This is a genomic window from Paraglaciecola sp. G1-13, assembly GCF_055809255.1.
In genome coordinates this window covers 3,343,518-3,458,860 of the sequence record NZ_CM147903.1, presented here as the reverse complement: position 1 = coordinate 3,458,860, position 115,343 = coordinate 3,343,518, and the positions used below count along the sequence as shown (strand labels likewise).

The following is a 115,343-nucleotide window of genomic DNA, read 5'->3' as shown; positions in this document are numbered from 1 at the left end:
TCACCTGATTCAAAATCAACAAAACCTTTAAAAATGCTTTCAAGATTGAGCCGTATAATGTCATCGAGCAATATGATGTATTTCTTTTTACGGCTATTCTCAGGAGGGATCACCACAAAACGTGACAGCGCCTTGCTGGGCACTTCAATTGTGGCGTACTGAGTATTCTTGCCGCTATTGTTAATCGCTACATATAAATAGGTGGCTGAGTCATTTAAGCGAGATACAAGGTTTACTTTGCCATGTAATAAAATGGGGGCAATGTGACGTAATACTTTATTTTTGAAGTAGTTTTTTAGCCAAGTGGTTTGGTAGTCGGACAACTTTTCATTTTCAAGTAAGAAAATATTATAGCGAGCGAGTCGGGCCACAACGTCTTCACGCACACGTTCAAAGTCTTCTGTCATGCCTAAGACTTTCTCTTGGATCTGCTCCATGAGTATTTTAGTTTGCTCAGCCTTTTCATTATCACCTTCGTCCAAGTGAATATAGATTTTACGTTTAACATCAGCGACACGAACGCGATAGAACTCGTCCATATTACTTGAGTAAATACCTAGAAATCGAATTCGTTCAACGATAGGATTTTTGCGATCTGCTGCTTCTTGAAGAACGCGTTGATTAAACGCCAGCCAACTGATTTCACGAGAAAAGTAGATATTGGGTTGAGAAGTCATTACGTCTTAATTGTCAAAATAAACAAAATTTGAGCGATATAGTGTCAATTGTGTATGACGAATTTATGACAGCTATATCGCAGCCTTGTACGCCTTGCTCATCGTAGACTTAGGCTTTACAAAACAGCCAAGCCCGATGTAAATCTATTTTGTTGGTGTTGAGCTGATATCAACCACCAAGTCGTCGGCGATGGACTCTAATGCATCACTCAACTCATCCAAATCGAAACCCTCTTCTATGGCAACTAATGCGTTAGCTTTAAACAGTAAACCACCCCAATTAGGAGCGCTGTCGCAGGTGGAGTCAAATTTAACAATGTTGAGGTTAAAGCGATTCAAAATCGTTGTAAGCTCTTGCACGATCCCAGGCTTGTCATTGCCCATTATGTCTATTTGAACTGTTTGAGTGTGGGCGGCAAGGTTGTTATCCCCTTCGACCAAATTGATAGAGAGATCCGGATGGGTAGAGAATTGCTCTATTAATGCCGCTTTTTTCTCCTCAGGCAATTGAATTTCAACAAAGCCAGCGAAGTGACCTGCCATGTACGACAAGTTACTGCCAAGCCAATTTCCGCCCAATTTGAACACTGATTGAGCAAGTGAGTCGACTAAGCCACGCTTATCCTTACCAACAAGTGTAAAAATCAATGATTTCATATTAATGAACCTCGCGTTAAAGTGATGCTCTAGGTATTGAGATTCAGCATAGCGTAGAATCATGGTGAATGTGTGTAATTTTTCCTTAATAATCAATTGATAGTATAATATAGACCTTCCAAATTTAGCTCTGATTGCCGAGCAAATGTGACAGTTTATTGAAATGCCAATTGAGCGCTATTATTACCATGTGTTGTAAAACTGATACGAAAAGCACGTCACTGTCATGTTACTGTCATTTTTCTTCAGGTATCATGCGCGACGATTAAATTCGAATTGTAGTATTTAAACCATAGAGATACTTAACGTATGCCAACAAACACATTTCTTGGGGTTTTCGCAAAATCTCCCCTGAAGCCGCTTGAAGATCACATTAAAGTGGTGAACAAATGTAGCCAAGGGCTGCTTCCATTTTTTAATTCTGTTTTCGCCGGCGATTGGGAAAAAGCAGCACTATTTCAGAAAGAAATTTCTAATTTAGAAAAGCAAGCTGACACGCTTAAGCGAGATCTTCGCATCAGTTTGCCCCGCGGTATTTTTATGCCCATTCAGCGTCAAGACGTTCTTGAGTTGTTAACCCAGCAGGACAAAATTGCCAATAAAGCGAAAGATATTTCTGGTCGCGTGTTAGGTCGACACATGGATATTCCAGTGATCATGCGTGAAAGCTTCATGGCTTACTTGGAGCGTTGCCTAGATGCAACGAAACAAGCAAAACGTGTGATAAACGAGCTAGAGGATTTACTTGAAACTGGGTTTCGTGGACGTGAAGTGCGCCTAGTGGAAGATATGATCGTCGATCTAGATAAAATTGAAGATGATACCGACGTCATGCAAGTTGCTGTACGTAGGGAGTTATTGGAATTAGAGTCACAGCTTAACCCGATTGATGTCATGTTTTTATACAGCATCATCGAATGGGTTGGGGAGTTGGCTGATATTTCAGAGCGAGTTGGTTCAAGACTCGAACTCATGTTAGCCAATTAAGAGAAAGCATTAATGGATATTTTACAAACATACGGCTTCACACTCATTGTTGTAGCTGCTTTGGTCGGTTTCCTCATGGCATGGGGTATTGGTGCAAATGATGTAGCAAATGCCATGGGCACATCTGTTGGCTCTAAAGCTTTGACTATCAAGCAAGCGATTTTGATTGCTATGGTATTTGAGTTTGCCGGGGCTTATTTGGCGGGCGGTGAGGTAACGTCCACCATTCGTAAAGGTATTTTAGATTCGTCCTACTTTATTGAAAGTCCCGAGTTATTAGTATACGGAATGATATCCGCGTTACTTGCGGCTGGTATTTGGTTGGGCTTTGCTTCTTATCTAGGCTGGCCGGTGTCAACTACACACTCAATTGTGGGCGCACTAGTGGGCTTCGCCGCTGTAGGAGTAAGTGCTGATGCTGTTGCTTGGAATAAAGTCGGTGGCATAGTGGGGAGTTGGGTGATAACCCCTGCTATATCGGGTTTCATTGCTTTCCTTATTTTCCAAAGTGCGCAAAAACTCATTTTTGATACTGATAAGCCATTTAACAACGCTAAACGTTATGTGCCTTTTTACATGGCCGCAGCGGGCTTTGTAATGTCGTTGGTGACGATCAAAAAAGGCTTGAAGCATATTGGTTTTGAAATTGGAGCCGCAGAGGGATATTACGTCTCTATCGCCATCGCTATTTTGGTAGGGATTGTCGGTAAGTACGCAATAAATCGCATTAAATACGATGAGAAAGCAGACAAGCGTACCCATTTCGCTAACGTTGAAAAAGTGTTTGCTATTCTGATGGTCGTGACGGCATGCTGCATGGCATTTGCCCATGGTTCAAACGATGTAGCCAATGCGATTGGGCCGCTGGCTGCCGTCGTTAGTATCATTCACAATGATGGTGAAATAACCAGCAAAGCCGGGTTGGTCTGGTGGATTTTACCGTTAGGTGGCTTAGGTATTGTTGCAGGTTTAGCGCTTTTCGGTCACCGAGTTATCGCTACCATAGGAAATGGTATTACTCACCTTACTCCTAGTCGTGGTTTTGCGGCAGAGCTTGCTGCAGCATGTACCGTGGTAATAGCGTCTGGTACTGGCTTGCCTATTTCAACCACGCAAACCTTAGTGGGGGCCGTATTAGGTGTCGGCATGGCGCGTGGTATCGCCGCGATTAACTTAGGTGTAGTGCGCAACATAGTGGTGTCTTGGGTGGTAACCTTGCCCGCAGGCGCTGGCTTGTCAATATTGTTCTTCTTTGTCCTTAAAGGTATTTTCGCTCCATAGGGACACATGTTGGCGGACAGCCGCCAAATAAAAACAGAACCCGTGTACTCTCAGCCTTAGGGCTAGGTACAGGTTCTGTTTTTTTATACGTGAAATTCACCTAATGGCGTTGGTATCGAAGAAAATTTAGCCCTTTGGCGCGACTGTAATATAACCGTTATAAAACTGTCATATTATGGGCAGCTAATTTGAGTCTCTTATGAAAATAGTTGAATGAAACCAAGTACTTTATCGATAATTTGTGCATGTGTGTGGACGCTAATCAGCGCTCCAGCAAACGCTATGCGCGACTATATCGATGTTGTCGGCTCTTCAACTGTGTATGCCTTCTCAACGGTCGTGGCTGAACGTTTCGGCAAAACCTCACCGTTTCATACACCCAAAATTGAATCGACAGGCTCTGGTGGAGGGTTGAAATTATTCTGCCAAGGTGTGGGAATGAAGTTTCCTGATATTGCCAATTCATCTCGGCGGATCAAACCATCAGAAATTGATCTATGCCAGCGAAACGGTGTTCACGAGGTGATTGAAATCTTGATCGGCTTTGATGGGATCGTGCTTGCACAAAGTAAATTGGCTGAAAGTATCCCGCTAACACGCCGCGAACTTTACTTAGCATTGGCTAAAAGCGTGCCAAATCCAGATGGTAGTGCAACCACCATCGATAATCCGTTCATAACGTGGCAAGACATCAACCCTAGATTGCCGAACATCGAAATCCAAGTGTTTGGTCCTCCCCCGACTTCAGGCACAAGAGATGCTTTTTCTGAATTGGTACTCGATTATGGTTGCCATACCTTTGCTTGGTTAGCTCAGATGAGTGAGCCACAAAGCCAGGCACAGGCAACGTCAAAAGAAGCCAGAATCCGAAAAAGCCAGCAAAGACGCTTATGCCGGATGTTACGGGAAGACGGCGCTTACATTGATGCGGGGGAGAATGATAATCTGGTTGTGCAAAAATTAAATGCCAATCCAAATGCGCTGGGTTTATTGGGCTTCAGCTTTCTTGATCAGAATAGAGACCGCATTAAAAGCGCTAAAATCGATGGATTTCTTCCGAGCTTTAGCTCTATTGCCAATGGTGATTACCCTATTTCAAGGCCACTCTACTTTTATGTTAAAAAAGCACATATTGGCATGATCCCAGGAATAGAGGCGTTTATACGCGAATTTATCAGTGATAATGCGTCCGGCGAAAGTGGCTATTTGCCGCGCAAGGGTATGATCCCACTGACCAAATCAGAACGCCAAGCCATCGAATATCGAATCAACGCCTTGCACCCAACTATGCATCAATAGATAAGATATACGCGCTATGAAAACCCCGACACTCATCATTCTGACCCTTCTATGTGCTGCAGGCGCTTATATTTTAGTGCGTAATCGTGCGTCTGATATCGCCTATCGAGCTGGCAAAAAGCCTGCGCTCCACTCGTTACCTTATTACTACGGCATGCTTAGCGCGCTTTGGTGCGCCTTGCCTTGCTTGTTGATCGTGTTTGCTTGGACTGTCCTCGATGATTACGCAGTTCACGCCGCTATTGTGAACTTGTTACCAGAATCGGTGCAAGCCTTGCCCGCAAGCGAAATTGATTTGATGGTCAATACCGTGATTAATCTAGCCTTGTATCCTAATGCGTTACTGAGCAGCAGCACGCCAGATTACCTCATTCAAGCAGGGCAAGATTACTTGCGATGGCAGCAACTTAGCCAGCTTAGTCTATCGGTCGTGGTGTTGGTTACTTTGTTTTTGGCTTTTTCGTTATGTTGGGCGCGAATAAAACCCAAAGTGAAGGCGCGTCAACAAGTAGAGCGCATATTCAAATGGACACTCCTACTGTGCGCTAGCATCGCTATTTTGACGACTATCGGTATTGTGGTGTCGGTATTATTTGAATCCTTGCGATTTTTCCAATCTGTGGGCTTTTTTGAATTTATATTCGGCACACATTGGAGCCCTCAGACGGCATTGCGTGTTGATCAAGTAGGCGCCTCCGGTGCTTTTGGGGCGGTTCCCTTGTTTGTAGGAACACTGCTTATTTCCTTTATTGCCATGCTGATTGCCGTACCAGTGGGGTTGATGTCAGCGATTTATCTATCAGAATACGCTACCCCAAGATTGCGCGCCATCGTCAAACCTATGCTTGAAATTTTGGCGGGTATACCCTCGGTTGTGTATGGTTTTTTCGCGGCACTGACCGTGGCACCGTTTATTCGTCAATCCGGCGGCTTTCTCGGCTTAGAGGTATCCTCTGAAAGTGCGCTGGCTGCAGGCTTAGTGATGGGCGTGATGATCATCCCATTTGTCTCATCTTTATCCGATGATGTTTTAAAAGCGGTGCCTCAGTCACTACGTGATGGGTCATTAGGATTAGGGGCAACACAGTCTGAGACCATCAAGCGGGTGGTGATTCCCGCGGCGTTGCCGGGTATCGTCAGTGGGGTGTTATTGGCGGCATCACGGGCGATTGGTGAAACCATGATAGTCGTAATGGCTGCTGGTTTGGCCGCGCATCTTACGGCAAATCCACTTGAGTCAGTGACTACTATTACCGTGCAAATCGTCACGCTATTAGTAGGCGATCAAGAATTTGATAGCCCTAAAACCTTGTCTGCATTTGCTTTGGGCTTAATGCTGTTTACCGTGACGTTAGCCCTCAACTATGTGGCCTTGTACGTGGTGCGCCAATATCGTGAAGAGTACGAATAATCATGGGTAAAGCCAGTCACAAATTGCCCTTTACTAAGGTACCTAGCACCATCGACTTAGTTAACCGGAATCTTGCTAAACGTAAGCGCGCTGAATGGCGTTTTCGTGTGTACGGCATCGGGGCCATCCTATTTGGCTTTGCCTGTTTGCTCATTCTGTTTAGCGATATTATCAGCAAAGGACATGGTGCTTTTTTTAAGACCCAGATTCATTTACAGGTTCATTTTACCCCCCAGCGTTTGCAGGTATCACAGCCCGGTGCTATCGAGCAATTCAATAATGCTAACTACGATAATATTGTTCAGGACGCGCTATTTGCAGACAATGCACGTATATCGCCCGCATCATTGAGTGCTGTGGATAAGCGACAATTGCTGAGTTTGATCAGTACCGGGGCGGTGTACAGCCTGAGGGAAATCTTGACTGATTCACCTAGCGTATTTAACCAATCCGTGGGGATATGGCTAACGGTCGATGATGATGTGGATAATTACGTCAAAAGTCTTGCCCATGGCGGAAAGGGGTACACTGGCCGTTTGAGTCAGCAGCAGCAAAGCTGGGTAAACCGCTGGATTGAAAACGGGCAAGTAAGGCAAAGGTTCAATACCACTTTTTTTACGTCAGGTGATTCCCGAGAGCCAGAGCAAGCGGGTATTCGCAGCGCACTAATGGGCTCTTTATATATGTTGCTGGTCACCATTGGCTTGTCGTTTCCCATAGGTATTGCCGCTGCGGTGTACCTAGAGGAATACGCGCCTAAAAATAGAGCCACTGATTTCATTGAAGTGAATATCAACAACTTAGCCGCAGTGCCCTCAATTATTTTTGGGCTGTTGGGGTTAGCCATTTTCATCGGGTTTTTCGATATGCCGCGCTCAGTTCCATTGGTGGGCGGATTGGTATTGACCTTGATGACCTTGCCAACCATTATTATTTCAAGTCGCGCGGCGATTAAAGCGGTACCCTCCTCTATAAGAGATGCAGCTTATGGACTTGGCGCATCGAAAATGCAGGTTGTGCTGCATCATGTTTTACCGCTTGCGATGCCCGGCGTGTTAACCGGCGCTATTATTGGTTTCGCCCAAGCATTAGGTGAAACGGCCCCATTACTCATGATAGGCATGGTGGCATTTATTGTGGATGTGCCCGCGGATTTAATGGATCCGTCTAGTGCTTTACCCGTACAGATTTTTCTTTGGTCAGATAGCCCAGAGCGTGCCTTTGTTGAGCGTACCTCAGCGGCAATCATGGTGTTACTCGCTTTTTTAATTTCGATGAATGGCTTAGCGGTTTGGTTGCGCCATCGTCTTGGTCGCAGTCATCAATAGTAGGAATAGGTAGTGAATTCAAAGTCAGGATACAACCGTTTGTTTGACCCTATGGCTGAGACAGGCCAGGCCTTAGATTTTTCTCAGCATGGCCTGGGGCAAAAAACCGTCGGTAACTCTTTTTCAGCGAAGGCTAAAATGTCGGTGCGTAATTTGAATGTGTATTACGATGACAAGCAGGCCATCCACGACGTGAGTTTAGATATTAATCGCAATGAAGTGATGGCGATGATTGGCCCATCAGGTTGCGGTAAATCCACTTTTTTGCGCTGCCTTAATCGCATGAATGACACCATAGAAAACTGCAGTGTTAATGGTGAAGTCACGCTTGATGAACAGGATATTTATCATAAAAAGCAAGATGTTGTACCGCTGCGTGCGAGAGTCGGTATTGTGTTTCAAAAGCCCAATCCGTTTCCTAAATCGATATACGAAAATGTGGCCTACGGGCCAAAAGTGCACGGATTGGTTTCACGACGTGCCCAGTTAGATGAGATTGTCGAAGACAGTTTGCGTAAAGCTAGCCTGTGGGATGAGGTAAAAGACCGCTTGTTTTCTCCTGGCACCGGCCTATCCGGCGGGCAACAACAACGTTTGTGTATTGCTCGTACAATAGCGGTAAGCCCAGAAGTTATTTTAATGGACGAGCCCTGTTCAGCGCTTGACCCCATTGCAACGGCTAGAATAGAAGAGCTGATGGCGGAATTAAGCCAAAACTTTACCATCGCCATAGTCACGCACTCTATGCAACAAGCCGCTAGGGTGTCGAGTCGAACGGCTTATTTCCACATGGGGCGGCTTATCGAAGTAAACGACACACGCCGCGTATTTACCAATCCAGAGCATGAGCTTACCGAAGCCTACATTACCGGCCGATTCGGTTAACCTAAGGAGCATAATATGGAACGCCATATTTCTCAGCGCTTTGACTCTGATTTAGAAGCACTGAAAAGCCAAGTCCTAGAAATGGGCGGCATAGTTGAGCAACAGATTATCGATTCAGTCAAAGCCATAGAATCTGTTAATAGGCCGCTAGCCGAACACGTTCTGGAAGTGGAAGACGATGTCGATCGCCGTGAGGTACTACTCGATGAGAATTGCACCATGATCTTAGCGTGTCGCCAACCCGCAGCGTCAGATCTACGCATGGTGCTATCGGTCACCAAAATGACCCGTGATTTAGAAAGAATGGGAGACGAAGCGCAAAAAATCGCTCAAATGGCCATTGCGTTAAGTGATGATGGTGCAGCGCCAGGTGGTTACGAAGAAATTCGTCACATGGGCGCATTAGTACAAAAAATGGTGAATTCAGTGCTGGATGCGTTTGCTCGTTTTGATGCGGACAAAGCCTTAGATGTCGCTCGGGCCGATACCCAAGTAGACAGAGAATATAAATCCGCTATGCGTGAAATTGTCACCTATATGATGGAAGACCCACGCTCGATTGGCCGCGTTATGAATATTTTATGGGCGCTTCGCTCAATTGAGCGAATTGGCGATCATGCGCGTAATATCGCTGAACACATTATATATCTGGTCAAAGGGTATGACGTGCGTCACACCAGTGTGCATGAAATAGAAAAGAGACTAAACAAGTCTTAATCCCTATTATCGTGGCTGAAACGCGCGCCTGAAACGCGTTTTTCAGTGGTTCTACCTTGTTTCTGTCTTTCGTTCGCTGGAGTCGCTTTCTCCACACGCTGCCAACTTTTCATAAATTATTCACATAACTGTCATTTTGTCATTCAATCGTCACAAAAGTGTCATACATTGCGCGCAATTCAGTACAATGCCCCATATACTGAACATGCGAACAAATATCGTATGTTTTTTGGCATTGATAAAGCACAGTAAGTCGTAATCTCGATACCCATAGTGTTAGCCAATGGCAGGTTGCAATCAGGGACAATCAGACAAGAAGTCATTAATAATTTGATTGCTAGATACCATTGCCCTTTGCATAAGGTTACGGCTGTATAATTGGAATTCGTTTATATGAAGATTAAATCTCCCCTAATTGCCTATTTTTCGTTAGTCGCCTTATTGCCCATTAGTGCCGATGCACAAACTATTAGTGACGAAGATTTAGCCTCGCTCATTAAACGCATCAATCAGTTAGAGCAGAAAGTGCGGTCATTGCGCAGCGAACTGGACTCTGTTGGCTCCGAGCCGGTTGACTCCAAGCAGGTTGGCTCCGAGCAGGGTGGCTTAGCGCAAAAAGGACAGAAACAAGACCAGAATACTAGTGTGGTTGCTAATGAAGATGCAGCACCTGTCTCTATTAAGTGGAAAGGTGCCCCTGAGATTAAAGGCGATGGCGGGTGGAGTGTTAAACCCAAGGGGCGCGTGCTTTATGATTTCAATACCCTTTCGTCTGTGCCTTCAAGCATTGATATACCAGGAGAAGGTTTTTCCAGTGAAGCTAGGCGTCTTCGATTTGGGATTCAGGGTACGATGCCAGGGGGCTTCGGTTACAAACTTATCGCTGATTATCTAGATGGCGTAAAGCTAACGGATGCCTACTTTACCTATGAAGATGGTCCTTTAAAGCTTACGCTCGGTCAGCACAATACCTTCCAAGGGCTTGAAGAGTTATCAAGCAGTAATGATACGAGTTTTGTAGAGCGTGCAGCTTACACAGATGCCTTCGGTTTTGAACGTCGAGTGGGCCTTTCTGCTACTTATAAGCTCAACGACTTTCTCCTCGAAGGTGGCGTGTTTACTGATAACATTGATGATTTAAACGATGGTAATAATTCGTTCAGCGTGGATGGTCGAGTTGGATACACTACCGTTGTCGACGATACTTTTATTCACTTGGGTAGCTCAGTACATGTGCGAGACTTAGGCAATGAAATTGACAGTATTCGATACCGTCAGCGTCCGTTTGTTCACAGTGTTGATACCCGTTTTATTAATACAGATGACATTTCTGGCGCAACGGATGAATTCAGTTATGGTCTTGAAGCGGCGGTCATTGCTGGGCGTCTTCATGTCGTAGCTGAAACTCATTGGGCTCAAGTAACTCGTTCAGAATTTGCTGACCCGACCTTTTTTGGTGGCTCTATAGAGGCTGGCTACTATTTAACCCAAGACACGCGCGAATACAAAGGCGGCGTGTTTAAAGGTGTGAAAGTAAACGACCCTGTTAGCAATGGTGGAACAGGGGCGTGGCAGATTAACATTCGCTTTGACCGACTCGACTTGGTTGATGCAGGTATAGTGGGCGGTGCACAGGATGCCTACATGGCATCGCTGATTTGGACCCCCATAAATGAAGTACGCTTCCTATTTAATTATGCTCATCTCTCCTACACAGATGCCCTTAATATTGCAGAAGGGGCACCAAACGACTTTTCTGTAAATGTTATTGGCTTAAGAGGACAACTAGGGTTTTAAGCCGGTACGGACATCGCTTATTGTCATCTGTGACGCTAGATAGCACTCGCGAAATGCCTGCGACTTGTCGAATTAACGTCAACGAACGCGGGCAATACTGTTGTCAGGAGCGGCTTTAGCATTTACCGCCTCACTTTCACTTTTGAGCAATAAAAAAGAATGCAAAATCAACAAGAAACGCCTGCATATTTGATTTAAACTTGGCTTATCAATCGTTTTTATTAATGAGTCTCACATGAAGTGGCCTAATCTTAAACACCTGCATTATCTTGTTACCTTGCACCAAGAGCAGCATTTTCACCGAGCTGCTGATCATTGCCATGTAAGCCAATCCACATTAAGCACTGCCATTCAGAATTTAGAAGAGCAGTTTGGCTGTCAATTACTTGAGCGTGAACACAAAACCTTTGTTTTTACGCCTTTTGGATTGGAGCTAGTTGAGCGCAGCCGCCGGTTGTTAAATGAAGCCAATGAGCTGGTAGATTTCGCCCAAACGGCCGGGGATTGGCAATCTGGTAACTTGAAAATAGGCGTGATCCCTACCATTGCGCCGTTTTTTTTCGAGGGTTTGATCAGTGCAGTGCAACAAAACTTACCTGGTATCACGTTGCAGCTTCAGGAAGACACCACCACTAATTTACTCAGCCAGTTAAATGAAGGTATTTTGGACTTACTGATTTTAGCCTTGCCCATGGAAACCCCAGGCTGCAAACAGTTGGTGATTGGCCATGATCCGTTTCATCTGATTGCCCATTCTGATTTAGTGGATACTTTGCCAATGCCTATGGATGTTTCTGCATTGCCAGCCAAAAGTGTCTTTTTGCTGCAGCAAGAGCATTGTATGACCGGTCACGCGGTAAGTGCGTGCAACTTACGCCATAAAGAGCAAGTCAATACACTTGCCGCCAGCAGTTTGTACACCCTAGTGCAGCTTGCCAACAGTAAGCTGGGCTTTACCTTTATGCCTGAATTAGCCATACAGAATCATATTCTGAGTACTTCAAAATTGGTCTCGCTACCGGCAGAAGACAGTGCATATCGTGAAATTGGCCTTGTGTGGCGCAATGCAACCACACGTGTTCGCTTGTTTCGCTATTTAGCTGAATTGCTAGCGCCTTTGACACCAATCCCCACCTTGAAAAAATAAATTTTCTTTTATTCAAACTTTTCAAACCGGCCTTTCGACTTTATTTATAGTCAACACAATAGGGAATCGATTTGGTGTTTGAGAAGAGTGACGAACAGTTAATAGAGAAAGCACTGAAAGGACATAAAAAATCCTGGTTTAGTCTACTCAAACGCTACGAAAAGCCTGTTTATCATTACGGGCTGCGCATGACCGGGAATAACGCTGACGCGCTGGATCTGCTGCAAGATGTGTTTATTTCGGTATTTCGCAATCTTGCCACTTACCGGGGCGATGGGAGTTTTAAAGGCTGGTTATTTAGAATTGCTCACTATCGTTGCATCGAGTTTTATCGCCGTAAGCGCCCGATGCAAGGGCTTGATGATGCACCGGACATACCCTGCGACACCGCACCCGTTGACCAATATATAGAGAACACACAGCGTAATGCGCAATTGGTCAGTGCGATGCAGCAATTGCCTTTGGCACAAAAATCAGTGATAGAGCTGAAATTTTTTGGGCATTTTACCTTTGAAGAAATCGCTGAACAAACGGGCATGTCGGTTAATACGGCAAAGTCTCGTTTGTACAGCGCGTTATCTAAAATGAAAACCTTAATGGAGGTGGATTATGTCGAACTATGACAACGCCGAACTTCTGGCCTTGTGGCTAGAGGGCAAACTGACCCCAAAACAACGGGACGAATTTGAACAGCGCTGTATCCAAGATAGTCAATTTGCTGAGCAGGTAGATGCGGCCGCTATGGTTAAAATAGGGGCTGATGATTACTCCTCGTCTGAGGTTCCACAGTGGAATAAAGGCGCTACCTTCGAGCCCCAGCAAGCCAATAACAGTGGGTCCTGGTTATCCGGTGTATCTTTGGTGACGTCAGCGCTGGCTATTGTGCTGGTGTTAACGGGTACGCAAGTCACCACTTCTGAGGGGGAACTGCGTATTCGCTTCGGTTCAGGACAGACAGAACAGGCATTAGTGAAATTAGTTGATAGCAAGTTAGATGCGTTTAAACAAAATCAACAAGACGCATTTACCTTGTATGCACAAACGTTGCAGCAACAGCAGTTAGAAAGCGCAAGCCAACTGACAAACTATTTGTTGAGTTCAAGTCGCAAGGAGCGCCGCGAAGACTTTGCCGAACTGATTAAGTTTGTTAATCAGCAGCGCAGCGATGATCAACTCTTTTATGCGCGCCAACTCAATCAATTACAACAAGACGTTTATCATGATGCGACTGGCGTCGCATTAGAAAGTATTCAACAGTAGAGGTAGCCCTATGAACATGTCTAAACGTATTTTCGCTCTCAGCACAGTGCTTGTCGCCATGTGGTCATCCCCCGTTTTAGCTGACACGAATAAGCAGGATTTGACCGGCGAGCTGGAAATAATGAGCAGTATTTTGCAAACCGCACTCAAGCAAGATAACCAAAGAGGAAGTTTGAGTATACGAGATATCGGCTATACCTATCTGCAAAATCAAGGCGTGGTATTTAAACTGGATTTAAATCGCTACGGTAGCAGGCAAGTGTTCTTTACTGATGGTCACCCGTCAGTGCCTGTCGCGCCGCTTGCGCCTAACGTTTTTGACATGCAAGACCTCGATATCGACATTCACATGGACGAAGATGAAATTGAGGATGCAGTAGAAGACGCCATGGAGCGAGCTAAGTATTTATCCCGGGAGTCCAGCAGTAAATTGCGGTCTCTCGGTGAAAAACTGCGGGAGTTTTCACGGGAACAGCGCGAATATGAACGCCGTAGCCGAGATCTTGAGTTTGAAAAAAGCAACAGTAACAGCGAACGTAAAGCTCGCATCGAAGAGCAGTTAGGCGAGTTAAACGCTGAGCTCAAAAAGCTTCAAACAAAACGCACAGAAGTGGAAAGATACAAAACTAAAATCGAGACTGAGCGCCAAGCGCAATTACAACAACGAAAAGAGGCCGCCGAACAAGAACGTAAGCGCTTTTTAGCCAACTTCGAACAGAATTTAGGCCAGGTGTTATGCCGCTATGGTGCTGGGCTTAACGCCCTTGATGATAAAGAGCATGTAAATTTTGTACTTAGCAATTTTGCTTCATCGACCAGCAACAGTAATCAAGACCGAGTCTACGTCTTCAAGCACAGCGACATTCAGGCTTGTGTAAAAGATAAAATCAATCACGAGGCACTGCTGAACAATAGCCAAGTGTATGCTTTTTAGGTTTAGTATCATCACTAGAGCGTTATTGTATTTCGCTCATTTTCATCAGTAATCAAATGTTTACAAAGAGGCGGCTATAACCTAAATTTAGCGGCCTCTTTGTGTAGATAGCTAAAAATACAACCGCCATTTTCTTTAAATAGCTTTCTTTAAATAGTTTTCTGTAAACAGCTTTATATAATCTTTTTATCTCAATCCCTATATAACCCTTTATCACCGACACTTATTGGTAATTGTCCTGCTCGTTTCATAAATTGTTGTTCGTTTATAGCTGTCGATGCTTTCAAGCATGATGGAGCCTTGATTTTCGCCAGCCGCTAATGTGGTTATTAATTCGAGCATAAGTATTAATTTGAAAAGGGTATCAAGATGAATATTGCAAACATGACGGGTCTTGAAATGATGCAGGCCGTTGCCAGGGGCGATTTGCCGCATCCCAATATGGCGAGCACTATCCCAATGAAATTTATTTCGGTGGAAAAGGGCGTGGCCATTTTTGAGGCTACCGCCGATGATAGACATATTAATCCATTAGGTGGCGTTCATGGCGGCTTCGCTGCGACAGTAATGGATTCGGTTACCGGATGTGCCGTGCATAGTATGTTGGACGTGGGCGTCGGTTACGGGACAATTGATTTGAATGTGAAAATGCTCAAGGCCGTGCCTAAAGACACACCGTTAAAAGCAGAAGGCAGGGTCATCAGTATGTCAAATTCACTCGGCGTATCACAAGGTAAGCTAATTGATGAATCGGGGAAAGTTTATGCTTATGCGTCCGCGACTTGTATGATTATGCGACCTAGGGCGTCCTAGCCAGTTTTTTCTTTTTGTAGATGCTTTGCACAGCAGCATGCTAATTGTCTGCAAAGTGTCATTTTTTGTGGGCATAATCGCCTTTTTATTTTTTGGAGTAGGTAATGGGTTTTAAGGGTGTAACTAGTCACTTGGCGAAAAATATATGGCTCAAAGGTGCCGTCGTCGTATTAGCGTTAGGGGTAAATGTAACTGCATTTGCCGAAAATAGAATTGATACCCAGCGCCCTGATGCCCCTGAGCTTGCTGCTTATGGTGAGCACAGCATTGGCGTACGCCAGCTTGAAGTGGCGAACCCGAATCAGATTGAGATGCTAAAACTCGACCCCACTAAACCAGAGCCCGCAACGTTGCCCCGTTACGATCGGCCGCTTACATTAGAAGTTTGGTACCCAGCGCAAAAAGGCAGTACGGGCAATACTACTCTTAAGGCTTATATACGTGATGGTAAAACCGAAGTGGATTTACAGGGTAAGGCTGTGCGAGATGCTAAGCCTGAAATGACTGACAGCGCTTTTCCGTTGGTGCTTATTTCACATGGATACCCGGGGAATCGTTTTTTGCTCGCGCACTTAGCTGAAAATATTGCTTCGAAGGGTTATGTAGTGGTGTCTATCGATCACACCGACTCAACTTATCGCACTAAAGCGGCGTTTTCTTCGACTTTAGTTAATCGCCCAGTGGATCAGCTTTTCGTGTTATCACAAATAGAGGGCATGGCGAAAGACAAAGATTCATTTTTGTACGGTTTAGTTGATACCTCTGACACCGGTCTAATCGGGTATTCAATGGGAGGCTACGGCGCGGTGATTAACGCCGGGGCTGGGGTAACTGAACAAGTGGTAGCGAGCAAGCAAAGCCCGCCGTTTGGTACGCTCAAACGTCATCAGTCAGGCATTAAGTCAGGGGCAGACAAGCGTTTAAAGACCGTTATAGCGTTTGCGCCATGGGGTATGAATTACCACATGTTTAGTAATGATACCCTTAAAGAAATCAGTGTGCCTATGTTGCTCATTGCAGGCTCTCAGGACGACGTATCGGGTTATGAGAACGGCGTTCGTGCCATTTGGCAGGGGGCTAGCAACGTGAATCGCTCACTTCTGACCTATGATAATGCCAATCATAATGCGGGTGCGGTGATGCCGGCACCAGAAGAGTCCTATATGTTTGATAAGGAATTAGGGTTTAATATCAGTGAGCATTATATCGATGCTGTTTGGGACAATGCACGCATGAACAATATTGCACAGCATTTTGTGACCGCATGGCTAGATAAATACTTGAAAAACGATACGTCTAAAGAAGCGTATTTGGATATTGTGCCCGATTCAAACGGCGGTGTTTACGCCCTCGACGAAGAAGGTGAGCCGAAACCAGAACATACTTATTGGAAAGGCTTTGGAAACCGCACGGCCAAAGGACTGCACTTCGAGACCTTAGCGCCTAAAAAATAACAACGATAGTAACTCCCTTAGGCTATGGATTGGTAAGTGGGATGGTAGATTTGTTTTGCCATTGTAAACACGGCGCTGTGTTTACAATGGTGGTTCCGCGTTTACTGTAAACGCTATTTTTTTCAGCTTCTTATCTACCGCTTTCATCTGCTTCTTCGTTTTTCTCATTTTCTACTCTCATCTTTCTTGATTCACTTGTCATGGGAACACACATGGTTAAATAATACGGTTAAATATCACGGTAAAATTTACACAGCCTCCTACCTATTCGCTTGATTGACGCCTTCTTTTTTTCATAAGCTCATGATTTTTAATTAATATTTATCTGGCGCTGCTTTTGCTTTGCTCTCTACTACAAACGCTTTACTACACAGTAATACGCTTCTTTGAAATACAAGGCGTTGCAATGTAAAGCATTAAACAGCAAGCATTTATACACAAAGCAGGGCATTAAAATGGATATTATTCCTGAGCATCTTATTAATTTTGAAATCGATCTTCAATTGGTGGTGTATCACCTGTTCCAGCTAGGCCTGGCATTTCTGTTTGCGTTGCCCATTGCCTTGAACCGAGAAAGTGGTTCAAAAGGCGCGGGGCTGCGTACCTTTCCTCTGGTGGCACTAGCGTCGTGCGCGTTTATGCTCATTGCTATGAATGCTTATGCTGAAGGTGACGGCGAGGCAGAAGCAAGAGTGATGTATGGTATCGTCACGGGGATCGGCTTTATTGGTGGTGGCGCTATTTTTAAGCAAGAAAATGGCGCCAGTGGCACAGCAACCGCAGCGGGCATATGGAATACTGGGGCGATAGGTGTGGCAGTGGCCTATCAAAACTACGAAATTGCGCTGATTTTATCCTTGATGAATTTCTGCATTTTCCGGTTCGCCCGTAGCGTCAAGGTTCAAAGAGCGAAGCACCTAGACGATTAAGCCCGTTGGAACGCAGAGTGTTGAAGCTTAAAACCGCAAGGGGTTTTGGATCGGCGAAACGAGCTACAGGAGCGTGCATGATTGAGGTCGTTTGAAACAACACAATTGATTTCAGCTTCTGGGGGAGCACGTTTTTGTTGTTCACTGGATGTTATACTCAGTTTCACGCTGGTTTTTGCATTTTACAAAACACCAACCAAAACGGTAAATAGAAAGGCGAAAAAACGAAAACTACAAGGTAAAGTAATTCATAACGTCGCGTGCAATACATCAAACTAAACCATCAGGCAATCATGAGACGCTGGGTGGCTCCGGCCAAAAGAGGGACACAAAAATGAAAACGAATATAGTGCTATTACTCACTGCGATTCTGCTAGGTGGCTGTGAAAGTCAGCCTGACTATCGTGAAGCGACCAAAGGGGGTTTTGGCTATACCGAAAGCAAATTTACTGACACTCAATATCGCGTGAACTTTAAAGGCCGAGGCACGGACAAATCAAAAGCAATGGATTACGCCATGTTGCGCGCCGCGGAACTGACCTTAGAGCAAGGTTACGACTGGTTCGTAGTCACAGACAGGGAAACCTTAGTGGATAAAGAAAACGTGCAACTTAGCCCGCAGGTTGGTTTTAGCCGCCGCTACGCCACAGTAACCGACTGTGGGGCGTTGACCTGCCGGACCTCTCGCTTTCCCCGCAGTCAATTCGAGACAGGCGTGTTTATTGGCGGCTCTGAGCAAAGTGAAATTGAGAGTATATTAAATATTGAGATGGGTAAGGGGGCACAACCTAATTCAGGTACCAGTTTTGACGCGACGCAAGTGACAGAAAATTTAGGGCCGAAGAAAGACACATTACAGGAGTAATATACTCAACTGCCGAGTTTGACTTCGAGGCTGTAATTTACCTGAAAATAGCTCAACGCCAACAACGTTGAGCTATTTTATTTTTGCTAGTCACAGAGTACGAATTAGTAAGCGACGCTAATGCGCTGATTTACATGCTCAGCATTTTCTGCTTCATCCACTAAGGCTTTGGCGTAATCAGTGACCGATATTTTACTCTCACCGTCACTGTTGGTGAAAAATGCATCACCGCCAATACGAAATTGTCCCTCGCTATCACCTGGGTAGAGCACAGCCGCAGGGCTAACGAAGGTCCAGGGTGTTTTCGATTTAGTGCTGCGAAATACATCGAGGGCTTCACCTTGGGCGATGGCCTCATCTTTATATTCAGCAGGGAAGTCAGGTGAGGTAACAAGCGCTACACCCGGCGCTATTTCTAAACTACCGGCGCCGCCTACCCATATTAAACGTTTACTGCTGTTGGCAAGAGATGCCAGTAGGCGCTCAGCTGCTTTTGCGACTATTTCATGGTTACCTGCTGCGCGCCCACTAACAGACGCGATAACTACATCCGCATCGGCAACGACAGGCGCGAAATCTGCAGTGCTTTGTAAATCATAAACCCGGGAGGTAACGTCTTGAGCGTTTAACTTTGCAGCATCACGTACGATTGCCACTACTTCATGTCCTCGACTTTTCGCTTCTGTTACTACTGTGCTACCAACCCAACCTGTTGCACCTAAAACTGCGATTTTCATATTGTTTCTCCAATTGTTCACTGTGTTGCATTAAGAAAGTGAAGCCAGTTTACTTGTGTTGAAAAAAGTGATAAATACAGGTTAATGATTAATATTGTTTCACTTTGAGATGCTAATGGACCGGATCACATCATTGCAAAGCTTTATGGAAGTGGCGCGTTGTAGCAGCTTTACTAAGGCGGCAGATAGTATTGGATTAAGTCGTTTGCAAGTGACTCGCCACGTTCAAGATATTGAACAATGGTTAGGTTTACGCTTGTTTCATCGCACAACACGTAAAGTGAGTTTGACTATACAAGGCGAAGAAGCGTTGGGGTTTGCTAAGCAAATACTCAGTTCGGTTTCGGATCTGGAAAGCCGTGCTCATAGTCACAACCACGAACTCGTTGGGACCATTCGAGTTGCGACCCCAATTGGCCTTGGTCAAAATATGCTGTTTGATGCCATTCAAGCGTTTGTGGCTATTCACCCCAAAACCCATATTCAAATGGTGTTATCTGATGGGCTGTCGCAGCTAGTGGATGAGCGAGTCGATATTGCGCTACGCTACATTGATCAACCACATCAGCAGTTAATCGCTAGAAGGCTAATGCACATCGATAGCGTTCTGTGTGCAACTCCTGGCTATATTGCGGAGCACGCCAAATTGAATCAACCCAGTGATTTGCTCGCGCATAATTGTCTTGTTCACAGTAGTAACCCTCATTGGCGGGTGGTCAGTGCAACAAGCGACGAAAAAGTCCCTGTATCAGGCAACATACAAGCCAATGAAATGGGCGTTATTTTAAAGGCGGCGCTGCGCGGGTTAGGCATTGCGTGTTTACCAAGTGATTTGGCCAATCATTATTTGCTGAACCGTGAACTGGTTCAAGTGCTGCCTGATTACAACACACCTGGCAGTAATCTGTGGGCGGTGTATTTGTCTCGTGACCACCAGCAAAATGTGGTGCGGGCTTTTATTGATTTTCTCGTCGAGCGTTGGCAAGCGGATATAGTGCGGGTTACAAATTGATGAATATTGAAATATGAACTTTTATAGGATTGAGTATATCAATAGATAGAATTCTTTAAAATTTATCAAAAAAGGCTTTATATGCTCACTCATAAGAAGAATACATCGCGCTATTTACCTCAGGTGACAGTGTCAGTTGCGATATTGATGATGATATCTGCCTGTACGAATAAGCAACTCTACAAAGCAGGGCAGTCTTATCAGAAGAGTGAATGCGAGCGTTCAGCACTTTCTGACGTACAATTCAGAGAGTGTGAAAATGTGGAGGCCAAGCGTTTTGAAGAGTATGAACGTGAGCGCCAAGAGACGCTTGAAACCAGTAAACCTTAAAGTGGCGCGCGGTGAAGTATTTGTACTTTAGTTCAGGATGAGTATATTTTGACCCAGTGCTATTTCACTGCTTTTCAAACTATAAATAGTGATTTATGTTAATTTTCTGTCAAATTAATTTACATTTGCCTGCCGTTCGTATTTTGTGATTTTTTAAATGTCTGATACATAAGTTAAAATTAAAGTGGTGTTGTTCTTGCTGGTAAGGCTGTGATTTTACTAAAAGGAATGTCACATGCAGAAGAATAATAGCAAAAAAATACGTTCTAACTTGATCACTAAGATGGCCAAACTGCTGAGTTTAACCGCTGTACTCAGTTTGTCTTTTAATGCTTTAGCGACACCCATCAATGGTACAGGCAATATTACGCCTGACGTCATTTTTGGCGATGGTAATGCAAACGGCTCGTGGACAGGGGAAGCATTGAATGGCGTTGAAGTAGCCCTGCGAGGAAAGCTAAGATATAACGCTTCCGGAAGTCCTGAAAATACCTTTAACTACGACGGCGATCGTACTTATACATTTGACCCTACCTTAAGCTTATTACCTGCAAATCGTTCAGTATTTAATTTCGAGTACGCGGTGAATGTTGACGCGGGCGCTAACGCATCGGGCGCGATGTTAGATGATTTTACTTATCTGTTTGAGTTTGATGTAGACCCCACAGCCGGCACTGACTTTGTCAGTTTCGATATCATTACCTTAAAGACTGACAACGAACTGGGCGATAGCGGCACTGCGAATGGTGATGGGTTAGTGGATGTTGCTAACTACGCCTCTAATTTAAGTAATTATAGTGTTGCGCAGAATTCTCAGAATCGCGGCTTTGGCTATTCTGGCCTGCTTGATGCGGCTACTGAGGGCATGTTTACTTATAACTTGACGGTACTAGATGCAAATGGTGGAGAATTGGCCACCAGTTCAATTGATATTGTGGTTGGAAGTGTCCCGGTGTCAGCACCATCGACTTTTGCATGCTTATTTACAGGTGTATTTGCGCTTAGTTTCGCAGGGTTGCGCAAACGTAGAAAACAAAATAGATAACGGCTAAAGAGTCACTAAAAAGCTAATTAAAAGGGCTGCTACCTCAATGAGATGATTGAGGTAGCAGCCCTTATTCCTTAATTTAATCTCTAACGGTTTTCTAATCGATTGTAATCCAGCAGTCCACCTTCGATCGGGTTGTGCTCCATGAAGGTTTGATTGAGTTTATCGCTGAATGCCCAAAAATCTTTGGTTGTGCGCCTTACCGCAAATAGATCCAAGAAGGCTTCATAATCTTGTTCGTTTTCAATTTGCTGAGCTTTCGCCACTAATTTGGCCAGATCTGCTTCTTTTACCCGCCAGAATACATCGGGATAACTACCAAGTAACCCATGTACTAACGTTACGTCATCATTGGCATGGTCGCGATTAGCATCTTCAGAAAACAAGCTGTTCACATTGAAATGCGCACTGTTTCTGACCAAGGTGAAAATCTCTGGTTTATCACTGTTTGTGGGCTCGATCATGATCATGCTCAGCTCGGGCAATATTGAGGCGCTTTGGCCTTTGATGTTGGCTAATTGTCCGAGCAGGGCTTTGCTATTTTGACCTAATTCGCTGTCTTGTAATCGGTAACGGCTGGGTTGCACGTCTTTCACATGTTCAGCAAAAATATCATATAGTTCTTTCTTGTGGTGCTGGGTTTTAAACTGCATACCACTAGGTTGGTCGAACGGGTTGATTTTACCCTCAACAAATTCGGTTAGCTCTGGCCCAGCTTTTTGATACCAAGAAGCCAACTCTTCGTGACGCGTTTCAGGCGGTAAAAAGGCCAAAAAGTTTGATTCACCTTCCATGCGCAGAAAGTCCATGTACAGGCGCGTCATCAATTGATGGCCATAATTGCCATACACATCAAACCCAGCGACTAACAGGTAGTGAATACGCTCTAGTAATGCGTAGTCGATAACCCAAGCGGTTTTGGGAGGCTTACCCACTAAGCCTTTAATGACGGTGGCATTGTCAAAGTGACGAAACACCGTCAGCGTGGCGTTGTCATTTTCACCGTCACCATCCCATATATCGTTAGCAGTGAAATGCTGGCCATCTTCCAAGGCGGTTGCCATGAAATCATGCCGTGCACGCATGTAATCACCTTGTCGTGAGGCATATTCAAGCCAAGTTACCGCAAATGCGGTGCTCTCGTGTTCCGCAGGGAGGCGAAGGTTGTCTTTTTGTGATTCGTAGAAGGCGTGTATCTTGGGTGAATCTGCCACTTCTGGTTTTACAAAGTAAACCCAGAAACGATCATTGATGACATTCAACGCCACCTGACCACGACAAACGGGCCCTTTGATGTAACCCATAATGGTGTTCTGTGCACGCTCGAGCATAAAGCGGTAGCGCGCGTTTTCCGGTAATTGAGTGAAAGCCGTTAGCGGGTTTGCCGCTACTTTTGGCTGATAGCTAGGTAACTCGGTCACTGTGTAGTCAGCGTCTACAAACCACTTCTGCCATTTGTCGGTGAGTGCTTTGTGAATAGCATAAGGCTGGTGTGTTTTGTTGACTATGGTCGACATAACAGGCTGCAAGCGGTAATAAACGCGCTTTACCCCTGGCTCATCAAAAGGGCGGCGACTCGGAATGACATCAATAGCTTGCCCTGATGGCGTTCTTGAACGCACAAGATTAAAAAACTGTGGCTGGGTATTAGGCGCGGTTATCTCACTAAAGTACAAATGAGAGCTAAACAAGTGTTCATAAATGTAGCGAGCACTTAACTGCATTTTCAAATCGTCAGCATTTAAAAAGTCTTCTAACGAGTTTATCGCTGTCTCTTGGGCTTCAGACAGTGGTGCGCGAGCAGGCATATAAGCGCCGCTCTCTATCCAACTCATGAGTATATTGTGCTCCTCACCGGTTAATTCTGGGAGAGCGTAGGGCATTCCACCAAAGGCTTGGCTTGTGGCATAGCCATCAAATTCCGAAATGGTAGGACATTGTTGGCTGCGATCGATAGAGACATCGAAGCGTTCGTCTAATAATTTGTCGTCAGGTAAAGGGTGTTGCTGTTTAAGCTTCAGCATTTTTGCTAAAACTGACGCCTGCGTGTTGGCATTAGGGGTTTGTTCTCGCTCATTTAGCACAGGATAAAAGCCACGCTCGCGCCAGTCGGGAGAATCTAATGCGTCTAAAAACAATCGATTTGGCGTGGCGGCAAGTATACGCGAGCCATGGTAGACAACTTCTTTACTCGCGCCGCGATCTATTCCTTCTGGCGAGCTCATCTTAAGCTGGCAAGGGGCGTCGTAGCAGGCATGGCACACAACACAACGCCCTTCAATTACGGGTGCTACTTTGGTTTGGTAGAATGCGGTGGCAGGGCTTTCTAATAACGCTTGCGTGACACTGGCTGGTGCGCGGTTCACTGGGGCTTCGTGGCCATAAAGCTTGTTGAAATCAAGATTGGCAATGGTCGTGCAACCCGAACAGACGAGAATGACGGCGATGAATATTTTAATCCATCTGGAATGTGTATTTTGCATAAAGAGTCCAACTAAGGCAGTCACTCTGTGTTTATTTAAAACCGAGCGGTGTGGGGTAGCGTGTGTGTTTGCCGCGCAGTTTACCCTTTAGCGGATACCGACTCAACTGAGAATCACTCAATTTGAGTGCTTTGAGGTTTATTTATCTCTGCGCCAGTCGCGCATTATAAGGGGGCAATTATGTACTTACTTGACAGTGATACACAAAGCAGGAACCCTACCGTGAACTCTTTGACAGACATTCGATAATTTATGCAGCGCGACGAAAAGGTGACATCGGTATTCGGTCATATCCTCATTATTATACTGGCGGGAGAGTTGATTTTCGCTTTACCTTTTCATCTAGCACGCTTTTTTCGACCAACGTTCCTACAAGCGTTCGAGCTAACAAACACCCAATTAGGCGATATTTTCGCTGTCTATGGCGTTGTGGCTATGCTGTCATATTTCCCCGGAGGCATAGTTGCTGACAAGTACCCCCCAAATCGCCTTATGAGCATTTCACTGTTGGCGACAGCGGCGGGGGGCTTATATTTACTCAGCAGGCCGAGTCATTTGGGACTTACACTGCTTTTTGCTTATTGGGGCGCAACCACTGTTTTGGTTTTTTGGGCGGCGATGATTAAAGCCACTCGGCTTTCGGCTCCGCCCCATCGTCAAGGGTTCGCATTTGGTTTGCTCGATGGGGGGCGTGGGTTAGCGGCAAGTCTGTTTGCCAGTGTAGGCATATTGTTATTGAGCCTTGGGACATTCAGCTCGCAAGGCGATTTCAACAGCTCAACTGAAGCGTTCGATGCTATGGGCATGCTGATTATCTACTACAGCACGTTAACAGCATTAGCAGCTGGGTTAACTTGGTTTTTTGTCAGTTCTCAAGCTGATAATCCATCTGACACGTACGCTCAACAGCAGCAACAAGCACCTGGTTTGTCATTCGCTTCGACGCTTATTAATCCCTTGGTATGGCTGCAAGGGGGGATCGTTATTTGCGCTTATTGTGGCTATAAAGCGCTGGACAATTACAGCCTTTTCGTCGTGCAGCACTATGGTTGGTCACAAGTGGAAGGTGCCAAGTTTATTACGTTTGCCAGTTATATGCGCCCCGTTGCCGCGATTGGGGCAGGGTTACTCGCCGATCGCTTGCGTACGAGTAAAATGACTTACTTATTGTTTGCCGCACTGGGGGCGGTCTTTGCGGCGATTGCGTGGATGACGCATTTCAATGCAGGAGTAACACTGGTGTTAGCCATGTTGCTGTTTACCTTTTTTGCAGTATTCGCTTTGCGTGGAATTTACTTCGCGCTGGTAGACGAGAGTCAAATTCGTATGGGGGCGACCGGCACTGCTGTCGGGATCATATCAGTACTGGGGTTTACGCCTGATATTTTCTTTGCATCGATCTCCGGTCGTATGCTGGATGCCGGACATAATGGCTTTGCGTATTATTTTTTATTTATTGCCGCGATTATGTTTGTTGGCTGTTTTTGCGCTTTACTATTGGCTAAAAAGGTCAAGAAATTGCGCTCGGCATCGGCTGCAAGCCCTAAAAATTAAGACCCGACGTCAACATTATGAAGGCGCTATTGAGGTCGTCGAAATGTTGCTGTGTCGCTAAGGGACGTCAAAATGTCATATTCGCAACATATCATTAACGCTTAACATCTGTTTTAATTAGCAAAATTATAAGTAAAAAGTAAATCTATGTTTGGTATTTTTAAACCTGCTTCACACCAACCTCGACTCCCCAAAGAAGAAATAGACAAAGAATACAAAGCCCTGCGTTGGCAAGTGTTTATCGGTATTTTTGTGGGCTACGCTGGTTATTATTTAGTGCGCAAAAACTTTTCTTTGGCAATGCCTTTTCTGATTGAAGAACAAGGTTTTACCAAGGGCCAGTTAGGGATTGCATTATCGGCGGTCTCTATTGCTTATGGCCTGAGCAAATTTTTAATGGGCAGTGTGTCTGACCGCAGTAACCCCCGTTATTTTTTGATGACAGGATTACTAGTATCCTCCGGCGTAATGTTTCTATTTGGTTTCGCCGACTGGGCTACCCAAAGTGTTGCTAGTATCTTTGTGTTGCTGTTTATCAATGGTTGGGCACAAGGCATGGGATGGCCAGCATGTGGGCGGACCATGGTTCACTGGTATTCAGGAAATGAACGAGGCCGAACGGTCTCGTTTTGGAATATTGCGCACAATGTTGGCGGTGGCTTGATTGGTCCAATATTTATTTTAGGTATGGCGTGGTTCAATGACTGGCACAGTGCCTTTTATATGCCGGCTGCTGCAGCAAGCTTAATTGCCGTGTTTATTTATTTTGTAATGCGCGATACACCCCAGTCATGTGGTTTGCCGCCAATAGAAGAGTATCGAAACGATTACCCTGCTCAGTATTCTCAAAGCCATGAAGAAGAACTAACGGCAAAGCAAATATTTATGCAGTTTGTACTGAATAACAAATTGTTGTGGTTCATCGCTGTGGCGAATGCGTTTGTCTATTTAATACGTTACGGCGTGCTTGATTGGGCGCCTACCTACTTGTATGAAGTAAAAGACTTTTCATTTGATAAAAGCTCATGGGCTTACTTTCTTTACGAGTGGGCAGGTATTCCCGGCACCCTATTATGTGGCTGGATAAGCGACCGATGGTTTAAAGGTCGACGAGCACCTGCGGCCATATTGTATATGTTATTGGTCTTGGTGGCAGTTGTGGTTTACTGGTTGAACCCGGCAGGTAATCCGACCATCGATATCGCTGCTCTAATGGCAATTGGCTTCTTGATTTATGGGCCTGTCATGCTGATCGGTTTATTCGCTCTTGAGCTGGTACCTAAAAAAGCTGCTGGCACTGCCGCTGGCTTAACCGGGTTATTTGGCTATTTAGGTGGAGCAGTTGTAGCCAATATTGCGCTTGGCTATACGGTTGACCATTTCGGCTGGGACGGTGGCTTTGTATTATTGGTTGGCGGTTGCATAGGCGCTATTTTACTTATCGCGTTAACCTTAAAACACGAAGTCGCACATGAAAGCCATCAGCGGGAAGAAGGCGCTCAACTCCAAGAAAGTCAATAGTAAGAGCCTTAGACCATCAGCGTTAGGCTTAAGCCGTTAGTTGGGTGCTAGCCTTTAGCACTCAACTTATAGCTTCTACAAACTCAGAGTCTGCCCCTCTCTGTTTCACCCCTGTTGAGACTAGAGATGGGAGAGCTTTGCAGGCAGCTCTCGCGCAGCGTGAACTTACTTAGCATACAACAAGACTAGGCACTTCCTTTAAGATCCAAAAAACCTAATATCGTCAGTTCGTTGTCGATAATTGTTACAGAACTTCTGTGTTCTCTTTACCTTCTAGAGCCCCTAATCTAAGGGCGATGGGCGCTTACAAATCTATTTATGGGCTGATTATATGCATGATAGAAGAGGTAAACGTTTGAACGCTCATGACATTTCCTCGCCAAAGCGATAAGCTAAGGAGATATTTCAAGTGGAAAAACAAACATGACAAATTCTGTAGTGATCAGTGGTTCAGGATTATGGAATCCACCACATAGCATCTCAAACGAAGAGTTAGTAGATGCGTACAATGCGTATGCTCAGCAGTTTAATGAGCAAAATGCCGATGAGATTGAATCAGGTGCGATAACAGCGAAACCTTTCTCTAGTGCTGAATTTATTCAAAAAGCATCCGGTATACGCAGCCGTTATTGCTATATGAAAGATGGCGTACTGGATATTAACCGTATGCGTCCCATCATTCCTGAGCGCGGTGAAGAAGAATTATCTGATCAGGCCGAAATGGCGATCAATGCGGCTAAACTGGCCCTTGAAGCGGCAAATAAAACCGCTGAAGATATCGACGTAGTGATTGTATCTTGTGCATATACGCAGCGCTCTTATCCCGCGTTAGCCATCGAAGTGCAAGGCGCTTTGGGGATCAAAGGTTTTGGTTTTGATATGCTGGTGGCGTGTTCAGCAGCAACATTCGCTTTGCATCGTGCTTATGAAATGATCAGTGCCGGAACGGCAAAGGGGGTATTAGTGATAAACCCTGAATTGACTTCACCACAAGTCAATTATTGTGACCGTGACAGCCACTTTATCTTCGGAGACGTGGCAACCGCTATGGTGGTGGAGCATGCAGATACCGCGACGTCTGAGCACGTGTTTGATATTTTAAGTACCAAAGCGATTACTCAATATTCAAATAATATTCGCTCAAACTTTGGTTATGTTAGCCGGGCTAACGATGTTGACCCCTATGGAGCAGATAAGCTGTTTCATCAAGAAGGACGTAAAGTTTTTAAAGAGGTGTGCCCTATGGCGGCTGAGCATATTAGCGAGCACTTAGAGCGACATCAGTTAACCAGTGCTGATGTGAAGCGTTGGTGGTTACACCAAGCAAACATCAACATGAACACGCTTATCAGTAAAAGACTACTAGGCCGTGAAGCGACTGTTGAAGAAGCACCGATTGTATTAGACAGGTACGCCAATACGGCATCTGCTGGCTCAATCATTGCGTTCAATCTACACCACAAAGACTTACAGGCCGGGGATTACGGTTTACTGTGTTCATTTGGCGCAGGATATTCAATCGGCAGTTTGTTAGTCAGAAAAAGGTAACCTTGTTACGCTAAGGCGCTTGAAAAACACAATAGCAATCACGTCAGGGACAACACCATTATGCTAGCAGTTTGGGGATATGCAGCCAGTGCTTTGGGTTACGCACTGTTGCTGCTGTTATTGTTAACATCGCGCAAGTCGGGCTTAGCTAAATATTTATTAATATTGGCCACAGCTGCTACGTGTGTGTGGTCCCTTTCACCTTTTTTTATTGGCGAATTGACCGTAGAGCGTCTCATCGTTTTTGATAACGTCAAACAATTGTTCTGGCTGCTATTTCTGGCGGCGTGTTTAAAAGACAACTTTACCAGCTTGGTGGGCGTGCTTAAGCGCCCTGAAACATGGTTAATTCTGGCGTTGCCAATTACTGGCATAATTATTCCTCTGTTTCTAGATGTTAACGACAGTTGGTTGTTTTTACTTCAAACCATTCTGGCACTACAAGTGTTGGTTTTATTAGAGATTATCTATCGCCAATCAGGTGAAAACCGTTGGGCGTTTAAACCGCTAATTTTATACTTAGGCGCCACAAACCTGTTTGAATTTGTCACCTTCGCCAACGCGCTTATGGTCGAGCAAATCGACTTGACGTATATCGCCGCCAGAGGCTTTATTTACACCGCTATGATCCCGCTACTGGTGCTTGCTATACGCCGTGTACAGCATTGGGGCGTTGACATATTTGTTAGTCGTGAGGTGGTGTTGCACAGCTCTTTGCTACTGGTGGCAGGGTGTTATTTGTTTGTCATGTCGCTTATCGGCTATGTGGTGAAATACTACGGGGGAGAGTGGAGTACTTCAATCCAAGTCGCGCTCATATTCCTGTCGTTGGCGTTGCTTGCCACGGTATTTTTGTCAACGAGCTTTCGCACCAAGGTCAAAGTGTTTATTACCAAACACTTTTTTGCCAATCAGTTTGACTATCGTTATGAGTGGGTCAAGTTAACCAAATCGTTAGAAAGTAATCAGTCTGGGCAGGCTGTTTATCAAACTGTGCTAAACGCTTTTTTGCAGGCGATGGATTACCAATCTGGCTTGCTACTTAAGCGAGTCGATAGCAAAGTAGAATACCTAGCAGATGTAGACGCTGAACCTTTATGCGAAGAGCAGCTCGAAGTGATGAGGCAATTTTTTGCGTTTTTTGAGCAGAAAAACTGGATCATCGATATGGCGGAGCTGCGCACCAAGCCCTATGTGTACGAGGGCTTAAAAGTGAATCACGGGACCTTGAATAAAATTGCATTCCAATTGGTTATCCCTATCTATCGAGGCGATACGCTGTGGGGGTTAGTGTTGATGGGCAACACCAATGACACATCGCGCAGTTTAAATTGGGAATTACGTGACTACCTTACTGCGGTGACCGCGCAAATCACTAACTTTTTATTTCATCATGAGGCCGCAAAAGAAGTGGCTGAAAATGCTCAGTTCGCTGCATTCACCCGTATGTCGGCTTTCGTGTTGCACGATTTGAAAAATGTTTTGGCACAAATTGACTTAATTTTGTGTAATGCTGAGCAGCATAAGGATAACCCCGAATTTATCGAGGATACCTTTGAAACGCTGCATCACACCAAGGCTCGCATGGATAAAATGTTACGCCAGTTGTCAGAGAAGAATGCAGAGCCAGCGAGTCAGCACAGGTTAGTCAATTTGTCGGGGTGTATCGAAAACGTCATTGAACAGCGCTGTGCAACATACTTGCCCAAGCCAGAATTGAGAATCGATAGTGAAATAGATGTTGTGCTTGACCAAGAAAAGTTCGCCAATGTGATGTATCACTTGATCAGCAACGCGCAACAAGCCACCGCCGACGATGGTTTTGTGCGGGTAGATGTCTGCCATGCCCCACAAAACGAAAATATGGTGGTGACTATTTCAGATAATGGCTCGGGTATGAGCAAGAGTTTTATTCAGCAGCGCTTATTTACGCCTTTTGATACCACTAAAGGCAATGCCGGTATGGGCATAGGTGCTTATGATGCTAAAACGTTTTTAGAGAAAATAGGTGGTTTTTTACATGTTCAAAGTGAAGAGAATGTTGGTACAGTCTTTACGTTGAACATACCAGCGAACTAATAGAATAGCTTGCAAGGATAAAGGCATGGAAAAGATTTTAGTCGTTGATGACGACTTAGGTATTCAAAAGCAGTTGAAGTGGAGCTTCTCGGGCTATGATGTGGTGTTTGCAGATGATCGCACCTCTGCGATCACTCAGTTACGCCGGCATGAGCCTAAAGTGATTACCCTTGATTTAGGGTTGCCGCCAGATCCTGCCAATGCCACTGAGGGCCTAGCTGCGCTTCAAGAAATACTTGCGTTATCCCCTAACACCAAAGTGATTGTGGTAACTGGCAACAACGACAAAGTGAATGCCCTAAAAGCGATTGAGCTTGGTGCGTATGATTTTTATCAGAAACCCATTGACTCAGATACGATTCAAGTATTGGTCAGCAGAGCAGCACAGCTCTACGATTTAGAGCAAGAAAATCGTCACTTGTCTGCGGTGGCGCCCTCAATGGATCGTATTATAGGCAACAGTGAACAGATTTTAGCGGTCAGTAAAAAAGCTGAACGCATTGCCCAAACTGATATCAGTACGCTGTTATTAGGGGAGAGTGGCACGGGTAAAGAAGTGTTTGCGCGCAGCATTCACGAACACAGCTTACGCAAAAACAAAGCTTTCGTTGCTATTAACTGTGCCTCGATCCCAGAAAATTTGCTCGAAAGTGAACTGTTTGGTTATGAGAAAGGCGCGTTTACAGGCGCAAATAAAACCACACCGGGCAAAATTGAAAGTGCTCAAGGCGGTACACTTTTTCTAGATGAAATCGGTGATATGCCTGTAGGCTTACAAGCTAAGATGCTGCGTTTTTTACAAGAGCGTGTTATCGAGCGAGTCGGCGGGCGTACTGAGATCCCAGTCGATATTCGTGTTATTTGTGCGACCCATCGTGATTTAAATAGCATGGTCGCACAAGAGACCTTTCGCGAAGATTTGTATTACCGGATAGGGGAAATCAACATCGTGATACCGCCACTGCGTGAGCGTGGTAACGATGTGATTTTGCTGGGTAAAACCTTTTTAAATCAATACAACGAAGACTTCAAAACAAAAGTGAAGGGCTTCAGTGACAGCGCAGCACAAGCCATGTTGCAGCATCGCTGGCCGGGTAATATTCGTGAATTACAGAACAAGCTTAAATCTGCGGTGATCATGGCTGAGTCCGCTTATATTCAACCTGATGATTTAGGTTTGCAGGTAAATGAAGAACTCAACACCATGCGCACACTTAACCTGCGTGAAGTGCGCGAGGAAGCTGAGAGCAAAGCTATTCGTTATGCGTTTCAAGTGGCCGAGCGCAATATGTCGCGCACTGCTGAATTACTTGGGGTGACACGCCCTACGCTTTATTCGCTGATTGATAAGTACCATCTAGAGGACATTAAAACTGGTTCCTAATGTGAACAACGTGTGTGAAGGGTTACCCGACGTTCGGCTAAGCCTTGTGTTTGAGCATATATAAATGCGGTGGCTCAAATACACATTAGCTTTGTTGTCGTTGGTTGGCTTATGGTTTGTAGGGTTAGGCCTAAGCACATTTATACCCTTGCCTGCATCTTTATTAGGTTTGTTAGTATTGCTAATGGGTTTGATGTGGCTTAAGCGCGTTCCTTCTGCTTTGCTCAAAGTGTCGCAGTTTGTGCTTGGGCATATGCTGGTGCTCTTTGTGCCAGCGACCATGGGGGTGCTGCTTTACGCTGAAAAGTTAGCGGATAATCTATTGTGGCTAATATTGAGTATTGTTGTCAGCACCGTGCTCAGTCTTGGAATAACCGCATGGATTTGCCAACGCTTATGGCAACCGACCAACCAACACCCGTCTACGCCTGATGAAGATTGACATCTCAGCCAAGGCTAAACAAATGCAATTGATAGTGACATCATGCTAAACACTTACAGCGAGCAATACCCTCTCGTCTCTGCGTTGATGTGGACGACCATTACCGTGGGCGTGTATTTGCTTTCATTGACCGTTTTTCGCCTACTAGGCCGACGCCCGGCATTTCATCCAATGATCTTTTGTATTGCCATGCTCGCGGTTGTGCTCTTCTATGCTGGCGTCACTGTTGAATCATACCAAGGAGATACGAGCCTGCTGACGTGGTTATTAGGCCCAGCGACAGTGGCGTTGGCCGTTCCTCTCTACAGCCAAATAAGAAGTCTTCGCGGAAATGGCCTAGGCATTATGCTGCCGATTTTGATTGGTGGTGCCATTGCGCCTATTTTGGCTCTGGCCGGTTTGTATTTTGTGCCTTTGGACAGCGACGTAAAGTTAAGCTTGTTGACCAAGTCGATTACAAGTCCATTGGCGATTGAGACCAGTCAACATATTGGCGGTATTCCTGGGCTTGCTGTCGTGATTGTTATTTTTACCGGCATAGTGGGGGCTGTATTTGGCTCCATAACGTATCGCATATTTCGCGTCACGTCCCCCCAAGCGCAAGGACTTGCTTTAGGTACTGTCGCCCACGCAATAGGTACTGCTCAAGGATTTCAGATGAGTCAGAAAATAGGTGCATTTGCCACCATAGGCTTGTGCATAAATGGGGTACTAACGGCCATTATTCTGCCGATTATTTTTTTCCTTATCAGCTAATGGTACGAATACTGCAAACTTTCCGCTAAGTTAGCAACGCCCCATGATAATTATAATGGGGCGGTACACACGGGTTATTATATTTATGCGTAAAGTAGCGGGCGATTCTATTCACATTTGGTTATTCGTGTTCTTCACGAGTGTGGTGCTAACAGCATGCGGCGGTGGGGGCTCTTCAGACTCAGACTCTGATAACACGCCTGATGTCATTGTGAATGCGGGACCAAGCTCTACGGTTAATGAGGGGACGACAGTCAACTTGCAAGGTGATGCGCTAGGCACCACCGATGCCTTGACCTACGCTTGGTCTGCCTCGCCGGCATTAACGATTACCCATGACGATACCACCACGGGTGTGGCATCGTTTGTGGCGCCAACCACCAGCGATACATTGACTTATCAGCTAACCCTTCAGGCAACTGATGGCAATGGCAACGTTGGCTCTGACAGTCTAGAAGTGACCGTTTTGCCGTTAAACACTGCGCCAAGCGCGATCATTTCCTATCAACCGATTGACGGTTTTTCTAATAATATCTTTCCAGCTGGCACAGACGTTACCTTAAATGGCGACACCAGCACAGACGCCGATACAACGGATGCAGATAACCCTATTGCCGCATATCAATGGCAACAACTTGCCGGAGTTGATGTGCTTTCTGGGGTCAGTAGAGATGCAAGTAACATTACCTTTACCACACCGATTGTCGATGAAGACAACACGTTAACCTTCGAGTTGTCCGTCACTGATCAAGAAGGCGCAACGGACACCGAAGAGCTGACTATCACCATATTAAGTGCAAGTAATAATGTGCCCACTGTTGATGCTGGTGTCGATCATCAAGTGTTTTCTGGAGAGAGCATTTTACTTTCAGGAACGGCCGATACTGCTATTCCCTCTGCAAAGCCATTAACCTACTTGTGGTTAACTGACTCTACCTTAGAGCCACAAATTAATAACGCCAATGTGTTACAAACGTACGCTGTGGCGCCTATGGTCACCACGAGCCAGGTGTTGACCTTCACCTTAGAGGTTAATGATGCCAACGGTAATGAGGTGGACGACAGCATTTCGGTAACAGTAAAACCGTTTCCTCGTAGTTTAATAAACGATACGGGGGTGATGCGCCAAGGCAGTGTGAACGCAGTGAACAGCTCGCATCAAGGCGATTACCCTGCGCAAGACGGGCAACGGGGGCGAGACGTTATTGCGACTAACAATATGCTTACCAAGGCCGGGCGGGGTGAAGGTGGCTTTGACTTTACCCGCCTAGATGACATAGGCGATGAAGTGGACGATACCAGCCAGCCATGGCGCTGTGTACGCGATAATGTGACCGGTTTAGTGTGGGAAATTAAAACCACCAATGGTGACTTACATGGCCGACGCCATACCTACAGCTGGTATTCAGAAGAGAACAATGGTGGATATAGTGGTCCGTTGAATCCAGCCACTCCTAGCTGTTCGCTGGGCGACTGCAATACGCAGGATTTTGTTGAAGCCGTCAATGCCCAGGGCCTGTGTGGATTTTACGATTGGAAGCTACCCAGTCATAACGAACTTCTTTCAATTATGCATTTTGGCAAATCTACCAGCCCTATGCTAGATACCGATTATTTTCCCTACGCAGATAACGGGCAAACCAGCAATATATGGTACTGGACATCACAAACCAGCGTCGATGGTACCAACGAGGAAGCGCAAAATGCATGGGCGATCGATTTCTCTAGCGGGAATGACAACTTTCTAAATAAATCCACAGCGGCTAACGTTCGTTTAGTCAGAGCAGGACGATAATATGAAAAAGATATTGTTTTTGGCGTTACTTAGTTTTAATAGCCTTGCCCAAACGTGCCTAGGGGACGTAACTGAAACGGCCAACGAAGAACAATTTACGGTCAACACCGATGGCACTGCAACGCATATCAGCAGTGGTTTGATGTGGATGCGCTGTAGCATCGGGCAAACCTATAGCGCTGGTAGTTGTGTGGGTGAAGCCGACGAATTGAATTGGCAACAAGCGTTAAGTGAAGCCCACGGTTTCACATATGCAGGATACAGCGGTTGGAGAGTACCGAATTTAAAAGAATTGGCGACGTTAACAGAGCGCGCTTGCGTGCGACCAGCCATAGATGAAAGTGTATTTCCTGATACCTTGTCTGATGATTACTGGACTTCTACCCCTTCTGTCGTCGATGCGGATCGTGCCTGGGTGGTAGCGTTTTTCAACAGCAGTAATGCGTTGAAAGAAAAAAGTTTATTCGTATACACGCGGCTGGTCAGAACAGTCGATTAACGTATATTTTAATTCGATTATCGTATCGAGCTTTTAAATTACCCGTTAACTGGTCAGAATGTGTTGGTCTTTTTAAGCTAGCGATCCGATATGCGTTTTTTGTGGTTATTTTTTCTGGGTTTTTACGCCGCGAATGTGAAAGCCGATTATAAGTGTGATGTAGAGCTAAACTACGGTTTGGTCGTGACGAACGATCAGATACGTATTATCGATAATAGCCGTACTGTTTACCAAATTAATAACGACGATCAGCTTATTGTTCAGGGGCAATGGATATCCTTGTCTGTGCAGCAAGAAGCTGAATTAAAAGAGCTGGCCGACGGTGTGCATCACGTCGTACCTAAAATGATTTTACTGGCCAGTGAAGGTGTTGAACTGGCGATAGAAACTGTGGAACACGTGTATATTGGCTTAGTCGGTGAAGAGCACGAAAGTTACGAGAAATTGCGTTCGTCGTTAGCCAGAGTGCAGGCCAGAGTCAAAGAAAAATTCATTCATGCGGGCAGTAATTTCTATATGGGCCCTGGCACATTAGAGAACGTCGACGACTTAGTTGACCGTGAATTAGAAGCGCAAATTGAAGAGGCCATGAATACCTCATTAGGTGGCATTCTATCGGCCATAGGCGGCTTAGTGTCAGAAAGCACCAGCACAGAAGAAAAAATCGCAAAACTGGCTGAGAAAATTGACAACATCGGGAATACCGTTGACGCCGTCATCAGCCCGAAAAGCCAAACCCTGCAACAAAAAGCCCACTGGTTTTGTAATGAGTTTAAACGCTTAGATCGGGTCGAAGACCGCTTACGCCGTGATATACCCCAACTCACGAAATATAATGTAGTCACCAGTGAGCAAGGCCACAGCCATTAAGTTGCTGGTTTAGCCAATGTTTTACGATTAAGATAGCCGCCGTTTTTTCAGTCCTAAGAAATCCCCCATGCGTTTATTCCAGCAAGATGCCGTTGAATGGTTGCAGAGCTTACCAGCCAACAGCGTTGATTTGGTCATTACCGACCCGCCTTATGAATCGTTAGAAAAGCATAGAGCAAAAGGCACAACTACTCGTTTAAAACACAGTAAATCTTCAAGCAACGAGTGGTTTGCCATTTTTCCGAATACGCGCTTCATTGAGCTGGTGGCAGAGATTTATCGCGTTCTAAAGCACAACAGCCATTTTTATTTGTTCTGCGACCAAGAAACGATGTTTGTGATCAAGCCGCTAGCAGAAGCAGCAGGGTTCAAGTTCTGGAAACCCTTAGTGTGGGACAAGTGCGCCATTGGTATGGGGTATCACTACCGCGCCCGTTACGAGTTCATTCTTTTTTTTGAAAAAGGCAAACGCAAGCTACAGGATTTAGGCATGCCTGATGTGCTGCAAGAAAAGCGCGTATGGCGAGGCTATCCTACAGAAAAGCCCGTGCCCTTGATTGAAAAGCTGATTGTACAAAGCTCGAGTGAAGGTGATTTGGTTATCGACCCTTTCTTTGGCTCAGGAGCGACCCTAGTGGCTGCTCAAAATTGTAATCGAGAGTGGCAAGGTGCCGACTTATCACCTTCGGCACATGAGCACGCGGTTAAACGTTTAGGATGCTAGGGCAATAGAGCTGATGGCAACACGGGCAAAAGGACAAAGTGTCGCCATTTTGCGGATATTACACCAACATTTCTAACAATGAGTTAAGGTAGCGCCTGCCAAGTGGTGTGACTTGCCAATGGGTGTCTGATTCGGCAAGTAAGCCCTTGTTCACTGCACTGGCCAGGTTTTCTTTTAGGTCTGTTTGCTCATCAAAGACTAAACCAGTGAAAGCGCTAAAGTCTTGTTTTGGGCAAGGCTCAAGTAAGCGTAATCGATTCATGAAAAACTCGAACGGTAACTCCTCATCTTGCACAGTATGTTGTTGGTGCATGTATGAGCGCGTGAGATCCATATAGCCCTTAGGGTGTTTCACTTTAACCGTGCGTAAAATCTGGCCCGAGTCTTTCAGTGTGATTTTACCGTGGGCACCACAGCCAATCCCTAAATAATCACCAAAGCGCCAATAATTAAGATTGTGCTGACATTGTTGGCCGGCCAAGCTGTAGCCCGATATTTCGTACTGCTCATAACCTGCTGCTGTCAATATGTCATGGCCTTGCTCTTGAATGTCCCACAATATGTCATCTTCTGGCAACGTTGGCGGCTTAGAATGAAACTGAGTATTGGGTTCAATCGTCAGTTGATACCAAGAAAGATGCGGCGGCTGCTGGGCAATGCCTTGGCGCAAATCAAACAAGGCATCGTCAATGGACTGCTCAGGCAAGCCATGCATCAAATCAAGGTTAAAGCTATTCAGGCCAGCACTGCGCGCGTAACCGGCAGCATTTAACGCTTGTTGCTCATCGTGGATACGCCCGAGTCTTTCTAACTTTTCTTGTTGAAAGCTTTGCACGCCAATTGATATACGGTTTACCCCAGCTTGGGCAAAGCCATTAAAACGCTCGCTTTCCACTGTGCCAGGGTTAGCTTCAAGGGTTATTTCGGCATCGACTGCTAAATTGACGCGCTCACGCACCCCTGTTAATAAACGCCCTATGGCATCGGGCGAAAACAGACTTGGGGTGCCGCCACCGATGAAAATACTGTGCACGGGACGATCGCCAATCAGGTTGGCGTCTTGGGCTAAATCATCTAGTAAATGACTGACATACTCAGCTTCTGGCAACGAGTCCTGCTTTTGACCATGGGAGTTAAAGTCACAATAGGGGCACTTTTGCACGCACCAAGGAATATGAATATACAAGGCAACAGGGGGGAGCTGCAGAGTTTTGACTGGGGGGAGCGTTGTGTTCGTTTCATCGGCGTCATTCATATCGCACGTGTGTGCCATTACGCTATTCACCTGCTTTTTCAAAATCTGCGCCCAGTTTTACTAATAGCTGTTGTAACGCTTGGCCGCGATGACTTAGGGCGTTCTTTTGCTCTTTTGTTAGTTGTGCAGAAGTACACTTTTTTTGTTCTACCCAGAACACAGGATCGTAACCAAAGCCACTTTCACCACTACGCTCGAGGGTTATTTCGCCATGCCATTCGCCTTGGCAAATGATGGGGGTGGGGTCTTCACTGCTGCGCATATACACCAACACACATAAGAAGCGCCCTTGGCGTTTTGCCGGCTCAACGTCACTTAGTGAGTGAAGCAACTTATCAATATTATCACTATCTGTGGCATGGCTACCGGCATAGCGCGCTGAATATACACCAGGTGCTCCGCCTAAGGCATCTACCGCTAAACCAGAATCGTCAGCGATAGCGGGTAAGCCTGTGATTTTGGCTGCGTGACGCGCTTTGATGATGGCGTTTTCGACAAAAGTGGTGCCTGTTTCGGCCACCTCAGGTACGTCAAACTCACTTTGTGGAATGATGTTGATGTGTAGTGGGCTGAGCAACTGACTAAGCTCAGCCACTTTACCTTTGTTGCCTGTGGCTAATACGATTTTACGTGACAAGGGGAAACTCATGCATTGGTCTATTATCGGCAAATTTTACCTGTTTAGAGATGTAATTGATATTGCGCTTTCGCCTCTTTTGTCGATATGGGGGCTACCCAGAACAAATACGCCTTGCTGTGGCTGGGTAAATTATTTAGTCTTAATGCTATCTATTGAATATCGGAAGTTGTTCGCAACGTTATTCCTTTCAATATTGTCTTTTTCCAAACTTAACCGCTTAGTAGCGCAAGGATGCTTTATGACATTTACCGCCAAATTACTCCTCATTAGTAGTGCAAGTTTAATCACTGGTAATGCGGCTGCTATCAATAAGCCTCAAACGGAAGCACAGGCCCACCCCATCGCAATCAGCGAACCAAGCACTGTGCTTTTGGAGTCCGCTAAGCTCCCGGAACCTATTGAACGTGTAGCACCTAAATATCCAGTGAGCATGGCACGAAAAGGCGCTGAGGGCTGGGTGCAATTGAATTTTGTGGTGGGTACTGACGGCAGCGTCAACGATATCGTTGTGGTTGATTCAAGTGGTATGAAAGCCTTTGAAAGCGCAGCAATAAAAGCAATGAAAAACTGGCAATACAGCCCGGCTTTTGTTGATGGCAAACCAATTGAGCAATGCCACAACAAAGTACAAATGGACTTTAAGTTAGACGGGGGGGAAAGAGGGGTTAGGCGCAAGTTTAAACGCAATTATGAGAGTGTGCGTGCTGCACTAAGCAGCAATGATATTGCCTTAGCGCGTGAGCTGAGTGACAACATGAAAGACAAAGGCTTGCTCAATAGCATAGAGTTTAGCTTTTATTCGTTGCTACGTGCTGACTTGGCAAAGGCTGAAGCGGATGAGGTGGCTGAGCTTAAGCACGTTCAACATATATTGAATACTGATAGCAAAGGCGAGTACTTGGGCAGCGAAGCGCATCGATTATTGTTAAGCCGTAAGTTTGTGCTGCAAATAAATCAGTCGCAATACCTTGACGCCTTAGATACGTTTCAGCGCGTTGAGACGCAAGAAAATAACGACGAAAACATCGCCATGCTCAAACCTTATGTGACCCAAATACTCAATGTGCTCAAAAGCGACCAAGTCATAGCTATTCCAGGGAAAGTCAAACAAGACGGTGATTGGTGGCATGCCCTGAGCAGGCGCGCCTTTAGTTTACATGACGTGAACGGCACCCTAAATACAGTGGAACTGCGTTGTCACAATAAAAGCGAGTTATACACAGCGACCACAGACAGCACATGGAATATACCCGCTAGTTGGGGACGTTGCAGCGTAAGGGTGGTAGGAGATACCGACAGCCAATTCACCTTGCTAGAAATACCCACCAAGAGTGAGCAGAGTTGATTTCAGTCTGTCTGCATATGTGGCAACGAGTATAAACAAATAGGCTGGAATAGAAGGGTGCTTTGGGTTTCACCCTTATGTTTGTAAATATATGGCGGCAATGGAACTTTAATGTTGTGTGCTCGCCAGAATCTAGGACTTAACATGTACAGCACTTTGAAAGCTCGCAAACCAATATCACTGATTGCTATTATTCTTATGTTTTTTTGTATGAATGCAGGCGCTTCAGATTTGGGCGTTGAGAAAATTCAAACGTTAATATCGGGTAACGCCCTAAAAATAACCAATAGGTTTGGTGCAAGCATTATATATTTTGATCCTGATGGCTCTTTTGAACACCTTGCAGAGCAAGGTCAAACGAGTAAAGGGGAGTGGCGAGTAACGACTGATAGTATGTGTGTCACCATCTTTGCACAACCAAATGACCCGCCAAAAGAGTATTGTCTTAATCTAATAAACCGTAAATTAGGAGAAAGTTGGACCGAGCAGGATGCTAGAAATGGCGAATTAAAAAGAACACTGCTTGAGGGTCATCCAGCATGGTAAGCGTGAGGGGATTTGTATTGAGTTACAACATTTAAAGTACTCACCGAGACCGAGCCCACCAGTACGAACTAACACCACACTTAACTAACACAAAAAAACCTGCAAATTTGCAGGTTTTTTGTGCGTTACATTCAGCTTAGCTAGACGTATTAAATGTGAAAATTGGCGTCAAACCGGCTGGCTAAAACGACACGCTTTAACCGCGATTCTTTTTCTTTTTAGCTTTCTTCTTCAATGGTATTCCAGCGGCTTTTTTCGCTCTGTTGCTGATCTTTCTTTTGGCAGGCGGCTTGGCTTCTTTATTTTTCGGGCGTAACTCGTCGATTACCCGGCGTTTAAGCGGCTGCTCGGTGTAGCGTTCGATTTTGGGCACTATGCCAATGTCGTGTGCTTCAACCAAAGAAATGGCCGTACCCTTGTTGCCAGCGCGACCTGTACGACCGATACGGTGTACATAAACGTCTGCGGTACGCGGCATATCATAGTTGATAACATGACTGATGTTTTCAACATCAATACCACGGGCGGCAACGTCGGTGGCAATCAATATTTTGACTTCACCAGAGCGGAATTTGGCCATGGACAAGTTACGTTTGTCTTGGGGCATTTCGCCCTGTAGCCAGCACACGGTAAAGCCGTCGCGCTCCAGAATTTGCTTTAACTCATTCAGGCGGTCGCGGGTTTTCACGAACACCACGGCAGATTCCACTTGATGGGTCAGAATATGTTTTAGCAGAGCATATTTATGCTTTGCATCATCGGCGATATGTAGCCATTGATGAATTTTACCTTGCTCTTTGCGACTTGATGCAGCTTCTAACTCAACGGGGTCGTTGAGTATGTCTTTGGCGAAACGACTAATACCAGTGCCTTCTAGGGTGGCAGAAAATAACATGCTTTGCTTGCGCCAGCGGGCTTCAGCCGATATTTGATTAACGATTGATGAGAAGCCCATGTCGAGCATACGGTCAGCTTCATCTAAAATCAGGCACTCGATGTCACGACAATCAAAGCTTTCTTGTTCGATGTGCTCGAACAAGCGCCCTGGAGTGGCCACCAATATATCGAGGTTTTTCTCAAAAGTATCGCGATCGGTGCCGTAGTTGATGCCACCTGTGATCACGCCGCACACTATGTCTGTGTAGCGACTTAACTCAAGTGCTTGGTTATAAACCTGCTGAGCTAATTCTCGGGTTGGGGTTAAAATCAAAATACGGGTCGAGCCAGGATGGCGGCGCGGGTAATCTAATAAAAATTGGCATACGGGCAATAGAAACGCCGCCGTTTTACCTGTGCCGGTTGGGGCGGATGCGAGTATGTCTTTACCTTCCATCGCCGCTGGAATGACCAACTGTTGAATGCTGGTGGGTTCGCTGTAACCTAAATCGGCGACTGCGCGGCAAAGTTCATCATCTAATTCTAATTGCTCAAACATGGCGTTTATATGCTTCTTAACGTTGTACTTAATATTATGGTGGCTACAAAATTGTTGAGCCTCCGAGATGTTATTTTCACTGCGTGTTTAAGCAGTGGGATAGCGCTGTTGTAAACCTTGATACACTTGGTCGCTGTAATCTGGTAAGGCAATATCTAAGGCGTTTAACACATCAACCAAGTGCTCGTTATCTTCACGGCCATTCCATAATTTATGGTAGCTGCCTTCTTTGTAACCGTTGTCTTGACGGAAGAAGTTTAGAACATTTTTGCCCACATATTGACGATAAAGCTCGTCGGCGTTCATTTCAGCCTGCTCAACGATTTTGATGAACAAAGGTACGTCAAAACGATTAGCGGCGCACAGGCCAGCCATTAATTGCAAATTGTCGAGTATATCTAAATTGGTAAAGTCATAGGATTTACCATCAAACGTCACACTGCTGGTATTTGATGCAAGTTGCTGAGCAATAGTGCTAGATGATTGGGCAATGTCACCGTCAAACTGAATAATGATTGACGATAGCGCGAAATGCCAAATATCGACCAACTCCATCTGTAGCTGAGGCAAGTCTTTTTGTTGGGCTTTCCACCATTTCCAGCCGTGATGCTCAATACCTTCAACCGACTCGATCATAGCGGCGCGTAAATAGGCGTAATTCGCGCTAAGCCATTGTGGGTTAACTTTTCGGTTCATGCCGTCTTGCAGTGTCAGCATGGTGTTTAATTGAGTGGTGGATAACATGGTAAGCCTTGTGTGTTCTGTTTATCGTTCGGATGCTAAAAAAGCGGACTACTATTATGCCACGTTTGTGGCGATAGCATGAATGCGTTTTTGTCTGAGTTGTTGTTTTATTTCTGCGCCTTTATAACCTGCTTGCACTATTTCTTGTACGTTGACCTCTTTGGCGAGCAAATAGGCTTGCCAAATATAATCTGCGTTGGGGTAGGGGCGCTCTTCAAATCCCGTTCGCCCTTTCGCATCGGCGGTACAGGCCAGCAATAAATCAGCAAAGCGCTCAGGCTTTCGCCATACGTCACATTTGTCTAAGAAATCATTAATCGTGGCGGCTTTGAGCTTAAACGCATGATGCACATGACTATGAAATTCACTCATTAATAACGCTAAATCACGACAGTCATTGGGGACTTTTAGCCGCTCACAGAGGGTGTTAATGGGCGCAAGGCCACGTTTTTCATGCCCGCGATGTGACGGCCATTCTTCTGGTGGTGTTAAACCCTTGCCTAAGTCATGCACTAAAGCGGCAAAACGTACGCTGAGCTTATGAGATACCCGCACAGATTGTTCCAGTACCATCATGCTGTGGATCCCTGTGTCAATTTCGGGATGCCATTTGGCTGGATTAGGAATGCCCCATAAGCAATCAAGCTCAGCAAACCACACTTTTAAGGCGCCGCATTCGCGCAGGGTTTCAAAATATATTTGGGGGGTATCTTCAAGTAAGCTCTTTGCGGTTTCGACCCACACACGCTCAGCGCTTAAATGACTGAGCTCCCCCGATTGGGTTATGTTAGCCATTAAGGTTTTGGTTTCATCCGCTATGCTAAAGCCATAACTCGCGTAGCGCGCTGCAAACCGTGCAACGCGTAATACGCGCAGCGGGTCTTCCTCAAACGCGTCAGACACATGGCGTAAAACGCGATTTTTAAGGTCTTTTTGGCCATTGAAGGGATCGATAATGTTGCCGTTGTCATCCATTGCCATGGCGTTCACGGTTAGGTCCCGGCGCAGTAAGTCCTGCTCGAGCGTGACATTGGTAGAGGTGTCGCACTCAAACCCGGCATAGCCTTGGCCTATTTTACGCTCGGTGCGGGCTAGGGCATATTCTTGCTGGGTTTTAGGGTGTAAAAATACTGGAAAGTCTTTACCCACTTGCTGAAAGCCCTTGGCCAGCATATCGGCTTCGCTAACACCCACGACAACCCAGTCCTTATCTTTTACGGGTCGCTCGAGTAGCTTATCCCGTACAGCCCCACCTACTAAATATACTTGCATAGTCACCTTAAATTTGAGAATCGTCTTATTATGCCTGATTTATCCGATGAGCAAAAATACGCATAAGAATAAGCGATTAATAATGTGTATCGCCTGTGAAAGTCGCTTAGCCGTTGAATTTACTCGAATTGGCGGGGGCGAAATTGCAGTGCTAAAACTGTAAACATCAGCTTTATGCATAACGCGTCTTACCTTTGACAAGCTTGGATGAAGCCGTTAGTTTATCTTCCGCTTATCCTCAATCGGCCACTAGAACCGCAGCTATGTATCTTAATTATTTCGGACTTTCAGATAATCCGTTTTCTATCGCACCTAATCCCGCGTACCTATATATGAGTCCAAGACACAAAGAAGCCCTTGCTCATTTGACCTTTGGGTTACGGGAAAGTGGCGGTTTTGTGATGTTAACAGGCGAAGTCGGAACGGGGAAAACCACCGTGTCGCGTAAGTTATTGCAGCAGCTGCCTGATAATACTCAGGTCGCCATGGTGCTTAACCCAACGCTCTCGGCCATTGAGTTACTCGCCACCATTTGTGACGAGCTAAGCATAGATTATCAACACGAACGAGCGAGCCTAAAATACTTTACGGATTTGATCCTCAACAAGCTGGTGATTAATCACAACGCAGGCTTGAACACGATATTGATTGTGGATGAAGCCCAGCATTTGTTGCCAGAGGTGCTTGAGCAGTTACGTTTGTTGACCAACCTTGAGACCAACCGGGAAAAGCTGCTCAAAGTGGTGTTAATCGGTCAGCCAGAATTGCAGCAATTGTTGAAACGTAACGAGCTGCGTCAATTAGCCCAGCGCATCACCGCCCGTTACCACTTGCTACCGCTCACTTCTGGTGAAGTAAAAGCCTATATTCATCACCGATTAGGGGTAGCAAATGGCGATAGCAGTGTTTTTAGTGCAGGCGCACTGGGCGCTGTGTATCAGGTCACTGGCGGTATACCGAGGGTGATTAATTTATTATGTGATAGGGCGTTAACGTTAACGTTTACTAAACAAGCTCCCGTGGTACATACCCATATATTTTATGCTGCCGCAGAGCAAATCTTGGGCGCTGATGTGGTGGCTCAGCGCAGAGGAAAACAGCGTACCCTAATACTCGCAGGCTTGTTTGTACTGGCCTTCGGGTTAGGCTTTATGGGAGGCCATTGGTATGGATAACCTTATCAATATTGATGCCTTACTGCCTGGCATGGTGATAGTAAAGATTACGCAGCAAAACGGCCCAATTAAAATACGTAAGTCCGGTTTAGTGACCAGCATGGAAATGGTCACAGGGTTAGGGGAAATGGGCGTACAGCAGGTGGAAATTGATCCTGCCCAAACCGTGGAGATTGACCGCCCTAAAGTACAAAAATCACAAACGCAGAAATTACTCGAAAGTGAGCGCGTCGCTGGGGCTAGAGCTCTGCATGGCGCTGATGCGGCGGTGTCAGATCAATTCAATCGCAGTTTGTTTTTACCGTCAATCCAGGCGTTACCTTCTCGCTGGCAATACTATACCAAGCCGCTATTGCAAGGCGTGGTGGTGGTATTTATTGGATTTGCAATGGGGTGGGGCGTAGCTATCGCCCCGTCATTGTTAGCCAAGCTCACCAGTCCAGCGGCACAAGATGACGCCGCCATTGTTGAAGGTTTCGCTGGAGGCAGTCGAGAAAATGCGAGTTCTGCGATAGACACAAATGGAACCCTTGCTGATAATTTGCGCGCGAGCGAAAAGGATCCTGGGGGAGACAAACCTTCTGCGAATAACAACGAAAAAGTCTTAATGGTAAAATCGAACGAGCCAGATGTTGCTCAAACACGCGGCAATCAAAATGCAGTTAATGAGTCTGTCGCAATGGCCGTTAACCAGCCGCATAGTAATACTCAACTTAAGACAACGCCTCCCTTTGAACAGCAAGTCAGCCCCAGACCTGAAGCAGAGCCAGAGCCAAGCCCCAGAATATCGTCTGACTTATTAAAGCGCTTTGAGAAGGCGATCACAGAATTGGACAAAGAGCCCGAACAGCCATTCGAAGCCACGCAAACAAAAAGTGAAGATACACCGCGCATTGATCAGTTGCCTGCATGGGTGTTAACACAACTGCCCCCCATGGTTTTTACCACGCACATGTATGCATCTTCAGCGCAAGATAGATGGGTAAAGGTGAATAATAGGACGCTGAATGAAGGGGATATGATTGCAGATAAAGTGCGTATCGAGCATATAGAGCCACAACATGTGATCCTGAACTATCAGGGGCAAACTTTCAGCATGTCGGCACTTAGCGAGTGGTAAAATTATCACTCGCCAGTGGGCTACACAACCGACCACCTTTATAGTGACCATGATTATGTAGAACTGCAGCAAGTAATATGCATAATGCGTTTATTACTTGCTCGTTTACCGCAAATAGGAATATCAACCAGACATGGCTGCCAAGGAACCGCACTTTTGTTTGCTGCACTTTACCTTCGCCTCGAAGGCCTGCTTACTCTTCTTGGTAATTAGTATTCTGAACGTGGTAAATGCATCAGACAGTCCAAGCCTCCCTCACGCTAATCAAGACGATTTGCATCAGCCTAATGATGCTCGCGTCATATATACGGATGACCAGAGCGCTGCCCCTAAAGCTTTTGAAGCGGTGAATAAGCGGATACGCTTAACAACGGGCCAAAGCTACTTCCCTTTTATATCCGCCAAGATGCCCCACGGTGGCTGGTCTCAAGCGCTTGTAACACGTACGTTTGCAGAGATGGGGCTCAATGTTGATATACACATTTTGCCATGGAGTAGGGGAGAAAGATGGACTACAGAGCAACGTTTCCTGGGGACATTCCCTTATGTCTATTCTGCTCAGCGGGCTAAGAAATACTATTTTTCTAAGCCTATCAATTTTATCCCAGTACGTTTCTATGTCAGTAAGGCATCGAATTTTACTGATGTACAACAATTGAAGGATAAACGCTTATGCTTACCTTACGGCTATTCGGCCGAATTTGTGAAAGGTGGTGTAGTGGAAAGTCTCAATTTGAAGATTAATCGCGTGGTTGATGGCGCCGCATGCATAGGACATGTGCAGCGGGGGTGGAGTGACGCTGGCCTGACAAATGACTATGTTTCTGTGAATGAGGTCAATAATGACCGCTTAACAGACAGTAAGCTGGTTGTGCTTAAAAAGTATGTAGAGCAAGTGCCTTTGCATTTCATCATTTCAACGTCTTACCCCGAAGCGAAAATGTGGATGGATAAGTTCGATCGCGCGTTTCAACGTTTGATTAAAAGCGGTGCGAAAGCGGAAATAGATAACAAGTTTATTCGACTACTCGACTCAAATTCATCCTAGGTATATCAACCCTCAACCCCTTATATCTCCTATTTCATAACACTTTCAAACCGCTACATCTACAAAGTTCATCTGAAAACGTTTTCTGTAGAGCATACAGCGCGAGTTAACATGTTTTAGCGTATTGCATCATAAGTGGGTGGGACTTATAAATATGCCGATCCCTCAAATGTAGAAACAGTGTCGACTTTTTCGGCAGATTTTCACCAAAGATAGTTACGCTGCATTTCACTCATTTACTAATGCATATTATCTTGACTCGATGGAATTTGCAGACACTAGCGCTATTTTTGTGACCCATTAAGCTTCATCCTGAATGGTCATTATGCACACAGTGGCGACGTTGCAGCTTGATATAAGCCAATTATTAGTAACAGTCTGCCTGATAGGTGCAGCAGTATCATCGTATACGATACGTACTGTAAATGTTTTCGTTTTCATCAATTTTCATTCGCTATGCTTTGGATCTCAATATTTTCAGGTTACTTTGTTAACCTATATCTCATTGTTCTTGTATTTAATGCACGACTTCTTGTCGTTATTTGCGCATGTTGCACAGTGCTTCACATATAATTTTAACGCTTATTTATCTACTTTTATTAACATTTTAACGTTTTAGGTATAGGCAAACATATAATTATTAATATTTTCATTGTCCATTTTCTCCCTTTGTTTATAAGGCCTTTGTTAAGTTATAGCTATCTTAACGCCGAATTTGTCATATTAGTCACCGATTTTGTGATACCCACACTGGTCGAGTTTGTATTAATGTATTTGTAACATTTCATTAGCTTGATAGTGATGTTTGAAATTAAATGGCTTATCGACTAAAAATGTTGACGAATTGTTAAAATAAACCTAGCATTATGAAAACGTTTACATTGGTGGTTGGACGAGACTCAATTGGGTAAACGCAAAACATGTATTTATGCCCTGAGGGTATTGATGTTACAGCGACCGCGCAACGTATTTGGGAAGACCGGCTTTCATTAATGAAAAATAAAAAAGTGGTCAAGAGCAGTAGCTGACTTCCAATTTGTATGGTTTAGGTTAATTCTACTAATAGAAACACAAAGGACGCACAAAAATGAACACATATGCGAAATTTAATAAGTCACTACTGACCAAGAGTATTTCAATACTGCTTGGTACGACAGTACTTGCTCCTGTGGTTGCCGTTGCTCAAGAAAGCGCGAATGACTTGGAGGTAATCCAAGTACGAGGCATGCGCTCGAGTATTCAAGAATCTATGGGGATTAAACGTGATTCTGCTGGTGTGGTTGATGCCATTTCTGCAGAAGACATAGGTAAGTTTCCTGATACTAACTTAGCGGAATCTTTGCAACGCATCACGGGTATTTCTATTAGTCGGAGTAACGGTGAGGGAAGCCAGATTACGGCTCGAGGCTTTGGACCTGATTTTAATATGGTGACGCTAAATGGTCGTGCCATGCCAGGTGCTGCTATTCCTGGCGGTGGTGGCACGCCAAATTCACGGGCTTTTGATTTTGCCGATTTAGCCTCTGAAAGCGTGCGTGGTGTGGAAGTTTACAAAACTGGTCGTGCTAGCATAGCAACGGGCGGTATCGGGGCAACCGTTAACATTAAGACGGCGCGCCCATTAGACGCACTGGAAAGCGGCTTTACCGGCTCTGTTGGCGCAAAAGCATTGATGGACACCACTAACCGTGTGGGGGATGACGTAACGCCTGAAGTATCAGGGTTCTTTAACTTTGTTGATGACGACGGCATTTTTGGTGTGTCTTTATCTGCCAGTGTACAAGAGCGTGACAGCTCAGCAGTGGGTGCATTTGTTAATGAATGGCGTGTTAACCCATACGAGGGCAGCATTCCACAATCACCTAACCAAACCGATCCTAATTTACCTGGCTTTAATGGGCCAGCGGTGGTGGTAAACAATGGTCCAGCAGACGGTCAACTGTTTGCCATCCCAGCTGATTTACGTTACTCAATTGCTGATCGTGAACGTAAACGTACTAATGCGCAGCTTACTTTTCAATATGCCCCATCAGAAGATTTAACCGCAACCCTGGATTACACCTATTCAAAACAGGACCTATACGAGGCTCGCGCAGAGCAATCCATCTGGATGGATGATGGCTACTTCTCAGAGCTTACCTTTGACGACGAAGTGGTTAAAACCCCTATATTGATTGAACAAGAACGCCGTGATTTACTGCCGCGGGATTTGGGGCTAGCCATTCAGGAGCTTAACCAAGTCAATGAAAACAAATCTGTTGGCTTTAATGTTGAGTACCACGTCAACGACAGCTTAGTCATGTTCTTCGATGTGCATGATTCATCAGCCGAAGGGCGCCCAGATGCACCTTATGGTACCTGGACTAACCTAGGGTTAGGGGCCAATGTTAACCGTGGGCAGGGGGCTGACTTCTCTGGTGATTTCCCTATCATGACGGTAGATTTTGATGACGCTGCGCGTGACAACTTAAACGGTAATGGCGTGCTTGACCAAGATGATGTAGGTACTGCAATTCTTGATATGAATTTTAATTCTCAGCGCACAGATATCACCCAATTCCGTTTGGATGGTGAGTACTCATTTGATGATGGCGGGATTAATTTCGGTGTTGAATCGCGCTCAATGGAAAGCACGTCACTGCAATCATTAACCAGACGTACCATGGGTAACTGGGGTATCGAAAACCCGGGTGAATTGCCAGCGGACTACTTAACGCCGTTTAGTTTTGCCGACGAGTTTGATGACTACAACACCAACGGCATTTTCAGCCAAGGTTTCACTGGTGATGTAGCACAGATTGGCGCATTTGCCGCGCAGGAATACGGCTTCGCATTTGCAGCCGATAACCCGTTCGCCACTAACCGCACAATTGAAGAAGACATATTTGCGGCTTATGTAGAGTTTGAATTAGACGGAGAGTTAGGTGGTCGTCCGTACAATATCCTTGCGGGTGTTCGTTACGAAAGCACTGATTCTACATCGGTCGCTAACATTAGCTTGCCCAGTGCAATAGCGTGGGAAGGTAATAACGATTTTAATGTGCGCTTTGGCTCTGAGACTCAAGACGTGGCTGTTGATTCTGACTACGACCATATTCTACCTAGTATTGATTTTGATATTGAAGTGATGGATGGCGTTAAGGCGCGTTTGTCTTACAGCAAGACCATTGCTCGCCCAACGTACAATAACTTGAGCGCGGCAGCATCCGTGGGCACGCCAAGCGGTCCAACGCTAATCACCCAAGGCGCAACTGCAACCGCTAGCTCAGGTAACCCCTCTTTGGTGCCACTTGAATCTGACAATATCGATTTATCCGTTGAATACTATTTTGAAGATACCAGTTATGTATCGTTAGGCTTCTACGATAAACGAGTGAAGAACTTTATTGGTAACGAGCAGGTGGAAGAAAGCGTATTCGGTCAACGTGATGCGACCGCTGGTCCACGTGCAGAGGCTGCGGCCGCTGAACTTGAACGTATTGGACAACCGTTAACCGATACTAATTTGTTTAACATGGTGGCAGCCATGGAAAACAACATCGCTTATGACTCGTTAACCATAGAGCAATTCGAAGCCCAGTATGATGTGTTACCTAATGAAGATGACCCATTCTTAACCTTTATTAATTCAAAACCAGTGAATAATAAGAACGCCAATATTTATGGCTTCGAGCTGGCTGCTCAGCACTTCTTCGGAGACACGGGCTTTGGTTTACAAGCTAACTACACCACAGTCAATGGTGATGTAAGTTACGATATCACTGCTAACCCATCGGTAACGCAATTCGCGTTAGTGGGCTTAAGTGATACGGCAAACTTGGTGGCCATGTATGAGAAAGATGGCTGGCAGGGGCGTATTGCTTACAACTGGCGTGATAAGTTTTTGGACACCACGAGTCAATACGTGAATGAACCGGGCTTTACCGAGTCTTACTCGCAAATCGATTTTAATGTGTCGTATCAAGTGAATGATGATTTATCTGTATTCCTTGAAGGGATAAACATTACGGATGAGAACAGTCGCCGTCACGGGCGTACGTCCGCTCAATTATGGAACTTGGAACAACTTGGCGCGCGCTACGCGCTAGGTGCCCGATATACGTTCTAATGTGTAACAAGTGTGTACCTGTAGGTCTGCCGAGTTAATCGGCATTTAAAGCCGCGATTTATCGCGGCTTGTTTTTTAGTTATATTGAAACAAGAGCTTTAGAAAAGAGCTTCAGCAAAGAGCTTTGAATCTAACGTATTCAACCTAATTATATGGATGGCGAGGTTAGTCTTGAACAACGAGAAAACGCAGAGCACCCAGAATGGGCAGAAACGACAAAGAGTACAAAAAGTGGTTATCGCTGGTGGTGGAACAGCAGGTTGGATGGCTGCTGCTTCGCTATCTAAATTACTGGGAAAATCACTCGATGTCACCTTGGTTGAGTCAGACGAGATTGGCACGGTAGGGGTAGGCGAAGCCACTATTCCGCCCATTCGAACACTACACAAACTGCTGAATATCGACGAGCAAGCATTTATGCGAGCCACCAATAGTACCTTCAAACTGGGGATTGAATTTAATAACTGGGGACAAAAAGATGACAGTTATATTCACTCCTTCGGTGTCACGGGAAAAGAGTGCTGGGCTGGGGAGTTCCATCATTTCTGGCTACGGGGAAAAGAGCTGGGAATAGACGTCCCTTTCGGGGACTACTGCTACGAGCTTCAGGCTTCAAAGCAAGGGAAGTTTGCCTTCTCTGCAAATGCGCCAATGAACTTTGCCTACCATTTAGATGCCACGCTATACGCTAAGTTTCTACGGAATTTTTGCGCCGATTCGGTGACTCGAATTGAAGGTAAAATTCAACAGGTTAATAAGCATCAAGAGAGTGGCTTCATTCAATCTTTAACACTTGAATCAGGTCAAGTTGTTGAGGGAGACTTTTTTATTGACTGCACCGGATTCAAAGGTCTGCTGATAGAAGAGGCCTTACATACCGGCTACGAGGATTGGTCACACTGGTTACCGTGCGACAGCGCAGTCGCGGTGCAAACTCAAGCCAATTCTGATCCTCTACCTTATACCCGTGCTACCGCCCATGAATCTGGTTGGCAGTGGCGAATTCCGTTACAGCATCGCGTAGGCAATGGCATGGTATTCTGTAGCCGATACACGAGTGACGACCAAGCAAAAACCACTTTACTCGCTAACCTGGATGGCGTCCCCATTAACGAACCCAGAGTGATTAAGTTCAAGACCGGCCGCAGACGCAAGGGCTGGAACAAAAACTGTGTGGCATTGGGATTAGCCAGTGGGTTTGTAGAGCCACTTGAGTCCACCAGCATTCATTTGATTATGACAGGCATCGTACGACTAATGCGCTTGTTCCCCTTCGATGGTGTGTGCCAATCCACCATTGATGAATACAATGAAAAACTCACCAGTGAACTGCACAGTATTCGTGATTTTATTGTATTGCACTATAAGGTTACCAATCGTGATGACTCACCGTTTTGGCAGCATTGCCAAAGCATGGAAGTGCCTGCATCTTTGGCCCACAAAATTCGCTTATTTAAAGAAACGGGGAGAGTCTTTTTAGATGATGGCGATATATTCCGCGTCGATTCTTGGACGCAAGTCATGTTGGGGCAAGGCCTAGCGCCAGAGCAGTATCACCATATCGTGAATGAAATGAATAAGGATGAGTTAACGCGCTTTTTAGCCGGCATGCGCAGCGCAATAGAGCAACGAGTTGCCCAATTGCCTAGTCATCAACAGTTTATTCAGCGCTATTGCAAAGCGTCATAAGCACTAGCAGGCAGAGTGACGGGTAGGCCGCGAATACGCAACAAAGGAAAACATAAAGGAGTTGTTGCGTGTCATCCACTTAGATGGGGTAGTATAAAGAGTATTGTGCCAAAGCGTCCGTAAATAGCATGTCATGTTTAACATGGGTAGTCACAAATGAGTAACCGCAGTATCAAAAATATCGTTGTCGTCGGTGGTGGCAGTGCAGGTTGGTTAACCGCTGGGATCATTGCCGCAGAGCACCAATGTGGCTCACAGCAAAGCAAAATTAGCGTCAGCCTAATTGAATCACCCGATGTGAATATTATTGGCGTGGGGGAGGGAACTTGGCCTTCAATGCGTAACTCTTTGCAGCGCATGGGGATTAGCGAAACTGAATTTATTCGCCACTGCGGCGCAGCGTTTAAACAGGGCTCAAAGTTTGTCGGCTGGAAAAACGGCGCAGACAATGACTTTTACTACCACCCTTTTGTGATCCCAAGCGGCTACGGCAAAGCAAATCAGTACAGCGCGTGGAAAACCTATGCCTCTGAGCATCCTTTTGCTGACGTGGTTTGTGCGCAAAGTCATATTTGTCAGGCAGGGTTAGCCCCAAAACAAAACGCTACCCCTGAATATGCAGGGGTGCTCAATTACGGTTACCACCTTGATGCAGGCAAATTTGGGCAGTTAATCCAGCAGCACTGCGTGGCTATGCTAGGCGTTCGCCATATTCAAGATCACGTTGAAGGAGTGATCAGTCACGATGATGGCGACATTAAAGCATTACAAACGCGTCAAAGTGGTGAGCTAACCGGCGACTTATTTATCGATTGCACAGGGGCGCGTTCGTTATTACTAGGGCAACATTTTAATGTGCCATTTATCGATAAAAGCGACGTGCTGTTTAACAACAGTGCTATGGCGCTGCACGTGCCATACACTAATGATGATGACCCTATCGTCTCGGCGACCGTATCAACTGCCCAAGAGGCCGGATGGATATGGGATATCGGCTTACAAGACCGACGAGGGGTGGGGTATACCTATTCTAGCAAGCATACTGACGATGAGCAGGCGCAGCGAACACTTAAAGCCTATGTGGCGCAGTCTATTGGGCCTGAACGTGCTGATGCGCTCAAAGCACGAAAGATCAATTTTGAACCTGGGCACCGTAGTCATTTTTGGCATAAAAACTGTGTCGCGGTTGGCTTGTCAGCGGGATTTTTAGAGCCCTTAGAGGCATCTGCATTAGCATTAGTTGAGCTCTCGGCTACCGCCATTGCTGAAAACCTGCCTGTAACAACAGAGCATATGAAGGTTACCCAGGATAACTTTAACCGACGATTCCTTTTGCACTGGGAAAACATAGTCGAATTTCTAAAGTTGCATTATGTTTTAAGCGCGCGCAGTGAGCCGTACTGGCATCAAATGCGTGCACCTGAGTCGATATCCCCACGGCTTAGATCATTACTCACGCAGTGGCGTTTTCAACCACCTAGTCGCAATGACTTTGTGCAAAATGAAATCATGTTTCCATCAGCTAGTTATCAATATGTTTTGTACGGTATGGGCTTTGAAACCTTGAATGATGTGTCATCAAGGGAATTTGACACGCCACAAAGTGCCGTCAAACACTTAAAGGAAAACCAGCAGCATGTGCGCAAACTCATGGCTGGGCTGAAAAGCAATCGTCAATTGCTCAATCACGTTGAGCAGTACGGTTTTCAAAAAGTGTAAGCGTTTGAACGGTGTTGCAGTGTACATAGGCCACTGCTTTAGTGCGCCTAGACTGTAACGACCAGTAAGACAAAAGCACCTTAGGCATACCAAAATTGGTCTAGTGTCGGGTCTAAATAGTTACCTTTCAATATTCTAATCTTCGCTCTAGCGTTCGAATGACTGCTCTATCTTAAGCGGCTTAAAGAAAAATATACAAAAGCCTTGAAAACGTTTTCATTTGCATTTAACGTTACGCTAACAATCACCTAAGACTAGGTTTATCACCACGTTAATCTTGTACTGTTGTTACAAAGACAGTCGCCCCAATAGCACTGGAATAGGAATAATAACTATGCTTCAACGCAGCCAGTATCCCGTCAACAGCACGCATCATTTATGAAAACCTTACCCTTATACGAAAAAATTGGCTACGCCATGGGGGACGCGGCTGCGAATTTGGTCTGGCGTGGCGCCTTAGCTTACTTAGCTGTGTTCTATACCGATACGTTTGGCTTGGCAGCGTCTGCTGCGGCTATTTTATTTTTGGTGGTGCGCCTGACAGATGGTGTAACAGACATCATCATGGGGATGATTGCTGATCGTACTCACACCGCTTGGGGTAAATTTCGACCTTGGATTTTGTGGTCTACCCCTTTTTTAGGGGCGTTTATGGTGCTGTGCTTCACCACACCAAACTTGAGTGACACAGGCAAATTAGTTTATGCCTATTTGACCTACATAGGTCTGACGCTGGCGTACACCGTTAATAACGTCCCTTATTCTGCTTTGATGGGGGTGATGACCGAAGATGATAAAGAGCGCACTAGCTTGTCTGGATTTCGTTTTGCTGGTGCCTTCGTGGGAGGCTTATTTGTGATGGGCTTTCTGCCAAGCCTAGTAGCTATGTTAGGGGCCGGTGACGACGTGCAAGGGTATCAGTACACCATGTATGTGTTCGCAGGCCTATTAATGGCTCTTATGGTGACATCCGTCGCGACGACAAAAGAGCGGGTTATTCCCATTGAACAAGTGCGCGGCAGCTTTCGCAGTGAGTTATGGGATTTAGCTAAGCAATCTCCTTTTGTACTTGTGCCACTGCTCTCAATGAGCCTATTTTTCTATTACCGCAATCTTGCGACTGGCGCTCTGTTTGTGCTGGTTTTCGCAACCGCTACCTGGTTGGTGCGCCGGATGTTAAATCGTCCTCGAGGAGATGTGTCTGGTACCCAGCAAGACATGCTCGATCTATTGACGAATCGCCCTTGGCTTATTCTACTTGGGATGGGCTTTCTTACTATGATGTTCAACGGTATTAAGTACAGCGTGATTGCATATTACTTCAAGTACTTTGTGGGCGATGAGTTACTCACAGGCCAGTATTTTATCGCCTTGTTGGTAGTGTCAATCATAGGTGCACTGTGCACTAGCTACTTAGCGAATAAGCTTGGTCGACGAAATTTGTTTATTGTTGCCCTGCTTCTTAGTAGTGCCCTAACGTGCGGGTTTTATTGGATACCAGGGGAAGACATTGGCTACATATTTATTCTCGGCTGTAGCGCGGAATTTTTTGCTGCAATGATGCCAACCTTATTCTTTAGCATGTTAGGTGATGCCGCTGATTACTCAGAATGGCGGAACGGTCGCCGGGCGACCGGCCTTGTATATTCCGCGGGGACCTTTGTGCAAAAAACCGGTAATGGTTTTGCAGGCGCGTTGGTGCTGGTTGTGTTGGCAGGCTATGGCTATGACGGTATGGATGCGAGCACGATTGAAGCCTCACTCCCTGGCATGCAACAGCTTATGAGCTTTATTCCCGCAGCTTTTGGGTTAGCCGGAGCATTGCTGATGCTGTTTTATCCATTAACGGATAAAAAGCAACAGCTAATGAACACCCAGCTTATTGAGCGCAGAAACGCCATTCAAACTAATCATCAATAGCGCTTTGGCTTTTAGGCCGCGTATTTACTTAGAGAGAGTTTTCCCATGATCGAGCCATCCACTGATGCCATGAACACCGAATTTGGCTATTTTGATGATCAGCAAAAAGAATACGTCATTTCCACGCCGTTTACGCCAACCCCATGGATAAATTACCTAGGTAACGATGGGTTTTACGGATTAATTTCGAATACTGCTGGTGGTTATAGTTTTTATCAAGATCCCAAGTTTCGCCGTTTAACGCGTTATCGCTATAACAGTGTGCCCGTCGATACGTCAGGCCGTTATTTCTACTTAAAATGTGATGATGAGATTTGGTCTGCCTCGGGCCGACCTGTGGCTAACCAACCCGAAAAATACCAATGCCGACATGGTATGGGTTACAGCCGTTTTCTAGTGAGTCACCAAGGGATCAATTCTGAACTTACTTGCTTTGTACCTTTAGGTGAAAAGGCTGAAGTGCATCGATTGACCCTTAAAAATACTGGCGCTAGGCACCGAAAAATCAGTTTGTTTTCTTATATCGAGTGGTGTTTGTGGAACGCCGAGGATGACGGCACTAATTTTCAACGGAATTTGTCCACTGGTGAAGTGGAAGTAGAAGACGGTGTTATTTATCACAAAACCGAATACCGCGAGCGCCGAGATCACTATGCATTTTACTCGGTTAATCAACCCATCAGCGGGTTTGATACCGACAGAGAGTGTTTTTTAGGGCCCTATCGAGGTGTTGAAAACCCCTTATGCGTTGAACAGGGCCAGTCTGCGAATTCTCATGCCCATGGCTGGTCGCCTATCGCTTCACATCATGTAGAAGTCGAGTTAGCGCCGGGTGAAGAGCGTACCCTAGTGTTTGTTTTGGGTTACTGTGAAGTGGAAAAAGCTCAAAAATGGCAATCTCCAGGGGTCATCAATAAAACGCCGGCGCAAGAACTGATCAAGCGCTACGCCGATAACCACAGTGTGCAACGGGCGTTAGATGATTTGGCGACACACTGGGACACCTTGTTGGGTAACTTTCAAATTAACAGCCCAAACAAAAAACTTAATCGCTCACTTAATATTTGGAATCAATATCAGAACATGGTGACTTTTAATTTGTCACGCAGCGCTTCATTTTATGAATCAGGGATAGGGCGCGGCATGGGCTTTCGTGATTCAAATCAAGATACCATTGGTTTTGCCCATATGGTGCCGGATAAGGTCAAAGAGCGAATTTTAGATCTCAGTGCGACGCAAAAATCAGACGGCTCGGCTTATCACCAATATCAGCCTCTGACTAAAAAAGGTAATGCCAACATAGGTGGCAACTTTAACGATGATCCCATGTGGATGGTGTTATCAACGGTTAATTATATTAAAGAGACGGGGGATTTTTCGATTCTCACTGAAAAGGTAGGGTTTGACGGTGATGAAACTGGTGAGCCAGACCATTTTGAACATTTGAAGCGTGCTTTTGAGCATGTGGTTAACAACCTTGGGCCCCATGGGTTACCGTTAATTGGCCGAGCAGACTGGAATGATTGCTTAAACCTTAATTGTTTTTCTGACGATCCAAACGAATCCTATCAAACCACCCAGCGCGGTAAGTCTGACGTTGCAGAGTCTTTGATGATCGCGGGTCAGTTTGTGCTTTACGGCCAAGATTTTGTACAACTCTGCTTGCAACTAGGTAAGGCTGAACTGGCCCATTATGCACAAAAGCAAGTCGATGCAATGCGCGATGCTGTGCTCAAGCATGGTTGGGATGGCGAATGGTTTTTGCGGGCCTACAATGCCAAGGGCGAAAAAATAGGCAGTCACGAAAATAAAGAAGGCCAAATATTCATAGAATCTCAAGGGTTCTGCGTGATGGCAGGAATTGGCATGCAAGATGGCAAGGCACGCCAAGCACTCGATTCTGTTGCAAAACGATTAGCCACGCCCCACGGCATCATGCTGAACCAACCAGCGTTTAGCGAGTACGATAAATATTTGGGGGAGATATCTTCATACCCGCCCGGTTATAAAGAGAACGCGGGCATATTTTGTCATAACAATCCGTGGATCATGGTGGCAGAGGCCATGCTAGGGCGGGGCGATAAAGCACTCGAATATTTTTCCAGTATTTCGCCTGCTTACTTGCAAGACGTTAAAAGCCTGCATAAAACAGAGCCCTATGTGTACAGCCAGATGATTGCTGGGACTGATGCTGCAACGCCGGGCCAAGCCAAAAACTCATGGTTAACGGGTACAGCGGCTTGGTGCTATTACGCGGCCAGCCAATATATATTGGGCATTAAACCGGACTATGCGGGCTTAACGATAGCGCCTTGCATTCCTGCTGACTGGCCTAGCTTTGCTGTGTCGCGCCGCTTCAGAGGTGCGCATTATAGTATTGAGGTACGTAATCCCGATGGCCTTGGGTCAGGCAAGGTGCAGCTAGAAATTGATGGTAAAAAAGTGCAGGGCAATCTTGTTGATTACAGTCAATTCAACGGTGAGCATCACGTGATCGCGACAATCGTCGGTTAAGCAGAGCACGCTAGCGGTCTGTTGAGGTGTGAATAACGCCCTCGCTGCATAAGCATCGTGGGCGTTTTATGACCTTTTAATTGCCTTTATTCGGTTAAGAGCCAGTATAGGTATTGAACGCTTTTGTTCCCCACAAGGGAACGGTCGAAAGACTATGTTTAAAGCTGCCTGATGTCTCTTTCGTGGAGTAAGAAACATACATTAGGGTTTGACTGCGGGCATCAAAAATTCGGCGTATTTTCATGCTTTTGAAAAATACACTTTTGGATTTTTTGAAGACCACATCTCCGGATTCTGACTTGTCGATTTGGGCAATCATTTCTGGGGTGATTTCCCCAGTTTGACGACAAGCGATAGAGCTGTCCGATGGATCGGAAAAACTAAGATCGGCCTCAATGCTCGCCACATGGCACGTTACACCACTGACAATGGGGTCTTGCAGTATATTTAGCTTAATGTCTTTGGTGGTGAATAAGCCTAAGCTCACATCACCCACTTCGTTTGAATCACATGCACTTAACAGAAATACACTGCTGATGACGACTAGTATTTTATTCATATCTCACTCACTAAGGGGATGTTTCCTTTAGTGTAATGGATTTTTGATGGGATAAATATCTTGTTAAGTATCGTCAGGCGCAGGGCCTGTACTTTGGCGAACGACTAACTCAAACGGCAATTCAACGTATCTTGCTCGATCAGATTTACCCGATAGTTGCTCTAGTAACAGCGCCATACATGCCTTGCCTATATCTTCCAAGGGCTGGTGGATAGTGGTCAGGGCTGGGGTCATTAACCTAGCGTAGCGAATATCATCAAACCCCATGATAGATATGTCTTGGGGAATGCGAAAACCATTCTCTTGCAAGACACTCATGGCGCCGATGGCCATATCATCACTGAAGCAAAACACTGCGGTGGGCCTAAGGCGTAATTTGAGTAACTGCTCCATGGCGCCGATGCCTGAATCTAAGCCGTAATCTCCGCGAATGATTAACTGCTCATCTACCTCGATGCCGGCGTTATAAAGTGCGGCTTGATAACCTTCTAAGCGCTCGAGCGTGCTAGGTGTGTCCCGCGGGCCCATGACGGCAGCAATACGCGTGTGACCAAGGCTTAAAAGGTGCTCAACTGCTGTACGAGCCCCAGCGTTATTATCAATCATGACTTTGCTAATGCCTTCGATAGGGATTGATTCACAAGAGTTGACGATAGGAGGCAGTTGTTTAGCCGCAGGTTGATTTTCATTGAGATTAAATGGCATGTGGAAGGTGAACAAGAGTACACCGTCTGCTTGGCCTGATTGCGCCATATTCGCATAGTGCTTTTCACGCTCTGCTAAGCCTTGGGTGTCACCCAGCAAAATAGAATAACCGGCTTTTTGCGCTTCACTTTCAATCGCGCGGATGATACCAGCATTAACTTGATTGGTGATGTCCGGCATGACAACGATAATATTGCCACTTTTTTGGGTGCGCAGATTGGCGCCGAACCGACTCGGGGTATATCCGCCTTCTTCGACTGCCTTCATGACTTTTTTGCGGGTTTCTTCACTGACAATATCGGGATTGCGCAGTGTCCGCGACACTGTGGCTGGGGATACCCCAGAAATAGCTGCAATGTCCTTAATGCCTAACTTAGCCAAAAAATTCTCTCTTGTTCGATAGCCGTGATTAAGCATAGGTTAGCCGCAGAAAAGCAACCTGTAAACGTTTTCAAATTGTCTTAACTGGAATGCAAAACTATCAGGTGAAAAAACTAATATGAATCAGAGTGTTATATTATTTTCGGCGTAAATGATGTTAGCGGGAAATGAAAGCAAAAAGACTTTTCATTTGTATGATAATTATGCACAGGGTGCGTAGCCACGCATTAACCATGGCTACACTGCGATTATTGATAGGCAGCGTGTCTAGTGCTGCCAAGCGGCTTGTTGGTCTTCAAATGCTTTAATTTTGGCATCAAGCTCTAAGGTTTGTCCAATAGCATCTAACCCCTTAATCAAGTTGTTTTTATGGTGAGGGGCAATATCAAAACCTATCACCTGATCATTAAAGCGCACTTGTTGTTGGGGTAAATCTACCACGACCTGACATGCTGGATCTTGTGCAACAGCGTCGAAGAGGGCGTCTATTTGTGCACTTTCAAGTTGTACCGGTAATAGACTGTTATTGATGCAGTTACCGTAAAAAATATCAGCAAAGCTGGTCGCGATAACCACTTTAAAGCCGTAATCATCGAGGGACCAAGGCGCATGTTCACGGCTTGAGCCACAACCAAAGTTTTCACGGGTCAGCAAAATACTGGCCCCTTGGTGCTCTGGTTTATTTAACACAAAATCAGGGTTTGGCTCTTGTTCGTGAAGATCCAAATAACGCCAATCATGGAACAAATGCTTTCCGTAACCGCTTTTCGTCACTGACGTTAAAAACTGCTTAGGAATGATTTGGTCAGTATCGACATTGGCTTGATTTAACGGCGCCACATGACCTGTATGAACGCTGATGCCAGCATTAGCTGGGCTAGATTGATTGCTCATGGTTATTCCTAATAATTAATCGTTGGCAATGAAGTCACGGGTATCGGCGAAACGCCCGGCTAACGCTGCTGCTGCGGCCATTGCAGGACTGACCAAGTGTGTACGAGCACCTCGGCCTTGGCGACCCTCAAAGTTACGGTTGCTGGTAGAGGCACAGCGATCACCTTGGCTTAGAATGTCATCATTCATGCCTAGGCACATTGAACAACCAGGTAAGCGCCACTCAAAGCCTGCATCGAGGAAGATTTTATCGAGTTGCTCGGCTTCTGCTTGTGCTTTAACTGCCACAGAACCTGGTACCACAATAGCGGTGACGTTCTCTGCGACTTTGCCTTGCTTAGCAATCGCGGCAGCCGCACGCATATCTTCAATACGGCCATTGGTACATGAGCCGATAAATACGTGATTTACGGTTAGATCTGCTAATTTTTGACCTGCTTGTATATCCATGTATTTCAACGCTTTAACGGCTGAGTCACGGTCGATAGGATCACTAAAGTCCTCTGGCGCAGGAATAGGCTGATTGACCCCAATCACTTGGCCTGGGTTGGTGCCCCAAGTCACTTGTGGTGCGATGTCTGTGGCGGCAAGTTCTACCACAATATCAAATTTAGCATCTGTATCTGATTTAAGGGTCTTCCAGTAGGCTACAGCGGCATCCCAGTCTGCGCCTTTTGGCGCGTATTCACGACCTGCAAGGTAGTCAAATGTGGTTTGGTCAGGGGCAATTAAGCCAGCCTTTGCACCGGCTTCAATGCTCATGTTACATACCGTCATGCGCTCTTCCATGCTCAAACCTTCAATGGTGTCACCGCAATATTCGATAACGCATCCTGTGGCTCCGGCATGACCAATTTTACCAATAATGGCTAAGATGATGTCTTTTGCCGTTACCCCAAGTGGGCGAGCGCCATTGACCTTAACTTGCATGCACTTACCTTTACTCTGCTTAAGAGTTTGGGTCGCGAATACGTGCTCAACTTGAGACGTTCCAATACCAAAGGCAAGTGCGCCGAAAGCACCGTGAGTGGCTGTGTGTGAATCGCCACAAACCACAGTCATTCCTGGTTTGATTAGGCCAAGTTCAGGGCCCATTACGTGTACAATACCTTGCTTTTGATGACCCACAGGGAACAACTGAATGCCGTTAGCTTCGCAATTGTCTGCTAGGGTTTGAAGCTGTAGTTTGTTCGCTGGGCCGCACGCATCAATGGCGAGAGAGCGCGTTGATATGCTGTGATCCATGGTGGCGAAGGTCAGATCAGGACGACGGACTTTACGTCCTTTTTGCGCCAAGCCATCGAACGCTTGCGGGGAGGTCACTTCATGGATTAAATGACGATCGATATACAATAATGCATCGTCGCCGATTTCATCGACAATATGGGCCTGAAATATTTTGTCGTATAAGGTGGTACTCATCTGGTCTTTCCTTTATGCGTTTGCGCTGGCGATAATATTCGCTATATAGTCGCCTACTTCACTGGTCGATTTGGCTTGGTCGTGGTTTTCTGGGCTCAGTAGCTCACCGGTTAATACGCCATCTGCCAGCGTTTTCAACACGGCGGCATCAATTGCATCTGCAGCGTCATTTAGATTTAAGCTGAATCGCAGTAGCATAGATGCTGATAAAATTTGCGCAATGGGGTTAGCAATGCCTTTGCCTGCGATGTCTGGTGCTGAGCCGCCTGCAGGCTCATATAAACCAAAGTTTTCGCTGTTTATGCTAGCTGATGGCAATAAACCCATTGAGCCTGTAATCATGGCGCACTCATCTGAGATAATGTCCCCGAACAAGTTTGAACATAGCATCACATCAAAATCGCCTGGGTAACGTAATAATTGCATGGTCGCGTTGTCAATGTAGATGTGCTCTAGCGTCACGTCTGGGTAGTCTTTAGCGACTTCTTCGGTGACTTCACGCCATAAACGACTGCACACTAATACGTTAGCTTTATCAACCGATGTGACTTTTTTGCCACGTTTTTGTGCGGCTTCAAAGGCACTGATGGCGATACGGCGAATTTCTTTTTTGCTGTAACGCATGGTGTCATAAGCGAATTGCTCTTCGCCTTCACCTTCGATGCCTTTTGGCTGGCCAAAATAAATACCACTGGTCAATTCGCGTACAACAAGGACATCAAAACCGCTAGCGGCAATATCTGCACGCAGAGGAGATAAAGACTCAAGACCCGGATAGATTTTCGCTGGGCGCAAGTTACTGAACAAATCAAAGTGACCGCGCAATGCCAATAGAGCTGCTCGTTCAGGGCGCTCCTCCAACGGTAGGCTGTCCCATTTTGGGCCGCCAATGGAGCCAAACAAAATGGCTTGAGCATCTTCACAGCCTTTCAGCGTTGCCTCAGGTAGGGCTTTACCGTGATTGTCGATGGCGATTCCGCCAACATCAAATTCATTCAGCGTAAACGTCAGATTAAATTTTTGCTCTACAACTGATAATACTTTCTTCGCTTCTTGCATGACCTCTGGGCCAATGCCATCTCCCGCTAATACGGCAATGTTATAATTCGACATGTGCTACTTAAACTCCGGCAGTTTGTGTTTGTTGCTTTTTTTGGTGATCAATTTGATCGGCTAAATGAGTGTTATTCAGTACGTGGATCAGGGCTTTGACGCCTGATTCAACGATATCTGTGGCTAGACCAATACCGTTAAAACGACGACCATTATATTCAACAATAACGCTAACTTGGGCGAGGGCATCAGCGCCTTCTCCTTTTGAATCAAGCTTGAAGTCGACTATTTCAAGTTGTTCATGGCCTAGTACTTTAATGATTGCTTTGTAGGCGGCATCTACTGGGCCGTTGCCGGTACAAGACTCGATGATTTCCTCTTCACCTACTTGTAACTTCACCGTCGCGCTCGGGATGATCTCTTTGCCCGAACTGGCTTGTAAATAAAGTAGCTTGTAGTGTTCGTCAGCAGGTTTTTGTTTATCGAAAAACAGCAAGGCTTCAAGGTCGTAATCGAACACTTGGCCTTTTTTATCCGCTAATTTTACAAATGAGGCATACAAAGTATCTAGGTCATAATCTTCGGCTTTATAGCCAAGCTCCTCAAGACGGTGCTTGATAACGTGACGACCCGAACGAGAGGTTAGGTTTAAGTTGTTTTTATTTATCCCGACACTTTCAGGGGTCATTATCTCATAAGTGTTTTGCGCTTTTAAGACGCCATCTTGGTGAATCCCCGAAGAATGACTAAAGGCATTGGCACCGACAATCGCTTTATTTGATTGTACCGGCATATTACATAGTTGGCTGACTAGTTTTGAGGTGCGAGATATCTCCTGACTACGAATGTTGGTGTTCAGACCTAACATGGCTTGACGGGTTTGCAAAATCATGGCGATTTCTTCTAGCGAGCAATTACCCGCACGCTCACCAATACCGTTAATAGTGCATTCGATTTGACGAGCGCCGTACTCAACTGCGACTAACGAGTTGGCAACCGCCAGTCCTAAATCGTTGTGACAATGCACAGAAATAGTCGCTTTATCGATATTGGGCACGCGATTAAATAAGTTTTGAATAATACCGCCAAACTCCGTGGGGGTGGTGTAGCCAACGGTGTCAGGAATGTTAACCGTCGTCGCGCCAGCGTTAATCGCTGACTCAACCATGCGGCATAAGTAATCAATCGGGGTTCGGCCCGCATCCTCACAAGAAAACTCAATGTCGTCAGTATAACGCCCTGCATGCTTAATGGCGTTAACGGCCATCTCGACGACTTCGTCTTGAGATTTACGCAATTTATTAGCGACATGAATATCTGAGGTGGCGATGAAGGTGTGTATTCTAAAATTGTCGGCAACACTTAATGCTTCGCCGCAGGCATCTATGTCTTTTTCTAAGGCGCGAGATAAGCCGCAGACTGTGGCATTTTTTACTTCTTGTGCGATGCTGCGAACTGAGCGAAAGTCGCCAGGGGAGGAAACCGGAAAGCCCGCCTCAATGATGTCCACACCAAGTCGTTCCAGCGCTAAGGCAATTTGTAGTTTTTCTTTCATACTCAAACTGGCTGCTAGCGCTTGTTCGCCATCACGTAATGTGGTGTCGAATATTTTGACTTGGTTGGACATGTGTTTTCCTCTTTGAATGATCAGCGCTTGTTTAGGCACTTAAACGAAAAAACCCGTGCTGCTAAGCACGGGTTTTTAGTTATTGTTTGCGTTTCGCTTACAACCTACCCGTGCAGTCTTGCTGCCAGCAGAAGTAGAGTTGATAGTAGTAATGATGTCATTATTATAAGCTCGAAACGTCAGTGCGGTATTTGTAACTCTTTGCGGCTTATGCGTCAACCTTAGTTAACAAATTGGCATAGAACAAAATTGCATATAAGTTTGATTTCTATAGGAATACAAGCTAATCCGACCAGATTATTAAAGGGACTTTGCCCCATGGCTTTTTTCAGCGGAAGTTTTTCCAGTTGATACTGCCAGATAAAAGTAACTCGCGCAGTGTTAGGGTGCGAGGTTGGCTGCGACCTTTGTGATTCCATGTGTGGCCACAGCAAGCGGCGCTAAATACGGCTTTACTGGGGCGCAATAGAAGCTGTTGACTGTTTGCAGTGTTCGGTGAATTTGTAGGGCTTTGAGACGCCGCAACGCTAGCTTGGTCTGTGTTTACGCGCGTTCCATCCATATTGAACCAACCACATTTATTACTATGTAAACGCTGGTTGTCGGTATCAATTTGATCAATGGAATCAAGCTCTAGGTGATCGCCATTCAAATCGCTTATATAAATAGCGACAGGCAGGCCAGAGCGGGCATATTGAGTAAACCACGATTCAGTTTTGCTAACGTCATGTTTTTTAGCAATGCAATTTGCGCTTTGTTTGGCTTGCCAACTGGCATTGTGTACATCCACTAATAGCGGGCCGTTATGGTGAATAAAGTGATAGGCGGCGCGTTTAATATGATGGCGTAAACCACCAAGCTTGCGCTGTAGTAAACTGATGTTAGTAAAAGGGTGTTGCGCTAAGGTCATTAGCTCACGCTCATAAAGCGCATTGCAAATTTCAGCAAAATGAGTCTGCTGATGTGAGTCAGTGAATATATTTACTTGGGGCTGCGCGGGAGGCGTGACCATAATAAATGAGGGGCAGCATGTGCTGCCCACTTACATCTAAAAGCCCTAATAAACACTAGGGCGCTTCAGATATAGGTCTTATTGACCCTTTATTTCTTTACGTCCACCGTATGTTGCAGCGTCACCTAGTGCTTCTTCAATACGCAATAGTTGATTGTACTTAGCAACACGGTCAGAACGACACAATGAACCTGTTTTGATTTGACCCGCCGCAGTACCCACCGCTAGGTCAGCGATAGTGGCATCTTCAGTTTCGCCACTACGGTGAGAAATAACCGCTGTGAAGCCTGCATCTTGCGCCATACGAATCGCTTCAAGTGTTTCCGTTAATGAACCGATTTGGTTGAACTTGATTAGAATCGAGTTCGCTACACCGTTATCGATACCGCGCTTAAGGATTTTGGTGTTAGTTACAAACAAGTCATCGCCAACAAGTTGTACTTTGTCGCCGATTTTCTTGGTCAAACTTGCCCAACCGTCCCAATCGCTTTCGTCAAGACCATCTTCGATTGAAATGATAGGGTATTTAGCTGCAAGGTCAGCTAAGTAGTCACCGAAGGTTTCTGAGTCAAACACTTTACCTTCGCCTTTAAGATCATATTTGCCATCTACATAAAACTCAGACGATGCACAATCTAGGGCAAGGGTTACGTCTTTATTCATTTCGTAGCCGGCATTTTCAACCGCTTGAATAATGACTTTCAGAGCTTCTTCGTTAGACGCTAGGTTAGGGGCAAAACCACCTTCATCGCCTACTGCGGTGCTTAAGCCTTTAGCAGATAATACTTTTTTCAAGCTATGAAATATTTCAGCACCCATACGCAATGCTTCACGGAAGTTAGGCGCGCCTACTGGCTGAACCATAAATTCTTGAATATCGACGTTGTTATCAGCATGCTCACCACCGTTGATGATGTTCATCATAGGGACTGGCATTGAATATTTGCCAGCTGTGCCGTTAAGCTCAGATATGTGCTGATACAAAGGAATTTGTTTATCAAGCGCAGCTGCTTTAGCCACAGCAAGTGATACTGCTAGGATCGCGTTGGCACCAAATTTTTCTTTGTTTTCAGTACCGTCTAAGTCGATCATGATTTGGTCGACTTTCTTCTGATCGAATGCACTGTTGCCTAACAAGGCTGGGGCGATATCTTCGTTGATCGCGGCGACTGCTTTTAGTACGCCTTTGCCTAAATAACGGCTTTTATCACCATCGCGTAATTCTAACGCTTCACGAGAGCCGGTAGATGCGCCAGATGGTGCAGTAGCTCTGCCCATTACGCCTGACTCTAAATATACATCTGCCTCTACAGTGGGATTGCCACGAGAGTCCATGATTTCACGACCAATGATTTTACTGATATTTGACATAGTTGTTGCCTTGTTTATAAAAATTTATCGTTTATCTGCGAGCAGATATTCTGAGTTTTCAATCGTTACTCTGCCTAGTTTTTACGCGGGGCACACGAGGCCCCAGTGTTAACTGGCTCTAATTATTATTTTTATAATATTCGCCCGCAGCTTTAACAAACCCTTCAAACAAAGGGTGACCGTCACGGGGTGTAGAGTTAAATTCAGGGTGGAACTGACCTGCTACGAACCAAGGATGATCGCCTAATTCAATTACTTCTACTAGACGTTTATCAGTAGACAGACCAGTTACTTTTAATCCTGATGCTTCTAATTTATCACGTAAATTGTTGTTTACTTCATAGCGGTGACGGTGGCGTTCGTATATTTCTGCTGAACCATACAAATCGTGCACTTTACTACCAGGAATGAGGTGGCAAAGTTGGCTACCTAAACGCATTGTGCCGCCTAAATCTGACGCCTCAGAGCGTTGTGCCGTGCTGCCATCTGCGTCTAACCATTCTGTTATCAAACCGACAACAGGATACGGTGTTTGTGGATCGAATTCAGAACTATTGGCGCTTTCCATGCCTGCAACATTTCGGGCGAATTCAATAATCGCCACTTGCATACCCAAACAGATCCCCAAATAAGGCACTTTTTGTTCACGAGCGTACTTGGCCGCAGCAATTTTACCTTCAATGCCGCGCTCTCCGAAACCACCTGGCACTAGGATAGCGTCAAGCCCACGAAGGATTTGCTCGCCTTTGCTTTCGATGTCTTGTGAATCGACATAGCGAATATTGACCGTTAAGCGATTTTTTAAGCCCGCGTGTTTTAAGGCTTCGTTGACTGATTTATACGCATCGGGTAACTCAACGTATTTGCCTACCATACCGATAGTGACTTCGCCGACAGGGTTCGATTCAGCGTATAGCACTTGTTCCCACTCGGTTAAATCCGCTTCTGGGCACTCTAAGCCGAAGCGCTGCACGACGAGTTCATCCATACCTTGTGCTTTTAATGCGGCAGGAATTTTATAAATACTGTTGGCATCTTTTAACGAGATAACGGCTTTATCTGCTACGTTAGTGAATAGGGCAATCTTAGAGCGCTCGTTAGACGGTAGCGCGTTTTCTGAGCGGCAAACCAAAATATCAGGCTGAATACCAATAGAGCGCAACTCTTTAACGGAGTGTTGAGTTGGTTTGGTTTTTACTTCGCCAGATACCGCTATATACGGAACCAATGTTAAATGCATGTACATGGCGTGGTCACGGCCAACTTCAGTACCCAGCTGGCGTATCGCTTCTAGGAACGGTTGCGACTCGATATCACCCACTGTACCGCCAATTTCAACGATGGCTACATCTACGCCTTCAGCGCCAGCAATAATGCGACGTTTTATTTCGTTAGTAATGTGTGGGATCACCTGAATGGTGGCGCCTAAGTAATCACCGCGACGTTCGCGTTTGATGACTTCTTCGTAAACGCGGCCAGTGGTGAAGTTATTCCGCTTAGTCATACGGGTACGAATAAAGCGCTCGTAGTGACCTAAGTCTAAGTCTGTTTCAGCGCCGTCGTCGGTGACAAACACTTCACCGTGCTGAATAGGACTCATGGTGCCAGGGTCGACGTTAATGTATGGGTCGAGCTTGAGCATGGTCACATTAAGACCACGTGCTTCAAGAATGGCAGCGAGCGATGCAGCAGCAATGCCTTTACCAAGTGATGATACGACACCACCTGTGACGAAAATATAGTTTGTCATGAGTACCCTAAGGCGTTGGAGTTGAATGAGATTTTTTAATACTGGAGTAGTCTAGCTGCCTTTAAATAGGCGTGACATTATTCAGTACCGGACGGCGCAATAGTATACTCAAACGCAGCCCTACAGACAATTGAAAACCGCTCCAGCTTTGCAAAAAATATACGGAAAATGAGATTTTATTGGTTTACACTACTGAGCAAATAGTAAAAGGATCCGCTTTATGGATAAATTGCGTCCCATTTTGGTTGTTGATGACGTTGAAGCCATCTGCACCTTTATATGCACTGTGTTACAAGGGAATGGATATGTGCATGTTGATACCGCTCACGATTCAGCAGAAGTCATGTCTAGAGTTTGTCGTAAAGATTACCAATTGATTCTGATGGATATCAAATTACCTAAAGTGGATGGCTTGGAATTACTAAGCATTCTTCACGATGAAATCCCTGACGCAAAAATAGTCATGTGCTCCGCTGATACGTCAGAAGAAACCGTTAATCTGGCATACGAAATTGGTGCAGTGGGTTTTTTGGAAAAACCTGTTACTCCCATGAGCTTATTGAGTTTAATGGAGCGGCTCTAGGGCGTGTTAAACATTGCTGTACGAATTTCGGTCTAAATGGAAGCGTTTTAATCGCAAAACAGTCCTGCGGGCCTAGCGGGTTAAGTTAATGGACTGTCACAACGAGTAAAAGACTTCCAAGAACCCTTCGGGTAGCGCCTATGTGCTGTTTATACCGCGTTGAATGCTTTTGATTTAGCGCACTAGACCTTCAACCATTCGCCTTGCCTAAACAACACACAGACCGCTACAAAAATGAACTGCAAAGTTCAGCACGTCTGAGGGGGGGGGGGGGAATAGTCATTTCCCCTCTAAAAGATATTTATTTATCGAACCAATTTTTTTAGTTGGTACAAGTAATCAAGGGCCTGCTTAGGCGTTAAATCATCGGGCTCAATACTGTGCAGTAAGTCTTCGGCTTCGCTTGTCTGACTGAGCAAGTCCAGCTGCGTCTCTACTTTTTCTGTTGCATAAACTGTATTGACTGGCGACGTCTCTTGTCGACCTTGTTTGGAAATATCACCCGTTTCAAGTTCATGTAATTTGCGTTTAGCCGCTTGTACCACTAATTTCGGTACGCCTGCGAGTTGAGCTACTTGCAAACCATAGCTTTTATTGGCTGCACCATCTTGCACTGCGTGCATAAAACGAATGCTTTCACCGTGCTCAACGGCATCTAGATGCACATTGGCTAACTCTGGCAATGCATCCGCTAGCCCTGTTAACTCGAAGTAATGGGTAGCAAATAAGGTGAAAGATTGCAGCTTGGTCGCTAAATACTCAGCGCAGGCCCACGCTAAAGAAAGGCCATCATAGGTACTGGTACCTCGGCCAATTTCGTCCATTAACACCAAGCTATTCGCCGTGGCGTTGTTCAAAATGTTAGCGGTTTCGGTCATTTCTACCATGAAGGTGGAACGGCCAGAGGCTAAATCGTCGGAAGCACCAATGCGGGTAAATATGCGGTCAATCGGGCCAATCTGAGCATCTTGCGCAGGTATATAGCTGCCGATATAAGCCATCAACACGATGAGGGCGGTTTGACGCATGTACGTTGATTTACCGCCCATGTTCGGGCCGGTGATCACCAACATTCTGCGATTTGGGTTAACGTTAATTGGGTTGGCGATAAAGGGCGCATCTGATACCTGCTCTACAACAGGGTGGCGACCTTGACTAAAGTGAATGCCGCTTTGAGGGCATAATTCTGGGCGGTGATAATCAAGGCTTTCAGCGCGCTCGGCTAAATTAGTGAGTACATCTAATTCTGCTAGTGCATCAGCACTTTGCATTAGTTGTGTTAATTGCGGTAAGAGTAAATCGAAAAGCTCATCGTATAAGCGCTTTTCAAGGGCTAATGAGCGACTTTGGCTGCTAAGCACATTGTCTTCGTGCTCTTTGAGTTCTGGGATGATGTAACGTTCGTTATTTTTCAGCGTTTGGCGACGAACATACTCTACAGGCACGAGGTCAGATTGACTGCGGCTGACTTCAATAAAGTAACCATGCACTCGGTTGTAGCCCACTTTGAGGCTTGCGATGCCAGTACGCTCTTTTTCGCGTAGCTCTAATTCTTCTAAATAGTCGGTCGCCCCTTTTGACAGCGCACGTAGGCGATCAAGCTCCTCGTTGTATCCTTCTTTTATGACTCCTCCATCGCGGATTAATACTGGGGGGGCTTCAATGACTGCGCGTTCTAATAAGTCTGCGAAGTCAGGGTATTGACTGATTTTTTCTGCCAAGTGAAGTAAATCGCTTGGCTGAGCGCTTTCGCTAGTGTGACTAATTTCGTGCTCAAGATAATGTTGAATATCTGGCAATAGTGCAAAGGCTTGACGCAGGCGGGCAAAATCCCGCGGACGAGCACTGCGCAGTGCAAGCCTTGCTAACACGCGCTGCATGTCACCTATTTTTTTCAGGGCACTTTGTAACTGGGTATAGGGTGACTCCATCAACCCTTGAATATTTCGTTGACGTTTTTTAAGCACGGTGACATCCGTTAACGGACGGTGGATCCATCGTTGCAACAAACGGCTGCCCATAGGTGTTGAAGTTTTATCAAGAATACTCGCGAGCGTGTTTTCAATACCACCAGATAAATTAAACGTTAGCTCTAAGTTACGCCGTGTGGCGGCGTCCATCACGACTGTGTCGTTGTGGGACTCAAGCACGATTCGGTCAATGTGGGGCAGGGCTGAGCGCTGGGTGTCTTTGATATATTGCATCACGCAACCTGCAGCACAAATACCGACGTGGTGGTTTTGCACGCCAAAACCAGATAGCTCATTGGTACCAAACTGGCTAGTAAGCTGGGTAGTGGCGGTTTGTAAATCGAACTCCCACTGCGGGCGACGACGTAAACCCTTTCGCTGATTGATAAGATGACTGTAGGCAAAATCGTCAGGGTATAAAAGCTCGACAGGATTCGTGCGTTGTAACTCGGCAGCGAGAGCTTCCTCACCACTGAGCTCACATAGCGTAAAGCGACCGCTGGTTACATCTAAGGTGGCATACCCGAATATCAATTCTTGATTTGCTTTTTGCGTGGGGCAAAAAACCGCGGCTAATATACTGTCTTGTTTATCATTAAGGAGTGCCTCGTCTGATACTGTACCTGGGGTAACAATACGTTGCACTTTTCGCTCAACAGGCCCTTTGCTGGTTGCGGGGTCACCCACCTGTTCGACGATAGCGACTGACTGGCCCATTTTCACTAGTCGAGCCAAATAATTTTCTACCGCATGATAAGGAACGCCTGCCATAGGGATGGCATTGCCGCCTGATTTTCCCCTGGCGGTTAGGGAGATATCGAGTAGTTCGGCGGCTTTTTTAGCATCGTCAAAGAACAATTCATAAAAATCTCCCATGCGATAAAACAATAGAATATCAGGATGTTCAGCTTTAATTTTCAAATACTGCTGCATCATAGGCGTATGCTGCTGCAAAGATGAGGGATTAGCGTTTGTTGACGCTGCTGATGAATTTGTTTTTGGCATTCGCTACGGCACTCTTATCGGGATCGCGATGTAATTTTAACGCTTTGTTTAGTGATCATTGTTTGGCATGCTTATAGTATTCGCTGAATATTTTTCAGCGCGTCAAATAACCCTGTATGGATGTAAATTATGACAAACAATTCAATTCAATTGGCACAACAACTTGGTGAACATCTGCAGCGACTAGGCTGGAGTGTTACCTGTGCTGAGTCATGCACTGGAGGGGGCATAGGATACGCCATCACAAGTACATCTGGAAGCTCAAGCTGGTTTAAAAGTGGTTATATCACTTATTCAAACGAAGCAAAGCAAGTTATGTTGGGCGTGAGCGAGCAAACCTTAAACGAGCATGGCGCTGTGTCTCAAGCGGTGGTGCAACAGATGGCGACGGGAGCGACTAAAGCGGCTGGAGCAAATGTAGCCGTATCGGTCAGTGGAATTGCCGGGCCTGATGGCGGAAGCGACGAGAAACCTGTTGGTACCGTTTGGTTCGGTTTTTCGGTAAATGGGGAGGTAACAACGTCTTGCCAGTGTTTTACGGGGGATCGGCATCAGGTGCGGGCCCGAGCTATTGAGTATGCATTGAATCAGTTAGTCATACATTGTAAAGCAGAGTCATTATCTTCGGGCGGGAAACGGTAAATTACACCCACAGTGGCAAAGGAAACGAGGATTTAACCTTTAGCTATTATATTCGATAAAAAGGCGCTCTTTAAGCGTTAGCAATATTCACATAAGGAGTTAATTTTGATCGCAACAGGCACTTTTGAGGTGGACTTAACACCACAAGAAGACGAAGCAGCGCCCGCTGGACGTATGGTAATTAATAAAACCTACCAAGGGGGCTTGGCAGGCAAAGGGCTAGGGCAAATGATCAGTAAGCGCACAGATAATGGTGTTGCAGTATATTTTGCAATTGAAGAGTTTGAAGGAACGCTCAAGGGCAGGGCTGGGACGTTTTCTTTATTGCATAATGGTAACATGTCACCTGAAACACAATCTCTGAATATTTCAGTGTTGGAAGGTTCGGCCAGCGGCGATTTGGCTGGGTTAAAGGGCGCGATGCGGATCATCCAGCAAGACGGAAAACATAGTTACGAATTAGATTTTGAACTGTAGCTCGTTTCCTTTATTTAAATTTATTCAAAAATAATTGATGAGAAGCTAATGAAGCAAGTATTAGGTAGCTGTTTGTGCAATCGCGTCACGTTTACATGCGAGAATGATTTTAGTCAATTCCATTTATGCCATTGTACGCAATGTCAAAAGGCAACTGGCTCGGCATATGCGGCCAACCTGTTTACAGACATTGACAATATTAAATGGCTCACTGGAGAGGCCCTCATCACGCGCTTTAACGTTGCTGGACGTAGCATTTCCAATGCCTTTTGTGGTGAATGTGGTAGCGCTGTACCTTATAAGTCTTTGTCTGGTAAAGCGTTGGTTGTGCCTGCTGGCAGCTTAGATTGTGAACCTAATATTCAACCTCAGAGTCAGATTTTTTATGCTGAACGAGCTCCATGGTTTGACTCAGTTACAGTATGCAAGAAGTTCGATTCGATGCCTAAGTAGCCGATTGTGCGGGCATTAATTAGCGCGTGAGAATTAGAGGTAGCTCAACCTTAGACAGCATTGCAATAAAGGAACTTGAACACTAAAATTCAACGACTCTGCGATTACGACCCTGATGCTGTCTCACAATGCTCGCAGCTTCTGTGCCTTGATAAGCTGTTTCTCTATAAGCCGTACCTTTATATAAAGGTAAACTCATCCTTTGTTAATATTTTCATAAAGTGACTTGTAACTGTATGGTTGTACAGTATACTACGCCCATATAATTTCAATTATCTGTGTCGATTTAGACTTTAACCAAGTGTAAGTGCACGGGCTGAACCATAGGACATACTGATGGACGATAACAAAACTCGCGCGCTAACCGCCGCTCTTGGTCAAATCGAAAAGCAATTCGGTAAAGGCGCAATCATGCGCTTGGGTGACAACCAAGCAATGGATATTGAAGCGATTTCTACTGGGTCTCTGACTATAGATATCGCTTTAGGCATAGGCGGCTTACCGTGTGGACGTGTGGTTGAAATATACGGACCTGAATCATCAGGTAAGACCACGCTTACATTACAAGCTATTGCTGAAGCGCAAAAAATGGGCAAAACTTGCGCGTTTGTTGATGCTGAGCATGCGCTTGATCCAATTTATGCTGGTAAGTTGGGTGTTAACATCGATGATTTGTTAGTGTCACAGCCGGACACTGGTGAACAAGCGTTAGAGATTTGTGACATGTTAGTTCGCTCAGGCGCAGTTGATGTGGTTGTAGTCGATTCTGTAGCGGCATTGACACCAAAAGCGGAAATCGAAGGCGACATGGGTGATTCACACGTTGGCTTGCAAGCCCGTTTGATGTCACAAGCCTTGCGTAAGCTAACGGGTAACATTAAGCGTTCGAACACCTTAGTAATATTTATTAACCAGATTCGTATGAAAATTGGTGTGATGTTTGGTTCACCAGAGACGACAACTGGTGGTAACGCACTTAAGTTCTACGCTTCAGTACGTTTAGATATTCGCCGTATCGGTGCGATTAAAGACGGTGATGAAGTAGTCGGTAATGAAACTCGGGTGAAAGTGGTTAAAAACAAAGTGGCTCCGCCATTTAAACAAGCTGAGTTCCAGATCATGTACGGTCAAGGGATCTGTAAAGAAGCCGAATTGATCGATTTAGGTGTTAAGCAGAAGCTTGTAGAGAAAGCGGGCGCTTGGTACAGCTACAATGGCGAACGCATCGGTCAGGGTAAAGCTAACGTGGTTAAATACCTTAAAGAGCATACCGAGATGTCTAACGACATTGAGCAAAAGCTGCGCGCTGAACTGCTATTAAAGAAAACCGTTAAAGCAGAAGAGCCTGCAAAAGCTGACGAAGAATAAAGCCTATTTCAGATGATTAGCTGATATTTTCTACGCTAAAATATAAACCGCCGAAAGGCGGTTTTTTGTTTTTGGTGCTAATTATTAAAGTGCTAACACTAGGAATGCTATAAGTACGTTTTACATTTATCGCTCACAACGCACTAGCAAGAAAGCTTCGTCCTAATCTCAGAGTTATATTATTCAGCTTTTTTTATCAGTACAGTGCGTTGGTTTTAGACGAAGTAGCGGCATAAGACGAAAAGTATCTACATATATGATAACTCTGCGCTATGGCTTCGCACGCTACAGCTGAACAAGTGTGTTTCACTATGCACTGCTACTCAAGGTAAGCGAACTAAGGTAGACATCAAGTGATAAGCTTTTTGAGAAGTAACTAGCAGCTAATTCCTATGTGGACTGTTCTAATCTAGATCGCATTTAGTATGCCCTTTTTATTAACCATACTTAACGAGTGTTCAAAGTGATTAAAATATGACAAATTTGCTGTCAACATAATTTACAAGATCACTTTTAACGAGTTAGCCAAATTTCATTACCTTATGATTAATATAGTTTTTTCATAATTGGCACGCTAAGTGCTTTTAATTCGCCAAGCAGGTAGTGTGATAAATCGCGAGCAGTATTATTTGCAATATTAAATTCGCTGGTACATTAATTCGTTTTTAAGGGATAAACATTATGAAAAACTTCTTCAGTTCAAAAAAATTCGTTTCAACAGCTGCGCTACTTGCAATCGTAGTCAGCTCACAAGCAAGCGCTGCAACTATTTCATTCGGTGGTCAAACCGCTACTGATGGTTCATTTCTTACAAGTAACAATGTTATAGACCCATCTCACGCTATTAACGACGGTTCAAACGGTTTCTTCGTTGAGACTTTCGATGCTGCAACTGGTGTTGATGGTGCTGCTGCAGGCTCTGTAGCGTTTAATGCTGCTGGAGCGGCAGGCACAGGTTGTGCGGTTAACAGTACTGGTAGTGGTATTCTAGTAACATCCAGTACAGATGGACTAGGTGTACGTTCAGGTAGCGTACCAAATGTTGCCGCTGCACCAGCGAATGACAGTACATGTTACGGTCATACGCCAGCTGAAGGTGGCGCTCTTCCAGCGTCAGTTGAAATAGACTACTCTGCATTCCTAGCCTCTCAAGGTGATGTCGGTATCACATATATCGGTTTCTATTGGGGTTCTATTGATGAGTACAACACATTCAGCTTCTATTCTGGTGACGATGAAGTTGTAGTAATAGATGGTGAAACTCTAACAAACGCTGCTAACGCAGGTAACCAATCGAGCCCAGTGACTAACCGTTATGTAAACATTGACTTCTCAATTGCTGATGCGTTTGACCGTGTTGTAATTTCAACTTCTGGCATCGCTGGCGAATTTGATAACATCGTTATTGGCTTGGCTAACCGCCCAGTTCCAGCTCCAGCTGGCTTAGCATTCCTAGGTTTGGGTTTACTAGGTCTTAGCTTTAGCAGAAAATTTAAAAAATAAGTATTAATTACTTAATGTAAAAAAAGCCGACATGTTCGGCTTTTTTTGTGCCTATTATAAATTGATAAGAAGTATCTTTATGATAGGCAGACTAAAAGTATTGTTACCTCTGTTTGGTAACAACAGTCATCGCTACCTTTCTAGGTTATGTGTGTTCTCCATAAAGGCTGTAGTCTGACCCAATTGAGAGAAACGGAGTGCGGTAATGCTCAATGTGTAACATGTAGAATAAACTAATGCATAAATAGATAGACGTTAAACCTGCTTAGACACCTTGTTATAGTCTTTCGCCCAGCTCTCTGGGAATTTGCCCTGCAGAACGTAGGAGAAGCTGATGAGTTCGGCAATCACGTGGTATAGCTCTTCTGGGATTTCTTGACCTAAATCTAAACTCGCTAAAAATTCACTTAAGTACGGATCTTCATGGATCAACACGCCGCTTTCTTTCGCCAGCGTTATGATTTCATCTGCTAAGTCGCCGAACCCTTTTGCAACTACCTGAGGCGCATTTTTTTTATCACCTTCATGGTGTTTCAGTGCGACAGCACTTCTGGCTTTCGAGTTGTCTTTATTTGTATTATCGGTCACGGGATACCTATTTAAATTCGAATTAGCGTGACTAAACTTTAGTCTGCAGTAGGTGATAAGGTCGTTGACGTAACGTGTCAGGAATTTTTCCTAATTGGCACTGAGTTTTGGTGACTTCTATTCCTAACGCAGTCAGGCGTTTATTAAATAGAGGTAAGTAATTCATTACTTGGTGTTTGGTTTGCTCATTAGAAGTATAAAAGTCTAACTCTAGTGTACCTTGACGCAATTTGGCCTTGGTCAACAATTCCCCTAAATCACCAGCACTTAATTTCATGGTCAAATGCCAAATTCGATTGTTGTCGTTTGCATCCTCTTTCCCGTCTTCTCTTGAATCACTCTCACGCCTGACTAATAACTCGATATCTTGCAACTTATTGCCAAACGCAGAGGGCAAGGTGTAGTAAAAACTGTCTTGACCTTGCAGGAGTTGCTCGGCATTGCCAATTTTACTACTTTGATGACCGGCAAATAAACGGCTTATTTCTCGCAAGATTTGATACTTCTGTTCTAGCTGAGCAAACTCATTCAACCCCTTTGAACTGACTGGTGCGCTACTATTCGTTTTGCCAGAACCCGCGCTCGATTCAGAACTAAAAAGAGAATTAATCCCTTGGGATAGTTTCTCGCTTTGGTGAGGTTGGTTGCGCGCAAAGCGTGATGCCAGAGATATTTGAATTAACGTTACTAAGCCGCTGAGCATGCCTTGCCCTGAAACAGGACTAACAATTTGCGTTGCACTTAAACTCAGTGCTTGGTTTGTTAATAGCTGACGTATTTGATTAGCGTCCTGCTCTTTACCTTGAGGTACATTTTGTTTTATTTGTTCCAGTACATGTTCTTTAAGACCTTTTACCCCTGGCTCTTCAATAAACTGCGTATCGTTTAGCGCACTGGCTATTCTGGTTAATGATTCACTGGGCTGCTCAGCTCTTGCTTGCACAACGCGCAATAACGAATGCAGCACTTCTATCGCTTGCGCTTTAACCTTCGCTGTCATTTGCGGGACGACAATATTCGCTTTATTAACCTGTTCATTGTTTACTGAAGTCTCAGCTTGTCTGCCAATTGGTGGAGTTTTAGCCGTTGTGCTATCAGTAGAGTGTATTGCTGTGGATTTTGAAACGCTATCAGGCTTACTGCTATTGGATAGAATGGTACTGGCTGTCGCAGAGTTTATCGCCTTTGCAGTAGCTTGCTGATCGCCCGTTATGTTGTTCAGAAACTGATTTATTCCATGGCGAAAGGATGAAGCAGCAGATCCTGCTAACTTTGAGATATGGCTTTGTGACCTATTTATTGGCTGGTGATTTGAAGGCAGCTCTGAATTTTTCCTATCTAGAGACTGATTCAACAAAGGCTCTATGATAGGAGCGGCTGACCTTTGCGCGCTGTTGCTCGCAATAAGTAGAAGTGCTCTGTGTGTTTGCGCGTCGACGGGGACATTTAGTGTTTTTAACAGTGTTGCAATGCTGTCGATATTTTTTCCAGTTATCTGTATCTGGGCTGACGGTTTCGTGGTGACTGAATTCAGCTCATCGATATTTTGAATAACCGCCCCACCATCTTTATTTATCGCCAAATGTAATTTTGTTGCGATAGAGCTTTGTAACGCCGTCATTAATAGAGGATTGTTTTTAATATTCTGGGAAGTACTCACATTCGACTGTGAAGTATTTGCGCCGATATTCGCGTCGCGTATCAGGGGGGCTGTCGATGTCAGAGCGCGACCCAATGCCTTGCTATCAATTACTATTTGAGGCGAGTTTTGATTAAAGAGGAGAGTATTCTGTCGAGGTTGTAACGTATTGCCTTGCACTGGCGTCTTTGAGGCTGCATCAACAAGCATTTGTTTAAGCAGCGGCGAGATCTGATCATTAGTGACGTTGGTGATAATGCTTTGAGAACCAGTGTTAAGACTATTAAGTAACATCTGCCACTGGTTGCCAACCGGTTTAAGCTGCACATTAAGTATTTCCCTATTTCTGAAAGGATTAGGGGCTGGGGAAGAGGTAGATAAACTTACACTGGAACTTTGCTGAGTAGCTGAGCTTGTAAACGTCAATGTTGTTAACTTAGCATCGATTGCGACGACTTGAGCTTGAGTGCTCAATAATGTCGGAGGAATGCGAGCAGCCTGTATTTGGCTAGGTGGTAAGCTTAAAACTCGTTCTAGTTGTTGACTGTTTATCGTTGCATTGGGTTGCTTGGCGCTAGTTGTTTGTGTGCTGGTAAATAGCAGAATTGGAGTGCTAGTCGCTTGTTGAGTGCCTACAGCGGCTCGAGTGCCTATAGCGGGTTGAGGCGCCGCTTTAGGCTGAGATTCGGTTGAGGGCTGAACTGATGACAATGAAGCTGCGGTGGATACTTGCGGCGTTGCCTTAGTAGAGGTTGCCGTGTTTGCAACATCAATGGTAACACTAACGTTATAGCGCAACTTCGGATCGAGTTGACCTTTAATCTCACTTGTTGCGAGCGCAACAGGCTGACCTTGCGCCGTCGAGCTGACCGTCACAAGGGCAGGTGATACTTGCTTGATGATAGCCTCAGAACTATGCCCACCGGTGCTTGGCGCGACCTTAGCTTGCTGAGTAGCTTGCGCCGTTAGCGTTGAGGAAATAGGAGGGCTATCTGACATATATCGTTTATCGGCTGTTAGCGAATAATATTAATCTAAATGTAGCATGCTCTTATACCAATCCGCATCAATAAGTGCCGCATCAGAATGCGTCCAGCGCTTTAGATTAAGGTGTCACTATGCAGTAATGGTTGTTCCCTTTCAAATAGTGAAAACACAGAGCAAAAGCTGCTGTAGCATTCCTTTTAGGCGAGTTTTAAAAGGACTCACACATGCGTTGCATGACGTCGAAAGAGAACGAGTTGTCTTTTAATAAAGAGCGGCCAGTCATGCGCCTTGTTTAAGCCTTTTACACTATCGCTGAGTGATCGCTTATTAACGTGTAATGGTATTAATCCAAAACTGTAGGCTTAGCACGTCTTTTAGTTTTGCAAGAGCACGGGAATTAACAGCGTTTTCTCATTATGAACACACTATGGCTGATGCGTACCACCTAGGGGGCGCATTACTGCCGTTCATATTGTTATCAAAGCTCTGGCATTTTTATAAGAATCATTCTTTAGTACCCTAAAATGACAACTTTAGTACATGAATTGATACGACTTATTTGATTTTCTGAGTATTCCAGATTGTTGGGCTGTGGTATTATCGCGGCGTTTTTTTGTCTAACTATTTGTTTATCTAGGGACTGCTTTGCCGCTACTTTCTGCTCATCAATTATCTGTTTCAAAGCGCGATAGGTTGCTGTTTGATGAGATAAATATATCTGTTTCTGCGGGTGATTTGATGTATATCAAGGGGCCAAATGGTGCGGGCAAAACAAGTCTATTGAGAGTATTAACCGGATTAGTAAACGCTGACAGCGGGTCGGTTGCGTACCGCGGGCAAAACATTATGCAAAATCGCGAGGCTTACCAAAGTGACTTACTCTATTTTGGTCATGCTTTGGGCATAAACCGCAGTTTAAATCCACTCGAGAATTTAATGTATTGGTGTTGCCAACACAGTGTAATGACCAGTGAAAACGCAATATACAATGTATTGGGTGTACTAGGGTTAGTGGGTTTAGAAGATGTGCCGGTAAGTAATTTATCGGCAGGGCAGCAAAGGCGTGTTGCATTAGCGAGATTTTGGTTAAAAACCACTGCCACAGTATGGATATTAGATGAACCATTCACTGCACTAGACGTACAAGGGATTGCACTGTTAAACGCTCGAATTATTCAGCATTTGCAGCAAGATGGGTGTGTGGTCATGACTTCTCATCAAGCGTTAGATGTGGATTACCCAACAAAAGAGTTACAGTTGGAATATCGCATATGAGCATTGCATTAAAAGCGATATTCTCACGCGATTTGGCTTTAGCCTATCGCCAGCGTTCAGAGCTGATGCAGCCAATGATGTTTTTCATTTTGGTAATAAGTTTGTTTCCGTTAGGCATAGGGCCAAACCCAGCTACATTGCAAAAGGTTGGGCCTGGTGTGATATGGGTTGCAGCGATCTTGTCATCATTGCTGGGTATGGAGCGTTTGTTTAAAGATGATTATAATGATGGTTCACTTGAGCAAATAATGTTGTCGGCGACGCCGTTGCCGTTTGTGGTGCTGGTTAAAGTGTTTACCCATTGGCTCACCAGTATTGTACCGCTTTTGTTGTTATCACCTCTTTTGGCGCTTTTTTTAAATTTAACTGAACCTATGTATTGGGCGTTGTTAAGTACACTTTTATTGGGTACGCCTTTATTGAGTTTAGTGGGCGCCATTGCCGTCGGATTAACCCTAGGGCTTAATCGAGGAGGAGTGTTGTTAGCACTGCTGCTATTGCCGGTGTTTATTCCATTATTGATTTTTGCTACTGCAGCGGTAGAAGCTGCGTCATTACAATTACCGTATACGGCACAGTTAGCCATTATTGGCGCAATGTTATTAATCTCCTTGGCTTTGGCGCCCTTCGCTATTGCCTACGCATTACGAGTGAGTCAAAACTGATGTGGAAATGGTTACATCCTTATGCGAAAACCCAAAATGCTTACCAGCTATGTGAGCGCTTACTACCTTGGTTTGTCACTTCATCGCTTATCTCTTTTAGCGTTGGGATGATATGGGGCCTTGCTTTTGCTCCCTCTGATTACCAGCAAGGGGATTCCTTTCGCATAATCTATATTCACGTACCTAGCGCGATCTTATCTATGGGGGCATACAGTGCGATGGCGATTTCAGCTTTTATCGGTTTAGTCTGGCAGGTGCGCACCGCATTTATGGCCATGATAGCGCTCGCGCCAATTGGTGCAGTGGTAACCTTTATCGCATTGTTTACCGGCGCTGCTTGGGGGAAACCCATGTGGGGCACTTGGTGGGTGTGGGATGCGCGCTTAACCTCTGAGTTGATTTTGTTATTTTTGTACTTAGGCGTTATTTCCTTGTATGCCTCATTTGAGGATAAGCAGCAAGGAGGCAAAGCAGCAGGTGTGATGGCACTGGTAGGTGTGATTAATTTGCCGATTATTCATTTTTCCGTGGAATGGTGGAATACCTTACACCAGGGCGCGAGTATCACTAAATTCGATAAGCCATCGGTAGCGCCTGAAATGCTCTGGCCTTTGCTGATAAGCATTCTGGGACTGGCTTTGGTGATGGGCGCAATATTTATTCGACGTTTACAGAACGAGATATTACGTCGTGAGCTGCATCGCCCTTGGGTTCAAGCGCTAGTTACCCAAACGAAGAGGAAGTAAGGCATGCAGTTTGAAAGTGTCAGTGCATTTTTAGATATGGGCGGTTACGGATTCTACGTGTGGCTGTCTTTCGGCGTTAGTTTATTGGCTCTCGCTATTCTCGCTTTTGATGCCGTTCGCCAAAAAAAGCAATTGTTTAATGCCGTAGAAAAAGAGCAGGCCCGAAAAACACGTATTAAAGCGGCGAAGGCTGCTGCAGCAGCGCAAGCGTCGCTACAAAACGAGGAAGAAAAATGAATCCTAGACGTCAAAAACGCCTAATAGTGATATCCGCTATCGTAATGGTAATCGGCGCAGCAATTGGCTTAATGCTTTACGCCCTCAGTCAAAACATTGACTTGTTTTACACGCCTTCGGAAGTTATCGACGGTAAGCAAATAGGCCAAGTAAAAGAAGTTCCTCAAGTGGGGCAGCGTTTGCGCATCGGAGGCATGGTCGTTCCTGGCTCTGTTAAGCGTGACAACGAAAGTTTAGCGGTGAGTTTTGATTTAGTCGACACAGGTCCAATCGTGACAGTGAGCTACCAAGGCTTATTACCAGATTTATTCCGTGAAGGGCAGGGCATCGTCGCCACGGGCGTCTTAACAGCCGATAATCATATTGAAGCGCACGAAGTGCTGGCTAAGCACGACGAAGAATACATGCCACCCGAGTTAGCAGAAAAAATGAAAGGCATCAAACATGTGAAACCAGAGCAGGCTTACTCAACGCCAAAGGTGAGTGGCTGATATGGTGGCTGAATTAGGAAATATTTCACTGGTCTTAGCGTTACTCATGGCGATATCACTCGCTATTTATCCTTTGTGGGGCGCACAAAAAGATCATCTAAAACTGATGCAAATGGCCAAACCGCTGGCCATCGGTATGTTTGCGTTCACCCTAGTTGCATATATTTGCTTAACATGGGCGTTTGTACATGACGATTTCAGTTTGGCTTACGTGGCGAGCACCTCTAACAGTACCTTGCCGCTTGTGTATAAATACACTGCCGTATGGGGCGGGCATGAAGGCTCATTCTTGCTATGGGTGATGATCTTTTCGATTTGGACCGTCGCCGTCGCGTTGTTTAGTAAAGCGATAGAGTTGAAAATGGTGGCTCGAGTCTTATCCATTCTTGGCATGGTAGCGATTGGTTTTTACTTGTTTATGTTGCTTACATCGAATCCATTTGATGTATTACTTCCGTTTTACCCTGTTGATGGGCGTGATCTAAACCCGCTTCTTCAAGACTTCGGCATGATAATTCATCCGCCTATGCTGTACATGGGGTATGTTGGGTTTTCTGTGGCTTTCGCTTTTGCCTTAGCCGCATTGATTTCTGGTCAGTTAGATTCAACGTGGGCCAGATGGTCTCGTCCTTGGACAATTGCTGCATGGTCATTTCTCACCGTAGGGATCGCCCTAGGTAGTTGGTGGGCTTATTATGAACTTGGCTGGGGCGGTTGGTGGTTTTGGGATCCTGTTGAAAATGCCTCGTTTATGCCGTGGCTTGTAGGTACAGCATTAATGCACAGCTTAGCGGTAACCGAGAAGCGCAAAGTGTTTAAATCGTGGACTGTTTTACTGGCTATTGCTGCGTTCTCGTTAAGCCTACTTGGTACGTTTTTAGTGCGCTCGGGTATTTTGGTGTCTGTGCACTCTTTTGCCAGTGACCCAAGTCGAGGTCTTTTTATTTTAGGCTTACTTGTTGTGGTGATTGGCGGCTCTCTTTTACTGTTCGCAATCCGTGCACCACAACTTAAAGGTGCTGGCCGTTACCAATTATTTTCCCGTGAGGTGATGCTCGCTGGAAACAACGTATTTCTGACCGCGGCCTGTTTGGTGGTGTTATTAGGCACACTTTTACCACTAGTGCACAAAGAATTAGGCCTGGGGTCTATTTCAATTGGCGCTCCTTTCTTTAATCAAATGTTTAGCTATTTGATTGTGCCATTTGTATTACTGATGGGCATCGGGCCATTGTCACGCTGGAAGAATCAGGCACCCTCGGCGCTGTATAAGCAGTTGTTGATCGCGTTTGGACTGAGCTTGTCTGCTGCTATCTTGGTGACGGCGAATTTCGAGCAAACATCCTATATGGCGGCGTTAGGTATGGTTATGGGGTTCTGGATTGTGGTCACCACTATCATGGAAATACACCAGCGCATTAATGCCGATAAAAAACTGTCACAACAACCGATTTTCTCGGCCTTGGCTAAACTGACGCCTAGCCATTGGGGCATGGTGGTCGGCCACTTGGGCTTCGCTGTCAGTATTATTGGTATCACTTTGGTGAGTAACTACAACCAAGAAAAACACGTGCGCATGGCGTATGGCGAAACCGTTCAACTCATGGGTTATGACTTTACCTTTAAGGGGGTAAGTAACGTTAAAGGGCCGAATTATACGGGCTATCAAGCGCATGTAGTGGCGAAACAAGACGGTGAAGTAGTCGCTAACCTGGAAGCTGAAAAACGGATTTATACCGTGCAGCGCAATGTGATGACAGAGGCCGGGATTGATTCAAATATTCACCGCGACTTGTTCGTGGCACTTGGCGAGCAACTTGACGATGGCGATTGGGCTTTGCGCATCTACGTAAAACCGTTCGTAAACTGGATTTGGGCCGGCGCTTTCATCATGGGATTTGGTGGCATTTTGTCTATCTCAGATAAGCGTTATCGCATGCAGAAACTAGCTAGCAAGAAAGTTGCTAAAGACCAAACAAAACTGAACGCGCCGCAGGTGCCAGCTTCTCAAGATGCAGTGGAGTCTCGATCATGAGAAAGATTTCGTTATTCGTATTGCCTTTAATTCTGTTTGTGGGCTTAGCGATATTTTTATTTCAAGGGTTGTTTAGTAACCCAAGAGAGCACGAATCAACCTTGTTGAACAAACCCGTTCCGAGTTTTGTATTACCTGATCTAATGGATACCGATTTAACCTACACCACAGAAGTGTTTGTGGGCAAGGTCACCCTGCTGAACGTGTGGGGCGTGTGGTGCGTTACCTGCGCTGTGGAAATTCCGTTTTTAGAGCAGTTAAAAAACGAGGGTAAACACATAGTCGGTTTGTATTACGATCAGGACATCGACCCAGATTTTGGTATTAAAACCGTCGAAAGAGTGCAGCAAGAAGTTGAGCAGAAACTTGGTCAATTAGGTGACCCTTATGCTTACAATATTTTTGATGTAAAGCGTGACCTATCCTTAGATTTAGGTGTAACGGGTGCGCCCGAAACCTTTTTGATTGATAAGCAAGGCAAGGTGCGCTTGCATCATATTGGCGATATTAATCCTAGAGTGTGGCAGAACAAGTTCGAGTCTGTATATCAGGAGTTGATTGCAGAATGATACGTTTTAAATTTCTTATCTTGGCACTGTTCACTGTGCTAAGTACCTCAATCTTTGCCAGTGAAGAAACCTACCAGTTTGAAACAGATGCGCAAAGTGCGTTGTTCTTTGAATTAACTAAAGAGCTGCGCTGTCCTATGTGTCAAAACCAAAATATCGCCGATTCAGACGCCATGATTGCTGCTGACCTGCGCCGTAAGGTGTATCAGCTAGTCAATGAAGGGCAATCTCGCGAGCAAATTATTGATTATATGAAGCAGCGTTATGGCGACTTTGTTTATTATCAACCGCCTGTGAACGCAACTACGGTTTGGTTATGGTTATTGCCGGCGTTTTTTGTCTGTTTCGGCATTGTTTTTGTTGTGCGCAGTCGCCAGCAAAAGCCAGTAAGCCAAGATGAGAATAAGCTGCAAGCCGCGGAAAGGTTGCTGGAGGAAGATAAGTGAGCGTATTTTGGATAACGGGGATCGTTTTGTTACTCGTAGCGGCGGGTTTCGTTGTATTTCCCTGGTTAGTAGAAGGGCGAAAACGCCAAGATACATTGACTAATACCCGTTTAATTCGGCAACGCTTGATTGAGCTAGAACGGGAAGAGCACGAAGGCTTGCTAAGTCATCAAGACCGATTGGAAACAGAGAAAGATCTGAAAATTGCTTTGCTCGACGAGCAAGACTCACAGGCTCAGAATGCTAGCTCCGCTCGCGGTGTCTTGCTTATTGGCGGCTTGCTAAGTGTGGTCACAGTCGCTGTATTGTACTTTCAGGTGAACAATGTATCAGCATTGAATAACTGGCAAGATGCCAAAGCACAGCTACCGGAATTGGCTGAGCGCATTGTGACGCAAGGTGACGCCTCAGTCACCGAAGAAGATCTGCAGCAGTTCGCGCTGGGGTTAAGAACTAAGCTTACTAGCAGTGAAAATGATGCCATAGGTTGGACGCTACTTGGCCGCGTATATGTGGCTACTAATCGTGTTGAAAGCGCGATGGATGCCTTTGAGCGAGCACTTGTAATTGAACCTGACAATGTCGAAACGCTAGCCAGTTACAGCCAAATGCTATTAATGGTGAATCAAGAAAGTTATCTCGCACAGGCAAAAGTGTATTTGAATCGCATATTACAGTTGGATCCACAAAACACCGGGGCATTGGGTATGTTGGCGATGGCGGCTACCCAACAAGGTGACAAAGAACTAGCAATTGAAACCTGGCAGCGATTAAAAGCATTTGTGCCTAAAGAGGCGCCGATATATCAATCAATCGAAGCGCAAATAGCCCAGTTACAAGGGAATGCCGCAGTCACACCGGAATCGCTGATTAAACAAGAGCCTTTAGCGGGTGCAATGCCATCAGAAGATAAAAACTCTTCAGCAGCAGAGCCTGATAGCGCGTCTGTAATGGTGAGTGTTAACGTTACCTTAGATAAGTTATTGACTGGTAAAATACCACAAGACGGCTTTTTGTTTGTTTATGCCCAAGATGCAAATGGTGGCAGCAAAATGCCAGCAGCAGTAGTGAAAATGCCTATGGGCGAATTACCCATTACGGTGGAATTGTCAGATGCGAACGCTGTAATGCCTACGCTAACCTTGTCGCAATTATCAAAGGTGCGGTTAGTGGCTAAAATATCTCAGTCTGGCAATGTCATGAAAACAAGCGGTGATTTACAAGGAACGTTGGAGATAACACTTAATAAATCGAAAAACGAACAATACACGATATTAATCAATGAGGAATTACCGTGAATAAACTAAAAATAGGCTCGCTATTTTTTGTGTTATTGACCTTGGGTGGCTGTGCGTCAAGTAACAGCGCAGACGACCAAGCACAGGAATATAACGACCCGAAAGATCCGTTTGAATCCGTTAACCGCACCTTCTGGGATTTTAACTACGACATTCTTGATAACTATGTGCTACGGCCAGTAACCGTGGTTTATGTTGATTACACGCCGCAATTCGCTCGTACTGGGTTATTTAACGCGGCGCTGAATCTTGAAGAGCCTTCCAACTCTTTGAACAACTTATTGCAAGGCAAGCCTGATGGCATGTTGATCAGTATTGGTCGTTTCTTGTTAAATTCGACTGTAGGGCTTTTGGGTACGATAGATGTAGCAACCGAATTAGGTCTTGTTCGCAATGAAGAAGAGTTCGGTGAAACACTAGGTAAGTGGGGCGTTGGGACAGGCCCTTACTTGATGATACCTGCCTTAGGACCTAACGACATCCGAAGTGGAGTAGGGGACATTGTAGATACTTCCTATACCCCGTTAGATGCGCTTAACTTTTACTTTTCTGCTTTTAGAACGGGTATTAAAGTACTTGAGAGTCGTGCAACTTTGATGTCTCAAGAACAGCAGCTTGAGCAATCTGCCGATCCTTACAGCTTCGTTAAAAATGCATATTTCCAAAACTTAGAGTTTAAAGTAAAAGACGGCCAAGTGGAAAAAACACAAGAAGAAGAAGCCCTTGAAGATGATATTGATGCGTACTTGAATAGCCTTGAATAGTGGGTAATCCTAAGTAAATAGAATCGCTATGATAAGCATTAAAAAAAGCCCGATTAACTTAGGTTAATTGGGCTTTTTTTGTTTTTACAGGAATTGGTTTAGCTTCTACAACTGAATGCTGAAATTTACTTATAACCGTTCGGATTATTCGATTGCCAATTCCAAGAGTCGCGGCACATATCGGCCAAACCTTTTTCTGCCTTCCAGCCTAAAGCTTCGCTGGCAAGTTTTGGGTCCGCGTAGCAAGCTGCTACGTCACCTTCACGTCGAGGTACGAACTTATAAGCAATGGTTTGCCCGCTTTGCCTTTCAAACTCTTTCACCATGTCGACTACGCTGTAGCCTTGGCCTGTACCTAAGTTGTAGGTCACTAAGCCAACATCGCTTTGTAGCTTATCGAGGGCCTTGAGATGGCCAGCGGCTAAATCTTCAACGTGTATGTAGTCTCGCACACCTGTGCCATCTGGTGTGTCGTAGTCATTACCGAAAACTGACAGGAATTCGCGTTTCCCTGTGGCCACTTGGGTGATAAACGGCATTAAGTTGTTAGGAATACCGTTCGGATCTTCCCCTATACGCCCTGAAGGATGCGCCCCCGCTGGATTGAAGTAACGCAGTACAGCAATATTCCAGCTGTTGTCAGACTTATACAAATCCCGCAATACCAATTCCACCATTAACTTGGATTGACCGTATGGGTTCGTTGGTTGCCCAGTAGGAAGGCCTTCATGCAGAGGTAATTCAACGGGATCGCCATAAACCGTAGCAGAAGAGCTAAAGACCAAGCTTTTCACATTGTGCTTAGCCATAGATTCACATAACACCAGGGTACCGTAAACGTTGTTATCGTAATACATCAATGGCTTTTCAACTGATTCACCAACCGCTTTTAGCCCAGCAAAGTGTATAACCGAATCAATGCTGTGAGAGGTAAATAGCGTATCGAGCACATTGGCATCACGAATATCTCCCTCTACAAACGTTACTTGCTTGCCGGTTAGCTTTTCTACGCGAGCTAACGCCTCTTTTGAAGAGTTACATAGGTTATCGAGAACAACGACCTTGTCGTTATTTTCCAGCAATTGTAAAACCGTGTGGCTGCCAATGTAGCCAGCGCCGCCTGTTACTAAAATTGTTTGCATCGGGTTACTCTCCTTGGTGGTCAATTGGGGGAATGTATTTCGCGCACAGACTATATTGTATTGGTCTAAGCACTAAGGGGTAAAGGGCAGCTACCAGTGCCGCCCAAAGCAGTGAATACCAGCTTTCAGTGCTTCTAAATATTAGGATGAATATAGGCAAGAGCACCGCTAACTTTAAAACGTTGAGCAGAAGCTTTTCAGGTCCTGTTAGTTTGTTTTGAGCAATTTGAATGGCGGCTAACCGCTCAGTCAGCGGCAAATGGGCAATACTCGGAATGTCTCTAGACGAAAAATAGATTTTCATTTCACTCTTGCTTATCTAAAAGAAACGCCTAGCTGAAGTTAAACAGGTAGGCGCTATTTATAGTATTATATTATTAATCAATTCGCCACTGGCGAACCACGTTTGTTAGCTGGCTCGTTGACCAGCTCTGCATCCATTATGCTCGCTTGTTCTCAGCAAGCTTTTCCCATGCTTTGGTTTTAAAGCTCAGCAAGAAAATGACAATACCGATGGCAATGGTGAATAAACTAATTTGCAAATACAGGTTAGGCATATCTTCTACTTTATTCGGATCGAAGTTACCTGCCAACAGACCGGCTATGACGTTCCCGATTGAATAAGTTAATACGAAAACACCCATCATTTGACCAGCAAAACGTTTAGGAGAAAGCTTACTTACGGCTGCTAATGCAACAGGGCTTAAGCATAACTCACCTACCGTATGTAAGAAGTAAGTAGCGACTAACCAATAGGGTGCAACGCGCAAGCCCGTCGCAGCAGCTTGGGCTGCAAAGAACATGACCAAGAAACCCGTTGCCATAATAATTAAGCCGACAGCACATTTAAGGCCGTATGATGGCGTCAGCATGCGCTTGGCTAGGTTTATCCATAAAGCCGCGAAAAACGGTGATAAAATAATGATGAAGAAGGAGTTGGCTGATTGGAACCAAGCTGTCGGGATCTCGAAATCGCCTAACATACGCTCAGTATAATCACGGCCAAACAAGTTTAGCGACGAGCCTGCTTGCTCAAAGCCTGTCCAGAAAAAGATAGAGGCTAAGCACACCAAGAAAAGCGCACCTAAGCTGCGTTTCTCATTTGCGTCCAAATTACCAAAAAAGAACACACCGGCATAATAAGCCAAGAACACCACAGTAATTGCAATAGCCACGTACTGCGCCATGGTAACAGGGTCAAAACTAAGCTGACCGCTGATCATTAGATACGTTACAACGGCCAATCCGATCATGGCAACAGCAATGACTTGCCAAGAACGCTTAGTGGCGGTCGCAGACATCGCCACCATAGGTTGTGCACCTGCGCCGTCTAATTTGTGAATGGTCATGCGATATTGAATTAAGCCAATACCCATACCAATGGCTGCTGCACCGAAAGCCCAATGCCAGCCCATTTCAACTTGCAAATAACCACATACGATGTAACCAATGATTGAACCTAGGTTGATACCTAAATAATAAAGTGTGTACCCACTATCACGACGCTCGTCGTCATCTGCATACAGTTGACCCACCATAGCGCCGATATTTGGCTTAAGTAGACCTGTGCCTAACACCACTAGCACTAAGCCAACGAAGAAGGTTGAGTTGTTAGGAATCGCCAACACTATGTGACCACACATGATGATCACACCGCCGTACCAAACAGCTCGCTGTCCGCCAATTAGGCGATCGGCTATCCAGCCGCCGGGCAAACCCATAAAATAAACTGCGCCGGTGTATAAGCCGTAAATCGCAGTAGCGGATGCTACCGTAATCACTAAACCGCCTTCTTGAATACTCGCGGTCATGAAAAGTACTAATAATGCGCGCATGCCGTAGTAACTCATGCGCTCCCACATCTCAGTGAAGAATAGGGTAGAAAGGCCCCCTGGTTGGCCTAAAAAATCTTTTGTTTTTGTTGTCATAATACCTGCCGTAAACCCAGTTAGCGTCTTTATATTAAAAAAGAAACACGAATGAAGATGCTAAAAGTCTGGTTATGATTATTGTTTTTGCCGACTACTCTAACGGTAGTTAACGATTTTCAGCCACGTTTATACTAGAGCCAAGGGATGAAGACAAGAAAGGCAGTAAATTCTGCAAGAAAATCCAATCGGTTTAAGCTGCAAATGGGTACAAAATATATGCTGCATAAGGTTGCTACCTTTAAGAATTTCGCTTGAATTAACGGAATTGTGGCGCATTTTAGGGAGCTTAATTCGACATAAACGTTGAATTTACAGTGCCAAATTTGCGAGTACAAAATTTAACGTTTAAATGCTGGTAATACAGGTTATTGATTTGCTAATATACCGCTGCATTTCGTCAGTGGGTGTTGTAACTGTTCATATTAGTCAACCCCACTTTAGGTTAAGACTTATTTGCGCCTGATTCATATATGTTTGTGCAGGAAAGGTGTTGTTGAGGTTGAGATTGAAAAGTTTATTCGGCAATACTTTGAAAAGGATTATCAAGTAGTATGTTAGCTCATTTGGAATTTTTTCCGATATTTACGGCGGCCTTCGTCGCATTTATTCTACTTATTGTTATGACCCCTATGGCCCATCACCTTGGGCTTGTAGATGAACCTAATCAGCGGAAGCATCACAGTGACACTGTACCGTTAACCGGTGGGGTCGCTATTTTTATGGCTGTGCTCATTGCAAGCTTTGTGACCGACGTGTGGCTTAAAAACGGATCCTTATTCTTTACTGCTGCAGCGTTTATTGTGTTGCTTGGTATGTTAGATGACAAATTTGATCTAAGCCCTAAAGGGCGTCTGATTTGTCAGTTTGGTGTTGCCGCAATAATGGCATGGAGCGCTCAGAATCATATTAGTTCTGTTGGCGACATACTGGGTTCAGGTAGTTCAGAGCTTGGCATGTTTGGTTATTTTTTCACATTGATATGCGTAGTGGGGGTAATTAATGCCTTCAACATGATCGATGGAATTGACGGATTAGCCGGTGGGATGAGCTTAGTGGTGCTAAGTGGCGTCGTGTTTTTGCTAATATTCTCAAATAACAGCAGTGCTATTATGGGCCCAATGTTGATTATCGCTGCGATTGTTCCTTTTTTAGCGTTTAACCTCAGCTGGAAAGGGTTCAAAGGTAACAAGATTTTTATGGGTGACAGCGGAAGTATGTTCGTTGGACTAACCATCGTTTGGCTAATGGTTGATTATACACAAGGCAGTAGTCCTGCTATGCGCCCCATCACGGCCGCGTGGATTATTGGCCTACCTTTGATGGATATGGCGGCAATTATGTATCGCCGAGCTCGCAAAGGGCAATCAATGTTGCGCCCTGACCGTCAACACTTACACAATATTTTTATGCGAGCGGGACTTTCATCTCGTAGAGCGCTAGCGGCCATTTTATTGCTTGGTTGTGGTTACGCAGCGATAGGGATATTAGGCGAAATATTTAACGTGCGTGAGTCGATTATGTTTGGTGCCTTCATCGTACTGTTAGTTATTTATAGTTTTGTGATCCAAAATATATGGACAATTCTTCGCTTTATTCGCGATAAGCGAACTGCTTAAAATAAAGGCATTCGGTAGTTAAATTTATTCCCGAATGCCTCAAGTCGTTTTACTAATGCTTTGCTTCGCGTTAGTCTTCACCCACTGAATTTTAGACTCTATGTTGTGTATGAATAAATATTGTTATGTGCTGGCGAGCGTAATGCTTTTCCAAGGTTGTACAAGTATCAGCCAACCTACTGCCAGTAGGCCTCTCGTAGAACATGAATACGTTGTTTCCGCTCCAGTAGAAGACGATTCGATGCAACGCTCACTCTCGAATATAAGTACTGATGCTTCGATTTCGATCGATGCAAAAGCGGCCATTCTCGGTCCTAAATTTTTTTCGGCGAGTGGGGTTATTTGTCGCTCAGCTGAAACACAATATAACGGGCAGTATTTGTTTTGTCAGAATGCATTAAAACAGTGGTATCGAGTCAAGTCAGTGATCTCCACCTACAATGAAAACAACAGTGAGGTTACGCCGTAATGAATGTTAAACCCTTATTGTCCATAGTTTTCAGCACCTTATTAATCTTACTTTCTTCTGTTACTTATGCGCAGCAGAATGTTTCCCAAGAGCAGATGCGCCAAGCGCGTGAAGCTGCTGCTCAAAATCAGCAGGTAGATGTATCACAATACATTCAATCAAACGGCAATAGTACAGGGCGGGGCTCGAATGTAAACGTGCCCAATAGCAAAAACGCTAGGCCATTATCAGATGAAGAAGCTGGACTGCCCGCTCCGTTTGGGGCTAACTTATTTGACGGTGGGTTTGAGTCTGAGCGCAGTGACGGATTAAATAGCGCTTATTTAGTTGCTCCTGGCGACAAATTGTCTGTTCAAATGTGGGGAGCCGTTAATAGTGCTGACGTTGTAACAGTGGATAATCAAGGTAACGTATTTATTACTGATGTTGGTCCTATAAAAGTAAAAGATGTGCCTGCTAATCAAGTTAATAATGTAGTTACTCAAAAGATAAAGTCGATTTATACGAATAATGTCAATGTGTACGTAAACCTTCTCACGGCAACCCCCATCAGTGTTTTTGTTGCTGGCCCAGTAGAGCGCCCAGGGCAATATGCTGGCTTGGCATCTGATTCTTTATTATTTTTCCTTAAGCGTGCGGGAGGAATAGATCCTTTTCGTGGCAGTTACCGCGATATTCAAATCATGCGCCAAGGTAAAATCGTACTAGAGTACGATTTGTATGACTTTTTAAAAGAGGGACGACTCAAAGCTTTTTCATTTAAAGATGAAGACGTCATCTTAGTGAAAGAACAAGGTCCGATGGTGACGGTTGAAGGTGCCGCAAGATACCCTTTTAGGTTCGAATTAGAGGACATGCATTCTGCGGGTAAAGATCTAATGCATTATGCCCGCCCTCTCACTAAAACAAGCCATGTTGCCGTTACAGGCAATCGCGAAGGCGGTTTCATGTCAGTGTATTTGCCTTTGAATGATTTTACTGATTTCAATATGGTTGATGGCGATACGGTGTTATTTAACGATGATATTCGCCCGCAGGTGATCAGTGTTCAAATCTCCGGCAGTTATGAAGGGCCCTCTTTTTATACAGTTGAAAAAAACACACGCCTTTTAGATTTACTCAGTCACATCAAGGTAGACCCAGAACAATCTAATTATGGCGCTATTTATATTAAACGCGAAAGTGTGGTCGAAAAGCAAAAGGAGCTACTAGAAGAATCGTTACAGCGATTAGAGCGCAGTATCTTTACCGCCCCAGCTTCAAGTAGTGGTGAGGCATCTATAAGAGCGCAAGAAGCGGAGCTGGTGACTCAGTTTGTTGCAAGAGCTCGTCAAGTCGAGCCGCTGGGTAAAGTTATTGTTGCTGAAAATGGTAAAGTCGCAAATATCAGACTTGAGCAAGGGGATGAAATCGTTATTCCAGCGCAGACCGACTTAATTCAAGTCTCAGGTGAAGTGCTTATGCCACAAGCTATTGTGTACAATCCTGACGCTAAGTTAACAGACTATGTAGCTTGGTCAGGGGGCTTTAGTGACCGAGCAGATGACGAGCGAATTGCTATCGTTCACGCCAACGGACTGACCAGCTTCATGTCTAGCGATAATAATTTATGGTTTAGTAGTGAAAATGGTAGCGAGCTTGCTCCTGGGGACCAAATACTGGTCTTACCGAAAGTTGATACTAAGTTACTGCAATCGATCAAAGACATCACTCAAATAATTTATCAAATCGCGATTGCTGCAAACGTAGCAAGAGATTAGAAGTGGTCAGCTAAATTTAATGACGACAGTATTAAAACGTAATAAATGGCAAATATGGCGTGATGTTATATTTGCGCTATTTGCTCGTGAAATTCGAACTGGATTCAATGATAAATTAGGCTTAAGTTGGGCTATTTTTAATCCAGTTATTTTCATTTTCGTACTGTCATTCTTGCGCGGGCGCTTAGGAGGGGAAGAAACCCATACAATACCTACCTTTACGTTTATGGCCATTGGAATTTTGTTTATTCAAAGTTTCTTGCAAACTATGAACGGTTCGTCCCGAGCGATACTAAGAAATAAAGCATTATTTGCATTCAGGCAAGTTCAACCTATTAGCGCCGTGTTAGCGGGAGCGTTGTTCGAGTTATTGGTTAAGATTTTTGTTATTACAGGTATCGTAATAATCATGTACTTTATGGATATGGACCTAACGGTTTCAAATCCTTTATTGTTTCTAGCTTGTTTTTTTCAATTATGGCTTTTAGCTGTCTCATTGGGATTACTTTTTGGTGTCGCCGAAATGTTTATTCAAGAAATAAGCAAGGTAAAGGATTTGCTCACTCGCCCGTTATTTTTTATATCGGCAATATTTTTTTCCTTACAAGATTTTTCTCGTGAATACTGGCACTATTTAGATTGGAATCCTGTGCTGCATGCTATAGAGCTCGCTCGATATGCAGTTCATTCTACTTATGGAGATGAGGGGGTTAGCTTACAATATCTCAGCTGTAATGTATTAATATTCACTTTCGCGGCACTCGCTATTTATCATATTTCATGGAAACAGGCAATAAGTCGATGATACGGCTAGAAAACGTTACCAAATATTATCCTTCACGTTTAGGGAAACAGTATATTTTTAAAAACCTCACTTTTGATATTCCGTCTGGTCATAATATCGGTATTTTAGGCTCAAATGGCGCGGGTAAATCCACCCTATTTCGTTTACTAGCCGGAAGTGAATATCCTAACAGAGGCAAAATTATCACTGATCTAAGTCTGTCTTGGCCAGTAGCACTAACCACAGGTATACATCAACAGATGACAGGTCGCGAAAATACTCGGTTTATCGGTAAAGTAAATGGTGTCGCAGATTTAGATACTTACGTAAAGCGTGTAAGAGAATTCGCAGAATTAGGTGATAAGTTTGATTTGCCAGTGAGGAACTATTCAAGTGGTATGAAGCCACGCTTGGCATTCGCATGTTCAATAGCAATTGATTTCGATGTTTATCTAATTGATGAAGTAACATCTGTTGGCGATGCCAAATTTCGCAAAAAAGCAAAAGAGTCATTGTTGGAGCGCAGTGAAATAGCAAATGTGATAATGGTAAGCCATGAAATGGATGAAATCAGGCAGTTTTGTGACAGTGCAATTGTGCTGCATAAACGTGAATTAACTTTTTACAATGATCTCGAAGAAGGGATCAAACAATACCAGGCGTTATAATTATGACTCAACAGGCTCAACTGGAGTTAGAAGAGAGATTTAGGGTACTAAGAGCATCATTGTCAGCAGAGCAATGGTCAGACTGGCTGTTTTTATTAGCCAAAGTCGACGAGCTTGTAGAACTTGATATAGCCTTGGCATTTAGATTAATGCAAAGAGTGAAGAACCTTAAACCTACAGAGCAAAATCAAAAGCAACTCACCGAATTGAGAATGAGAGCGTTGAAAGAAACACCAGCACTAGCAACAACTTCTTCTCGCGAGTCGACAGGTACAAGATTTTTGAATAATGCGCAAACTCTCAAGGAACAAATAGTGGGGTTTTTTTTGCACCCTCAACTAGCTAAAGTCAGGCGCCCATTTACCGTATTTGTTCTTCTACCTTTTTTCATATTTGCCTGCTACGAAATTCTATTGGCTAGTCCGAGATACGAGAGTCAATCGCAATTAATAGTTAAAGAGCCTGATAGCATGACCACTCTTGATCCTACAATGGCGTTGATGTCTGGGATTGGCGTCAGTAGTGGTAGTTTAGATACTGAGTTAGTAAAGGCTTTCATTTATTCGAATGACATGCTTGTGTATCTAGATAAAATCATAGGGATTAAAGGTCACTATAGTAATGATGAGCATGACTTTTTTAGTCGGCTTGCCAAAGATGCAAGCAGAGAAAGCCTTTTTAGATATTACTCAAATACAGTAACCGTTGAGATTGATGATGAATCACAAGTTATCAGTATCTTTGTACAGGCATTTGAACCAGAGTTTGCGAAGTTAATAAGCACGAGTATTGTAGAGCGTGCGGAATGGTATATAAACGAAATAGGTAGAAATCTAGCCAAGAAGCAACTTGAATTTGTAAAACTAGAGCACCTGAAGGTCGAAGATAGACTTCAACAAGCCAAGAGCGCCTTGTTAGCTTTTCAGCGACGACATGACTTACTTGATCCAGAGGCTGAGGGGATAGCGTTACAAAAGATAACCTATCAGCTTGAAGGTGAAATTGCAGCTAAACGCACAGAACTGCGAGCTTTGAGAAGCAGCATGAGTGACAATGCGTCGCAAGTTATTCAAGCTCGTTCTCAGCTAGAAAGTATGCAGTTGCAACTCGAAAATGAGCGAGCTCGACTAACACAGCGTACACATGATGCTGATGTATTACCAGATGACGAAAAGGGGTTAAGTGTTAGTCAAATTGTAGCTAAATTTAGTGACTATAAGATCAATATGGAACTTGCATTACAAGCGTATACCTCATCTCAAATATCCTTGGAAAAATCGAGGATAGAAGCTTATAGACAGCTTAAATATTTAATCACAGTTGAGACGCCAACAATGCCTGAAGAAGCAAAATATCCTGAAGTGTTTTACAATATCGGCTTATTTTTAGCGGTGATCCTGATGATATTTGGCATAGGGCGCATATTGTTGGCGACAGTAGCTGAATTGAGATGAACCTAAGATAGAATTAAACACATCACTAACGAAAAAAGAAGACAATTATGGATAAAAATAAAGTAGCACTTATAACCGGAATTACAGGCCAAGACGCGGCATACTTAGCTGAATTATTGCTTAGTAAAGGTTACTCAGTTTATGGGACGTACCGCAGGACAAGTTCGGTCAACTTTTGGCGTATAGATGAATTAGGTTTGCAAGAGCATCCAAACTTGACGCTTGTTGAATATGATCTGACTGACCTATCGTCAAGTATTCGTTTACTTAGACAAACTAAAGCTACAGAAGTTTACAATCTAGCAGCTCAAAGCTTCGTAGGCGTTTCTTTTGACCAACCCTTGACTACAGCTGAAATTACAGGCCTAGGGCCTGTGAATTTGTTAGAGGCGATTCGTATAGTTGATTCCAGCATACGCTTCTATCAAGCATCAACGTCAGAAATGTTTGGCAAGGTTCAAGAAATTCCGCAGGTAGAGACCACCCCGTTTTACCCTCGTAGCCCTTATGGCGTAGCTAAGTTATACGCTCATTGGATGGTAATCAACTATCGCGAATCTTACAATATCTTTGCTACTAGCGGGATTCTGTTTAATCACGAGTCCCCACTGCGTGGTAGGGAGTTTGTTACTCGTAAGATCACTGATAGCGTCGCGAAGATTAAACTGGGACAACTTGAGGTTTTAGAATTGGGTAACATCGACGCCAAGCGAGACTGGGGATTTGCAAAGGATTATGTTGAAGGTATGTGGCGCATGTTGCAAGCAGATAAACCTGATACATATGTATTAGCTACAAATCGTACAGAAACGGTCCGCGATTTTGTGACAATGTCATTCAAAGCCGCCGGTATTAATATAGAATGGTCAGGTAAAGAAGAAAGTGAATTTGCAACAGATATTGCTTGTGGCAAAGTTGTAGTGAGAATTAATCCTAAATTCTATCGTCCTGCAGAAGTAGAACTACTTATTGGCAACCCAATTAAAGCTGAAAAGGACTTAGGATGGAAGCCGTCGACTAACTTGGAAGAGCTTTGTAATATGATGGTAGATGCTGATATTAGGAGAAATAAACTTGGATTCTCATTCTAAAATTACCGCTTTAATTACCGGTATAGACGGTTTTACAGGTGTATACCTCAAAGAGGCGCTTGAAAATATAGGGATATGTGTGGTTGGTACTACACACTCCCACAGCAATATTGAAAATAGCTATGTGATGGATATCACTGACTCTTTAGCTGTAAGTAAGGTAATAAATTTAGTTAAGCCTGATTACATTATCCACTTAGCCGCTATTTCTTTTGTCGCTCATGCAGATCCTACTGAGTTTTATCGTGTGAACGTTGTGGGCACCGAGTGCTTACTAAAAAGTATTGTAGAGTCAGGCCTTTCTTTAAGAAAAGTAATTATATCCAGTAGTGCTAATGTTTACGGAAATTCATCTGCAGAAAAGATATCCGAAAATATATCGCCAGAGCCTGTGAATCATTACGCTTGTAGTAAAATGGCGATGGAAAGAATAACGGCCAATTTTTTTGATAAACTGCCAATTATAATAACAAGACCTTTTAATTACACTGGGATTGGCCAAGCCGAACATTTTTTAGTGCCTAAAATAGTTGCGCACTTTAGGAATGGTGAGAGGAAAATTGAACTAGGTAATCTCGATGTTTGCAGGGATTTTTCTTCAGTCAAATTTGTAGTTGAAGCTTACGCCAGTTTGTTGAAGTCAGATGCGTCAAGTGAAATTGTTAATATTTGTAGTGGTCATAGCTATTCATTACAACAAGTAATTAACACTTTAGAGGAATTAGCTGGATATAAAATAGAAGTATTCGTGAATCCAGACTTTATTAGAGCTGACGAAGTTAAAAAGATCATGGGTGATAACAGTAAACTATTGTCTATTGTACCCGAGCTTCAGGTGACAAAGTTGAGCGAAATTTTGAAAGTAATGTATTTAAATGGATAGTAAAATGACAGACGGTAAAGATTATCAAGGTTTTTTGGATGCGGTAGAAGAGAATAGATTTGTAGGTTGGGCTCGAGAAATCAATACAAACTCAGCAGTTACAATCATTGTTTCAATTGGTGAACTTGTCATTAAGCAAGTGGTTGCAGATAATTTTAGGCGCGATCTGCTTGAGAGTGAAATTGGTGATGGGAAGCTAGGCTTTGACTTTTCTATAAGTAATGCAAGTTTGAAACTTGCTAAAGAATCTGATAAAGGAATATCTCTATATATAGAAAAACTTGATGGTATTTTAATTGCAGAAGTTAGGTTACATCAACATGTTTTAAGCAAAATTGCTCAACAATCCTACGCCGTCATGACTGAAGAATATATCTGTTCAATTGATGATGAATATTCAAAATTTGATAATCTTCGAGATATACCTAAACAGACATTTCAAGCTGGCATACTACCAAAAGCTACATCTTCACTGATGAACAAAATGTTCGTTAACTCGACAAGTACACCTGATTCGTCGGAATACTATACCTATCAGAAAAAGCCAACATTAAGCCCTTACTTAGAGTTTTGTCGTTTTAGATTTAGGGCTGACAAAATGTTTGATGTTGCCACAAATACAGTTGACATAGACAATTTTTATATGTGGTATGTAGAGTTCTATAACGGGGGGCAGCGAAGCCTTCTTAAACCTCCTTTTAGTAAAACAGATTTAGAATACTTAAATGAATTAATGATTTTCCCGGGATGTGCATATCAATTATCGAGGATTCATTTTTATTATATTTTGAAACATAACCCAGGTATTAATTTTAATTCTATCTTAAATAACTATGATCAGTATGCTTCAGAAGTTTTCGAATGGACATTAAAAATATCAGTAAAGCTTAACGTTGAAGATTGTTTAATCCCTAAGAGCTATATAGCCTTAATGACTTCGATTAAGACAAATTGGATGTCAAAGCCTATTCCGCTTACTATGATGTCAGAATTTTATTTCAATCGAGATGTTTCACTTCACTTTCTACATCTAGATAATGAGTTTGATAGAAAAATTTATTATAGTATATTGTTAATGCGAGCGGTGAATGAACCAGCGTTACTTTATGCTATCCCACAAAAAACGATATCTAATTACTTAACTCATAAAGATGGTGAAATTAATTTACTGCAGAAGCTAGTAATGGAAAACACGGGAAGTAATAGCGCTCATTATCCACCAGCAGTTAGTAATTTCTCAAAGGAAAGCTTCGATAAAAAACTTTTAGAAAAAGGTTTCAATTTAAATAATTTCCTATTCACCTCGATTGATACGCACGGTAATCGAGCGGAGGCTAATAAGTATATTGTTGATAATGAAAATCAGAATGAATTGTTCGATGTTCAATTGATTGGGCCTATCAATAAGGCTTCTGGTTTAGGACAAGCGACTAGGCTCAGTGCTGATATTCTTGCAAAAACTAATCTGAAGGTAAATTTAGTAGATTTTGCACTGGATAACCCTGCCAAAGAAGGATTTAATTCCACTCGATTACTAGGGAAGCTAGTCAAAGCTAAGGTAAATTTGATCCACCTAAACGCTGAGTCGTTGCCTACTTTAATAGCATTTTACCCTGATGTATTTTCAGACAGCTACAACATTGGCTATTTCTATTGGGAGCTTGATTCGCCTGCTGACTGTCATTCACTGGCTATGGAATTGATAGATGAAATATGGGTATCCACAGACTATGGAGTAGAGCAGTACCAACCTTTTTCTGATAAACCTGTTACTAACGTAGGCATGGCTTACGAGCCAAGTGAGACTATCAATAAGCAGAGTGCTAAGAGTTTCTTGTCTGAAAGATATTCAATTGAATCAAGTAGCACCGTTTTCTTAGTCACTTTCGATTCGTTTTCATTTCCCGAACGTAAAAATCCTATTGCCACTATAAAGGCATTTCAGCGAGCATTTCAATCGAACGAGAATGTTAGATTGATTTTAAAAACGCAGAATCGTGATTTTATAGTAGATAAAAAACAGATCGGTATTTGGGATCAAATTAACCACTTAACGTCAATTGATTCAAGAATCATTATTATTAATGAAACACTTAGTTATCCTGAGCTACTCAAGCTTAAAGCTGGTTGTGATTGTTATGTATCACTTCATCGTTCTGAGGGGTGGGGTTTTGGTATGATTGAAGCAATGGGATTAGGTGTCGCAGTTATCGCCACTAATTATTCAGGAAATTTAGAATTTTGTAATCAAGAAAATTCATGGTTGATCGATTATGAACTTAAATTTGCTGACACCGATGATTATGTATATGTAAAAGCTGGACAACGATGGGCCGAACCATCTATCAAAAGTGCTTCTAAGGCAATTCGAGAGGCTTATGATAATCCTAAACTTCGGTCAAATAAAGCTGTTGCTGGTAAAACAACAGCGACTAGTGATTTTAGCCTTACAACTATTTCTAAAAGATACTTAAGTAGATTAAATCAAGTTTTAAACTAACAACGTTAACATAACGGTAATTGGCTCTAATCTACGCGGAGTTTATGCAGAATTACCGATATAAATTGAGATTAATGATGATTAACGAAAATGATGTTAAAGAAGCATACAATTGGATTTTGGGTCGCCAACCAGAATCTAATGATGTTATTAAAATCTGGCTCGATAGAAATATAGATGCAATGGCACTCAGGATGATGTTATTACAGTCCCGTGAGTTTATAGACAGAAGAAGAGTTGAATCACAGAAGGTTGATAAAGTAGTAAGAAGAGTTTGTACAGATATCAAAACTATAAACGAGGAGCGACTAGTTTTTTTACATATCCCAAAGACTGGTGGCACCACTCTTCATGAGTTTTTATGTGGTTACTTTGATAAAGAGAAAATTTGTCCTGCAAGATATGACACGTTATGGGATTTTAAAGTTGGAGAGTTGGTCAATTATACTTTTTTTTCTGGTCATTATAGTCTACCTACTTGTGATTTAATTCCTGGTGTAAATAATAAAGTAATTACGTTTTTACGAGAACCGAAAGAGCGATTGATTTCCGCCTACTATTTTTGGCGCTCTCACGTAATTACTAATGAGTCACAGCAACTACCTATATTGTCAAATAGGTATTCTTTTTGTGATTTTTTAGAACTGGAAAATATACGAGATGGTGCTAATACGTTCAACCCTTATATTCAGTTACTTACCGGATGTGTACCTACAGGTGAATTTCGTAAATACGGCGATATCAGTGGATTAAATTCACATGACAAGGTTTTACTTGAAAAGGCAATAAATAAATTAGATTCACTTGAGTTCTTCGGTTTATTGGAAGAGTTTGATGAATCGGTAAAACGGTTATCAGAAAAATTAAATTTAAGCTTTGAAGGTCGAATAGAGAAAAAAATGGTACTGAAAGATCTTGTCAATCAAGGTTCAAGTGATTTTAAATCTGTAGTCAGGGAGAAACTGACAGAAAAGCATGATCTGCTTATTAAACGGAATACCTACTTAGATGAACTATTATTTAGATACGCTTTATCAAAGTTTAAAAATGAAGTTTGATAGTTATTTTGATGTAAATTTTAACATATTTTCCTGCAAACTTGGTCATGGTGTGTTACTTGTTAAAGGTACTAGAATAAAGAGTTCAATCGGGGGCTAATGTCAGGCTTCCCGAACTAGTATCGCTCTTCGATAGGCTTGGTGGCTTTGTTAATATCACTTGCTATTCTTTGGAGTCTAACATTATTAAATAATTTAGTTTGATTCCGAGTGTTAGGAAATGACAGCAATTAATTCGAATTATATAAATGTGAAGTCTATGCTTACAGATCATGAAATTAATATATGTTACCAAGCTGTATTAGGTAGACGGCCTGAAGACTCGCAACGTGTTGAAGCCTGTAAAGCCAAATTTCAAACAATTGAGGCTCTGAGGTCAATGCTTTTAAATTCAGAGGAGTTTGAGGAAATTAATAAAGCCCTCAAAGCGCCATTATTTGACCCTATCGCGCGGCGCAACTCAAGTGGTTCATCATGTTTGGTTTTTATGCATATCCCTAAATGTGCCGGCACCACACTTCATAATGCCCTGCTTGGGAATTTTTCTCGTTCACTAATTTGCGAGGAAAGACATAATGGTTTAGCAAATTTCTCGAGAAATACATTGTTAAAATATCATTTTTTTTCAGGACATTTCGACTATCAATCAATAATAGATCTACCCCATGAAAATAAAAATATAGTAACTATTTTGAGGGATCCTTATGATAGGCTAGTATCGTTATATAATTTTTTACGAAGTCATAAATTAGATTTTGCCGAAAAAAATCATATGGAGCTAGTCCATTTTTCACACAAATATAACATCTATGATTTTTTTAGTTTGCCTGAAATAAGAATGCATCACTCTATCCATAATGCTTATGTTCGAGCACTGACTACCAAATTACCGCTTGTTCGCTGGGAGTCCTATGACAGTGAAGTAATTAAATGTGTTCCCGACGAGAGAAAATTATTAGAGGATGACTCGTTCGCTCTAGCATTAAGTAGACTAGAAAAAATGAAAGTTATTACAATGTCTGGAAATTTTAGTAATAAACTTTCTACTTTATTATCTAATCTAAGTTTTCCCTCAATCGAAAAATTGGAAGTTAAACAGGTGTCGAGTGAAATAATGATGACTAATACAAACTTGAGAGAAATAGAGCAATCACGGTTGGATGAAAAACTAAGGGCGATCCTTAATCCTTTGATACAGATAGATCTTAATATTTATGAGCAAATTAACGCTAAGCCAATTATGCGGAGTTAAGTGACTTTTTCTTAGTATACCCAAATTCAGATAATAAGTGCACCACTCGCTAAATTAAGCTGCGCGGCGTAGCTCATTGAAGACAACTAAGGGTTGTCTGTACCCAAGACATTTTCTTGGCCTCAGGTTAAGTGCCCGTTGCGCGTCAGCGACCTGTTCGTTTGTAACGGTCCTTAAATCCGTGCCTTTTTTAATGTATTGGCTTAGCAAGCCGTTAAAATTCTCGTTCAATCCTCGCTCCCAAGATGAGTACGGGTGAGCGAATGTAATCGTCTTTCCAAAACAACTTAGTTATGTGTTAATTCGTATTAAATAGTAATTACAGCGAAATTAATTAGACCCATTAAAAATGGATTGAATCAAACATGAACAAAAAAACTTCTCTTTACGAATTTGGGCAAAACTTTCTTGGCCCCATTTGCAGTGAATATTTTTTCAACATCCGCTCCTACTGTTCGCAAAATAACATCGATTATCTAGGCTTTTTAGCCCGTGAAGGGTACTTATTTCAACGAATCTACGAGCGACTTGTAATCAAGTCTCTGATGGCTAAGTTAAACTCAAGTTATATCTACGCATCTCGTTCCTTTTTGTTTCGGCTTGGCATGGACGATTCATTTTCATTGGATTATTCGTTGTCTCATAGCTTTTCTGGTTCGCTTAAAGCTTTATTAATCAGGCGCTATGGCTTGACCGAACGAGAAGCCGAAAAGCTCTTTAATGAAGAAGCATTAGAGCGTAAATGGGGGCTACCTGACCAGAAGAATGATGTGAAAGCCTTGTTGCTTGGTGCATCGAATAATTTGGGCAGAGTAACACGCGAACCTCTTGAGCTTTATAAAGAATACCTGCAGTCAACGGGTTTGACCAAGGCCAAAAAGCCGCTTTTATTGGATGTGGGTTACTCGGGAACTATCCAAAAATTATTGACGAGTATTGTCGAAATAGATACTCAAGGGATGTATTTCATCGCGACTAAATCCGGAACTCAATCGATACGCAATAATACGGCGAGCATGAGTGGGGCTTTCAAATCGGGTGTTAAGATGGGGGAGGGGTACCTTATGTTAGACCGTTCTTTATTTCTCGAAGGCTTACTAACGGCTCCTCAAGGCCAATTCATCGATATACACAAGAGTAAAGTGGATGGTTCGTTCAAATTCACCTTCGCGAGAAAAGCCTATGCGCAGAATAATTTTCAAGAACTCTCGGCTATTTTTGAAGGGGCAATAGATTTTGTTGAATTTGCTTTTGAAAACAATATTCGTTATTCAACTGGCGAAATAGAAATGTTATTTACGCAATACGCGACTAAACGCAATATGTTGCCGAGTGCGACTTGGCCGATGTTTGATGTTGATGATGCTATTTCAGGTAATCCCAATGTTAACCCAGTAACTTTTTTTGGACTGTAGTAAGCAATGCTAGACAAGATAAAACGTAAAATTAGAAAGGCTCAATACAATTTCGAACTCCAAACGAAACGGCGCGTTAGTAAAGCGTTTAAACGGGCGACCAGAGAGGGGTTATTTAATCTTGAATGGTATGAGACGCATTACGGCAATTTCTCCCATCCTCTTAGAGCGTTTGAAGATTATTTGCACAAATCTAAATTTGCTAATGTAAACCCCTCAGCTTTATTTGATACTGAAACTTATCTCAGAGCAAACGTTGATATCTACCATGCAGGAATAAGCCCTTTGGTTCATTTTATGAACCACGGTCGCAACGAAGGGCGTATATCATCCCCTGCATTATCCCGTTGGAACCCGGTAGATGAGTTGATACCGGAGGAATCAGGTACTTGGCGTCAGCAAAAAGTCGCAATATGTTTGCATATATTCTATGCAGATTTTATAGAAAAATTTGCTGAATGCCTAAAGACATTCCCAATCAATATTGATGTTTTTGTTGCCGCTTCAACAGATGAGATCGCTCATAAGGCAAATGAGCATTTTTCTCAATTGGGCACAGTGAATAAATTGAAGGTAGTTGTAACCCCAAATAGAGGTCGAAATTTTGGTCCTATGCTTGTGGAGTTTGGCAAAGAGTTACTTGAGTATGATTTGATGTGCCATTTGCATTCTAAAAAGTCATTATATTCAGGTCGCGAACAAACACAGTGGTTTGACTATCTGAATCAGTATTTATTGAAAGACAAGCACACTGTTAAATCTATATTACGCTTATTTGCTAAAAACCCAGATTTTGGCATCTATTATCCGACCTCATTTTGGATGATGCCATCATGGGTAAATCACTGGACGTGCAACAAAGCTTTTGCCAGTGATTTTGTTGAACGTTGGGGCATCGATATATCGCAAGATTTTGTAAATTATCCTGTAGGTGGGATGTTTTGGGCTAGGCCTGATGCGCTAGCGCCTCTATTATCTCAATCTTTCACATACGATGACTTTCCTAAAGAGCCGTTGCCTAATGATGGCTCATGGTTACATGCGCTAGAGCGTTCGATAGGCTTGTTAAGTGAAAAGCAAGGATACAAGCAGTTCTTTTATTATCCTCCTGCTGGGCGTTTTACGTTAGATAAATCCCAGATATTCGCACAATATCATAAGCATCCCGAACAACTCTTAAATGAACTTAGCCATTTCGAGATAGTGTCATTTGATATTTTCGACACCATGCTACGTAGAGCTTTTACCGAGCCTGATTATGCCAAGTTGAAACTTGGAAAAATTCTTGCTGATAAAGGAGTATTTGACAGCCCTTATGCATTTATAGCCGCTCGCAACAGCGCGGAGTTGTTGCTCAGAGAGGCAAAATCATTTAAAGGTGATGTCTGCATTACCGAAGTATACGACGCATTAGCAGAAGACCTCAGTTGGAATGAAAATGATAAGTGCCAGTATCTAGACTTAGAATTTGAGTTAGATTTAGACATGATTAAGCCGAAAGATGAAATGGTCAATGTTGTTAATCGATTAAGCGATTCGGGCCGTGATATTTGGTTTATCACTGATATTTATTATACACATGCACAGGTAGAGCGAATGTTGCGAAAAATAGGTCTTAACATTCCTTTTAAACTTCTTGTTTCGAGCGATTTGGGAATGCGCAAAGACGCAGGTACGATGTGGCAATATGTTAAAGATAACGTCGCTGCATCAGGGAAATCACATATACATGTTGGTGACAGTGTACGTTCTGACGCGCAAATATGTGGTGATTTCGGTTTATCCAATATGCATATTCTTCATCCGAAAGACAAGTGGCAGGCAGCAGGCTATCCTGTTGTATTGACTAACACTCTGAATGAAAAAGAAATTTTAAAGTGGGGTGGATTGGTATCAAACTGCGGGCGCTATCCATTTTTTGGTGAATAGTTTTCACAATACTGACGATTAATTTTCTTTTATTTTTCGACCACATAGAACTTGCTGCACTACTTTATTATGATAAACATGCCAAGGTTACTTGTCGTTTAAGTAAAAAATATTCTTGAACTATATTTTAGTAAGTGGTTATATCATGATTTAAATACAATTATGCTCTATTAACGCAAGTTAATAGAGCATAATTCAATAAGCTTTCGCCCGACCTGTAATGCTATTTGATGATTGTTGTTGAGCCTTGGTGTTGAAAATCCACAAATTTTGCCGCTTTCAGCCAGTGAAGGCCTATATTTTTCCAAGTGTGATTTCACGTCATCACGCTTTTGGTTTAATTCGATAGACTCTTTTTTATTGTCGGTAATAAGAAATAGTCCATCGAACTGATGAGTTGTTGCAAACCATCCATTGATAGATGCTTGAGAGTTGTCTAAGTACCCGGTGATGGGTAGGTCAACACAGAAATCTAGTTTCTCACTAGATCTAACTGAATAGGTCAACGACACTTTTTTTGCACCAGGGGTTAGACGTGTTTTCAATAGCCTAGCTGGATTGCCACCAATTATGCTGAAGTCCTCGAAGGATTTCGTTACCACAGCTCCAGCTGCTACGATGCAGTTTGTGCCGATACTTACACCATCCAATATCGTAGCACCTGCACCTATCCATGTACCATCTCCAACATTAATACCTTGAGAGGTTATTGGCTGGTCTTTAATATACTTATCGATTCTTGAAAAGCCATGATTGAAACCGAAGATCTGTACTGAACTTGCTATACGAACAGCGTTACCGATATTGACTGTTCCAATTATATTTGTAAGTGGGTTTACTGAAACGTCGTTTCCTAATGTGATGTTCCCTCTAAGAGTCGCTAGAGATGCGATTTTAACTGAGTTACCCAGTGATGCTTTATCTGTAAAAAAATTGCAGTCAGGGGCTATATAGCAGTTCTTGCCTATTTTCGCATTTGCCATTTTTGCTAAAATCAGCTGAACCTGTACCTGCTCTGAATTCTGAAAGGTGCTGGCTGACCATGGTTCTATGTTGTATCTTTGCGCCAACCACTTCTCTTCACTCAAGTTATGCATATTTAACCTATTTATATGGATTAAGGGGAATTGAAACTAAAATTATCTAACAGTTTGCCGATAAACCTATAGAGGAAATTTCTTTTTCTAGCTTTTTCTAACGTTGATTTAAAAATCAATAACTTATGCTTGTCACTTTCTGATAGTTCACTACTGTTCTGTATCAGCTTAAAAAGACTCTTGGCGAATCCGACGTCTTTGCTTATTAGAAAGTTAAGTACCTTAATTAGGTGTTCGTCATATAGTTCTTGATGCATATAGACTGGACGTTTTGAATTATCGATATACTCAATTAAACTCTCATAGTTTTCGATAAAACAGGCATTATTTATATTAGATATTTTAACTCTGCTGTTTGATTTGTAATCGAGATATGTCTGATGAGGGAGTAAAGTGTAATCTTTGGTTCCACCAGTGTACGCCTGCAGCTTTTTATCAAGTGTATTATCCAAACTTTCTGTTAAAAATTTATTTGTCCATCGTTTGAATTCTAAACAATCGAAACTATAAGATGAGTTTATTATTGGTATACTGAGATCTTTTGTATGGGGATTTTGAAAATCGAAAATAGATAGGAAATCGATAATTATATTTTCATTAAAAAAGCTTCTTGCACCGTAAGCTCTCAGTAAAAAGTACTTGCTTCCATATTTCTCAATATATTCAATCAAAGTATCTAAATATGTGTATCTAATTTCTCGCCTCATTGCCATTGGCATATTCTGGCGATTTCTCTTTACTGATTGATTGTATATAGACTCAATGAATTCATACTCTGGGCGAATATAGGCAATAAATCTAATTTCGTATTCATCTGTGTAGGTTAAAAACTCAGGAATCTGATAAAAGAAATACTCTGAACTGAGTAGTAAAATGTTCAAGTCACTAGAATCGAATCGATTTAATAAATTTCGAAATTTTTCATGGGAAAAAATTGATTTTTTCCCGGGCGCCTTTTCCAAAAATATTTGATTATGACCTGAACTAACTTGATTTTCGTCAACTCCATGCATTGGATAACAAATCTTCGAAGAATCGCTGAGCTCTGTCGCGTGTTGACTTAACCAACTTTGTAATATCGATGTACCCGTTTTCGGTGGGCCGACGTGGATATATAACTGTTTCTTCATAATTGACTATTAACCTGCTTGGTCATTTGTAAAGAAATAATCAAACTCTCTATGTCTTTTTTGCATATCAAATTCATAATAAGCACATTCAGAGTCCAGATATGTTATGAGCGATGTATTGCTTGGAGCATCACTGATGCCTATTAAATCAGAGCGAAGCAGTTCAGCGGAAAAGCCTAAAGCGCTGCCATTTACATTTAGCAATTTGTTAACATCCCTGCGCTCTATCCTTTCAACAATTTCAAATTTGAGTCGTTTATTGTCTTTTAATTTTAAAAATATATGTTTTATCGGACGACTGTAATTTACGATGCCCCACCCTTTTATTTTTAGGTATTTACCTTCGAATGCGATATAATCTATTGAACCTCTAAATTTTGGTAACACCTTCTCAAAGCTATCGTCTTCTTCAGTAAACCCCAACTTTCTTCTAGCGTCTAAGATTGTATGAAAAAAAGGCCAATTCATATCTAATTGTTTTAGTTTATCGAATAGCGAGGTAGATTTTATATGATTTAAGGCGACTTGATTTTTTATATACTCTTCTTCTGTTTGCAAGAAAAATCTCACTAAATGAAAACCTTTCCCAGTATAGTTCTTTAATGATTCCAAGTTGAAATTATCGACCCTTCCGGTAAGTTTTTCCTTGGCATGAATCTTAGCAATTTCATACGGTTTGTTATGAAAGTGTACATGAATTAAATTAGTTCTAAGTTCTTTGTCTGAGGTCGTTACCTGACCGTGATGAAAACCTTGGTCAAGCTTTGAAATTGTATTCTTTTTGAAGAAGCACTTACGAAAGGGTTGCTTGTTAAACCAACACGGACTTATGCTGGAATTGTAATACTGACTGTCGATCATTAATAGTTCAGTATTATCCTGATATTTTAAAAGACTATATTCTAACGATAATGGGTCAAATGCTATATTTCCTTCTTCATCTACTACACCTAAGAACTCGTCGCAATCGATTACCATATAGAAATCATAACAACCTTTCTTATCTAGGTTTTTTATTTTATTACAGAAAATCGAGCCTCTTTCTTCATAGTCCGATTTGCTGTTAAAATCCCAAATCACGTTCACTTCACTGCTTTCAAGGATCTTTAATTGCTCAATAACACGCTCATTCTGGCTACCATTGTCATATATAAATAAATTTGAACTCCCTACTAAGTAAGAATGAAAAGCTACCCATTTTTCTAGTAGCTCACTCTCATTTTTTTGCATCATTAAAATAGCTATATTCATTAATTAAGTACCAAAACTGTAAAACTTGAATTTTTCATAAAGGTTATTTTCCGAATATATATGGAAAAATTTTCTTTGTTGAATTGTGTATAAGGCCTAAAATGATCAAAGGTGACTTTAATGCATTTTGGTTAAGCTCCCAAAATCTCAGTGCCTTGTCATTTAAGCTGTCTTCCTTATGAAAATAAAGCAAGGTAATGCGGTATGATTTTGCGGTTACCTTACACTCTTGCTCGTACGCTTTTTGCTACGAAGCTATACTGACAAACTTCGCTTAGACTAGCGGGGGCAAAACCTTATAGAGTATTTAATCTGTTCGCAATACCCAAATATACCCCAACGCTTGGTGGTTCTGGCTGCAAAGTAAATCGTTTTCATTTAAACTTGGTGAATCACTAGCGGTGAGTACACAAATAAGTGTCGGTTCCTAAGTTGTCATAATTTCAAGATAATTAGTTTATCGGTTATTAGTTAGAGTGTCAGCAGGTGGACGAAGTTTCTTGAAACTGAGATGGGCACTTGTTCACACGTAAAAGAGCTAACGATTGCATATCCAAATTTTACAGAAAGAAGTACCTTTGAAACAAAAAATTGTGAAACAAATCATGTTAGCTCTCAAATTATTTGTGGGCATATTTCCGATAAATATCAGAAAAAAGATGCGTCAAAACCTTTGGCTCTTTAATCTATACAGCCGCAGTTTGCAAAAATCTGGTCTGTTTTATGGTTTTCCGAGCCCTGAAAAGCTGCAAAAATTGTACATAAAAACGATCGCTAGGCAATCTAAAGAAATTGGAGCTATATGCGCGAAGGATGTTTCCGATGAGCAAGTCAACTGCCTAATAGCCTTAAGTGGCCAGCCCGAAAATGACCTTCATTCTATAAATAAGGCTTTGGAAAATACTAGCGTACACGGGATTTATCTCTGCGGTGAGGATGCTTTGGTGGAGCGCTTATTGACTCAGCTTCGTGACTCGTCAGACAAGTTCCTTGGAGCTAGCAAAGATCTGCTTGGTGAGGTTGTTTCACTGCCTTTGATTATCTTGCGAGGGGGGGACGTTCTTCATCCATCCGCAGTTAACGTATTTACTTATTATTTAAAAATATCCAACGCCGCTAGCGTATTTTATTGTGATATCGATACCGTTAGTGTTTCTGGCAAACGTCATCAAGCAGAATTTTTCCCTTCTTGGAATCCTGATCTTCAACTAACCACCGGCTACGTGAGGACGGGGGTGTTTTTGCAAGGGGCGAGTGCTATCGAACGGTTTGCTCACTTTGTAAATGAGAATCAAGGCTTGAGCTCAATTGCACGCTGGCTGGCTGATAGTTATCTTCAGGATCCTAATGTGGTGGTCAAACATATTCCTCTGTGTTTACTTCATCAAACTAACAATAAGCCGATGTATTGGCATAAAGAATTAGCAAAACTTAATCGAGGTGAATTCACTGTTACCAAAGGCGTGGAAAGCGCTGTAGCGAAACTCGATTGGCATAAAAATTCGCAACCACTCGTGACATTGGTTATTCCAACCAAAAACGCCAAAGAATTGGTGGAAACCTGCATTACCTCGATTCTGAGTAAAACAAGCTATCAAAATTTCGATATTTTATTGATCGACAATAATTCTGACGATCAAGATGC

Annotated in this window: 97 protein-coding genes and 1 pseudogene (2 of these 98 cut by a window edge); 70 read left to right on the top strand and 28 right to left on the bottom strand. The window is 44.0% G+C overall.

Translation table 11 applies throughout. The features are described from left to right. Together ppk1 and AC0L6N_RS14765 are read right to left on the bottom strand one after the other, a co-directional pair. Window positions 1-677: the start of a polyphosphate kinase 1 gene (gene ppk1, locus AC0L6N_RS14770; RefSeq protein WP_473475504.1), read on the bottom strand. It extends 1,408 nt beyond the left edge of the window; only the first 677 of its 2,085 coding nucleotides appear in the window; its start codon is at window positions 675-677; its stop codon lies off the left edge, out of view. A 144-nt stretch (window positions 678-821) separates the two neighbouring features. Continuing rightward, window positions 822-1,334, bottom strand: a complete 513-nt coding sequence (locus tag AC0L6N_RS14765; protein ID WP_011576057.1) for a glycine cleavage system transcriptional repressor — start codon at window positions 1,332-1,334, stop codon at window positions 822-824. Between the two features lie 309 nt (window positions 1,335-1,643). Between AC0L6N_RS14765 and AC0L6N_RS14760 the strand changes: the two genes are divergently transcribed. From AC0L6N_RS14760 to AC0L6N_RS14685, 16 genes are all read left to right on the top strand, one after another. Continuing rightward, window positions 1,644-2,321, top strand: a complete 678-nt coding sequence (locus AC0L6N_RS14760) for a TIGR00153 family protein (protein WP_011576056.1) — start codon at window positions 1,644-1,646, stop codon at window positions 2,319-2,321. A gap of 12 nt (window positions 2,322-2,333) precedes the next feature. Beyond that, complete coding sequence (locus AC0L6N_RS14755; RefSeq protein WP_011576055.1) at window positions 2,334-3,602, top strand: inorganic phosphate transporter; 1,269 nt, start codon at window positions 2,334-2,336, stop codon at window positions 3,600-3,602. Between the two features lie 213 nt (window positions 3,603-3,815). Further along, window positions 3,816-4,901, top strand: a complete 1,086-nt coding sequence (locus AC0L6N_RS14750) for a PstS family phosphate ABC transporter substrate-binding protein (RefSeq protein ID WP_473475502.1) — start codon at window positions 3,816-3,818, stop codon at window positions 4,899-4,901. A gap of 16 nt (window positions 4,902-4,917) precedes the next feature. Further along, complete coding sequence (gene pstC / locus AC0L6N_RS14745) at window positions 4,918-6,312, top strand: phosphate ABC transporter permease subunit PstC (RefSeq protein WP_473475500.1); 1,395 nt, start codon at window positions 4,918-4,920, stop codon at window positions 6,310-6,312. Between the two features lie 2 nt (window positions 6,313-6,314). Continuing rightward, entirely contained in the window at window positions 6,315-7,640 is a 1,326-nt protein-coding gene (gene pstA, locus AC0L6N_RS14740) for a phosphate ABC transporter permease PstA (RefSeq protein WP_473475498.1), read from the top strand. Window positions 7,641-7,652: 12 nt separating this feature from the next. Beyond that, window positions 7,653-8,525 carry a phosphate ABC transporter ATP-binding protein PstB gene (pstB, locus tag AC0L6N_RS14735; RefSeq protein ID WP_473475496.1) on the top strand — a complete coding sequence of 291 codons (873 nt, stop codon included), beginning with the start codon at window positions 7,653-7,655 and terminating at the stop codon, window positions 8,523-8,525. Between the two features lie 15 nt (window positions 8,526-8,540). Further along, entirely contained in the window at window positions 8,541-9,242 is a 702-nt protein-coding gene (gene phoU, locus AC0L6N_RS14730; RefSeq protein WP_011576050.1) for a phosphate signaling complex protein PhoU, read from the top strand. A gap of 393 nt (window positions 9,243-9,635) precedes the next feature. Next, the gene (locus AC0L6N_RS14725; RefSeq protein ID WP_473475494.1) at window positions 9,636-11,039 is read left to right on the top strand and encodes an OprO/OprP family phosphate-selective porin; all 1,404 of its coding nucleotides are present in this window, start codon (window positions 9,636-9,638) and stop codon (window positions 11,037-11,039) included. Between the two features lie 235 nt (window positions 11,040-11,274). Then, window positions 11,275-12,186, top strand: coding sequence for a hydrogen peroxide-inducible genes activator (locus AC0L6N_RS14720; protein ID WP_011576048.1), 912 nt, complete (start codon window positions 11,275-11,277; stop codon window positions 12,184-12,186). A 74-nt stretch (window positions 12,187-12,260) separates the two neighbouring features. Continuing rightward, the gene (locus AC0L6N_RS14715) at window positions 12,261-12,809 is read left to right on the top strand and encodes an RNA polymerase sigma factor (protein ID WP_473475493.1); all 549 of its coding nucleotides are present in this window, start codon (window positions 12,261-12,263) and stop codon (window positions 12,807-12,809) included. Beyond that, a complete protein-coding gene (locus AC0L6N_RS14710; RefSeq protein ID WP_473475492.1) occupies window positions 12,796-13,446 on the top strand; it encodes a hypothetical protein in 651 nt (216 codons plus the stop codon). The genes AC0L6N_RS14715 and AC0L6N_RS14710 overlap by 14 nt, the downstream gene beginning before the upstream one ends. A gap of 10 nt (window positions 13,447-13,456) precedes the next feature. Next, a complete protein-coding gene (locus AC0L6N_RS14705; protein ID WP_011576045.1) occupies window positions 13,457-14,380 on the top strand; it encodes a hypothetical protein in 924 nt (307 codons plus the stop codon). 369 nt (window positions 14,381-14,749) lie between these two features. Then, complete coding sequence (locus AC0L6N_RS14700) at window positions 14,750-15,193, top strand: PaaI family thioesterase (protein WP_011576044.1); 444 nt, start codon at window positions 14,750-14,752, stop codon at window positions 15,191-15,193. 104 nt (window positions 15,194-15,297) lie between these two features. After that, the gene (locus tag AC0L6N_RS14695) at window positions 15,298-16,647 is read left to right on the top strand and encodes an alpha/beta hydrolase family protein (RefSeq protein ID WP_011576043.1); all 1,350 of its coding nucleotides are present in this window, start codon (window positions 15,298-15,300) and stop codon (window positions 16,645-16,647) included. Between the two features lie 455 nt (window positions 16,648-17,102). After that, a complete protein-coding gene (locus AC0L6N_RS14690) occupies window positions 17,103-17,576 on the top strand; it encodes an MgtC/SapB family protein (RefSeq protein ID WP_011576042.1) in 474 nt (157 codons plus the stop codon). Window positions 17,577-17,910: 334 nt separating this feature from the next. Next, entirely contained in the window at window positions 17,911-18,441 is a 531-nt protein-coding gene (locus tag AC0L6N_RS14685; protein WP_011576041.1) for a CC0125/CC1285 family lipoprotein, read from the top strand. A gap of 104 nt (window positions 18,442-18,545) precedes the next feature. On the opposite strand, the gene AC0L6N_RS14680 is transcribed toward AC0L6N_RS14685, so the two are convergent. Then, window positions 18,546-19,178, bottom strand: a complete 633-nt coding sequence (locus AC0L6N_RS14680; RefSeq protein ID WP_473475489.1) for an NAD(P)-dependent oxidoreductase — start codon at window positions 19,176-19,178, stop codon at window positions 18,546-18,548. A gap of 115 nt (window positions 19,179-19,293) precedes the next feature. Between AC0L6N_RS14680 and AC0L6N_RS14675 the strand changes: the two genes are divergently transcribed. The 3 genes from AC0L6N_RS14675 (at window position 19,294) to AC0L6N_RS14665 (ending at window position 21,565) form a co-directional block, all read left to right on the top strand. Beyond that, window positions 19,294-20,190 (top strand): LysR family transcriptional regulator, encoded by an 897-nt coding sequence (locus AC0L6N_RS14675; protein WP_473475488.1) that lies wholly within the window; start codon window positions 19,294-19,296, stop codon window positions 20,188-20,190. An 81-nt stretch (window positions 20,191-20,271) separates the two neighbouring features. Further along, window positions 20,272-20,520 carry a hypothetical protein gene (locus AC0L6N_RS14670; RefSeq protein ID WP_011576038.1) on the top strand — a complete coding sequence of 83 codons (249 nt, stop codon included), beginning with the start codon at window positions 20,272-20,274 and terminating at the stop codon, window positions 20,518-20,520. A gap of 235 nt (window positions 20,521-20,755) precedes the next feature. Beyond that, window positions 20,756-21,565: a PEP-CTERM sorting domain-containing protein gene (locus tag AC0L6N_RS14665; protein ID WP_473475486.1), complete on the top strand. Its 810-nt coding sequence runs from the start codon at window positions 20,756-20,758 to the stop codon at window positions 21,563-21,565. An 89-nt stretch (window positions 21,566-21,654) separates the two neighbouring features. Here AC0L6N_RS14665 and AC0L6N_RS14660 read toward each other — a convergent pair whose 3' ends face one another. Beyond that, window positions 21,655-24,051 carry a fatty acid cis/trans isomerase gene (locus AC0L6N_RS14660; RefSeq protein WP_473475485.1) on the bottom strand — a complete coding sequence of 799 codons (2,397 nt, stop codon included), beginning with the start codon at window positions 24,049-24,051 and terminating at the stop codon, window positions 21,655-21,657. A 252-nt stretch (window positions 24,052-24,303) separates the two neighbouring features. Between AC0L6N_RS14660 and AC0L6N_RS14655 the strand changes: the two genes are divergently transcribed. The 11 genes from AC0L6N_RS14655 to AC0L6N_RS14605 all read left to right on the top strand — a co-directional run bounded on the left by AC0L6N_RS14655 (window position 24,304) and on the right by AC0L6N_RS14605 (window position 37,223). After that, window positions 24,304-25,605 carry an MFS transporter gene (locus AC0L6N_RS14655; RefSeq protein WP_473475483.1) on the top strand — a complete coding sequence of 434 codons (1,302 nt, stop codon included), beginning with the start codon at window positions 24,304-24,306 and terminating at the stop codon, window positions 25,603-25,605. A 147-nt stretch (window positions 25,606-25,752) separates the two neighbouring features. Next, on the top strand, window positions 25,753-27,126 hold the full coding sequence (glpT, locus tag AC0L6N_RS14650; RefSeq protein WP_011576034.1) for a glycerol-3-phosphate transporter: 1,374 nt from the start codon (window positions 25,753-25,755) through the stop codon (window positions 27,124-27,126). A 423-nt stretch (window positions 27,127-27,549) separates the two neighbouring features. Then, window positions 27,550-28,674 carry a beta-ketoacyl-ACP synthase III gene (locus AC0L6N_RS14645; RefSeq protein ID WP_011576033.1) on the top strand — a complete coding sequence of 375 codons (1,125 nt, stop codon included), beginning with the start codon at window positions 27,550-27,552 and terminating at the stop codon, window positions 28,672-28,674. Window positions 28,675-28,734: 60 nt separating this feature from the next. Next, window positions 28,735-30,753, top strand: a complete 2,019-nt coding sequence (gene prsK, locus AC0L6N_RS14640) for an XrtA/PEP-CTERM system histidine kinase PrsK (protein WP_011576032.1) — start codon at window positions 28,735-28,737, stop codon at window positions 30,751-30,753. A 25-nt stretch (window positions 30,754-30,778) separates the two neighbouring features. Next, window positions 30,779-32,137 (top strand): PEP-CTERM-box response regulator transcription factor, encoded by a 1,359-nt coding sequence (prsR, locus tag AC0L6N_RS14635; RefSeq protein WP_011576031.1) that lies wholly within the window; start codon window positions 30,779-30,781, stop codon window positions 32,135-32,137. A 64-nt stretch (window positions 32,138-32,201) separates the two neighbouring features. Then, entirely contained in the window at window positions 32,202-32,579 is a 378-nt protein-coding gene (locus AC0L6N_RS14630) for a CidA/LrgA family protein (RefSeq protein ID WP_473475481.1), read from the top strand. Window positions 32,580-32,621: 42 nt separating this feature from the next. Beyond that, window positions 32,622-33,335: an LrgB family protein gene (locus AC0L6N_RS14625; protein ID WP_473475479.1), complete on the top strand. Its 714-nt coding sequence runs from the start codon at window positions 32,622-32,624 to the stop codon at window positions 33,333-33,335. An 85-nt stretch (window positions 33,336-33,420) separates the two neighbouring features. Beyond that, window positions 33,421-35,130 carry an Lcl C-terminal domain-containing protein gene (locus AC0L6N_RS14620; RefSeq protein ID WP_473475477.1) on the top strand — a complete coding sequence of 570 codons (1,710 nt, stop codon included), beginning with the start codon at window positions 33,421-33,423 and terminating at the stop codon, window positions 35,128-35,130. Between the two features lies 1 nt (window position 35,131). Further along, entirely contained in the window at window positions 35,132-35,629 is a 498-nt protein-coding gene (locus AC0L6N_RS14615; RefSeq protein WP_011576027.1) for an Lcl C-terminal domain-containing protein, read from the top strand. A gap of 90 nt (window positions 35,630-35,719) precedes the next feature. Further along, entirely contained in the window at window positions 35,720-36,499 is a 780-nt protein-coding gene (locus AC0L6N_RS14610) for a YggN family protein (RefSeq protein WP_473475475.1), read from the top strand. Window positions 36,500-36,566: 67 nt separating this feature from the next. Then, the gene (locus AC0L6N_RS14605; protein ID WP_473475473.1) at window positions 36,567-37,223 is read left to right on the top strand and encodes a DNA-methyltransferase; all 657 of its coding nucleotides are present in this window, start codon (window positions 36,567-36,569) and stop codon (window positions 37,221-37,223) included. A 58-nt stretch (window positions 37,224-37,281) separates the two neighbouring features. Here AC0L6N_RS14605 and hemW read toward each other — a convergent pair whose 3' ends face one another. Next, window positions 37,282-38,430 carry a radical SAM family heme chaperone HemW gene (hemW, locus tag AC0L6N_RS14600; protein WP_473481345.1) on the bottom strand — a complete coding sequence of 383 codons (1,149 nt, stop codon included), beginning with the start codon at window positions 38,428-38,430 and terminating at the stop codon, window positions 37,282-37,284. A 70-nt stretch (window positions 38,431-38,500) separates the two neighbouring features. Beyond that, window positions 38,501-39,127 (bottom strand): XTP/dITP diphosphatase, encoded by a 627-nt coding sequence (locus tag AC0L6N_RS14595; protein WP_473475471.1) that lies wholly within the window; start codon window positions 39,125-39,127, stop codon window positions 38,501-38,503. A gap of 229 nt (window positions 39,128-39,356) precedes the next feature. Between AC0L6N_RS14595 and AC0L6N_RS14590 the strand changes: the two genes are divergently transcribed. Together AC0L6N_RS14590 and AC0L6N_RS14585 are read left to right on the top strand one after the other, a co-directional pair. After that, entirely contained in the window at window positions 39,357-40,463 is a 1,107-nt protein-coding gene (locus AC0L6N_RS14590) for an energy transducer TonB (RefSeq protein WP_473475469.1), read from the top strand. Between the two features lie 144 nt (window positions 40,464-40,607). Further along, window positions 40,608-41,009 (top strand): hypothetical protein, encoded by a 402-nt coding sequence (locus AC0L6N_RS14585; RefSeq protein ID WP_473475468.1) that lies wholly within the window; start codon window positions 40,608-40,610, stop codon window positions 41,007-41,009. 196 nt (window positions 41,010-41,205) lie between these two features. Here the strand turns inward: AC0L6N_RS14585 and srmB are convergent, their stop codons facing one another. The 3 genes from srmB to AC0L6N_RS14570 form a co-directional block, all read right to left on the bottom strand. Next, complete coding sequence (srmB, locus tag AC0L6N_RS14580) at window positions 41,206-42,444, bottom strand: ATP-dependent RNA helicase SrmB (protein ID WP_473475466.1); 1,239 nt, start codon at window positions 42,442-42,444, stop codon at window positions 41,206-41,208. Window positions 42,445-42,531: 87 nt separating this feature from the next. Beyond that, window positions 42,532-43,188, bottom strand: coding sequence for a dUTP diphosphatase (locus tag AC0L6N_RS14575; RefSeq protein ID WP_473475464.1), 657 nt, complete (start codon window positions 43,186-43,188; stop codon window positions 42,532-42,534). Between the two features lie 54 nt (window positions 43,189-43,242). Continuing rightward, window positions 43,243-44,460 (bottom strand): multifunctional CCA addition/repair protein, encoded by a 1,218-nt coding sequence (locus AC0L6N_RS14570; protein ID WP_473475462.1) that lies wholly within the window; start codon window positions 44,458-44,460, stop codon window positions 43,243-43,245. A gap of 263 nt (window positions 44,461-44,723) precedes the next feature. Here AC0L6N_RS14570 and AC0L6N_RS14565 point away from each other — a divergent pair, with 263 nt between their 5' ends. The 8 genes from AC0L6N_RS14565 (at window position 44,724) to AC0L6N_RS14530 (ending at window position 59,753) form a co-directional block, all read left to right on the top strand. Further along, entirely contained in the window at window positions 44,724-45,635 is a 912-nt protein-coding gene (locus AC0L6N_RS14565; protein ID WP_011576017.1) for an ExeA family protein, read from the top strand. Then, a complete protein-coding gene (locus AC0L6N_RS14560; protein ID WP_473475460.1) occupies window positions 45,628-46,755 on the top strand; it encodes a general secretion pathway protein GspB in 1,128 nt (375 codons plus the stop codon). Before AC0L6N_RS14565 ends, AC0L6N_RS14560 begins: the two co-directional genes overlap by 8 nt. Before the next feature lie 133 nt (window positions 46,756-46,888). Further along, window positions 46,889-47,803 (top strand): substrate-binding periplasmic protein, encoded by a 915-nt coding sequence (locus AC0L6N_RS14555; RefSeq protein WP_473475458.1) that lies wholly within the window; start codon window positions 46,889-46,891, stop codon window positions 47,801-47,803. Between the two features lie 1,087 nt (window positions 47,804-48,890). After that, the gene (locus AC0L6N_RS14550) at window positions 48,891-51,911 is read left to right on the top strand and encodes a TonB-dependent receptor (RefSeq protein WP_473475456.1); all 3,021 of its coding nucleotides are present in this window, start codon (window positions 48,891-48,893) and stop codon (window positions 51,909-51,911) included. Between the two features lie 156 nt (window positions 51,912-52,067). Next, the gene (locus AC0L6N_RS14545; RefSeq protein ID WP_473475454.1) at window positions 52,068-53,600 is read left to right on the top strand and encodes a tryptophan halogenase family protein; all 1,533 of its coding nucleotides are present in this window, start codon (window positions 52,068-52,070) and stop codon (window positions 53,598-53,600) included. A 156-nt stretch (window positions 53,601-53,756) separates the two neighbouring features. Continuing rightward, complete coding sequence (locus tag AC0L6N_RS14540; RefSeq protein WP_473475452.1) at window positions 53,757-55,319, top strand: tryptophan halogenase family protein; 1,563 nt, start codon at window positions 53,757-53,759, stop codon at window positions 55,317-55,319. A 378-nt stretch (window positions 55,320-55,697) separates the two neighbouring features. Next, window positions 55,698-57,239, top strand: coding sequence for an MFS transporter (locus AC0L6N_RS14535; RefSeq protein ID WP_473475450.1), 1,542 nt, complete (start codon window positions 55,698-55,700; stop codon window positions 57,237-57,239). A 45-nt stretch (window positions 57,240-57,284) separates the two neighbouring features. Beyond that, the gene (locus AC0L6N_RS14530; protein ID WP_473475448.1) at window positions 57,285-59,753 is read left to right on the top strand and encodes a glycoside hydrolase family 94 protein; all 2,469 of its coding nucleotides are present in this window, start codon (window positions 57,285-57,287) and stop codon (window positions 59,751-59,753) included. A 94-nt stretch (window positions 59,754-59,847) separates the two neighbouring features. On the opposite strand, the gene AC0L6N_RS14525 is transcribed toward AC0L6N_RS14530, so the two are convergent. From AC0L6N_RS14525 to AC0L6N_RS14485, 9 genes are all read right to left on the bottom strand, one after another. Continuing rightward, entirely contained in the window at window positions 59,848-60,312 is a 465-nt protein-coding gene (locus AC0L6N_RS14525) for a CreA family protein (protein WP_011576009.1), read from the bottom strand. 63 nt (window positions 60,313-60,375) lie between these two features. Continuing rightward, on the bottom strand, window positions 60,376-61,398 hold the full coding sequence (locus AC0L6N_RS14520; protein WP_473475445.1) for a LacI family DNA-binding transcriptional regulator: 1,023 nt from the start codon (window positions 61,396-61,398) through the stop codon (window positions 60,376-60,378). A gap of 267 nt (window positions 61,399-61,665) precedes the next feature. Further along, entirely contained in the window at window positions 61,666-62,292 is a 627-nt protein-coding gene (gene leuD / locus AC0L6N_RS14515) for a 3-isopropylmalate dehydratase small subunit (RefSeq protein WP_473475443.1), read from the bottom strand. A gap of 15 nt (window positions 62,293-62,307) precedes the next feature. After that, window positions 62,308-63,714: a 3-isopropylmalate dehydratase large subunit gene (leuC, locus tag AC0L6N_RS14510; RefSeq protein ID WP_011576006.1), complete on the bottom strand. Its 1,407-nt coding sequence runs from the start codon at window positions 63,712-63,714 to the stop codon at window positions 62,308-62,310. A gap of 12 nt (window positions 63,715-63,726) precedes the next feature. Beyond that, window positions 63,727-64,827: a 3-isopropylmalate dehydrogenase gene (gene leuB, locus AC0L6N_RS14505; RefSeq protein WP_011576005.1), complete on the bottom strand. Its 1,101-nt coding sequence runs from the start codon at window positions 64,825-64,827 to the stop codon at window positions 63,727-63,729. A gap of 7 nt (window positions 64,828-64,834) precedes the next feature. After that, complete coding sequence (leuA, locus tag AC0L6N_RS14500) at window positions 64,835-66,394, bottom strand: 2-isopropylmalate synthase (RefSeq protein ID WP_473475441.1); 1,560 nt, start codon at window positions 66,392-66,394, stop codon at window positions 64,835-64,837. Between the two features lie 328 nt (window positions 66,395-66,722). Continuing rightward, on the bottom strand, window positions 66,723-67,406 hold the full coding sequence (locus AC0L6N_RS14495) for a hypothetical protein (protein ID WP_473475439.1): 684 nt from the start codon (window positions 67,404-67,406) through the stop codon (window positions 66,723-66,725). A gap of 78 nt (window positions 67,407-67,484) precedes the next feature. After that, window positions 67,485-68,777, bottom strand: coding sequence for a phosphopyruvate hydratase (eno, locus tag AC0L6N_RS14490; RefSeq protein WP_473475437.1), 1,293 nt, complete (start codon window positions 68,775-68,777; stop codon window positions 67,485-67,487). Window positions 68,778-68,895: 118 nt separating this feature from the next. Then, on the bottom strand, window positions 68,896-70,527 hold the full coding sequence (locus AC0L6N_RS14485; protein ID WP_473475435.1) for a CTP synthase: 1,632 nt from the start codon (window positions 70,525-70,527) through the stop codon (window positions 68,896-68,898). Between the two features lie 220 nt (window positions 70,528-70,747). Between AC0L6N_RS14485 and AC0L6N_RS14480 the strand changes: the two genes are divergently transcribed. Then, window positions 70,748-71,110: a response regulator gene (locus AC0L6N_RS14480; RefSeq protein ID WP_011576000.1), complete on the top strand. Its 363-nt coding sequence runs from the start codon at window positions 70,748-70,750 to the stop codon at window positions 71,108-71,110. A gap of 305 nt (window positions 71,111-71,415) precedes the next feature. Here AC0L6N_RS14480 and mutS read toward each other — a convergent pair whose 3' ends face one another. Next, the gene (gene mutS / locus AC0L6N_RS14475) at window positions 71,416-74,085 is read right to left on the bottom strand and encodes a DNA mismatch repair protein MutS (protein WP_473475433.1); all 2,670 of its coding nucleotides are present in this window, start codon (window positions 74,083-74,085) and stop codon (window positions 71,416-71,418) included. Between the two features lie 129 nt (window positions 74,086-74,214). On the opposite strand from mutS, the gene pncC reads away from it, so the two are divergent. The 5 genes from pncC (at window position 74,215) to AC0L6N_RS14450 (ending at window position 78,528) form a co-directional block, all read left to right on the top strand. Continuing rightward, window positions 74,215-74,727 (top strand): nicotinamide-nucleotide amidase, encoded by a 513-nt coding sequence (gene pncC, locus AC0L6N_RS14470; RefSeq protein WP_473475431.1) that lies wholly within the window; start codon window positions 74,215-74,217, stop codon window positions 74,725-74,727. 105 nt (window positions 74,728-74,832) lie between these two features. Next, entirely contained in the window at window positions 74,833-75,204 is a 372-nt protein-coding gene (locus AC0L6N_RS14465; RefSeq protein ID WP_473475429.1) for a DUF3224 domain-containing protein, read from the top strand. Between the two features lie 48 nt (window positions 75,205-75,252). Next, the gene (locus AC0L6N_RS14460) at window positions 75,253-75,657 is read left to right on the top strand and encodes a GFA family protein (protein ID WP_473475427.1); all 405 of its coding nucleotides are present in this window, start codon (window positions 75,253-75,255) and stop codon (window positions 75,655-75,657) included. Between the two features lie 336 nt (window positions 75,658-75,993). Next, window positions 75,994-77,025 carry a recombinase RecA gene (gene recA, locus AC0L6N_RS14455; protein ID WP_011575995.1) on the top strand — a complete coding sequence of 344 codons (1,032 nt, stop codon included), beginning with the start codon at window positions 75,994-75,996 and terminating at the stop codon, window positions 77,023-77,025. 681 nt (window positions 77,026-77,706) lie between these two features. Further along, a complete protein-coding gene (locus tag AC0L6N_RS14450) occupies window positions 77,707-78,528 on the top strand; it encodes an Npun_F0296 family exosortase-dependent surface protein (protein ID WP_473475425.1) in 822 nt (273 codons plus the stop codon). Window positions 78,529-78,783: 255 nt separating this feature from the next. Here the strand turns inward: AC0L6N_RS14450 and AC0L6N_RS14445 are convergent, their stop codons facing one another. Then, window positions 78,784-79,116 carry an EscU/YscU/HrcU family type III secretion system export apparatus switch protein gene (locus tag AC0L6N_RS14445; protein WP_011575994.1) on the bottom strand — a complete coding sequence of 111 codons (333 nt, stop codon included), beginning with the start codon at window positions 79,114-79,116 and terminating at the stop codon, window positions 78,784-78,786. 31 nt (window positions 79,117-79,147) lie between these two features. Further along, window positions 79,148-81,754: a flagellar hook-length control protein FliK gene (fliK, locus tag AC0L6N_RS14440; protein WP_473475423.1), complete on the bottom strand. Its 2,607-nt coding sequence runs from the start codon at window positions 81,752-81,754 to the stop codon at window positions 79,148-79,150. 633 nt (window positions 81,755-82,387) lie between these two features. Here fliK and ccmA point away from each other — a divergent pair. The 10 genes from ccmA to AC0L6N_RS14390 are packed head-to-tail and all read left to right on the top strand — an operon-like array spanning window position 82,388 to window position 90,268. After that, a complete protein-coding gene (ccmA, locus tag AC0L6N_RS14435; protein WP_473475422.1) occupies window positions 82,388-83,017 on the top strand; it encodes a cytochrome c biogenesis heme-transporting ATPase CcmA in 630 nt (209 codons plus the stop codon). Next, complete coding sequence (gene ccmB / locus AC0L6N_RS14430; protein WP_473475420.1) at window positions 83,014-83,682, top strand: heme exporter protein CcmB; 669 nt, start codon at window positions 83,014-83,016, stop codon at window positions 83,680-83,682. Before ccmA ends, ccmB begins: the two co-directional genes overlap by 4 nt. Continuing rightward, complete coding sequence (locus AC0L6N_RS14425; protein ID WP_473475418.1) at window positions 83,682-84,428, top strand: heme ABC transporter permease; 747 nt, start codon at window positions 83,682-83,684, stop codon at window positions 84,426-84,428. The genes ccmB and AC0L6N_RS14425 overlap by 1 nt, the downstream gene beginning before the upstream one ends. A 3-nt stretch (window positions 84,429-84,431) precedes the next feature. Beyond that, window positions 84,432-84,665, top strand: coding sequence for a heme exporter protein CcmD (gene ccmD, locus AC0L6N_RS14420; protein WP_473475416.1), 234 nt, complete (start codon window positions 84,432-84,434; stop codon window positions 84,663-84,665). Then, window positions 84,662-85,156 carry a cytochrome c maturation protein CcmE gene (ccmE, locus tag AC0L6N_RS14415; RefSeq protein ID WP_473475414.1) on the top strand — a complete coding sequence of 165 codons (495 nt, stop codon included), beginning with the start codon at window positions 84,662-84,664 and terminating at the stop codon, window positions 85,154-85,156. The genes ccmD and ccmE overlap by 4 nt, the downstream gene beginning before the upstream one ends. Before the next feature lies 1 nt (window position 85,157). Further along, entirely contained in the window at window positions 85,158-87,191 is a 2,034-nt protein-coding gene (locus AC0L6N_RS14410; RefSeq protein ID WP_473475412.1) for a heme lyase CcmF/NrfE family subunit, read from the top strand. Next, window positions 87,188-87,760 (top strand): redoxin family protein, encoded by a 573-nt coding sequence (locus AC0L6N_RS14405; protein WP_011575986.1) that lies wholly within the window; start codon window positions 87,188-87,190, stop codon window positions 87,758-87,760. Before AC0L6N_RS14410 ends, AC0L6N_RS14405 begins: the two co-directional genes overlap by 4 nt. After that, the gene (locus AC0L6N_RS14400; protein WP_473475410.1) at window positions 87,757-88,206 is read left to right on the top strand and encodes a cytochrome c-type biogenesis protein; all 450 of its coding nucleotides are present in this window, start codon (window positions 87,757-87,759) and stop codon (window positions 88,204-88,206) included. The genes AC0L6N_RS14405 and AC0L6N_RS14400 overlap by 4 nt, the downstream gene beginning before the upstream one ends. Continuing rightward, entirely contained in the window at window positions 88,203-89,504 is a 1,302-nt protein-coding gene (gene ccmI, locus AC0L6N_RS14395) for a c-type cytochrome biogenesis protein CcmI (protein ID WP_473475409.1), read from the top strand. Before AC0L6N_RS14400 ends, ccmI begins: the two co-directional genes overlap by 4 nt. Beyond that, complete coding sequence (locus AC0L6N_RS14390; protein ID WP_473475408.1) at window positions 89,501-90,268, top strand: MlaA family lipoprotein; 768 nt, start codon at window positions 89,501-89,503, stop codon at window positions 90,266-90,268. The genes ccmI and AC0L6N_RS14390 overlap by 4 nt, the downstream gene beginning before the upstream one ends. 125 nt (window positions 90,269-90,393) lie before the next feature. On the opposite strand, the gene galE is transcribed toward AC0L6N_RS14390, so the two are convergent. The 3 genes from galE to AC0L6N_RS14375 all read right to left on the bottom strand — a co-directional run bounded on the left by galE (window position 90,394) and on the right by AC0L6N_RS14375 (window position 93,338). Continuing rightward, complete coding sequence (galE, locus tag AC0L6N_RS14385; RefSeq protein ID WP_473475407.1) at window positions 90,394-91,410, bottom strand: UDP-glucose 4-epimerase GalE; 1,017 nt, start codon at window positions 91,408-91,410, stop codon at window positions 90,394-90,396. A 4-nt stretch (window positions 91,411-91,414) separates the two neighbouring features. Further along, on the bottom strand, window positions 91,415-91,714 hold the full coding sequence (locus AC0L6N_RS14380) for a DUF6170 family protein (protein WP_039987415.1): 300 nt from the start codon (window positions 91,712-91,714) through the stop codon (window positions 91,415-91,417). Between the two features lie 136 nt (window positions 91,715-91,850). Continuing rightward, window positions 91,851-93,338 (bottom strand): peptide MFS transporter, encoded by a 1,488-nt coding sequence (locus AC0L6N_RS14375; protein ID WP_473475405.1) that lies wholly within the window; start codon window positions 93,336-93,338, stop codon window positions 91,851-91,853. 554 nt (window positions 93,339-93,892) lie between these two features. Between AC0L6N_RS14375 and wecA the strand changes: the two genes are divergently transcribed. From wecA to AC0L6N_RS14320, 11 genes are all read left to right on the top strand, one after another. Next, complete coding sequence (gene wecA, locus AC0L6N_RS14370; protein ID WP_473475403.1) at window positions 93,893-94,957, top strand: UDP-N-acetylglucosamine--undecaprenyl-phosphate N-acetylglucosaminephosphotransferase; 1,065 nt, start codon at window positions 93,893-93,895, stop codon at window positions 94,955-94,957. Window positions 94,958-95,198: 241 nt separating this feature from the next. Beyond that, window positions 95,199-95,426, top strand: a complete 228-nt coding sequence (locus tag AC0L6N_RS14365; protein WP_473475401.1) for a hypothetical protein — start codon at window positions 95,199-95,201, stop codon at window positions 95,424-95,426. Further along, window positions 95,426-97,186: a polysaccharide biosynthesis/export family protein gene (locus AC0L6N_RS14360; protein ID WP_473475399.1), complete on the top strand. Its 1,761-nt coding sequence runs from the start codon at window positions 95,426-95,428 to the stop codon at window positions 97,184-97,186. Before AC0L6N_RS14365 ends, AC0L6N_RS14360 begins: the two co-directional genes overlap by 1 nt. 19 nt (window positions 97,187-97,205) lie before the next feature. Continuing rightward, window positions 97,206-97,991, top strand: a complete 786-nt coding sequence (locus tag AC0L6N_RS14355) for an ABC transporter permease (RefSeq protein ID WP_473475397.1) — start codon at window positions 97,206-97,208, stop codon at window positions 97,989-97,991. After that, window positions 97,988-98,638: an ABC transporter ATP-binding protein gene (locus AC0L6N_RS14350; RefSeq protein WP_473481343.1), complete on the top strand. Its 651-nt coding sequence runs from the start codon at window positions 97,988-97,990 to the stop codon at window positions 98,636-98,638. Before AC0L6N_RS14355 ends, AC0L6N_RS14350 begins: the two co-directional genes overlap by 4 nt. A 2-nt stretch (window positions 98,639-98,640) precedes the next feature. Then, complete coding sequence (locus AC0L6N_RS14345) at window positions 98,641-100,092, top strand: KpsE/RkpR family capsule polysaccharide export protein (protein WP_473475396.1); 1,452 nt, start codon at window positions 98,641-98,643, stop codon at window positions 100,090-100,092. Window positions 100,093-100,139: 47 nt separating this feature from the next. Next, window positions 100,140-101,183 carry a GDP-mannose 4,6-dehydratase gene (gene gmd / locus AC0L6N_RS14340; RefSeq protein WP_473475394.1) on the top strand — a complete coding sequence of 348 codons (1,044 nt, stop codon included), beginning with the start codon at window positions 100,140-100,142 and terminating at the stop codon, window positions 101,181-101,183. Beyond that, on the top strand, window positions 101,167-102,066 hold the full coding sequence (locus tag AC0L6N_RS14335) for a GDP-mannose 4,6-dehydratase (RefSeq protein ID WP_473475392.1): 900 nt from the start codon (window positions 101,167-101,169) through the stop codon (window positions 102,064-102,066). The genes gmd and AC0L6N_RS14335 overlap by 17 nt, the downstream gene beginning before the upstream one ends. Before the next feature lie 4 nt (window positions 102,067-102,070). After that, window positions 102,071-104,566, top strand: a complete 2,496-nt coding sequence (locus AC0L6N_RS14330) for a glycosyltransferase (protein WP_473475391.1) — start codon at window positions 102,071-102,073, stop codon at window positions 104,564-104,566. 74 nt (window positions 104,567-104,640) lie between these two features. After that, window positions 104,641-105,624 (top strand): sulfotransferase family 2 domain-containing protein, encoded by a 984-nt coding sequence (locus tag AC0L6N_RS14325; protein ID WP_473475390.1) that lies wholly within the window; start codon window positions 104,641-104,643, stop codon window positions 105,622-105,624. Window positions 105,625-105,883: 259 nt separating this feature from the next. After that, entirely contained in the window at window positions 105,884-106,876 is a 993-nt protein-coding gene (locus AC0L6N_RS14320; RefSeq protein WP_473475388.1) for a sulfotransferase family 2 domain-containing protein, read from the top strand. Between the two features lie 54 nt (window positions 106,877-106,930). Here AC0L6N_RS14320 and AC0L6N_RS14315 read toward each other — a convergent pair. Continuing rightward, window positions 106,931-107,140 (bottom strand): annotated as a pseudogene (locus AC0L6N_RS14315) (transposase); the annotation flags it as partial. A 101-nt stretch (window positions 107,141-107,241) separates the two neighbouring features. Here AC0L6N_RS14315 and AC0L6N_RS14310 point away from each other — a divergent pair. Further along, window positions 107,242-108,291: an HAD family hydrolase gene (locus AC0L6N_RS14310; protein WP_473475386.1), complete on the top strand. Its 1,050-nt coding sequence runs from the start codon at window positions 107,242-107,244 to the stop codon at window positions 108,289-108,291. A 6-nt stretch (window positions 108,292-108,297) separates the two neighbouring features. Beyond that, window positions 108,298-110,220 (top strand): rhamnan synthesis F family protein, encoded by a 1,923-nt coding sequence (locus tag AC0L6N_RS14305; protein ID WP_473475384.1) that lies wholly within the window; start codon window positions 108,298-108,300, stop codon window positions 110,218-110,220. 170 nt (window positions 110,221-110,390) lie between these two features. Here the strand turns inward: AC0L6N_RS14305 and AC0L6N_RS14300 are convergent, their stop codons facing one another. The 3 genes from AC0L6N_RS14300 to AC0L6N_RS14290 are packed head-to-tail and all read right to left on the bottom strand — an operon-like array spanning window position 110,391 to window position 113,698. Further along, on the bottom strand, window positions 110,391-111,317 hold the full coding sequence (locus tag AC0L6N_RS14300) for an acyltransferase (RefSeq protein WP_473475382.1): 927 nt from the start codon (window positions 111,315-111,317) through the stop codon (window positions 110,391-110,393). A gap of 20 nt (window positions 111,318-111,337) precedes the next feature. Further along, window positions 111,338-112,447 carry a hypothetical protein gene (locus AC0L6N_RS14295; protein WP_473475380.1) on the bottom strand — a complete coding sequence of 370 codons (1,110 nt, stop codon included), beginning with the start codon at window positions 112,445-112,447 and terminating at the stop codon, window positions 111,338-111,340. 9 nt (window positions 112,448-112,456) lie between these two features. Then, complete coding sequence (locus AC0L6N_RS14290) at window positions 112,457-113,698, bottom strand: glycosyltransferase family 2 protein (protein WP_473475378.1); 1,242 nt, start codon at window positions 113,696-113,698, stop codon at window positions 112,457-112,459. 578 nt (window positions 113,699-114,276) lie between these two features. Between AC0L6N_RS14290 and AC0L6N_RS14285 the strand changes: the two genes are divergently transcribed. Then, window positions 114,277-115,343, top strand: partial view of a glycosyltransferase family 2 protein gene (locus AC0L6N_RS14285; RefSeq protein WP_473475376.1) — the 5' portion only. The gene runs 691 nt beyond the window's last position; only the first 1,067 of its 1,758 coding nucleotides appear in the window; it begins with the start codon at window positions 114,277-114,279; the stop codon falls past the right edge of the window.

What these genes read in the sequence shown, in the direction of transcription:
- AC0L6N_RS14400 (WP_473475410.1), top strand. Translation starts at nt 87,757, where the DNA reads ATGATACGTTTTAAATTTCTTATCTTGGCACTGTTCACTGTGCTAAGT.
- AC0L6N_RS14675 (WP_473475488.1), top strand. Translation starts at nt 19,294, where the DNA reads ATGGACCGGATCACATCATTGCAAAGCTTTATGGAAGTGGCGCGTTGT.
- AC0L6N_RS14310 (WP_473475386.1), top strand. Translation starts at nt 107,242, where the DNA reads ATGAACAAAAAAACTTCTCTTTACGAATTTGGGCAAAACTTTCTTGGC.
- AC0L6N_RS14570 (WP_473475462.1), bottom strand. Translation starts at nt 44,460, where the DNA reads ATGCAAGTATATTTAGTAGGTGGGGCTGTACGGGATAAGCTACTCGAG.
- AC0L6N_RS14375 (WP_473475405.1), bottom strand. Translation starts at nt 93,338, where the DNA reads ATGACAACAAAAACAAAAGATTTTTTAGGCCAACCAGGGGGCCTTTCT.
- prsR (WP_011576031.1), top strand. Translation starts at nt 30,779, where the DNA reads ATGGAAAAGATTTTAGTCGTTGATGACGACTTAGGTATTCAAAAGCAG.
- AC0L6N_RS14550 (WP_473475456.1), top strand. Translation starts at nt 48,891, where the DNA reads ATGAACACATATGCGAAATTTAATAAGTCACTACTGACCAAGAGTATT.
- AC0L6N_RS14355 (WP_473475397.1), top strand. Translation starts at nt 97,206, where the DNA reads ATGACGACAGTATTAAAACGTAATAAATGGCAAATATGGCGTGATGTT.
- leuB (WP_011576005.1), bottom strand. Translation starts at nt 64,827, where the DNA reads ATGTCGAATTATAACATTGCCGTATTAGCGGGAGATGGCATTGGCCCA.
- AC0L6N_RS14710 (WP_473475492.1), top strand. Translation starts at nt 12,796, where the DNA reads ATGTCGAACTATGACAACGCCGAACTTCTGGCCTTGTGGCTAGAGGGC.
- AC0L6N_RS14485 (WP_473475435.1), bottom strand. Translation starts at nt 70,527, where the DNA reads ATGACAAACTATATTTTCGTCACAGGTGGTGTCGTATCATCACTTGGT.
- AC0L6N_RS14630 (WP_473475481.1), top strand. Translation starts at nt 32,202, where the DNA reads ATGCGGTGGCTCAAATACACATTAGCTTTGTTGTCGTTGGTTGGCTTA.
- AC0L6N_RS14625 (WP_473475479.1), top strand. Translation starts at nt 32,622, where the DNA reads ATGCTAAACACTTACAGCGAGCAATACCCTCTCGTCTCTGCGTTGATG.
- AC0L6N_RS14305 (WP_473475384.1), top strand. Translation starts at nt 108,298, where the DNA reads ATGCTAGACAAGATAAAACGTAAAATTAGAAAGGCTCAATACAATTTC.
- AC0L6N_RS14525 (WP_011576009.1), bottom strand. Translation starts at nt 60,312, where the DNA reads ATGAATAAAATACTAGTCGTCATCAGCAGTGTATTTCTGTTAAGTGCA.
- srmB (WP_473475466.1), bottom strand. Translation starts at nt 42,444, where the DNA reads ATGTTTGAGCAATTAGAATTAGATGATGAACTTTGCCGCGCAGTCGCC.
- AC0L6N_RS14460 (WP_473475427.1), top strand. Translation starts at nt 75,253, where the DNA reads ATGAAGCAAGTATTAGGTAGCTGTTTGTGCAATCGCGTCACGTTTACA.
- AC0L6N_RS14405 (WP_011575986.1), top strand. Translation starts at nt 87,188, where the DNA reads ATGAGAAAGATTTCGTTATTCGTATTGCCTTTAATTCTGTTTGTGGGC.
- AC0L6N_RS14765 (WP_011576057.1), bottom strand. Translation starts at nt 1,334, where the DNA reads ATGAAATCATTGATTTTTACACTTGTTGGTAAGGATAAGCGTGGCTTA.
- eno (WP_473475437.1), bottom strand. Translation starts at nt 68,777, where the DNA reads ATGTCAAATATCAGTAAAATCATTGGTCGTGAAATCATGGACTCTCGT.
- AC0L6N_RS14695 (WP_011576043.1), top strand. Translation starts at nt 15,298, where the DNA reads ATGGGTTTTAAGGGTGTAACTAGTCACTTGGCGAAAAATATATGGCTC.
- ccmB (WP_473475420.1), top strand. Translation starts at nt 83,014, where the DNA reads ATGAGCATTGCATTAAAAGCGATATTCTCACGCGATTTGGCTTTAGCC.
- AC0L6N_RS14325 (WP_473475390.1), top strand. Translation starts at nt 104,641, where the DNA reads ATGATGATTAACGAAAATGATGTTAAAGAAGCATACAATTGGATTTTG.
- AC0L6N_RS14615 (WP_011576027.1), top strand. Translation starts at nt 35,132, where the DNA reads ATGAAAAAGATATTGTTTTTGGCGTTACTTAGTTTTAATAGCCTTGCC.
- AC0L6N_RS14700 (WP_011576044.1), top strand. Translation starts at nt 14,750, where the DNA reads ATGAATATTGCAAACATGACGGGTCTTGAAATGATGCAGGCCGTTGCC.
- AC0L6N_RS14645 (WP_011576033.1), top strand. Translation starts at nt 27,550, where the DNA reads ATGACAAATTCTGTAGTGATCAGTGGTTCAGGATTATGGAATCCACCA.
- AC0L6N_RS14535 (WP_473475450.1), top strand. Translation starts at nt 55,698, where the DNA reads ATGAAAACCTTACCCTTATACGAAAAAATTGGCTACGCCATGGGGGAC.
- AC0L6N_RS14365 (WP_473475401.1), top strand. Translation starts at nt 95,199, where the DNA reads ATGCAACGCTCACTCTCGAATATAAGTACTGATGCTTCGATTTCGATC.
- ccmE (WP_473475414.1), top strand. Translation starts at nt 84,662, where the DNA reads ATGAATCCTAGACGTCAAAAACGCCTAATAGTGATATCCGCTATCGTA.
- AC0L6N_RS14290 (WP_473475378.1), bottom strand. Translation starts at nt 113,698, where the DNA reads ATGAATATAGCTATTTTAATGATGCAAAAAAATGAGAGTGAGCTACTA.
- AC0L6N_RS14690 (WP_011576042.1), top strand. Translation starts at nt 17,103, where the DNA reads ATGGATATTATTCCTGAGCATCTTATTAATTTTGAAATCGATCTTCAA.
- recA (WP_011575995.1), top strand. Translation starts at nt 75,994, where the DNA reads ATGGACGATAACAAAACTCGCGCGCTAACCGCCGCTCTTGGTCAAATC.
- AC0L6N_RS14760 (WP_011576056.1), top strand. Translation starts at nt 1,644, where the DNA reads ATGCCAACAAACACATTTCTTGGGGTTTTCGCAAAATCTCCCCTGAAG.
- AC0L6N_RS14750 (WP_473475502.1), top strand. Translation starts at nt 3,816, where the DNA reads ATGAAACCAAGTACTTTATCGATAATTTGTGCATGTGTGTGGACGCTA.
- AC0L6N_RS14585 (WP_473475468.1), top strand. Translation starts at nt 40,608, where the DNA reads ATGTACAGCACTTTGAAAGCTCGCAAACCAATATCACTGATTGCTATT.
- AC0L6N_RS14670 (WP_011576038.1), top strand. Translation starts at nt 20,272, where the DNA reads ATGCTCACTCATAAGAAGAATACATCGCGCTATTTACCTCAGGTGACA.
- AC0L6N_RS14545 (WP_473475454.1), top strand. Translation starts at nt 52,068, where the DNA reads ATGGCGAGGTTAGTCTTGAACAACGAGAAAACGCAGAGCACCCAGAAT.
- wecA (WP_473475403.1), top strand. Translation starts at nt 93,893, where the DNA reads ATGTTAGCTCATTTGGAATTTTTTCCGATATTTACGGCGGCCTTCGTC.
- prsK (WP_011576032.1), top strand. Translation starts at nt 28,735, where the DNA reads ATGCTAGCAGTTTGGGGATATGCAGCCAGTGCTTTGGGTTACGCACTG.
- AC0L6N_RS14685 (WP_011576041.1), top strand. Translation starts at nt 17,911, where the DNA reads ATGAAAACGAATATAGTGCTATTACTCACTGCGATTCTGCTAGGTGGC.
- galE (WP_473475407.1), bottom strand. Translation starts at nt 91,410, where the DNA reads ATGCAAACAATTTTAGTAACAGGCGGCGCTGGCTACATTGGCAGCCAC.
- AC0L6N_RS14480 (WP_011576000.1), top strand. Translation starts at nt 70,748, where the DNA reads ATGGATAAATTGCGTCCCATTTTGGTTGTTGATGACGTTGAAGCCATC.
- AC0L6N_RS14590 (WP_473475469.1), top strand. Translation starts at nt 39,357, where the DNA reads ATGACATTTACCGCCAAATTACTCCTCATTAGTAGTGCAAGTTTAATC.
- AC0L6N_RS14555 (WP_473475458.1), top strand. Translation starts at nt 46,889, where the DNA reads ATGGCTGCCAAGGAACCGCACTTTTGTTTGCTGCACTTTACCTTCGCC.
- AC0L6N_RS14755 (WP_011576055.1), top strand. Translation starts at nt 2,334, where the DNA reads ATGGATATTTTACAAACATACGGCTTCACACTCATTGTTGTAGCTGCT.
- mutS (WP_473475433.1), bottom strand. Translation starts at nt 74,085, where the DNA reads ATGCCAAAAACAAATTCATCAGCAGCGTCAACAAACGCTAATCCCTCA.
- AC0L6N_RS14540 (WP_473475452.1), top strand. Translation starts at nt 53,757, where the DNA reads ATGAGTAACCGCAGTATCAAAAATATCGTTGTCGTCGGTGGTGGCAGT.
- AC0L6N_RS14425 (WP_473475418.1), top strand. Translation starts at nt 83,682, where the DNA reads ATGTGGAAATGGTTACATCCTTATGCGAAAACCCAAAATGCTTACCAG.
- gmd (WP_473475394.1), top strand. Translation starts at nt 100,140, where the DNA reads ATGGATAAAAATAAAGTAGCACTTATAACCGGAATTACAGGCCAAGAC.
- AC0L6N_RS14680 (WP_473475489.1), bottom strand. Translation starts at nt 19,178, where the DNA reads ATGAAAATCGCAGTTTTAGGTGCAACAGGTTGGGTTGGTAGCACAGTA.
- AC0L6N_RS14610 (WP_473475475.1), top strand. Translation starts at nt 35,720, where the DNA reads ATGCGTTTTTTGTGGTTATTTTTTCTGGGTTTTTACGCCGCGAATGTG.
- AC0L6N_RS14660 (WP_473475485.1), bottom strand. Translation starts at nt 24,051, where the DNA reads ATGCAAAATACACATTCCAGATGGATTAAAATATTCATCGCCGTCATT.
- AC0L6N_RS14665 (WP_473475486.1), top strand. Translation starts at nt 20,756, where the DNA reads ATGCAGAAGAATAATAGCAAAAAAATACGTTCTAACTTGATCACTAAG.
- pstC (WP_473475500.1), top strand. Translation starts at nt 4,918, where the DNA reads ATGAAAACCCCGACACTCATCATTCTGACCCTTCTATGTGCTGCAGGC.
- pncC (WP_473475431.1), top strand. Translation starts at nt 74,215, where the DNA reads ATGACAAACAATTCAATTCAATTGGCACAACAACTTGGTGAACATCTG.
- AC0L6N_RS14450 (WP_473475425.1), top strand. Translation starts at nt 77,707, where the DNA reads ATGAAAAACTTCTTCAGTTCAAAAAAATTCGTTTCAACAGCTGCGCTA.
- AC0L6N_RS14605 (WP_473475473.1), top strand. Translation starts at nt 36,567, where the DNA reads ATGCGTTTATTCCAGCAAGATGCCGTTGAATGGTTGCAGAGCTTACCA.
- AC0L6N_RS14705 (WP_011576045.1), top strand. Translation starts at nt 13,457, where the DNA reads ATGAACATGTCTAAACGTATTTTCGCTCTCAGCACAGTGCTTGTCGCC.
- AC0L6N_RS14530 (WP_473475448.1), top strand. Translation starts at nt 57,285, where the DNA reads ATGATCGAGCCATCCACTGATGCCATGAACACCGAATTTGGCTATTTT.
- leuA (WP_473475441.1), bottom strand. Translation starts at nt 66,394, where the DNA reads ATGTCCAACCAAGTCAAAATATTCGACACCACATTACGTGATGGCGAA.
- AC0L6N_RS14360 (WP_473475399.1), top strand. Translation starts at nt 95,426, where the DNA reads ATGAATGTTAAACCCTTATTGTCCATAGTTTTCAGCACCTTATTAATC.
- AC0L6N_RS14495 (WP_473475439.1), bottom strand. Translation starts at nt 67,406, where the DNA reads ATGGTCACGCCTCCCGCGCAGCCCCAAGTAAATATATTCACTGACTCA.
- ccmD (WP_473475416.1), top strand. Translation starts at nt 84,432, where the DNA reads ATGCAGTTTGAAAGTGTCAGTGCATTTTTAGATATGGGCGGTTACGGA.
- AC0L6N_RS14720 (WP_011576048.1), top strand. Translation starts at nt 11,275, where the DNA reads ATGAAGTGGCCTAATCTTAAACACCTGCATTATCTTGTTACCTTGCAC.
- AC0L6N_RS14410 (WP_473475412.1), top strand. Translation starts at nt 85,158, where the DNA reads ATGGTGGCTGAATTAGGAAATATTTCACTGGTCTTAGCGTTACTCATG.
- AC0L6N_RS14320 (WP_473475388.1), top strand. Translation starts at nt 105,884, where the DNA reads ATGCTTACAGATCATGAAATTAATATATGTTACCAAGCTGTATTAGGT.
- AC0L6N_RS14295 (WP_473475380.1), bottom strand. Translation starts at nt 112,447, where the DNA reads ATGAAGAAACAGTTATATATCCACGTCGGCCCACCGAAAACGGGTACA.
- AC0L6N_RS14300 (WP_473475382.1), bottom strand. Translation starts at nt 111,317, where the DNA reads ATGCATAACTTGAGTGAAGAGAAGTGGTTGGCGCAAAGATACAACATA.
- leuC (WP_011576006.1), bottom strand. Translation starts at nt 63,714, where the DNA reads ATGAGTACCACCTTATACGACAAAATATTTCAGGCCCATATTGTCGAT.
- AC0L6N_RS14380 (WP_039987415.1), bottom strand. Translation starts at nt 91,714, where the DNA reads ATGAAAATCTATTTTTCGTCTAGAGACATTCCGAGTATTGCCCATTTG.
- AC0L6N_RS14560 (WP_473475460.1), top strand. Translation starts at nt 45,628, where the DNA reads ATGGATAACCTTATCAATATTGATGCCTTACTGCCTGGCATGGTGATA.
- phoU (WP_011576050.1), top strand. Translation starts at nt 8,541, where the DNA reads ATGGAACGCCATATTTCTCAGCGCTTTGACTCTGATTTAGAAGCACTG.
- AC0L6N_RS14595 (WP_473475471.1), bottom strand. Translation starts at nt 39,127, where the DNA reads ATGAGTTTCCCCTTGTCACGTAAAATCGTATTAGCCACAGGCAACAAA.
- AC0L6N_RS14655 (WP_473475483.1), top strand. Translation starts at nt 24,304, where the DNA reads ATGCAGCGCGACGAAAAGGTGACATCGGTATTCGGTCATATCCTCATT.
- AC0L6N_RS14620 (WP_473475477.1), top strand. Translation starts at nt 33,421, where the DNA reads ATGCGTAAAGTAGCGGGCGATTCTATTCACATTTGGTTATTCGTGTTC.
- AC0L6N_RS14350 (WP_473481343.1), top strand. Translation starts at nt 97,988, where the DNA reads ATGATACGGCTAGAAAACGTTACCAAATATTATCCTTCACGTTTAGGG.
- AC0L6N_RS14330 (WP_473475391.1), top strand. Translation starts at nt 102,071, where the DNA reads ATGACAGACGGTAAAGATTATCAAGGTTTTTTGGATGCGGTAGAAGAG.
- AC0L6N_RS14725 (WP_473475494.1), top strand. Translation starts at nt 9,636, where the DNA reads ATGAAGATTAAATCTCCCCTAATTGCCTATTTTTCGTTAGTCGCCTTA.
- AC0L6N_RS14565 (WP_011576017.1), top strand. Translation starts at nt 44,724, where the DNA reads ATGTATCTTAATTATTTCGGACTTTCAGATAATCCGTTTTCTATCGCA.
- AC0L6N_RS14575 (WP_473475464.1), bottom strand. Translation starts at nt 43,188, where the DNA reads ATGTTATCCACCACTCAATTAAACACCATGCTGACACTGCAAGACGGC.
- pstA (WP_473475498.1), top strand. Translation starts at nt 6,315, where the DNA reads ATGGGTAAAGCCAGTCACAAATTGCCCTTTACTAAGGTACCTAGCACC.
- AC0L6N_RS14345 (WP_473475396.1), top strand. Translation starts at nt 98,641, where the DNA reads ATGACTCAACAGGCTCAACTGGAGTTAGAAGAGAGATTTAGGGTACTA.
- glpT (WP_011576034.1), top strand. Translation starts at nt 25,753, where the DNA reads ATGTTTGGTATTTTTAAACCTGCTTCACACCAACCTCGACTCCCCAAA.
- fliK (WP_473475423.1), bottom strand. Translation starts at nt 81,754, where the DNA reads ATGTCAGATAGCCCTCCTATTTCCTCAACGCTAACGGCGCAAGCTACT.
- leuD (WP_473475443.1), bottom strand. Translation starts at nt 62,292, where the DNA reads ATGAGCAATCAATCTAGCCCAGCTAATGCTGGCATCAGCGTTCATACA.